This is a genomic window from Chryseobacterium sp. Leaf180, assembly GCF_001424585.1.
Taxonomy (GTDB): Bacteria; Bacteroidota; Bacteroidia; order Flavobacteriales; family Weeksellaceae; genus Chryseobacterium.
This window is the reverse complement of the sequence record NZ_LMPJ01000001.1, coordinates 1,153,430-1,268,772: the sequence shown is the minus strand read 5'-3', so window position 1 is coordinate 1,268,772 and position 115,343 is coordinate 1,153,430. Positions and strand designations below refer to the sequence as shown.

Sequence of the window (115,343 nt, the reverse complement as noted above, 5' to 3'; positions counted from 1 at the left end):
CTGCGGATAGTTGTACGTTTTAATTTTTGCCGAGCGGTCTCCAGTAGAAACCATCGATTTACGTTGTGCAGCGATGTCTCCAACAGATTTCTGAACCTCAATATCGTATAATTTGGTACGGAGCATTTCCATTGCCAATTCACGGTTAGCCAGTTGAGAACGTGCTTGCTGACAAACCACCACCATTCCTGAAGGCTTGTGCGTCAACTGTACTTTTGTTTCAACCTTGTTTACGTTTTGCCCACCTGCTCCACCAGAACGGGAAGTCTGCATTTCGATATCTGCAGGATTTAATTCAAAATCAATTTCTTCAGCTTCCGGTAAAACCGCTACTGTGATTGCCGAAGTGTGCACACGCCCCTGAGATTCAGTTTCAGGAACACGCTGTACACGGTGAACGCCGGATTCAAATTTCATGATTCCGTACACGCCATCGCCTTCAATTTTGATGATTAATTCTTTAAAACCTTTTGCCGCTTCACTGGAGTCTGTGATCTCGTGTTTCCAGCCTTTTGTTTTGAAAAACATAGCGTAAGCTCTGTAAACGTCTTCCACGAAAATCGCTGCTTCATCGCCACCGGTTCCGGCACGAAGTTCCACGATAACGTTTTTGTCGTCTGTAGGATCTTTAGGAATTAAAAGCACCTTCAATTCTTCTTCCAAACCCGGAAGTTTCTGCTGAGCTTCTACTTTTTCTTCTTTTGCCATATCCACAAGATCTCTGTCTGAACCATCGGCAATGATTTCTTCAGATTCTGCAATATTATCTAATGCACCTTTATATTGATTGTAAACGTGAACAATTTTTCCTAAATCGCTGTATTCTTTGTTTAAAGAAGAATATTTTTTCTGGTCTGAAATTACGTCTGGCTGTATAATGAGATCGGCCACCTCATTATATCGCTGTTTTATCGCTTCAAGTTTCGGGATTAATGATTTAGACATAATAAAAATTTAGTTGGCAAAGATACGATTTTGAGATGTAAAAAAACCACCGAAGAAATCAGTGGTTTTAGTATATGTTGTTTTGCTATGATATTACTTTCTCAGAATTCTGGTGAGAAAGCAATGACAATCAATTAATGATGTCCGTGATTATCGTGGCCGTGGCTGTCGTGAATAAATGGCCCGTGACCTTTCGGCTGGCTGTAGATAACTTCCACACCTTCCTGCTCGTAGATCATTTTGCTTCTTACATCTTCCGGATCGAAAGGTTTTACCTTACCGAAATATTCTTTAAGACCTTCTGTAAGCCACAAAGGAATAACTAAACCGAAGAACATAAATATACACCAGAATCCCACAAGAAACATGGTGATGAAATAGATCGTCCAAAGGAACTGGTAAAACGGCCAAAATGCTGATAAGATCATTTTTCTACTAGATTTTAGGCAAATTTAGAACTTTTTTCTTTTAGGTCAAAAGATAAGCTGTACAATTTGCAGGTATTTGTTTATTTAATATCTGGCTTAAACTGATTTTAGTGCGCAAGAGATGCGAAAAAGTCATTTCCTTTGTCATCCGAGATGATAAACGCCGGGAAATCTTTCACTTCAATCTTCCTCACCGCTTCCATTCCCAATTCAGGAAAATCAACCACTTCTACCGATACGATATTGTCTTTCGCCAAAATTGCTGCCGGTCCGCCGATCGATCCAAGATAAAATCCGCCATATTTATGACACGCATTGGTCACTTCTGCCGTACGGTTTCCCTTTGCCAACATAATCATACTTCCGCCATGGCTCTGAAATTCATCTACATAAACGTCCATTCTTCCGGCAGTAGTCGGACCAAAACTTCCGGAAGCCATTCCTTCAGGAGTTTTTGCAGGTCCAGCGTAATAAATCGGATGGTTTTTAAAATATTCCGGCATTGGCTGTCCTGCATCGAGCAGTTCTTTAATTTTTGCGTGGGCAATATCTCTCGCCACGATTAAAGTTCCGTTGAGTTTCAGTCTTGTTTTAATCGGATATTTTGAAAGTTCCGCCAGAATTTCCGGCATCGGTTTATTTAAATTAATTTCAACTGCTGCTTCCAAATGCGGTGGCGTTGCCGGCAAAAATCTTTTCGGATTATCTTCCAGCTGCTCGAGGAAAATACCTTCGGCGGTAATTCTTCCTTTAATATTCCGGTCTGCCGAGCAGGAAACGCCCATCCCAACCGGACAAGAAGCTGCATGCCGCGGAAGCCTGATGACACGTACATCATGCGTTAAATATTTTCCGCCAAACTGTGCCCCGATCGCACTTTCCTGACAGATTTTCTGTACTCTTGCTTCCCATTCCAGGTCTCTGAAGGCTTGTCCGGCCTCGTTTCCTTCAGTCGGAAGATGATCGTAATATTTTGCGGATGCCTTTTTTACCGCTGCTAAATTCGCTTCCGCAGAAGTTCCTCCGATCACCAGAGCCAAGTGGTATGGCGGGCACGCAGCTGTTCCCAAATCTGAAATTCTCTCTTTTACAAAAGCTTCCAGAGATTTTTCGTTTAATAAAGATTTTGTTTTTTGATACAGGAACGTTTTGTTTGCCGAGCCGCCGCCTTTTGTTAAAAATAAAAACTCGTAATAATTTCCTTTTTTAGCATAAATATCAATCTGCGCCGGAAGATTTGATCCGGAATTTTTTTCTTCAAACATCGTTAAAGGAACAATCTGAGAATATCTTAAGTTTCTTTTCTGATACGTGTTGTAAATTCCCCGACTGAGATATTCGCCGTCATCAACGCCGGTGTAGACGTTTTCTCCTTTTTTTCCCATCACGATGGCTGTTCCGGTATCCTGGCAAGACGGCAACGCGCCTTCCACGGCTACCGCAGCATTTTGAAGTAAGTTGTAAGCAACAAAGCGGTCATTATCAGTAGCTTCAGGATCGTCAATAATTCTCCTTAAACTTTCCAGATGCGAAGAACGGAGCATAAAAGAAACATCAGCCATTGCTTCTTCAGCAAGAAGTTCAAGACCTTTTGGGTCGATGGTTAACACTTCTCTTTCGCCGTGGTGCTCTACTTTTACATAGTTTGAAGTGAGTTTTTTATACGGTGTATCGTCTTTCTGAATTGGATAAGGATCCTGATAATTAAATTCCATTGCGCATTTTATTTCGCCGCAAAATTAATTATTAGTAAAAAATTGTGCTGTAAATTCTATCTTTTAAATTGTATTTATAATCATTATAAATTGCGAGAGTCTGATGTAATGACTAAATTTATACTTTAAGCTTTAAGTTTCGAATTTCTATTTGAATTCAAACAAAAGTTTAAATTAAAATTTTTAAAAAATCAGAAATGAGATACAGAACAGAAAAAGATACGATGGGCGACGTGCAGGTGCCTGCAGATAAATTTTGGGGTGCGCAGACGGAGCGCTCGCGCAATAATTTTAAAATCGGGCCGGAAGGTTCTATGCCACAAGAAATAATTGAAGCGTTTGCTTATCTTAAAAAAGCAGCGGCGTATACGAACACCGATTTAGGTGTACTTCCTGCCGAAAAAAGAGACATGATTGCCAAAGTCTGCGAGGAAATTCTGGAAGGAAAACTAGACGATCAGTTTCCGCTTGTCATCTGGCAAACCGGCTCGGGAACACAATCAAATATGAATATTAATGAAGTGGTTTCAAATCGTGCGCATGTAAATAATGGCGGCGTTTTAGGAGAAAAATCTGAAATTCATGCGAATGATGATGTTAATAAATCGCAGTCTTCAAACGATACGTATCCAACGGCGATGCACATTGCTGCGTACAAGAAAGTAGTTGAACATACGATTCCTGCGGTGGAAAAGCTTCGCGATACTTTAGCTGAAAAAACAGAAGCTTTTAAAAATATCGTGAAAATCGGGAGAACGCATTTGATGGATGCAACGCCTTTGACTTTAGGTCAGGAATTTTCAGGATATGTGGCGCAGCTTAATTATGGTTTGAAAGCATTAAAAAACACGTTGCCGCATCTTTCCGAATTGGCTTTGGGTGGAACAGCAGTAGGAACCGGATTAAATACACCGCAAGGTTACGATGTAAAAGTCGCTGAATATATTGCGAAATTTACCGGATTGCCTTTTGTGACTGCCGAAAATAAGTTTGAAGCTCTGGCCGCTCACGATGCGATTGTAGAATCACACGGCGCATTAAAACAACTTGCGGTTTCTTTATACAAAATTGCGCAGGACATCAGATTAATGGCTTCCGGGCCGCGCTCCGGGATTGGCGAAATTCATATTCCTGAAAATGAGCCGGGAAGTTCGATCATGCCGGGAAAAGTAAATCCCACGCAGAATGAAGCTTTAACAATGGTTTGCGCGCAGGTTTTGGGTAATGATACGACGATTTCTTTTGCGGGAACGCAGGGAAATTATGAGCTGAACGTTTTCAAACCCGTTATGGCGTATAATTTCCTTCAATCTGCACAGTTGATTGCCGATGCCTGTATTTCGTTTAACGATCATTGTGCGGTGGGAATTGAACCAAATAACGAAAGAATTAAAGAACTGGTTGAAAAATCTTTGATGCTGGTAACAGCGCTCAATACGCATATCGGTTATGAAAATGCGGCAAAAATTGCCAAAACCGCTCACAAAAACGGAACGACTTTGAAAGAAGAAGCCGTAAATCTTGGTTTTGTTACCTCTGAACAGTTTGATGAATGGGTAAAACCTGAAGACATGGTCGGCAGCTTAAAATAGAATGGTTTTTTAGATTAAATATTGATAAGAAAACTCCGGAAGATTGCTTTCGGAGTTTTTCATTTAGTAACAATTAACCATAAATTGAGGTTCACTGTTTGAAAATCCAACCTCTAACCGACCTAGATTTAAATCAAGAAATAAAAGTGCGTATCGTTTATCTAAATTAATTTTATACTCCTTCTTGCCATAATGTATTTTGATATAGTTTGAAGAATCATCGAGCTGATATTCAAAATTTTTGGTATTATCAAATGATCTAGCTTTTAAAGGTTTCACTAAAGAAATTCCATTTTTAAGTAAAATATTTTTATTTGTATTGATTTTCATATTACAAATCAAACTGTCATTTTCACTGAATTGAATCATAATCCTGTTCTTTCCCAAAGCTTTATCTTCTTCACTTCGATTTTCTATATAAGAGATCTGCGGTACAGAAGCACAATTTGTGATTAGCAGAAAAAATGAGAACATATAAAAACTTAAATATTTACTCATATAATATTTATCGGTGTATTCTGTAAAGCTAACTAATTTAAAAAAAACTCCAGAGAAATGAATCCCCGGAGCTCTCATTAAAATATGAAGAAACTAAAACTACCAGCCTAAAGCAACCCCAAAAACCAACGCTTTATCGTTTGCGAAATAAGAATCTTTAAAAAAATTGCTGAAATCTTTTTTCACAAAAAGACTTACATTATTGTAAGAAACCGTCAGCTGAGCACCGTAGATAAACGGATTCACCTGATAATTTGAGCGGTCTCTGAAACTCTGCACGTCGCCTTTCACTATATTATTGGTAGACATTCTCACGCCGCCATACATATTCGCGCCCACGCGGAAACCGTCTTCGTACGGACGATACTGAATGTCCATTCCTGCATTTTTAAGTTTAGAAAAATTGTACTGCAAACCGATCGGCACGATCAGATAACCCGTTCTCAGCTTACTTTTATCAAGACTGCCTTCGTATTTTGCGAGGTATACATTTTCCTGCTGCTTTGCGAAAACCAGATTATTGTCTGCCCGTACAGTACGCCATGAGAAACCCAAACCAGAGAAGAATCCCCACGGACTTGTGCGGCTGAACTGATAATTAAATTTTAAACCAAACTCAAGATTATTTGCGTAGCCGAGATTTTTATCAAGATCATTGTCCGCAAGATCATTGGTAAGCGTCATCACACCGTAAGAGAAATATCCGTCGAAGCTTCTTGTCGGCTTAAATTTTTTCAAAAGCTGCGCTTTCAATTCTTCGTTTGAGGCTACATCAGAACTCAATAGAGAAAAGCGAACCTGCTTCTGCACCACTTCATCAAGGTCAAAACCAAGCGCTTCTATTTTTGTATCAATTCTTTCAGAATAACGGTCAGCAATTTCTGCTTTCTGTTTGTCAAAATCCTGTTTCGGTAGATTTTTGCTCTGTAAAACCAAAAGTTCGGCTTCCATCAGCTTTTTTTCTTCTTTAATAATCGAATCGATTTTATCGGCGTACTCTTCCACTTTCTCCTTCACCATTGGGCTCACGGCAGATTCCTTTTTAGAATTAAGGTTGAGTTTGAGATTGCGCTGCGCGTGGTACGTGTTGGCGATAAGGCACAGCATTCCTGTGATGATAAATTTCTTAATCATGATATTATTTTTTTAAAGTTTATTTTAAAGTTATTTTGAGTTGAGGTCGATCTTCGCGACATTGCTGCCGTCTTTGGTCTGCTCGATTGCATCTTTGTGCTCCACCGAAAAAAGCAGTGTAGAAGGATCTACATATTTTTTGCGTTTCTGCACTTTTGCCGAATCTGTTTTGGCTAAAATTTTATCAGCCTGCAAAACAGGAATCTGCATTTTTGTTTCGTTTGAAGGAAGAATTTCAGTTCTCAATTCTCTCGGTGCCGGAATAATATTTTTCTTCTTTTCAGCAAAAACGACTTTTGTGTTTGCTGTAGAAAATGTAGGTTTCACTTTATCAGTTTTAATTTCAGATGCTGGCTTTTGCTCGGCATTTTTATTTTTATTTTGCTTAAAATCTTCTTTCTGAGCGATCATTAATGTTGGCTTTTCATCTTCGTTAATGACGAGCGCTGTTCCCAGACTTACCAGCAAAAGCGTACAGGCGGCAACCAAAAACCAGTTGATTTTTTTTGTCTGAATCACTTCCTGGTTTTGCGTCTGCGCTTCGATTGAAGCCCAGAGATCTCTCGAAGGCGCGATTTCGCGTGAGTCGATCTGTTTTTTTATTTCGAATTCAAAAGTATGTTTAGACGTTTTCATTTTTCAGTGTTTTTTGTTGTTGAAAGTAAATCTTTCTCAGTTTTTCTTTAGCTCTGAAAAGCTGCGTTTTGCTTACTGCCAAGGAGATATTCAGAAATTCGGCAATTTCCTGATGAGAATATTCTTCAATCACATACAGGTTAAAAACCATCCGGTATGCATCCGGAAGCTGATCGAGAAGATCCTGCGCATTAAAATCAAAAACCACATTTTCTTCAAAAACCTCTTCCAAAACCGCGGCATTTACCTCATCAAGATAGAAAACAGTTTTGTGACATTTAATAAAATTCAGGCATTCATTCACCAAAATTTTTCTTGCCCAGCCATCAAAATTTCCGTCGCCACGATAACTTTCAATATGTTTAAAAATCTTGCAGAATGCTTTGATTACACAGTCTTCGGCCTGATACAGATCGCTGACGTAGCTTTTTGCAATACTCAGAAATTTCTTTACATTTTTATCATAAAAGATTTTCTGCGCCGCCGGATTCTGATTTCTCAGCCCGACCGTGAGATCTTCTTTTTTAGGTTTAAACAAAAGCTTCATGGTAATGGTAGTTTCTATTATAAAGACAGCAGAAATAACATTTGGTTACAAAAAAATTTTTATTTTATTTAAATTAAAACGTAACCGATTGAAAATCAAAATTAAAAAGTTTAAAATAATTTTCCTTAAAAATAAAATCCCCGAAGAAAAAAACTTCAGGGATTACATTTTACTTAAAACTCAGATTATCTGACCTCAACAAAATTGTCTGCAGGATTCACATCTGCCATTCTTTGGCTGAAATCGATTCCCAACATTGACAACTGAGATTTGGCATAGGGAATGGTGAGCGAGTATTCTTTCTGCGTCCATGGCCAATATTTTTCTGTTGTGAAAGTTCCGTACGAATCTTTCTGTTTCCAGGTACGCGTCATATTCATCGGAATCTGATACGTGATCAGTTTTTTATCCTTCGTCATCACCGAAAAGTCAATAGGCATAGGAATCTGGCTGTTATTTACCAAAGTAATTGTTGTAGATTTTGCGTCGTATTTAACCTCTTTAATTCCGTAATCGATCGTCTTAATCGTATTGATCCAATAATGATGGAACCATTTCAAATCCATCCCCGAAATACTTTGCGCAATATGCAGGAAATCTCGGTCTGTAGGATGTTTCTGATGCCATTCGTCATAGTATACTTTCATGATTTTGGCTAAATTTTCTTCACCCACAATATATCCAAGCTGTACCAAGTACAATTCCCCTTTTACATAGCTCGCAAAGCTGTAAGCCGTACCGTTGTCGTGATGATCACCAAGCCAAACGGCAGGTTCCTCAATTCCTCTTTTTACAATATTCCGGTACGCATCAATTTTTTCGACGAAAGCATTCGGTCTGTCATCTGTTGGCGGGAAAAGTTCGCTCATTACGATACTTTCGGCATAGCTCGTAAAGCCTTCATCCATCCAAGGTCTCAGTGGCTCGTTGGTCGCCAGCATCTGCTGATACCAGGAATGCGAACCTTCGTGCACCATTAATCCCATCAGATCTTCAATCGATTTTGCTTCACCTAAAATCATCGTACACATACCGTATTCCATTCCGCCATCGCCACCTTGGATGAATGCGTAAGATGGCCACGCATATTTCCCGAAGCGGGAATTCATGATCTGAAAGTATTTTGTAACATAAGGTTTAGCCTCGCTCCAGACTTTCGTTTTATCATTTTTCTGATAAACAAAATACACTTTCGGACCTTGCGGAACATCAAAACTTTCTACCGAATAATCTTTATCTGCTGCCCACGCAAAATCGAGCATGTTTTTAGCGGTCCATTTCCAGGTCACTTTATTTCTATCTTCTTTAATTTTCGCTGAAGCTTCATAACCTTTCACTTCAGAAGGATTCATGAGCGTTCCTCCGGCTCCGAGCACGTAATCTTTATTTATTTTAATTGTCACATCAAAATCTGCAAACGGCGCATGAAATTCTCTCCCCACATAATCGAAAGTTGCCCAGCCATCGTAATCATATTCTGCGATTTTCGGGTACCATTGCGTCATCGTCATATCGACGCCTTCAATGTTGTTTCTACCGCTTCGTCTGATCTGTTGCGGAATTACGGCGTCCCATTCCATCGTGAAAGTTGTTTTAGAATTAGCTTTAATCGGTTCGCTCAGATACACCTTCATTACCGTTTCCTGAATTTCAAATTTGAGATCTTTGCCGTTTTGCTTAATCCAATGAATGTTTTGCGCACCTTCCTGATCTTTCGGAATCGAAGCCAGTCTTGAAACTCCGTTTTTCTGAAGTCGTCCGTCACCGTTTTTTCCCTGACCAGCCACGCGCTGATCCATCATTGAATTGGGTTTAAAAGCGTTCCAATACAGATGAAAATACACCACACTGAGTTCGTCTGGCGAGTTGTTTGTGTAGTTTAAGATCTGCGTTCCGGCGTAAGTAAATTTCTCTGCATCTACATCTACATCGATTTTATACTGAGCAAACTGCTGGTAATATGGGCCTTTTTGGGCTTTAGCAAAACCAAAAGCCAGAAATACTACTAAAAAAATATTTTTCATTGGTCAAATTTCAAGTTGAAAAGATAAGAATTTTTTTAAATTCTATTTTTCTCTTCATATAATGAAAAATCTTACTTTAGTAAAAAAATACCATGAAAAAATTATTACTTGTATGCTCTTTAAGCTTATTTACATTTACAACGGCACAAAATGTCGAACTTTCAGATAAATCATCCTATGATTTAAAAGTCGGAAATGATTATTTTAAGATGAAAGATTCTGAAAAGCTTTTCAAAAATGATCAGGCAAAACGTTATCTTCAAAAAGCCAAATCGAATAAAACATTTTCGCTTGTATTCGCCAGCATTGGTGGTGCCGGAATTGGCTATGGCGCGGTGCGTTTACTTAGCCCAGCGAAAAATGAAACATATTATTATCCTGGCGGTGGCTCCACGCAAGTCTCAGTAAAAAGAGGAAGTCCAGATGTTCTTCTTGCCGGTATTGCATTTGCAGGCGCGGCTTTACCCTTTGCATTTGCGGTAAAGAAAAATCTCCGGAGAGCGGTAGATGCAGAAAATGCATCAACGTCTGACAGTCAAAGTAAAGCGAGCATCAGTTTTGGTGCAGGAATGAATGGCTTTGCTTTAAATTATAACTTCTAAACAAAGAAAATTCACACAAAAAAGCCTCAGATATCAAAACATCTGAGGCTTCAGTTTTTTATAAAACCTGCTTAATTCTTTTGCGAACTCACAGTAACTCCGCCATGCAGAATCTTTTCAATAATCTTAAGCGTAATAAGATAGGTTGGCTTCACGCCGGTTAAACCAAGTCCGCCGGATGATAGCGTGCTTCCCGTTTCCAAAGGATTATCAGATGCATAGTACGCATAGCAGACAAAAAGATCCGGTGCGATATGATGTCTTATTTTAGAGGCCACCTGTATGGCTTTCTGATAATGCGCGCCTTCCATCTCGAGGCCAATTGCCTTCCAAGACGTATTCATAAAGTAAGATAAGATATCTCTGTTCTGAAGCGACGTGCCGAGTACGGTAATCATTGTGCCTTCAAATGCCCGAAGTTCCTCATCATCAAAATCATCCATCGTCAGCGCATTCTCAAACGGATAGTTGTCTGCTGTACCTTCAAAGATATGTGATGTCGGGATCATAATGTCGCCTTTCCCACCTGCAAGAATCCCTGCTTTTCCCATGATAGATACAGATTTCACCTTCATCATGTAGACTTCACCTTTCTGCTCAAACGGTCTCAGCAACTCATCCATCACTTCATAAGCCTGCTCACCGAAAGCATAATCGAATACCATGATCACATCATCACCGGCAAACTGTGCTCCGCTGAAAGGTGTATTGTTGAGGTCGATTTTTGTAAGGTCGATGATCTGCACATCGATGTTGCTTCCGCTTTTGTCTTTAATGTAGATTAAACCTTCATCCAGCGCGTATTTCAAGACTTTATCACGAAGTTCTTTCTTATTCGAGATCTCTTCGTACATCTTATAATCGGTGGTTTTGCTCTGTTTCTTCTTCAGCGCATCGTTGGCGTACAGCATATTTTTCACCGAATGCATATTGGCCGAGATGATGTGCAGCGGGCGCATGTGCAGATTGTTTTCGTACAGAACATCTTTCACCTTATTCGCCCATTTCTCCCCGAAATAATGATGTCCCACTCTTTCCTTTAAGATGGCCGAAAAATGAATCTCGCGCTCGCGGCTCTGCTTGGCATCTTCCAGACTGGCTTTCCCGAGGTGATAAATGATTTTAAATAATCGGTCTGGGTTTTCGTCGTCACCAAATTCTTTATACGCATTCAGCGTTTCATCAAACGATCTTCCGATGAGCGAAGAAAGATGAATGAGTGCCACCTCTTTCTCCTTCCGGCTGAATTTCTTCTCGCCTTTCACCACCTCTTCGATGATTTTGAAGGCACGTTTCGGCTTCCAGTTTTCTTCCTGAATGAAAGCAAGATCGCGTATTTTATCGGCTTCAATATAGAGAAACGTAAGGTGCGTAAGGATATCGTAGATCTCAGAGCGGCCCAGAAGGACTTCAATATTCATCTGATGCTCATCAATACGGTAGCAGTTACGCCTTCTTTTTTTGGGAACAATCGGCTCGAAGCTGCCTTTATCAAAACCCTCATCTGAGGTGAGGTGTATGAAAGCACATTCCTCAATGCCTTCCGGCAGACGGTCGAGCACATACATAAGGCCATTCAGTTCCAGCTTGCTGGGAACATTCATGGTGCCGTAGATTTCAGGATTAATGATTTTGAGTAAGCTTCGTAAGCTCTCGCCGGAAACGCCGCCCGGCTTGAAGAAACCTCTGTAAAACAGGTGTCGCATTGAGATATACAGTCTTTCGATCGCCTCGGTAGTTTCTCTGGCTCTGGAATTTGTCATACTATAAATTTCATTCAAATATACGGTTTTCTGCGGAAAATGATTTTAACATACCTTAATATTGTATGCGCTGAATGCGATAGTACCGGTGTAGATTTTTATCATTTGAAAGCAGATTCGGTTTTAAATAACGCCTCCTTTTATCTGTTAAAAAAAACCTTCGCGAAAGCCCGCCGCCATTACCTCAGCAACTCGTAGTAATGACTTCGGTAACTCGTAGTAACGACTTTGGCAACTCGTAGTAACGACTTTGGCAACTCGTAGTAACGACTTTAGCAACTCGTAGTAATCATTTCCCCAAAAGATGGCGATCTTTTGCATCAGTCTGCGTTTGCTTTAAAACAAAATCATTTCTGCTTCAAAAAAGATGAAAATAACCACCGATAAAAAACCATGCATGCTTTTCCTTAAAACCATGCATGCTTTTCACCAAAACCTTGCATGGTTTTCTTTTAATCCATGCATGGTTTTTCTAAAAGCAAGCTTGCTTTTCCCTAAGTCCTTTAAACGGTTTACCCAAAAGCCAAAATGCTTTTTATCAAACCTCGAAAACCTATTCATAAAATGCTACCTTATATATAAGAAAGACCAATTGGGTTTTTATCTTTACTAAAATAGCCTTTCAACCCGAAAATGCTTTCATTTACCATCAAACAACATAGGCTTTCTAAACATTAAATTAAATATTTTAAGTCAACCCTATAATTTTTTAGGGGTAAATCTTTAAGGAAATGATTTTTTTGTAACTTTGCCCCATAAAATTTCAAAGCAATATGTCAACTTTAAGATTCAAAGCATTAGAAACGTTACCATTCAAAGACTTCAGAAGAGATAACTCGGTAGAAATCCCGGGGAAGTTATCTGATCTGTTCTGCCAAAACGTGTTTTCTGAAGACACGATGAGAGAATATCTGACGAAGGAGGCCTTCACATCAATCATGGATGCCATCAAAAAAGGCAGCAAAATACAGCGTCTTATTGCAGATCAGGTGGCTGTTGCGATGAAAGACTGGGCGATGAGCAAAGGCGTGACGCATTATACACACTGGTTTCAGCCACTGACTGGCAGCACGGCCGAGAAGCACGATTCGTTTTTCACACCGATAGAAGCAGGAAGAGGTATTGAAAGATTCAGCGGCGGTATGCTTATTCAGCAGGAGCCGGATGCATCTTCGTTCCCGAACGGCGGCATCAGAAACACGTTTGAAGCCAGAGGTTATACCGCATGGGACCCGACTTCACCGGCATTCATTATGGGAACTACGCTGTGCATCCCTTCGATTTTTATTTCTTATACCGGAGAAACTTTAGATTATAAAGCACCATTGCTGAGAGCGCTTCATGCTGTAGACGAAGCGGCAACCGACGTGATGCAGTATTTTGATAAGAATGTGACGAAAGTGACGCCTACTTTGGGCTGGGAGCAGGAATACTTTTTGGTGGATTCGGCTTTGTATCAGTCGAGACCTGACTTGGTTTTGACCGGAAAAACACTATTGGGACATTCACCTGCAAAAGGACAGCAGCTGGATGATCATTATTTCGGCTCGATTCCTACACGGGTAATGAACTTTATGAAAGAGCTTGAGGTGGAATGTATGAAGCTGGGAATTCCTGTAACAACAAGACACAATGAGGTAGCCCCGAATCAGTTTGAGCTGGCGCCGATGTTCGAAGAAGTAAACGTGGCCGTAGATCACAATTCATTATTAATGGATGTGATGGCTAGAACGGCACACAGACATCATTTTCATATTTTATTCCATGAGAAACCATTTGCTGGAGTAAACGGAAGTGGCAAACATAACAACTGGTCGCTTGCCACGGATACTGGCGAAAACCTTTTAAGCCCAGGAAAAAACCCTAAGAAAAACCTTCAGTTCTTAACCTTCTTCGTGAATACCATTAAAGCCGTTCACGAATATGCTGACCTATTGAGAGCAAGCATTGCTTCGGCAAGTAATGATCACAGACTGGGCGCCAATGAAGCTCCGCCGGCAATTATTTCGGTATTTATCGGAAGCCAGCTGTTCAGAGTTTTAGAAGAACTGGAGAAAGTGACCGAAGGAAAACTCTCACCCGACGAGAAAACCGATCTGAAACTGAATGTTGTCGGTAAGATTCCTGAGATTCTTTTAGACAATACCGACAGAAACAGAACGTCACCGTTTGCTTTCACCGGGAATAAATTTGAGATCCGTGCGGTAGGTTCTTCGGCAAACTGCGCAGAATCTATGACGGTAATGAATACGATCGCGGCAAAACAGCTGATCGATTTCAAAAACGAAGTAGATGCTCTGATTAATAAAGGCCTTAAGAAAGATGAAGCGATCTTTAACGTTTTAAGAGAATACATCAAGCAGTGTAAGAATATCATGTTTGAAGGCGACGGCTACTCAGACGACTGGGCGCTTGAAGCTGAAAAAAGAGGTCTTAATAACTGGAAGACCACTCCTGAAGCACTTAAGCAGGAAATGAACCAGAAGTTCCTTGATCTTTATGAAGAAATGGGCATCTTCACGCACAGAGAAGTGGAAGCGCGTAACGAGATCAAGCTTGAAAAATATTCTACGGTAATCGATATCGAAGCGAGAGTTTTGAGCGACATTGCAAGAAATCACATCATTCCATCAGCTTTAAAATATCAAAACAGACTGATTGAGAATGTGAAAGGGTTAAAAGAAATATTTGGAGCAGAAGAATTTCAGACTTTAGCAAAAGAGCAGATGAGCCTGATCACACATATCTCTACGAATGTTTCTGCGATGAAATTGGGTGTAGAAGATTTAATGATTGCAAGAGAAGACGCAAAAGCAGTTACTGAAAGCCAGCATCAGGCTGAAGATTACTGTCTGAAAGTAAAACCTCTTTTTGACGTGATTCGTGAGGCATCAGATAACCTGGAAATGATGGTTGATGATGAGCTTTGGCCAATGACAAAATACAGAGAGATGCTTTTTACAAGATAATCTAAGCCTTGTTTAACATAATAAGACCCCTCAAATGAAGGGTCTTTTTTGTTTTCATCGAATATCTTCTGTTAAAAAATCTTAATAAAAAAAACCGTCATACTGTCTTAGAAGCCAGCTGACGGTTGCTATATCTTAACATACTACAGTAGGATGTTAAATACTGTTAAAAACCATAACGTGACAATAATCATATTGTGCTCGCGCCGGCGGGTTTCTCTACTTTTGTAATGCATTTAGAAAAATAAATAACCTTTTTAACACGGATAATAAAAAATATATGAAGAAAAGAGTTTTGTTTTATTTAGTTGCCTTAGTGTCTACAATATCACTTGAGTCTTGCGCAACAAATTATGTTGTATCACAGCCGGTAACTTCTCCTACTCAGTACAAAACAGATGCCAAACTTTTAGCCTTAGATGCTAAGATTGAGGCAGATAAGAATAAACTAATCAGTTCTTTTATCTCAGAAAAGTCAGTGGCCATCGCAGCTGTGAAGAATAATATTAAAAATTCTGACATTGCAAAAGCGGTAAAACACAGTCAGAAAATCGATCAGATTCTTACAGAAGCTCAGACATACATCGGAACGCCTTACAGATATGGCGGAATGACAAGAAGCGGAATCGACTGTTCAGCATTTGTGCTTTCAGTTTTCGGAGCCGCAGCAGGTTTATCTCTTCCAAGAGTTGCTGCATCACAATCTCAGGAAGGTGAGAGCGTGGCAAAAGAAAATCTACAGAAAGGTGATTTGATCTTTTTCTCTCACGGACGCAGAATTTCTCACGTTGGGATCGTAGAAAATGTAACAGAAACCGGTGAAGTGATGTTTATACACGCTGCCACATCAAAAGGAGTAATGGTCTCGTCACTGAACGATTCTTACTGGGGACCAAAATACAGGTCAGCAAAAAGAGTCATTACCGAAAACGGAGATTCTTACAACAACTTCGCGTCTACAACAACATCAGCTACTACAAATTTATAGTTAGATATTTCAAAATAAAAAGCCATCTCATTTTGGGATGGCTTTTTTTATTACTCAATTTTAATTTTAAAACTCTGCAGCAGACCGTGCACCTCACTTCGTAAGAACGTTGCATTTTTCAATCTGTTTGATGTTGGGTTGATCTGATAATGAAACGACGTTCGGAAATCTGCACCTTCAAGATTTGTGTTTTCGAAAACAGCGCCATTTAAATCGCATTCGCTAAATACTGCGCCGGATAAATTGCACTCAGCAAAATCTGTTTCAGAAAGATTGCAGCTTTTAAAAACCGTCTTCCGAATGTCTGTTTTGTACAATACAGAATTATTGAGCTGACAATTTTCGAAGCGGAATTTCAGATTAAACTCATTACAGTCTGAGAAATTTAAACCAAACATTTTACAGTCTTTAAAAAGTACTTCTCGGATTGCTGTGCCTGCAAGTTTAGCCAGACTTAAATTACAGTCTATAAATTCGCATTCATTAAATACAAAACTGGAGAAATTTCCATTTTCAAAATTGATATTTCTGAAAGTACACTGATCGTATTCGCCTTTCTGTAGGGTTTGACCAGCAAGCAAATTTTGATCAAAATCCTGCTCGGAAATGAAAACTGCAGACATATTTTAAAATAGATTTTTTGATTGATTTTACACCAAACTGTTCTGGTCAGAATAATTCAGTTTAAAAAAGATAAACGTCATCATCGAAAAGGCAAGAAGCGAACTTCCGCCATAACTGAAGTACGGCAACGGAATGCCAACGGTCGGGAAAAGCCCCATTACCATTCCTAAATTGATAGAGAAGTGCATAAGCAGAATCGAGGCAAAAGAATATCCGAAAACACGATTAAACCCAGATTTCTGACGTTCTGCGAGATAATATATTCTCCCTATAAAAATCAGATAAGCAAGAACCAAAACTGAGCTTCCGACAAAACCCCATTCTTCGCCCACGGTACAGAAAATATAGTCGGTTTCCTGCTCAGGAACGAATTTTCCCTGCGTCACAGAACCTTCACGGTAACCTTTACCGAAAACGCCGCCTGAACCGATTGCCGTTTTAGAGTAGAGAAGATTATAGCCTGAAGTATCACGGAACGCTTTTTCACCTTTGTATAAAACCTCAATACGTTCGCGCTGGTGCTTTGGCATTTTTTCTAAAATAAATGGCGAAGCATACGCAATTCCGCAAAGAAGTACGATGGAACCGACAATCCCTGAAATGCTGATGACGTTCCAACTCATTTTATAGTAATTCAAGAAAATTAAAACTCCTGCAATGAGAAGAATGGCGAGAACGACGTATAGCGGATTTACCGCTAAAGAAACGAGAAAAACGACAGCGAAAAGAAATCCGATCCCGAATAAAAATCCTGAAAGTCCTTCGCGGTAGAGCGCGATAAAAAATGCTGTAAAAACGAGAAGCGAACCTACATCAGGAATCATTAAAACGACAACCGCCGGAATCGCAATAATACCGATGGCTTTGTAGAGTGAACGTTTATTTTTTGCGTTAAATTCAGACCCGGAAACATAATTGGAAAGCATTAAAGCGACGCCTATTTTTGCAAATTCTACCGGCTGCATCGTGAAACTTCCGAATTTGTACCAGTTTTTCTGTCCTAAAATTTCTTTACCGAAAGGAAAAAGTCCGATGAGCAGCAAAACGCCGCCGATATAGATGATCCCCGACATATTTTCGAAGAACTTACTTCGGCTTACAAATATCAGTAACCCTACAAACACAGAAATTCCGAAGAAAATCAGCTGTTTTTTGCCCAAAGTTTCATCCACACTGTAGATGTTGGCTATTGCGAATGTGCACAGCAAAAAATAAAGTCCCAGCCCGAGCCTGTCGATTCCCTCTAAGCTTTTCATATTTTGATTTTCTGTTGTTTCTGCTTCGCCGCAGCTTCTATTTTGGCGCGTTGCTTCTTCACGATTTCCAGGCTGTCGCGCATTTTTTTCTGCTTGATAGAATCCGGCTGAGGTTCTTTATACAGACCTTTTCGTTTCAAATCAGCGACCCACTGACGCTTATATTCGGGCATAAAACTTGCGTTAATCATCTTTTTATAAAGATGCTCACGTTTCAAATCTCCGGTAATATATTTTTCAGCAATAACTGTGGAAGCTGGCCCGGCCCACGTTGCTCCAAATCCGGCGTGCTCCATTACGGCAACCACAACAATTTTAGGTTTATCTGCAGGAGCAATCAAGACGAAAATTGAATTGTCTTTTCCCTGCGGAACCTGCGCGGTTCCGGTTTTTGCGAGCTGAGTAAAATCACTTGATTTCAGTCCGGCAGCCGTACCACGTAGAACCACAGCTTCCATTCCTTTAAGAACAGGCTCAAAATGTTTTGGATCAACCAGCGTTTTATGTTTTACTTTAAATCTTGGATCAGGATTTGGTTTTCCGTCGATTCCTTTTACGATATGTGGCGTGTAATACCAACCTCGGTTCGCAATTGCGGCGACATAATTGGCCAGCTGAATCGGCGTTACCAGAACATCGCCCTGCCCCATTCCGTTGTAGATCGCACCGGTTGGCATTTCGTCCCAGTTTTTGAAATCGGTTCTCTTTGAGCCGCTGGCGTTCATAATGGCTTTAAATCTTTTTTCGTAATAATCTCCGGAAGGAATTCTGCCCTTTGCACCTACCGGAAAATCGTTATTTAAAAATTCGCCGACACCAAAACTGCTCATGATTTTTTTCCATTCATCGACGCCACGTGAAGGATTTCCCGGATATTTTTTAATAATTGCAATAAAAGCATAGGTGAAAAAACAGTTGCTGGAAACTTGTATTGAAGGTATCAGAGGATCGGCGCCACCATGACCTTTTATTCTTTTTCCACGGTAATAAAATCCGCCACCGCAAGGGAAAATGGTTTTTTCGTCCATCACGCCCATCTGCATTGCAGCCAAAGCAGTAAGTAATTTAAAAGTAGAACCAGGCGGATATGCAGCCTGCAACGAACGGTCAAAAGTGGGTTTGTTTTCGTAGATCGTGTCTTTTGAAAGCGCGTAGAGATTTCTGGATTTATTTGGGCCGGTAAAAATATTCGGGTCAATATCCGGACCTGTTGCTGCAACCAGAACTTCACCATTGTTGGGATCAATTGCTACGATTGCGCCGTGCTTATTTACCAGCATTTCTTCAGCCATGCGCTGAAGATCGTAGTCAATGGTAAGCGTGATGTCTTTTCCGGTAACGACTTCACGGTCGAGTGTCCCATTTTTATAAGAACCCACATCGCGGAGACGGATATCTTTCTGAATGTATTTAATGCCTTTTATACCGCGCAGTTCTTTTTCGTAGGCTTTTTCTATTCCTGTTTTTCCGATAAAATCTCCGGGTAGATAGTAAGTAGAATCTTTTTTAATTTCGCTCTCGTTCACTTCATTCGTGTAACCCAAAAGGTTTCCCGAAGTGGAAACTTCGTACTGTCTCTGCGGTCTTGAAACAATATTAAATGCAGGATATTTAAAAATAATTTCCTGTACGCGGGCAATATCTTCTCGGCTGAGATCTTTCAGAAAAGTCATCGGCGTGAGTTTCGAATAATATTTTTCCGCTTTAATGGCATTAACTCTGGTGATAAAATCTGACTTGCTGATTTTCATCAGATTGCAGAACGCAAGCGTATCAAAATCGGGTTTCATCAAAGCCTGAGTAAAAGAAATTTCATACGCCGGCTGGTTTCCAACAAGAATTTTTCCGTTTCGGTCGAAAATTACGCCACGCTGCGGAATAACATATTCTGTTTTTATGGAAGTATTTGCAGCATTTAATGCATAACGGTCGGTAAATAATTGCAGATAGGAAAGCCGCGCCACAAAAATGAGGGCGATAATAATGAGCGCTGAAAAAATCTTAAAATAACGGGTATTCAAACTTTTTGTTTGATTTTAAATATTAATGCGTAAATGATGATAAATATAAAGGAAATGCTGCTGGTAACCAAAACATTGAGGAAGATCTCGAAAATTCTGGTGAATTTGAAAAACTCAATATACTGAACCAAAAGCTGATGCAGGAAAATACTCGAAAACAGGAAGAGCAAAAACTGCGTCCACTGCAATGACTGAAAAGAGAAAAAATCGGTTGAAGTATCGGTCGAAGATCTGAAAATCAACGTTCTGAAATATGCAATAAGCGTCGTTGCAAAAGCATTAATTCCGCCGGAATTAAGGAAAGTATCTATTGCCAAGCCGATGATGAAACTCAGTGCTAAGAACTGATATTTGTTTCTGAAAAAAGGGTAAAACATGACAAAAACCGGATAAAGTACCGGCGTATATTTGCCGAAAAGCGTAATTCTGTTCAGCACAAAAATCTGCAGCCCAACCAGAAAAATCATGATCAAAAGATCTGTAAATAAGGTTCTGCTAATCATTTTCTTTCTTTATAACGGCCTGCATCGTATCCTGAATTTTCTGAACCTCAGCTCTTTTCAGATTTTTAACGACGAAAATTTTACTTAAAGCTCCCATCTTTTCGCTGAGCTCAACAGAAATATCCCAGAAGCCCGTTTTGTTGTCTACATTATATCCGGCAACAGTTCCAATCATGACACCTTTCGGAAAGATGGCAGATTTTCCGTCGGTAATAATGGTGTCGCCAACTTTTAATGAAACATATTTCGGAATGTCTGCCAAATGCATAATTCTCGAATTATCGCCACGCCATGTAAGCGTACCGAAATATCCGGAATTCTTTAAAGCCGCATTGATTCTCGTTTTATTGACGCTGAGCACCGATTTCACCAGAGAATAACTGTCGGTGGAATTGATGACAATGCCTGCAATTCCCCGTGGAGCGATCACACCCATTTGCGGTAAAACACCGTCGCGTTTGCCGCGGTTGATGGTGAAATAATTATCGCGGCGGTTGATGCTGTTAAAAACAATATCACCATCTACGAAAGTATAAATCTGTCCGCCACCCAAAGTATCGTGTACCTTCCGGAAAACCGGATTTTTCAATCCTTTTTTACCATAAAGTTCCGTCATTAAAGCTTTGTTTTGCGCGACAAGATCTTCGTTGATCTGTTTTAATTTTAAGTAAGAAACACCTTCGTCGATATAACCGGAAACCCACGAATTGAAAGCTGCCGTTTGACCCGCAAGCCACGACTGCTGCATCGCGTTTTTAGAAAATATCAGTACCAGAGCAATGATTTGCAGAAAAAGAAAGAACACAAAAAAAGCATTCTTGGAAAATATTCTCAGCAAAAATCCCATTCAGACAAATATCGTAAAGCGTTAAAAAAATATTATTTGATGAGGAAGTTGAATTTATCCATGTTTTTCAAAGCAATCCCAGTTCCGCGTACTACGGCTCTTAAAGGATCTTCTGCCACGAAAACCGGTAAGCCGGTCTTTTTATGAAGTCTGTCTGCCAAACCTCTCAGCAAAGCACCACCACCGGCAAGGTAAATTCCGGTTTTATAAATATCAGCTGCCAGTTCCGGAGGTGTAAGCGATAAAGTTTCCATCACTGAATCTTCGATACGGATGATTGATTTATCTAAAGCTCTAGCAATTTCTTTGTAACCAACCATAATTTCTTTCGGTTTCCCGGTGATCAAATCACGACCCTGTACCGGAATATCGTCGATATCTACATCAAGATCTTCAACTGCAGAACCTACTTCAATTTTTACCCTTTCAGCAGTTCTTTCACCAATATATAAATTGTGATGGGTTCTCAGAAAATAAGCAATATCATTTGTGAATACATCACCAGCAATTTTCACCGATTTATCGCAGACAATTCCACCTAAAGCTACAACTGCAATTTCTGTCGTTCCGCCACCGATATCTATGATCATATTACCTTCCGGTTTCTGTACATCGATACCAACTCCGATTGCAGCAGCCATTGGCTCATAAATCAAACGGACTTCTTTGGCGTTTACTTTTTGTGCAGAATCGCGCACCGCTCTTTTCTCGACTTCGGTAATGCCTGAAGGAATACAAATTACGATACGAAGCGCAGGCTGAATAAATCTTCCTTTAATCCCGGGGATTTTCTTAATAAACTCTTTGATCATGTGCTCGGAAGCATGGAAATCCGCGATAACACCGTCTTTCAACGGTCTGATTGTTTTTATATCTTCGTGAGTTTTACCTTGCATATGTTTTGCCTGCTCACCTACTGCGATTGGCCTGCCCGTAGACCTTTCGATCGCTACAATCGAAGGCTGATCTATTACGATCTTATTATTATGAATAATTAGGGTATTGGCAGTACCTAAGTCGATCGCAATTTCCTGCGTAAACATATCAAATAGACCCATAGTTTCGTTCTGGTTTAAGTTTACAAAGATATAAATTTCACATCATGATAAGCCAGATGATCATAGATAATTTGGTTAAATTTTTATTAAAATTAAAATGCACATTTTGACTAAAAAATATGGTTTTCAGCGATGTTTTATAGCTTTTTACGATAATAATCATATACAATATTGAAATATCTTTAGGATAAAAATCCCTAAATTTGCCACTGTTTATGATACAGTATTCCAACATACACCAGACCTCAAATTTTGCTGTGCTTTCAGTAAGTTTTGAAAAGGCCGACGGTGAGACGAGAGGAAAATTTGCATTCTTCGACGAGAACATCAAAAATTTTGTCACCCGCGTGCACGAGCAGAATCTGGGCGACGCATTTGTGGTTTCTACCTGCAACCGTACCGAGATTTATACGACGACCAGCAACTATCTTTTCGTGGCGGAAGAATACTGCAAAACCATTGGCGTAAACCTTTCAGATTTTCTGCAGTTTGCAAATATTTTAACCAAAGAAGAGGCGCTTCAACACCTTTTTCGCGTAGCGGCAGGTTTGGAAAGTCAGATCATCGGTGATTTTGAAATCATCGGACAGATCAAAAAAGCATATGCAAGATTTAAACGTGAGAGACAGAATTCCAATCCGTTTTTAGAGCGCTCGATAAATTCTGCTATTCAGATTTCAAAAAGAATCAAAAACGAAACCGCCATTTCAAACGGTGCAGCTTCTGTTTCGTATGCTGCGGTTCACTATATTTTAAACAGCCAAAAAAGACTTGCCGAAAAAAATATTCTTCTTCTCGGCGTAGGTGAAATCGGACAAAACACAGTAGAAAATCTCGTAAAACACATCTACGAACCCAAAATAAAAATAGCCAACCGTACACAGGAAAAAGCCGCCAAGATTTCTGAGAAATATAATATTCCTAATATCGACTACACAAATCTGGAAGACGAACTTCAGGGAACCGACATTCTCATCGTGGCAACAGGAGCGAAAACGCCGATCATTAATAAATCACATTTGAAAAACGGACGAGAAATTTTAATTATCGATCTTTCAATTCCGCATAATGTTGATAAAAATGTTTCTGAACTCGAAAATGTGATGCTCATTGATGTGGATGAGCTTTCAAAGCAGATTCAGAAAACCATTCAGCAGCGCGAAAAAGAAATTCCGAAGGCCGAAATGATCATTAAAGAAATGACAAAAGACTTTCTGGAGTGGGAAAAGAAACGGAAACTGGCTCCCAATATTCACCATTTCAAAGCGGTTCTGAAAAATATGGAACGCAACGAAATGCACAATTTTTACCGTAAAAACAAATACATCGACGTAAATGATATGGAACTTTCTGACAAGATGATTCAGAAAATCACCAACCGTTTTGCAAAATATATTATCGACAATCCGCTGAAAGCCGAAGAAATCAGTAAATTGATGCACGAGATTTTAGTGGAACAACCCAACAACGAATTCAATGAAAAGCATTAGGATAGGCACGCGAAACTCTGCGCTGGCACTCTGGCAGGCGCGAGAAGTTGCAAGATATTTACAGAACCTCAACTATCTTACCGAGATTGTGCCGATCGTTTCTTCGGGCGACAAAAACCTGAATCAGCCTTTGTATTCGCTGGGAATCACAGGAGTTTTTACTCGCGATTTGGATGTTGCGCTTCTCAACGACGAGATTGATATTGCCGTGCATTCTTTAAAAGACGTTCCGACGAAGCTTCCGGAAAATATTGAACTTGTAGCTCACCTTCCGCGCGATTTTCCTCAGGATGTTTTGATCCGTAAAGAATCTGCGGTTGGAAAAGAATTTCATAATTTAAAACTCGCCACCAGCAGCTTACGAAGAAGAGCTTTCTGGCTTAAATATTATCCTGAAACCCAGTTTTCCGACATTCGCGGGAATATTCAGACGCGGCTGCAGAAACTTCAGGATCAGGATTTTGACGCGACGATTCTTTCGCTTGCCGGAATCAAAAGGATGAATATGACGATTGATTACGAAACGCTACCAATGATGATTCCTGCGGCGTCGCAAGGCGTAATTTCTGTTGCGGGACATTCGCAGAAACCTGAAATCAATGAGATTTTAAGAAAAATCAATCACTACGAAACGCAGATTTGTGTAGAAATCGAACGTAATTTCCTGAGTACACTTGAAGGTGGCTGCACGGCGCCAATCGGAGCTTTTGCAGAAAAATTCGGAAACGAAATCCGTTTTAAAGGTGCACTTTGCTCGCTTGACGGAGAAAATTACATTGCCATAGACGAGAATTTTGAGTTTAATGCTGAAGACAATATTGGTGAAAAACTTGCCAACATTATTCTCGAAAACGGCGGTAAAGAACTGATGGCTGAGATAAAAACCCAGCTTTGAGAAAACTCCCACGAATTTTTTAAAACCGGAAAGCATGAGAAAGTCTTGGTATCTTTTATTGTTTGTGATCTGCAGTTTTTCACTCAACGCGCAGTCGTCTTTTGCCCAAAAACTTTCTGATACCGCGATCAGTCTCACCAAAGATAAAGTCATCTACGATCCTGCATATGTTTCAATAAAATATCCCGGCGGCGATGTTCCTTCAGATAAAGGTGTCTGCACAGATGTGGTCATTCGGGCCTACAGAAAATTGGGAATTGATCTTCAGAAAGAAGTGCATGAAGATATGAAGAAGAATTTTTCTAAATATCCAAAAAATTTCGGCCTGAAAAAACCTGACACGAATATCGATCACCGACGCGTTCCCAACCTAATGGTTTTCTTCGCAAGATTCGGGAAGTCAAAATCTACCGAAAAAAATCCTACGCTGTATGTTCCCGGCGATATCGTGACGTGGCTTCTTCCGGGAAATCTGACGCACATCGGAATAGTGGTCAATAAAAAATCGGCGGACGGAAAAAGATATTTAATCGTGCACAACATCGGCGCCGGACAGGTAATTCAGGACTGTCTTTTCAGTTTTAAAATCACCGGACATTATCAATATCAGAAATAAAATACAATGAAAAAGATTATTTCATTTCTGTTCTTTTTTGTTTTAAATTTTGCTTCTTCTCAAAGTAAAGATTTAAAAATCATAAAAAAGCCAATCGCTTTTACGCCGGAAAGAGTTCGGTTAAGTTTAAAATATCTGAAAGATCATCACGGTTTGAATCAGAAAACGCCGACGATTATTCCTAAAATGATTGTGCTTCATTATACCGCTGGCGGCACCGTGGAAAGCAATTTTAAATATTTCAACAACACAAAACTTGAAAGCGCCAGAAATACTTTGCAGAAGCAGAGCCTGCTCAATGTTTCTTCTCAATACATCGTCGACCGCGACGGAGCGGTTTACGAACTGATGGAACCCAATACATTTGCACGGCATACCATCGGATTAAATTACTTCGCCATCGGAATCGAAAATATCGGCAGCAAAAAACAACCGCTTACGAAGGAACAGGTTCAGGCAAATGCCAGCTTGATCCGTTATTTATCTAAAAAATATTCGATCGAATATCTCATCGGTCATTCAGAATATGGCGCTTTCCGGAATTCTAAGCTTTGGAGAGAAACTGATTCCAGATATTTTACAGTAAAGGAAGATCCTGGCTCAGATTTTATGCAGCAAGTGCGGCTTCAGGTTGCGGATTTAAAATTAAAAGAAAAGCCGTAATGAATATTTTATTCACCAAAAAAATTTCGCAGGATTTTTTTTCCAAAGAATTGGCAAAAACAGTTTCGGCGAAGTGCGTTGAGGTTATTCAGATCAAAAATCTGCAGGTAAAAACTTTTGGCCTGACAAACAAATCGTTGATTTTCACGAGTGCAAACGGCGTAAAATCTTTTTTCGAGAACGGTTTTAAGGCTAATGAAGATTTTACGGCGAAAGATTATAACAAAATTTACTGCGTCGGCGAAAAAACTAAAAAAGAACTCCGGAAAAATAATTTCGGGACTTTCAAAGTTTTGAAAAATGCAGAAACGCTGGCAAAATTTATTGTAAAAAACTGTGCGCAGGAAAAATTTGTACACTTTTGCGGAAATCTTGCGCTTGACGTTTTAGATGAAAAACTGCCACTGCAAAATATTGCATATAAAAAAATCGTAGTCTATGAAACACAGGAACTTTTTCCTGAGATTTCTGAAAAATATGATGCTGTAGTTTTTTTTAGCCCAAGCGGAGTTCGTAGTTTTGCGAAACACAATTCGCTGGAAAATAAAATGCTTTTTTCGATCGGAGAAACGACTTCTTCTGAGCTCAGAAAACATACAGAAAACAGGATTTTTACAAGCGAAGCAAACACGCTGAAGGATTTATTAAAGATCATCAAAGAAAAAATTTGAAATCTAAAAATCTGCAGCAATCAAAGAATTATTATGGTTAAAAACGATCTATATTTAAAAGCACTTCGCGGAGAGACCGTAGAGCGGCCGCCTGTCTGGATGATGCGACAGGCAGGAAGATATTTGCCGGAATTCATCGCTCTGCGCGACAAATACGACTTTTTCACAAGATGCCAGACTCCGGAACTTGCTTCTGAAATCACGGTGCAGCCCATCAGAAGATTTCCTTTGGATGCGGCGATTTTATTTTCAGATATTTTGGTGGTTCCTCAGGCGATGGGCATCGATTTTAAAATGAAAGAATCTGTCGGACCGTGGCTGGATGAGCCGATACGAACTGCAGAACAGGTTGAAAATATTATCGTTCCTGATGTAAACGATACTTTAGGATACGTTTTTGATGCCATCGAAATGACTCTGGAAAAACTGGATAATGAAATTCCGCTAATTGGATTTGCCGGTTCGCCATGGACGATTTTGTGCTACTGCATTGAGGGAAGAGGTTCGAAGGACTTTAATATTGCCAAATCTTTCTGTTTTCTTCAAACGGAAGCTGCTCATAAATTATTACAGAAAATCACAGACACCACGATTGCTTATTTGAAAAGAAAAGTGGAAAAAGGTGTTTCTGCCGTTCAGGTTTTTGATTCGTGGGGCGGAATGCTTTCTCCGGCAGATTACCAGGAATTTTCATGGCAGTATATCAATCAAATTGTGGAAGCTCTGGCTCCAATAACGCACGTTGTGGTTTTCGGGAAAGGATGCTGGTTTGCATTAGATGAAATGACGAAATCTAAAGCTTCGGCTCTTGGTGTTGACTGGACGATTACTCCGGAAAATGCAAGGAAATTTACTGATCATTCGATAACGCTGCAGGGAAATTTTGATCCTTCAAGATTACATTCTACGCCGGAAACGATCAGAAAAATGGTACATGAAATGATTAACCGTTTCGGAAAAGATCAATACATTGTAAATCTCGGCCACGGAATTTTGCCAAATATTCCTGTAGAAAATGCAGAAGCGTTTATCAAAGCGGTGGTGGATTGGAAGCCGATGGTTTAAGTTTAAAATAAAAAAATTCCTTTCAAGATTATCGAAAGGGATTTTTTATTGATAAGTTGAGAAAAATTACGCCAGCATTCTCTGTGCCTTTTTCACACCTTCTACAAGAAGATCAATTTCCTCAAAAGTGTTGTAAACGGCAAAACTCGCTCGTACAGTTCCGGCAATGTTGAAAAACTCCATAATTGGCTGCGTGCAGTGATGGCCGGTACGTACGGCAACTCCCATTTTGTCGAGAATCATTCCGACATCGGAAGAAATTCCTACACCTTCCAGATTAAAAGAAACCACGCCTGTACGGTGTGCTTTTTCAGCGTAAACCTTTAAACCATCAAGTTCTAAAAGTTTTCGCTGCGCATATTCCAGCAAAGCATTTTCGTGATTCTGAATATTCTGTTGCCCGATATTTAAAATAAAATCTGTTGCGGCGCCTAAAGCGATATTTCCGCCAACATTTGGTGTTCCGGCTTCATATTTAAAAGGTAAACCGGCGTAAGTGGTTTTTTCAAACGAACAGACGGCGATCATCTCTCCGCCACCGTGAAAAGGCGGCAAAGCCTCCAGGATTTCCTGTTTACCATAGAGAATTCCTGTTCCCATCGGAGCATACATTTTGTGACCCGAAAAGACAAAAAAATCACAGTCCATTTTCTGTACATCTACCGTGAAATGCGGCACCGACTGTGCTCCGTCGATCACGATATACGCATCAGATTGTGCACGTGTTTTAGAGATAATTTCTTCAATCGGATTTACTACACCCAACGCATTGGAAACCTGATTTACAGAAACCACTTTTGTTTTTTCACTTAAAAACTGATCCAGAAAATCAAGCTGTAAAACCCCGTTTTCATCCATGGGAATAACGCGGAGTTTTGCTCCGGTTCTTTCACACAGCATTTGCCACGGAACGATGTTGGAGTGATGCTCGAGATACGAAATGATAATCTCGTCGTCTTTTTTAAGTTTCGCTGTTAAAATATATGCGATGAGATTGATACCTTCAGTCGTTCCGCGCGTGAAAATAACTTCAAAATCGTGCTTGGCATTGATAAACTTCTGGATTTTTCTTCTCGAAAGTTCCATTTCTTCGGTCGCGAGCTGGCTCAGCGTGTGAATTCCGCGGTGTACGTTGGCATTGATTTCCTGATAATATTTTTTCCAGATTTCAAGTACCGAATTCGGCTTTTGAGAGGTCGCCGCATTATCAAGATAAACCAATGGCTTACCGTTTACGGTTTCATTTAATATAGAAAACTGACTTCTGATTTCCTGAACGTCAAACATTTATTTACTTTTAAAAAATTAGAGTTCTTTATTTAGAACCCTTCAAAGTTACGGCTTTTTACAGAAAATTTTATGACCGAACGGTATGATAGATGTAATCAAATGTCACAAAAAAAACCCACCGCAAAATACGGTGGGTTTTCTATACCTGTTTTGAGAATGCTTATTCTGCTGAAGTTTCTTCTGCTGCAGGAGCTGCTGCTTCTGTAGTTTCTTCTTCATCATCATCATCCTGAGCGGCACCACCTTTAGCTGCATTTCTAGACATTTTCACGGCTACAACTACTGCGTTATCTGGGTGTACAAAAGAGAATCCTTCAGTTTTTAGTCCACCTACATACAATTTGTTACCGATTTTAAGAGGCGTGATATCTACCACGATCTCATCCGGCAAGTTTGCAGGGATTGCTTTTACTTTCAGTTTTCTGAAAGACTGACGAAGCACACCACCGGCAACAACACCTTTTGAACGACCAGTGATTCTTACAGGAACTTCCATTACTACCGGCTTGTCCTCTGCCAGCTGATAGAAATCTGCGTGAAGAATTTTGTCTGTAATTGGGTGAAACTGAATATCCTGAAGAACTGCCGGAATTGTTTGTCCGTCAATCTCAATAGATACCGTGTGTGCCTCAGGAGTGTAAACCAAACCTTTGAATGCTTTCTCCTCAGCAGAGAAATTCAAAGTGTTTTCGCCTCCGTAAACAACACAAGGAACTAATTCAGCATCACGTAAAGCTTTTGTAGACTTTTTGCCCACGCTTTCTCTTTTTGTACCTTGAATTGTAATAGATTTCATTATAAAAAATTTAAAAAATTGTTTTAGTTTTAAGTCGCAAACCGTTTGTTTTCAATTAAATAACAAACTTACTGCTGATTGATTTGTGCTCGTGCACCATCTTCATCACGTCTGCGAATAACGCGGCGCAAGATAGCACTTTTATTTTAGATGACAAATTTGTTTTTACGGGAATAGAGTCAGTTACAATAACTTCCAGCAGTTTTGAATTTTCGATATTCTCATACGCTTTGCCGGAAAGTACACCGTGAGTTGCCATCGCACGTACAGATTTTGCTCCTTTTTCAATTAAAATATCAGCCGCTTTGCACAGGGTACCTGCAGTGTCAATCATGTCATCGATCAAAATCACGTTTTTGCCTTCAACATCACCTATGAGGAACATTTCTTCTACAACATTGGCTTTTTTTCTCTCTTTATATGCGATCACTACATCAGCACCGATGTGGCCAGCGTAGTTTTTTGCTCTTTTGGCACCGCCCATATCAGGAGAAGCAATGGTGAGATTATCAAGATTAAGATCTTTAATATAATCAACGAAAATCGTAGAAGCATATAAGTGATCCACAGGAATTTCAAAGAAACCCTGAATCTGATCTGCATGCAAATCCATCGTCATAATTCTTGTAGCTCCGGCTGCGGTAAGTAGATTGGCAACCAATTTGGCACCGATTGGCGCACGAGGTTTGTCTTTTCTGTCTTGTCTTGCGAGACCAAAATAAGGCAAAACCACTGTAATGCTCTTCGCGGAGGCTCTTTTTGCCGCATCAATCATCAGAAGAAGCTCCAATAGATTGTCTGCAGGTGGAAATGTAGAACCGATGAGAAAAACTCTTCCGCCGCGTACAGATTCGTCTAGAATAGGCTCAAATTCGCCGTCGCTAAACTCCTGGATCACGATTTTTCCTAAATCTTTCCCATAGTGCTGGGCAATTTTGTTTGCAAGATCTTTGCTCGTTCTGGTAGAAAACAGATAACTTTCCTGATTGGCCATTTTTACTTTTTAGATGGTGCAAATTTAAAAAAAAACCACAAGAATCAATCCTGTGGTTTTCATTTTATTTAAGCTAAAATTATGGGAAGGTCACCCCAGAATATTTGTTGGCATCTACCTGTGGCAGTGTAGATTTGTATTTTAAGTTAATCGCTTTGATAAATTCGTTGGCGATAATGGCATAACCTCTTCCGGTAAGATGTACGCCATCTAATGAAAAGGTACCGCCGGTAATGAATTTTGCTGTATATCGTACACCGTCAAATGAGATCCCAGATTGGCCATTCAGTTCAAACATTTTAGCATTAGCATCTACAAATGCAAGACCGTAAGAATCTGCAAGACCTTTGATCGCGGTGTTGTAAGAATCTGTCGCGGTTTTTACCAATGCAGCCTCTGCTTTTGATAAAACATGCTGATTTTCCAATGGATAAGAAATTCCGTATACATTGATAGAAGATGGTGCACCGGTCGCAGTTGTTCCAATCACAGCACGAGTACTCAAAATAATATAATCTTCAGAAGTCGTCTGTCTAGCCTGACCATAAATCTGGCCAAAAGCCGCTGCAGTCTGTGCTCCTAAAGACGGAGTTAATGCTGCAGTTAATTGAGCAGAAAGATTAGTAAGTGCAACATCTTTAATCAAAACAGGATTAGCTGTTGTAGAAGAAAGTAAATTTATTCTAGAGCCGGCACCAAGAGCAGTTAGAGCTTGTTTTAAAGGACCGTAAAGATTTGTATTCAAAGCTGCCAGATTAGCTCCTAAAGCAGTTGGCGTCAAAGGATTGTAAGGAACTGTCGTGAAAAATGGAATCGTCGTTACGTAAGGAATATTTGCAATCACTCCTTTTGTAGCACCTTTTGCCTTTAATTTATCTAAACCTGCTTTGATAGAACCTGCAACTACAGTAGGGTCAGAGATATCATTGCTTGCATACGTTGCAGGATTGGTATTTCCAAGTCTGTTTACACCGGTTCCGCCACTTGTTGCATAACCTAAAACATCATTATTACCGATCCAATACGAGAAAAATGTAGGATTTCTGTTCGCTGCATCATCCACAACGGTAGTTGTCGCACTTGATGAGAATCTTACAAAGTACGGATTCGCTGTACCGGCAACAACTCCGGCCAAATTCCCGTATCCCGGAGCTACCAGATGATACGATTTTGCTCCCGGAACACCGAAGTTATTGATGTTTCCTGTTACTTTATTTAAGAGGTCGGTAGTTGGTGTCGCTGCAATTGGGGCAATATTCGGCGCACCGTTTACAAAAGACTGAATTACCAGTTTGGGAGCCTGAATAACACTTCCAAGAAAAATTAATCCACCATTATTATCAGCCATCAAAGGTTGTGTGAAAGAGCCGCCGCCGGCAAGTCTCATTTGACCAGCGATGATGTTCGGATACGATTCGTTTTGTCCGTCGATGTATAAAGCATTATCACGGTAACCGGAAGTCAGTGAATTTCCGATGGAAACATACGTTGTAAAATCGGCGTCACCTTTTGTTACCACGATGTCTTTTACATCAGTATCAAAATCTGTGTTGCAGCCTGCCGTGAAAAACAGCGCCGAAACAGCAAGAGTAGAAATTATTATTTTTTTCATAAATTATTTTTTAAAAAGGATTGTAAGATAAACCTAGACCTGCGTAGAATGCTGAAGCTTTGGCCTGACCGTAGAAACCAATGGTTTTATTGTTTACACTTCTGCTCTGTGGCATTACATAGCCGCCGGCAACATCTACTCCGAATTTCTGGAATTTGAATCCTAAACCTCCTGTAAATACAAACGAGTTGAAAGAAGGCGTTTCCGGGATGAAGTTTTCGTCGCTGTAAGGAGCTTCGTCATAATATGCGCCTAGTCTTCCGTAGATCATATTATTAAACATATACTGTGTACCCAATCTGAACGTTTTTGCGCCTCTGAAATTCTTCGGAGCCACTACAATTGTAGGATCTGCCTGATTTCCGATCGGTGCATTGGCAAAATCTAAAGTCAGACTTCTGTAACGGTCCCAACCGTGATAGTTGAAATCTGCAGAAACGAGCCATTTCGGTGTAAATTTATACGTTAAACCAATTGTATATTCTTCTACCAAAGGCAAAGTCGCTTTAAAATTATCCTGTCCGTTGGCATTTAAACCCAGAAGACCGTTGATGGTCTGCTGCTGAGGAAATCTAAAAGTTGCCACTCCTTCTTTAGCCTTCATATCAACCGGCGAACGGTACGCGATACTCATATCAAATTTATCAGTCGGTCTGAAGTAGAAACCGAAGCCAAAACCATGACCTGTCGCTTTCTCGTCATTAAGATTCACTGTTCCTCCAAACTGCGTCACTGCTCTGTCCCAGTTTACACTTCCTTTAGCATAAATATAGCTGGCACCAAATGAGATCCACGGAGCCATTTTCACAGAAACCATTGGCTGAAAGTAAAAGCTTTTCAGCTCGAGCTTCTGTACTGCTTCTCTACCTTCCCAGTCGTAAGGATACTGAATCGTGCTTCCGAAAGGAGTTGTAAAACTGAACCCGACAGAGATTTTATCGGTTGCCTTGTACGCAATCGCAGCGTAGATCGGTGTTCCCACAGGATTATCTGTTTCTGTAGACGTCAGCGTATTTAGATTTTGAAAAGTCACTTTATTACTGGCAGCAAAACCGCCGGCTACGATGCTCAGTTTAGAAGGAATGAAAGACATCCCCGCCGGGTTGAAAAATGCAACACTCGCATCTTCTGCATGTGCACTGGTATGTGCCATGGCAAGCTGCTTCACGCCTTGCAGAGAAACCCTGAAACCGCCGGCATAAGATAAAACACCCGCGAGCAAAGCAGTAGATATTAATATTTTTTTCATAGATATTTATTTTGAATTTCAAATATAAAGCTATTTTGAAAACGGCTGTTAATTTTTCTTAAAATATTAAACGAAGTTTTGTATGAAAACTATGTTTAAAATAATAACTGAGCAATGAAAATCTGCAAAGCGCTACCATATAGTGAATTATGAAAACTTATCATCACTCAAAATTTTTCTGTTTAGCTTCAAACACGTGTCTTACGCAATATTTATTTTTGAGAAGAAACATTTAAAAATAAAAAACTATAAATTTGCAGATTAAATATATATAATATGAGTTGTGGATGCAAAACATCCGGCGATTCTGCACATTCTTGCGGAACGAAATCTGCAAGCGGCTGCGAAAGTGTAAATACCTGTGGTAATAGCTATAAATTAAGTGTTTTCGATTGGTTATCAAACGTTCAAAATCCTGCTTCCAACCGATGCAGTTTTGTAGAAGTCAGATTCAAAAATGACAGAAAAGCGTTTTTTAATAATGTAAACAACCTCCCTTTACACATTGGCAGCGTAGTAACTGTAGAAGCAAACCCCGGACATGACGTGGGCGTCGTAAGTCTCACCGGTGAATTGGTGAAGATACAAATGAAAAAGAAAAGGTGTCGCGAAGAAGACGCTGCAAAAATATACAGATTGGCCAACCAAAAAGATTTGGATACCTGGCAGGATCTCAGAAAAAAAGAGGAAACCGTAAAGGTAGATGCGCGAAAAATATCGCACCGGTTAGGCCTCGAAATGAAAATCACCGATGTGGAATATCAGGGTGATGCGTCTAAAGTGACGTTTTTTTATACGGCAGACAGCAGAATTGATTTCAGACAGCTGATAAAAGAATTTGCAGGAACCTTCCGTACAAAAATCGATATGAAGCAGATCGGTTTCCGTCAGGAAGCGGCTAAAATTGGCGGTATCGGAAGCTGTGGGCGCGAACTTTGCTGTTCGACGTGGCTTACAGATTTCCGTTCTGTGAATACAAATGTGGCGCGTTACCAGCAGTTAAGCATCAATCCACAAAAATTGGCTGGGCAGTGTGGTAAACTTAAATGTTGCCTAAACTATGAGCTAGACAGTTATCTTGATCAATTAAGCCATTTCCCGTCGTCTTCTACGACAATTGACACGGAAAGAGGCCGTGCATTCTGCATTAAAATTGATGTTTTCAAACGAAAGATGTGGTTTGCATATGTCGACAGCTCGATGGCGTGGTACGACTTTGATATTGAACTGGTAAAAGAGCTTATTGCGCAGAATAAAAAAGGTGAAAAAACGCTTCCGCTGGAAGATTTAAAAGAGCCTGAAACTATTGCTGTAAGCGTAGATCTTATTCAGGAGAACAGTGTAGACCGTTTTGAGAAGAAGGCGCGCTCGAACAGAAACCGCAATCAGAAACAGAATTCAAATTCAAATCAAAATCAGTCTTCCGGGCAAAACCGAAATTCGAATCAAAATCAGAATCAAAATTCGGGACAGGAGCAGCGAAGTAATTTCAAAGGAAATAATCAAAACCAGCGAAAAAACACCCAGCAGCGACCTGAAAAAACAGAACGCACGGAAAACGCTGAAAGACCGAAAAACACCAATCCAGAAGCAAGAAATAATCAGAAAAATACACGCCCGCAACAGCAGCCAAAAGCGCAGGGCGATCGTGTAGAGAATGCTGAAAAACCTGCAACGGAAGGCAGCAGTCAAAATCCTCCAAAAAAGAAATTCAAAAAAAGGGTTCCTCCAAAAAAAGACAATAATGCATAGAGTTTTCGGCGCTGCGATTTTACTGTTCGTCATCAGCTGCAATAATACGGCAGGCGACGTTGTAATGAATGCGGTAAACGGCAAATGGAACAAAAAAACAGATCAGAAATTTGACCTTAATATCGCTGACCCTCAGATCGCTAAAAATATTATCTTTGTGGTGAGAAACAATAATGATTACCCTTACAGCAACATTCGGTTTATCGTTGATATGAAAGATCCGAAAGGTAAAACCACTTCTGTCGACACGCTGAATTATATTTTGGCGCAGCCAAACGGCGAGTGGATCGGGACCGGATTTGGGGAAACTAAAGAAACGCTTTTTCAGTATAAAACTGATTACAGATTTCCTGAGAAGGGTGTATATAAAATTTCGGTAAAACAGGCGATGAGAAATGACCTGCTGCTTGGAATTGAAGATCTTGGTATAAAAGTAGAAACGGCAAATACCGCACAAAATAATGGAAAACAGCAACCAAAATAAAGGAAACGGCAACAAAACCTTTCCGCTGCCACCCAAAAACACCAGACAAAATCAAAACTGGAGAAGATGGGTAAAATTTATCTGGATCGGCTTAATCGCTGTGGTCCTGGGAATTTCCGCGCTTTTCTTCTCGGTTTCCCAAGGATTTTTGGGAGAAATGCCGGATGTAAAAGAGCTTGACAATGTCGATATTTTTGTCGCCTCCGAAATTATTTCTTCTGACGGACAGCTTTTAGGCAAATTTGAGAAAGAAAAAACGAAACCTGTAACCTATCAGGAACTTCCGCCTTACCTTATATATGCACTTCAGGCGAAGGAAGATGAGCGTTTTAAGGAACATTCGGGGATTGATTTAAAATCAATTTTGAGAGCGGTGCGCTATGGTGGCGAGCGTGGTGGTGGATCAACGATTACACAACAGCTGGCGAAGCTTTTATTTACCAAAGAACCTTCAAGAAATCCTGTAAAAAGAGCCATTCAGAAACTGAAAGAATGGGCTGTGGCGGTAAGTCTTGAAAAGCGGTACACGAAGGAAGAAATTATTACCAAATATTTCAACAAGTTCGATTTCCTTTTTAATGCAAATGGCGTTGAGATGGCATCGAAGGTTTATTATAATAAAACAACGAAAGAACTCACCCTTCCGGAAGCGGCGATGTTTGTAGCAATGCTCGAAAATCCGCGAAAAAACAATCCGTACCGTCATCCTGAAATGGCCAAAGTACGTAGAGACGTAGTTTTGAAGCAGATGCTTGATACCGGATATATTGATGCTCCAACGTACGAAAAAGCTATTGCAACACCTTTAGGAATTGATTTTCATCCGATAAAAGATATTACGGAAGGATATTCTGCGTATTATAAATTTTATTTGAGAAAAGAAATCGACAGGTATATTGCTGATTATGAGAAAGAAAGTGGTAAGGAACTGAATTTATTTAAAGACGGTTTGAAAATCTACGTGACGCTTGACTCTAAAATGCAGAAATATGCCGAAGAGTCAATCAGAGAGCACCTTACCGATCTTCAGAAAAGATTTGATGCAGAACAGAGAGGAAGAAAAAACTGGCCGTTTTATTTTCTGAATGATAAACAGGCGAATGACGTGATGATGCAGGCGGTACGCAGAACCGGAAGATATAAACTTCTGAAAGCAGACAATGTGCCTGATGATTCTATTATGATGGAATTCAAAAAGCCGATCAAAATGTCCCGTTTTACCTGGGATGGTGAAGAAGAGGTTGAAATGTCTCCCTGGGATTCTATCCGCTGGCACAAAAAAGTGGCTCAGGCAGGCTTAATGTCGATGGTTCCCGGAACTGGGGAAATCAAGGCTTGGGTTGGAGGAATCGACTGGCAGCATTTCCAGTACGATCACATCAAGCAGGGAAAAAGACAGGTAGGTTCAACTTTCAAACCATTTGTTTACGCAACAGCGATCATGAAACTGGGAATGACACCTTGTTCTACAATATCCAATGCAAGTTTTAATAAAGGAAGCTATCACGTACCCGGTCGTGGCGGAATGATAACGTTAAAAGACGCGCTGGCATACTCTCAAAACACTGTAGCACTTCGTCTGGCAGAAATGGCAGGCACGCAAAGTGTGATTCAAACAGCTAGAGATCTGGGTGTAACTGAAGAAATTTCTACCAGTCTTCCGATGGCCTTGGGAGCTTCAGATATTACGATTTACGAAATGGTCGGCGCATACAGCACTTTTGCCAACTACGGAAACTACAATAAACCGGAAATGATCTGGCGAATTGAAGATGCCAATGGCCGCGTCATAAAAGAAGTGAATTCTGAGCCCAAAGAAGTGATGAATCCAAACTACGCCTATACGATGATTGAATTAATGAAAGGTGTTGCGCAATACGGAACCGCTTCGGGTGAATTGGGAAGAAAAGGAATTTCAAAAGCTGTTGAAATTGCCGGTAAAACAGGTACAACACAGAATAACTCAGACGGTTGGTTTATGGGAATGGTTCCTAAACTCGCCACCGGAGCATGGGTCGGCTGGGAAGACCGTGCCACGCACTTCTTCGGAACCGGTGAAGGCCAGGGAGCAAAAATGGCGTTGCCGATCTGGGCGATTTTTATGAAAAAAGTTTGGGCAGATAAAAGTTTAAAAATTTCGCCAGATGATAAATTCATGAAGCCTACTGACTGGAAAGACGGTTGCGGAAATCTCCGAAGCCTCAACAGCGGCTATGGTGACGAAGGCGGCCTTCAGACAATCGACGAGATTAAAAATCCGAAAGCGGTCGAACCAAAACAGAATACCGAGAAAAAAGAAGAAAATCTCAATGAAACGATTAATAAAAAAGAAGACGTCGATTTTAATAAATAGCGTTTCCTAACTTATACTGAAAGACCTTTCACTCGCTGAAAGGTCTTTTTTATGTAAAATCTTTACTACCTTTAAAAGATGAATTTATCTGAACTAAAGCAGCCATTTATAAAAAACTTTCCCGGAGATTTTTCGAAAAATCCGATGCAGAGAAATACGCCACGCGTTTTGTTTACGACTACCGACCCGGCGGTATTTGATCATCCTGAACTGATTGTTTTTAATGAAAATCTTTCAGAAGAAATTGGCTTGGGAAAATGGAATGACAGCGATCTTAATTTTATTACTGCCCAAAAACTGCCCGAAAATATCATTACATATGCTACTGCTTATTCCGGTCATCAGTTTGGAAACTGGGCCGGGCAACTCGGCGACGGAAGAGCTTTGTACGCCGGAGAAATCATTAATAAAGAAGGAAAAAAAACGGAACTTCAGTGGAAAGGTGCCGGCGCAACGCCTTATTCAAGACATGCTGACGGTCGTGCTGTTTTGCGTTCGTCCGTTCGCGAATATCTGATGAGTGAAGCCATGCATCATCTCGGAATTCCTACGACCAGAGCTTTGAGTCTGAGTTTTACCGGAGAAATCGTCGTACGGGACATTATGTACAGCGGAAATCCAAAACCAGAAAAAGGCGCTGTGATTATGAGAACGGCAGAAAGTTTCTTACGCTTTGGTCATTTTGAAGGCATTTCTGCACAGAAAGAAATTGAGACTTTAGCCAAACTGGCAGATTTTACTATTGAAAATTATTTTCCTGAAGTACAGTCAGAGGGCGCGCAGAAATACAAAGATTTTTTTGTGAAAATCTGCGATGATACGCGACAGATGGTTGTTGAATGGCTTCGAGTCGGTTTTGTACACGGTGTGATGAATACCGATAATATGTCAGTTTTGGGACTGACGATCGACTATGGCCCGTTTTCGATGATGGATGAATACGATCTGAACTTCACACCCAACACGACCGATCTTCCCAACCGCAGATACGCCTTCGGAAAGCAGGCGCAGATCGCGCAGTGGAATCTCTGGCAGCTGGCGAATGCGCTTTTTCCTTTAATTAATGATGAAAAATTTTTAGAGGAAACATTAAATATTTTCGGGACAAAATTCTGGGAGGATCATGATAAAATGCTTTCTCAAAAATTTGGTTTTGATTTAATTCTCGACGGTGATGAAGAATTTTTCCTGAACTGGCAGGGTTTGATGCAGGAATTTCAGCTTGATTATACCTTGTTTTTTAATTTCTTAGAAACCGGAGAAGAAGCAAATTCTGAAAAAGCGGCAGAAATATCGTACGATCCCTCAAACGAAAATCTTTTAGAAAAACTTCAGAATTTTTTATCGGTTTACAAAAACAGACTTGCAAAGAATACGATTTCCGAAGGTGAATCTAAAGAACTGATGCGAAAAAATAACCCAAAATTTATCCTCAGAAATTACCTGCTTTTCGAATGTATTGAAGAAATTGAAAACGGTAAAAAAGATCTTCTGCGAAAACTCACCCACGCACTCGAAAATCCTTATGAGGAAATTTACCCGGAATTTTCTGTAAAAAGACCTTCTGGCTACGACGGCGTTTCGGGATGCTCAATGCTCAGCTGCAGCTCGTAAAATTAAAATCTAAACTCATCTTCAACGATGAGTTTTTTTATTTTTACTTTTGCCAAAAATTTCCGGTGTTGATAAAACAAAAGTGTATTCAGTTTTTCAAAATTTTATTTCCTGCAAACCTTGCCGAATGGGGAATTTTCATCTTCTTTCTATTGGCGTACGGTTTTCTGGGAACGTACATCGCGCTCAATTACCGGATTGTTTTTGACAGCCGCATTCCATGGGATGCATACTTCAGTTTTGACAATAAAGCCATCGTGATGACTGGCGGCAGTTTCGAGAGACATCCGCTATCCTACTACTTTTTCAACTGGATGCGTGAGTTTATTTTCCTTTTTACCAACGGAAAAACTGATGCAAATTTTCGTTTTTTTCTTGTACTTTTCAGCAACATTACAGTGAGTTTAAGCTTGGTTCATGTCTATAAATATCTGCGGAATATTATTAAAATACCTCTAAAAATTTCACTCTTAATCATCTTTTTTTACAGCCTTTTTGCAACCAATATTTTACTTTCTTTCACTCCGGAAACCTATACCTACACACTTTTCTTCCTGGTTTTGTTTAATTATTATTCGGCGATTGCACTTCGAAGCAAAGAAAAAATCAGTGGGTTGGCATTGGTTTTTGCAGGAGTGACGGTCGGCGGACTAACCGTGACGAATTTCACCAAAGTTTTCGTACCAGTACTTTTCGAAAAAAATATTTTTAAAAACTGGCGAAAATTAGGGAACGCAGCCTTTCGTGTTATACTTTCAATTGGCGTTTTCGTATTGCTGTATCTCAACCGGATTAATTTTAAATACGAAAATATTTTAAGCAAATCCGGTGCACAGTATGAGAAGTTTTCGAATGCGAAATCGGCGCCAGTTTGGGACATGATCGTATCTTATTTTTTTGGTGGCAACATTCTCTTCCCTTCATTTTTCATCCGTGAAAAACACAATATGAAAGGTTTTTATTTCGAAGCCATTTTCATGGATACGTTTTCTTCGGTGCTATCCTATACTTTTATTTTTGCACTAATTTTAATGCTCCTTTGGAGTTACATTAAAAATTTTAAAAACAGATTTGTACAGATTTTAATGCTTGGATTTCTTGTCGATTTTCTCATTCATTGTATCGGAAAATTTGGCTTACATACGGCCTACATCTACGGCGGACACTTTGTTTTTATCTTTCCGCTGATGCTTGGCTGGCTGTTTTACACGTATAGGTTTTCGCCAAAATTTTTATCGGCTTTCATGTCAATACTTTCAGTTTTCACAGTATATTTAATCATCAACAATTATCACCGAATGATTGAGTTTTTTGATTTTTTGAACCGGTATTATCAATAAAAAAGCGGCGGAAATTTGAGATTTCAGCCGCTTTTATTTCATTAAATTAAATTCTATTTTGCTTCTGCACAGAAAATCCTGTACTGAACTGCGTAAGCTGATTTAAAGAATTCTTTCACTCTTGCAACATCTGCAGCGGCGCTTTGTTTTGTAAAATAGCTTCCTGCTAAGATCTTATAATTCGGGCGCAGAGAAGCATCCGTTTCAACTTTTAAATTTGGAAATCTTTTTCTGAAATAGGCTTTCACTTCATTGGCTTCTTCATTGCTTTTCACCGTCGTGATCTGAATTTTAAAACCTAAAATCCGCGGGTTTTTGCTGCAGATTTCTGCTTTCGTCAGTTCACGGCTCGGAACCAGTATTCTGGTCGGTTTTGAATAATCATCGTCACCAAAATCTGAATTTTTTACTGCTGCGGTGCGCGCACATTTGTCTTCAACTCCCGAAAGTGCATCGTTTATCTTTGAGTCCATCGACATGATGAGCTCTGTACCGCTGAGTGTATCGCGTTTTACAACCTGCTGTGCCTCAACTCCGTAATAGGAAAGTGCGAAAACTGCCGAAAATATTTTGATGAAATTTCTCATTTAAACTTGTTTCCACAAAGGTATAATAAAATTGAAAAACACAGCAAAAGCGGCTATTTAGAATAGTTACAAATTAAACTGCCATGACATTTTCCCTAAGGTATATGCCGTTAAATTCCTGTTAAAAATATTATTTTTGCGGGATTGATAAAAGGTTCAATATTTACTAACATAAGATAATTTAAATGATTAGTTGGAGAAAGCATTATAGAAAAGGGCTGATTGCAATAGGTTTATTGCTCTCTACAAGTGCTTCAATTTACGGGCAAGGTGATGCTAAAAATGGTGAAAAACTATTTAAAGCTAACTGTACAGCGTGTCATGCTTTAGACAAACAGGTTGTTGGTCCCGCTTTGAAAGGTGTTGTAGACCGTCTGAAAAAAGAGCAGGGACTCGATACAGACTGGCTTCACAAGTGGATTAAAAATAATAAAGAACTTAGGGCTTCAGGTGATAAATATGCCAACGAAGTTTTTGAAAAATTCAACAAAACCGAAATGCAGGTTTTCCCGAATCTTTCTGATAAGGACATTGATGATATTTTAGAATACACAACCAATCCTCCGGAGCCTGTAAAAGATACTATAAAAACTGGCGGACCTGGTACTAACGTTGCTGCTCCACAGAACAGCAATACAACCAACAGCGTTGTCATTATTTCTCTTTTAGCGATCGCCGCTCTTCTCGTCTGGATTCTCCTCAAGTTGAGACAGTTGGTGAAAATGGGTCAGGATGAAGAACTTGCTGAATCTAATGCCAAGCAGGTAAAATCTTTCAGCGAAATCTACGCTAAATATCATTTGGTAGGAAAAGGTCTGATTGCAATCATTGCGCTTCTAGCAACCTACGGTATCTGGAACTGGTTAATGTGGATCGGTGTTTACAAAGGATACAAGCCAGATCAACCGATTTATTTCTCGCACAAAATTCACGCAGGTGAAAACAAAATAGACTGTCAGCTTTGCCACTCAAGTGCAAAATATGGTAAAGTATCTGAAATTCCTTCAATGAACGTTTGTATGAACTGTCACAGAACGATCTCTGAATACAACGGTAAATATCTTGAACCAGGAAAAGACAAGGCATTCTATGACGGTGAGATCAAAAAAATCTACGAACACACCGGCTGGGATCCTGAAAAACAGCAGTACACCGGAAAAGGAACTTCGCCTGTAGAGTGGACAAGAATTCATAATATGCCGGATTTCGTGTACTTCAATCACTCTCAACATGTAATCGCAGGTGAGAAAGCGATCATCAATTCATTCAACAAGAAAAACCCTGATAATAAGATTGACGTAGTTTGTAAGGCTTGTCACGGTAAGATTGATACAATGAACGTAGTACAGATGGCTAACGACTTTACCATGGGATGGTGTATCGAATGTCACAGAACGACAGAGGTTGATATGACCAACGGTTACAATAAAGAATATTTCAAGAATCTGCATGAGAAGCTTAAAAAGCAATATCCAAAAGATGGCGGCAAGATTACGGTAGATGCAATTGGAGGTCTTGAATGTGGTAAATGTCATTATTAATAACTAAAAAATTAGAAGTATAAAAATGGCTTCAAACAAAATACAATTTAGAAGTATTCACGAGCTTAAAGACCCAGCGCTAAACAGCAAGCTGGCTCTGAAAGAGTTTCAGGAGGAGATTCCGGTAGAAGATTTTTTAGCAGATGCTCAAAAAACCGAATCCAGCACTTCGAGAAGAGATTTCTTAAAACTTTTGGGTTTCTCTACAGCAGCTGTTACTTTGGCAGCATGTGAGGCGCCGGTGATTAAAACGATTCCTTATGTCGTAAAACCACATGATATTATTCCGGGAGTACCCAATTATTACGCTTCCACTTATTTTGACGGTTTCGATTTTGCCAGCGTTTTGGTAAAAACAAGAGAAGGAAGACCGATTAAAATTGAACCGAATCCTATTGCAGGAGATTTAGGTAAAACAAGCGCAAGAGCTCAGGCAGCAGTACTTTCTCTTTATGATAATGATAAAGTAAAGCAGCCAAAACTGAACGGTAAAGACGAGACTTTCGATAAAGTAGATGATTTCGTTCTGAAAGGTCTTGCAGAAGCGGCAGCAGCAAACAAGAGAATTGTGCTTTTGTCACACTCTTTTGCTTCACCTACTTTCAAAAAATTATTTTCAGATTTTAAAGCTAAATATCCAACTGCTGAACTGGTAACGTATGATGCTTTCCCTTACGCAGCAGCATTAGACGCCGCTCAGGAGGTTTTCGGAACAAGAGCTTTGCCGGTTTACAACCTTTCAACTTCAGAGTTGGTGGTTTCTTTCCAGGCAGATTTCCTGGGAGATTACAACGCAGCAAGTCTTGAAACATCTTACGCAATGGCAAGAAAGCCGGGCGCAAATATGTTGAGACATATTCAGGTAGAATCTAATTTATCTTTAACAGGAGCCAATGCCGATTCTCGTTACAAACTGAAGCCAAGTGCGGTAAATAAAACCTTGGTTGAAGTGTACAACGCAATCGTTGGTGGCGGAACAGCTGATAAAACAGCTTCTGAAATTGCAAAAGAACTTACAGCTAAAGGAAACAAAGCAGTTGTTTTTGCTGACGGATCTAAAGGTGCACAGGTTTTGGCGCATTTGATTAACCAAAAATTAGGTTCGGTAGCATTTACTGGGAAAGCGAACTTCCTGAAAGAATTCGACAAAGCAAGATTTGAAGAATTTCTAGGATGGGTAAACGGTGGACAGGTTGGTGTTTTGATTACCAATAATGTTGATCCTATTTACTCTCACCACAAAGGACAGGATTTCAAAAAAGCTTTAACAAAAGTTCCGTACGTAATTGCCGTTGCCGATAAGAAAAACGCAATGTATGATGCTGCAAAAGCAGTAATTCCTGTTGCGAACTGGTTAGAATCTTGGGGAGATTTAGAGCCTCAGTCAGGTGTTTACACTTTGATGCAGCCGACGATTCAGAAGATCTACAAATCCAGACAGATCGAAGATTCACTTCTTGTTTGGATGAACGGGAAGAATAACGCGGCAAATAATTATTACGATTATCTGAAAGCAAACAGTACGTCTCTTTTGGGCGGAACTACTTTCAATAAAGCTTTATATAACGGATTCATCGGATCCACAAATAATACAACATTGTCTTATGCTGCAGGAAACGCAGCTCAAGCAGTGGCAGAACTAGGAAACTTCCGTGCTTCTGATCTTGAACTTGTTCTTTATACCAAAACATCTATCGGTGACGGTACTCAGGCAAACAACCCGTGGTTGCAGGAATTACCGGATCCAATTACAAGAATGTCTTGGGATAATTACCTGACCATTTCTCCAAAAGATGCAGAAAGATTAGGCATCGAGAATGATCTTAATGCGAGAATGCAGCTTGACGGTTCTATCGTAAACCTTACGGTAAATGGTGTGAAGCTTGAGAACGTTCCTGTATTTATTCAGCCTGGTCAGGCAGAAGGTTCTTTAGGTTTGGCTTTGGGCTACGGTAAGAAAAACTCGGGAGCGACGGCTGATACTGGTGTAAATGCTTATCCGCTTTTCGACGGATCTAATCTGGTTATAGCGAATGCTAAAATCGAAAAGACAGGCGAAGATCATGAGTTTGCAGGAATTCAGCTTCAGAATACTTTGATGGGACGTTATGAAATTGCGAAAGAGGTTCCTTTAACGGAGTTCTTAAACGTACCTTTCGATGACGAACACAACGGTTGGAACAAGCCTTTGGAATATCATACCATCAGTGGAGCACTTCCAGCAGGGAAAATTGACCTTTGGGATGCTTTTGACGATACCGACGGCCCTCACTTTAATCTTTCGGTTGATTTGAACTCCTGTACAGGTTGTGGCGCCTGCGTTATTGCTTGTCAGGCAGAAAACAACGTTCCTGTTGTAGGTAAAGAAGAGATCAGAATGTCGAGAGATATGTACTGGTTGAGAATCGACCGTTACTATTCTGCAAAAGAAACGATTGAAACTAAAGAAGGTGTAGAAAGAGGATTGAATGTTCCTCAGCTTTACGATATATTAATTCAGCCAAATGAAAGCCCGGATGTGATATTCCAGCCGGTAATGTGCCAGCACTGTAACCACGCTCCTTGTGAAACTGTTTGTCCGGTAGCGGCAACTTCACACGGTAAGCAGGGACAAAATCATATGGCTTACAACAGATGTATCGGTACTAGATATTGTGCAAACAACTGTCCTTATAAAGTAAGACGTTTCAACTGGTTTACATATAACCTGAATGACAAGTTCGATTTTAATCAAAATAACGATCTTGGAAGAATGGTATTGAATCCTGATGTTGTTGTAAGAACGAGAGGGGTGATGGAGAAATGTTCACTTTGTATTCAGCAGACTCAGGCAACAATTCTGAATGCGAAGAAAGAGAACAGAAGAGTAACAGACGGTGAGTTTAAAAAATCTGTGGCTTGTGCGGCAGCTTGTCCTACAGGATCACTTACTTTCGGAGACATGAATGACAAAGAATCTGAAGTGCGTGGTTTATACTCGGGCAACAGAAGATATCATTTACTGGAGGAGATCGGAACCAAACCAAATGTGTTCTATCACACCAAAGTAAGAAACAGAGTAGAAAAATAAAGTTTAAATAATAAATAGGTAAAAAATGTCAGGACATTACGAAGCTCCGATAAGGGAACCTCTAATTATTGGTCACAAAACTTATCACGATATCACGGAGGATATTGCCAGACCTATAGAAGAAAGAGCAGGAAAACTGTGGTGGATATCACTCTACGCAGCTTTGGTTCTTTTCATCTACGGATTTGGTTGCATCGCCTACACGATCGGGACAGGTATTGGAGCATGGGGGCTTAACAGAACTATTAACTGGGGTTGGGATATTACCAATTTCGTATGGTGGGTAGGTATCGGTCACGCCGGAACACTTATCTCCGCAGTATTATTATTATTTAGACAGAGATGGAGAATGTCTGTAAACCGTTCTGCGGAAGCGATGACCATCTTCGCCGTTGTACAGGCAGCAATCTTCCCGGTTATTCACATGGGTAGAGTTTGGGTAGGTTACTGGGTTTTCCCTTTACCAAACCAATTCGGTTCTCTTTGGGGGAACTTCAACTCTCCTCTACTTTGGGACGTATTTGCAATCTCTACCTATTTCTCAGTATCGACCGTATTCTGGTTCATGGGACTAATCCCTGACTTTGCAATGATCAGAGACAGAGCAAAAACTCCCTGGACTAAAAAGATCTATACATTCCTTGCATTCGGTTGGGGTGGAAAGGCAAAGCACTGGCAGCGTTTCGAAGAATTATCTTTGGTACTTGCAGGTTTGGCAACTCCACTTGTATTCTCGGTACACACTACGGTATCTTTTGACTTTGCTACATCGGTCATTAAAGGATGGCACTCGACGATCTATCCTCCGTACTTCGTTGCGGGTGCGATCTTCTCAGGATTTGCAATGGTACAGACGCTATTGTTAATTGCGAGAAAAGTTTGTCACCTGGAAGAGTATATTACCATGTATCATATCGAAATTATGAACATTGTAATTATCTTAACAGGCGGTATGGTAACCGTAGCTTATGCAACTGAATATTTCATCGGCTGGTACTCCGGTTCAAGATTTGAAGACTTTACCTATTTATCTCCGGGTGCTGCTACAGGACCTTACTGGTGGGCATTCTGGGCTTTGATCTCTTGTAACTTAATCATTCCTGCAGCATTCTGGTTCAAAAGAGTGCGTACGAACATCATCGCGACTTTCATTATCGCTTTGATCATCAACATCGGTATGTGGTTTGAGCGTTTCGACATCATTGTAATCAACCTTTCGAGAGATTATTTACCTGGTTCTTGGACGATGTTTAAACCAACCATCATCGACGTAGGTGTATATTTAGGAACAATCGGATTCTTCTCTGTATTATTCTTACTATACGCAAGAACATTCCCTGTCATTGCACAGGCCGAATTAAAATCAATTTTGAAAATCTCAGGAGAAACTTATAAAGCAAAAGAAGGAGATGAGCACCACTAAAATTGTATATGGACTTTATGCCGACGACGACGATCTGATGAACGGCGTGAAGGCATTCAACGATAAAGGAATCGCGATCAACGAAGTGTACACTCCGTTTCCGGTTCACGGGCTAGACAAGGCTTTAGGTTTAAAGAAAACAAGAATTTCTGACGCTGCGTTTTTGTACGCTTTGTACGGAGTTTCTATAGGTGCAACCGTTACCTGGTATGTAATGAATCACGACTGGCCACAAAATATCGGTGGTAAGCCGGCATTTGACTGGGCGCATAACATGCCCGCTTTCGTGGTTCCTATGTTTGAATTAATGGTTTTCTGTGCCGCTCACATGATGTCACTTACTTTCTTGGTAAGAAACAAAATGTATCCTGGTGCTCCGGCTCAAAACCCGGATCCTAGAACGACTGATGATAAATTCATGATGGAATTTGTAACCGACGATGTAGAATCTGTAAAGCAATTGCTTATCGATACTGGCGTTGAAGAAATTACCGTTAAAAATGTAGAGTCTGTAACTCAGCCGTTGGCAGGTAATGACGATAAAGATATAACCGTTAAAGATGCTTAAAATGAAGAGAAATATCTTAAAAATTACAGCGGTTTTAGGTATAGCAACTTTAGCACTTAATTCTTGCGGACCTAAAGAAAATACACCTTTGGTATATTTCCCGGATATGTACTATCCGGTAGCTTATGATCCTTTGATGAAAGCGGAAATCGCTTACTCTGATCATGAAAATGAAATTCCGGCATTCGTAAAAAATAATGGTGCCACAGGATTATCTCCCGTAGAAGGTTCTGTAGCTCAAAATAAAGACGGTGTTTTTGAAGAAGGTAAACTTCCGAAAAATCCGGATGAATATAATGCAGGTTATGACGCATCAAAGAAAATGATGATGTCACCATTAAATCCTGCCAATGCTGCGAAAGATATTGAAAGAGGAAAGATTTTGTTTGATCATACATGTTCTGCATGTCACGGTACTGGCGGCGACGGTCAGGGACCAATCGTACAGAGCGGTGCTTACAGTGGAGTTCCAAACTATGCAGACAGAGATATTACTGTAGGATCTATCCATTATGTAATTACAAACGGTAGAAATGCCATGGGTTCTTACGCAGGTCAGCTTAATGCCGGCGACAGATGGAGAGTGGCAATGTATGTGATGAGCGCCTTCAAAAAAGGTGGTACTACGGCAACAGCAGCTACGACAGATACTGCAGCGAAAAAAGATTCAACCGCAACTAAAAAATAAGAAAAGAAAATGTATAGTTTTTCACCAAAATTAAAATCAACATCTCTCATACTTCTTGTTCTAGGTTTAGTTCTATTTAGTGTTGGGTATTTCATGAATAGTAGTCTTTCGACTGAAAAGATTAAAGGCATGATGGATGCAATACACGCTTCCGGTCATGATGCGCCAACGCATTCAAGCGAAATGAATGGTCCACAAGATGATTTGTCTCATTTGGAGCATGCGACGATGCAGATTCACAATTCACCATTGGCTTCAATTCATTTTGTGGCGGTGTTTTTATTCGGTCTCAGCTGCGCGGTATTGTTTTTCTACTGTATTCAGCACGCGGCACACGCAGGTTGGCCGATTATCATTACGAGAGTGATGGAAGGAATTGCGTCTTATATTCCTTACGGTGGAATTATTTTGATCATTTTGATGGTTTTAAATATTACGCATCAGGGTCACCTTTTCCACTGGATGGATCCTGAATTGACCAGAGAAGGTTCACCAACTTTTGACGTAATTTTATTCGAAAAGAAGATATTTTTAAATATTCCTTTTTACGCTGCAAGAACTTTAATCTATGTAATCGGAGCAACATTCTTCGCCTGGAAACTGAAAAAACAGTCTAAAAAAGTAGATGACACAAAATCTCTTGTAGATTATCAGATGCTTTACAGATGGGCAGTTGGATATATCGCATTTTTCGGGTTTGCTTCTGCAGCCTGGGCTTGGGACTGGTTAATGTCAATTGACCCGCACTGGTACTCTACCATGTACATCTGGTACTCAATGGTTAGCTGCCTATCAAGCGGCATCGCGGTAATCATTCTGGTAAGTGTTTATTTAAAGAAAAACGGATACCTTCCGCAGTTTAACGATAACCACTTGCACGATTTAGGGGTATTTTTATTCGCAACGAGTATGCTTTGGACGTACACCTGGTTTGCACAGTTCATGCTATACTGGTATGCCAACGTTCCGGAAGAAGTAAATTATTTCTTCGGAAGATTCCAGCACTACGGCGTTACTTTCCTACCAATGCTGATTGTAAACTTCCTTTTACCGTTATTGGTTTTGGTAAGCAGCAGCATCAAAAGAAATTACAAAGTAGTTACCATTATGGCTTGTGTAGTAATCTTCGGTCACCTTTTGGATTATTTCAATATGGTAATGCCGGGCACCGTTGGTCCTTTCTGGAAAACTCCTGAAATGATTCTTCTGGTAGCAGGCTCAGTGTTATTCTTTGCAGGATTATTTATCTTCACAGTAATGTCTGGCCTCAGCAAATTGAAACTGATTCCTACAGGTAATCCTTACTTACACGAATCTGAGATCTACGAATATCCTTTCTAAGGAATTGTAACAAAACATATTTACTAAAGACTGATTATTTAAAATCAGTCTTTTTTTATATCTGATCTTTTTAAAACTAACCTTAAATAACCATGAAACTAAAACAAATCCTCTCGCTCGCACTGCTTTTCGCAGTACAGTTTTTGCTCTCACAAACTATTACCTTCATATCCGAAAAAACAGGACAACCATTACCGCAGATTTCCGTTTTTGGTAATGACGGAAGCATCCTTGCCTACTCCGATATCGACGGGAAAATTGAAAAGCAAAAACTTGATCCTTTCAAAGAAAACTTTCAGCTGGTGCAGGATCAGTTTATCTTAGGCACTTTTACATACGCGCAGCTGAACAGTGATGTCGTAAAAGTGAAAGACCGCATAAAAGACATTGAAGCGGTTACCATTAAAAAAGGAAAGCCTGCTAAATATGTTTTGGTAAAAGGAAATTTTAATACTTATATAACTGTCAACGGCAAACTCAACACTTACGCCGACGGTGTCGCGACGTATATTTTTGACTACAAATCAGGGAAAATAAAATCATTGAAGATCGAGCATTATCGCGTCTTTAACAATGAAAGGGCAGAAAATAATCAAAAAGTAGTAGCATCAAACGACTTTGTTTCTAACTTAAAACTTCCCGATCTCCAGTACGCAGCAAGGATCGACGAATATTTAGCAAAAAGAAAAAACGCCAAAGAAGTTAAAAACGGAAAAAATGACGCTGTAGAGTTAAAAACTGAAACTTTACAAAACAGAGAATTCTCACTCTTTGGCTACCGCTTCTACGACTTACAAAATATCATTAACTATGCCTACGAAAATGATTCTAAAAAAGCTCTGCGGGATCTAACATCCTCCAGCGAATTATTTTTCATGAAAATTAAACATAAATCAGAGCCGGAATATAATCAGGTAAATATTTACAGGAATTTTTATGCAGCAGAGATTGATTACAGCGACGAAATAAACATCGATGATGTAAAATTTAATAAAAACCAAAGCAACTACTCTACCGAGTTCTGGAAAACCGAGGATTTCCCCAATATGCAGCCGATCTTTTCTAAGTTCTTTAAAGACGATCTGAAGGAGAAACAAAACAATAAATAAAATCACAAAATCGTACAGCTTTTATTAAATTTGCCTTAAATCATTTTCAAATGAAATCGTTGTGACCATTAAATCCAATCGTTGATCAAGTTACTACGACTCCTTATGAACCATAAAAAACAGTAAATATCTACATATGAAAAAGCTTTTTCTACTGATGACTTTCAGTCTTTTGTTTTTTACGTCTTGCAAAAAAGACAGTGTAGATGCGACTTCTACACAAACTCTGCAGTCCAGCATTAACGATATGGCCTCGAGTCTGAATACGATTCAGCAGTATAAATTCAATGAAGCATTGTACATTTTGAAAACGTTCGGTGTGGATGCTGACGGCGACGTCAATGAATTGAAAGCTTTGGGAAAACTGATCGACGGTAAAAAAGTTCCGGAAATTCTATCGATGGCAGACCAGGTTGCACAGAAAAACGGCATCGACTGGGCGAGCAATGCGCCGCCGTCTTTAGGTGAAATGAATATCTTCGGCAACGCTTCTGCAAAAGAAAGCGATCCTAATGATGTACGTGCAAAATCTTTAAACGTAGAAACAAGATTTTTCGGGGACAATGGTAGCGGCCCGACAGGTTTACAGGTTATTCCTAAACTTGTGGATGATGCAGGAAATCCAATTTCTTTCACCGGAGCAGCACTGGAAACAACTTTGGAGATTTTCAGCAACGGCGTAAGACTTTCGACTTCTAAAAACCTGATGACTGATAATAATTTTAAAGGTTTCAGCGTAAATTTCGGCTCATTAATGTCGTCAAAAGTGGTTGACAATAAAATCGACGTGACTGTTTCGGTGAAAACAACAGCGAAAACATTAAAAATGACAAAAGTTGGTTTAGAAGTAAATCCGCTTGCTTTGAAAATGCCACCTCCACCGGTCGTCGATACGGCTGCAGTTACAATCGATCCAAACGCAGTAATTGATCCTGCAAATCCGACAGGAACTACTCCAGGCACACCGGAAACTTCGCCAGCAGCTCCAAAAACACCAACTGCAGATCCGAAAACTACGGTGACCAGATTCTTAAATAATGTAAGTTCACAAAACTTAAAAGCAGCCTACGACGCAGCGAGCAATCCTTCGTGGGGAAGCTACGAATCGTTCAGCAACCCGACTTCTGGCTTTGGTAGCGTAAAAAATGTGAGTGTAAAAAATATTACGACAAACGGTACGACTCCAAATTCTGCAAGTGTAAACGCAACATACGATGTTACCGACAAAACCGGAAGAACGACTTCTCTGAAAGTAACTTTCGGGCTGAAAAGTGTAAACGGCGACTGGAAAATCTCCAGCTACAAGATCAACTAAAAACATTTGTTTAAAGCTGAATCTTTAACGGAAATCTTCAGGATTAAATAATACGATAAAAGTATTTGTAAATCACACAGAAACAATTAAATTTGCAGTTCAATTTTTTAAGAATTTATGGCAAAATTGGGTAAGAATGCTCCAAACGAGCAAGAAGGTAAAGAAACTGTAGAGTTTTTTAAAGACCTCGACAGAGAAGCTCTAAACACGGAGCGTTTTCTTGAAAGATATGCAAAACCTCTCAGCATCGCTTTCGGAGTGCTTGTTCTGGCAGTTTTGGGCTGGTTCGGTTATCAGCAGTTTGTTGTTGAGCCTCAAAATCAGGAAGCTCTGAAAACGTATCTTGCTGCTCAGAAAAACCTCAGCGAAGGAAAAGAAAAAGAAGCTTTGGGCGGAAAATCTGCAGCCAATCCTGGATTTTTAGGAACTTACAATGAATATTCTTCTACCAAAATCGGAAAACTTTCTGCGTACAATGCAGGTCTGATCAAATTCAAAGAAGGAAAATTTCAGGAAGCCTATGATCTTTTAGATAATTTTTCATCTAAAAACAAAACCATGATGGCAATGAAATATGGTGTAATGGCTGACGCAAAATCTGGTTTAAACAAAAACGACGAAGCTTTGGAACTGTTAGATAAAGCTGCATCTGCATCAGACGATCCTTACACATCGTATTATTTCACCAGAAAAGCGGGAATCGTTGCTTTGGGAATGAAGAAAAATGCAGAAGCGAAGAAATATTTTTCTGCAATCGACGAGAAATATCAGGATTACGACAATGGAATGTCTGACGCTTATATCGAAATGACTAAATATTTTAACTAAAATATGGCAACAGTAAATCTTTCAGATTACAAGCCACTTAATATCACCAATGCCGAAGATTTTTCTATCGGCATTGTTTTTTCTGAGTGGAATGATTTTGTAACGTACAATCTGCGCGATGCAGCGCTTCAGATACTCGAAAAAGAAGGCGTAAAGCCGGAAAACATCAGACAGTTCTCTGTTCCCGGCGCTTTTGAACTCAACTATGCAAGTATGCAGCTTTGCAAAGAGCGGAAATTTGATGCCGTGATTTCTATCGGATGTGTGATTCGGGGTGAAACGCCGCATTTTGATTTCGTCTGTTCAGCAGTCGCTCAGGGTATTAAAGACTGTAATATTTTGACTGATACACCAACGATTTTCTGTGTGCTGACCGACGACACCAAAGAACAGTCGATCGCGAGAAGCGGTGGAGATTTGGGTAATAAAGGTGTAGAAGCGGCAGTAACCGCCTTAAATATGATTCATTTTAAAAGAAATCTTTCTGATAAAAAAGGAAATATTGGTTTCGGAAAATAAACCTGAAATCTTTTCAAAACAAAAAAGGAGCTTTTTACAGCTCCTTTTCTTTTATATTCAGTTTATTGTGATCGATGAGATGCGGCACAAAGCGACTTTCATTATTGGTGATGAGATGCATACTTTCGCGGATTCCTATGCCGGCGGCTTCCTGACCTATCACCCAACTTCCGATGACCGGATAATTTCCGTCGAAATTGGGAAGATCAAACATTTGCTGATAAATGAAACCCTGCTTTGCGTAATCGCCACCATTCTGCTCGATTTCTTTTCCGTTTTTAAACAAAGTAACATTCGCGCCTTCTCTCGAATAAACCGGTTTTTTAACGAAATTCTGCAGATGTTCCTGTTCAAAATAGGATTCTAAAAGCAGAGGATGTTTCGGGAAAAGTTCCCATAGAACCGGCAGAATCGCTTTTGAAGACAAAATGACTTTCCACGCAGGCTCGATCCACTGCGACCGAAAATCATTCCGAACTAATTTTTCTGCAAAACCGTCTTCAATAATCCATTCGTAAGGATAGAGTTTAAAAATATAATCCATCACAGAATTGTCGGCAGCAATAAATTCTTCCACATCTTCTGCCCAGCCGATATCCTGCACAGGAATAAACTCAGTCTCGAAACCTGCCTGCGTCGCACAGTCGCGCATATACTCCACATTTGTCACATCTTCGATATTCGTCAGGGAAGAAAAATAAATATAATGTGGTTTCATGTATTTTTTCAGATATTTCCAGTAATCGACCAGCTTTTCGTGAATCGAATTAAACTGATCTTTATTCGGAAACATCTCCTGAAGCCAATACCACTGAATGACCGACGCTTCATAAAGCGAAGTTGGCGTATCGGCATTAAACTCGAGAAGCTTCAGATTTTCTCCGTCAAAGCCAAAATCAAATCTTCCGAAAACAGACGGATGATCTTCCTCCCAACTCGTCGTAATGTAATTTCTGAAGTTTTCTGGAATATTAAAACGGTCCCAGAGTTTCTTTTCAATCACATGATCTACCGCGGTAAGGCACATCTGCCACAGTTCGGCAGTTGCGTTTTCAATCTGGTCGATTTCTGACATTGAAAATTCATAGTAATGGCTTTCGTCCCAGTACATACCTTCCAGCGAATGATAGCCGAAGCCGAGATTTTCCAGTTTATGTTCCCAGTTTTTCCGGAATGGTGAAGCGATTCTTTTCATACTATGATGATGCGCGGAAGCCGCTTTTGCCCAAATTTCCTCTCATCACATTTCCCTTGTAAACATTGCGTCCGACATTGGATTTTGTACTGATCGCATCACTGTAGTATCCGGCTCTTTGGTAAGTGCCATTGCTGTAAGCCCCATAAGGTCTGAAAGCATGATAGAGCAAAAATCCTGTCATAAAGCCGTGCGCATGAGAATAAGATGCTGTAGAATCTGATCTCATGTAGACTTTTTTTTCACCTTTCCATTCGTCTTTCGGATTTTCCTGCGCGCAGGCAGCGAGAATTCCGGTAACGAAAAGTAACTTTACAGAGCTTGATTTTTTCATTACTGCACGGTGATATAAAATTCGTAATCTTTTTTCATTTTTACAGTCTTCTCATTTCCATCTTTGTCTTCAACCACATTGATGGTGTCGCCCAAAGTAGGAATCGTATCTCTTTTAATGATCTCGCGAACCAGTTTATTGTCTTTCCAGATTTTATGTTTTGTAATTAAAACATCTGCAGAATCGATATGCTGCACGGCAAGCACTGTTTCTATGGCTGCATTTTTGTCTACATCTTTTACTTCGTCTTCTTTCGCTTCTTCACAGGAAATTATGCTGACTAAGCTTAAAAAGATAAATGCTGTTTGAATCTTTCGCACCTTTGTATTATTTTTTCACAAAAATATTATTTAAAATTCTAATTTAGTACGATCAAATTATAAATTATGAAATGGACAGATGACAGAAGCGGAAATGTAGATGACCGCAGAGGCTCGGGCGGCGGCGGAATGCTCGTTGGCGGCGGACTGGGAACGATGATTATTGCCGCAATTGTATTTTTTCTCGGCGGAGATCCTTCCGCAATTTTATCTTCCGGTGGAAACTCGGCCCCGCAAACCGAACAGCGGCAACTGAATGCTGAAGAGCAGAAAACCGGAGAATTTATACAGATGCTTACCGCAGAAAACGAAGAAACCTGGACCAAGATTTTTGCTGATAATGGGATGCAGTATCAGCCTGCAAAAGTGGTTTTGTTTGAAAGTGCCACCAATTCCGGTTGTGGAACTGCACAGTCTGCGATGGGACCGTTTTACTGTCCGGCAGATCAGACTGTTTATATGGACATGAGTTTTTTCCGTGAACTGCAGACACAGTTTGGTGCGCAGGTAACCGAGTTTACCGTTGCGTATGTTCTCGCACACGAAATGGGACATCACGTGCAGAATCTCTTGGGGACTTTGGATAAAAGAGAACAGATGCGACGAAGCGGACAGTTTTCTGAAGCTGAACTGAATCAATTATCCGTCGGCACCGAGCTACAAGCTGATTTTTATGCCGGAGTATGGTCCCGTGTAACTGGCGACCGTGAAAAGTTTCTTGAACCCGGCGATCTAGAATCTGCTTTAAGTGCTGCAGAAGCTGTCGGTGATGACAATATTCAAAAAAGAACGCAGGGACAGGTAAACCAAGAAAGCTTTACACACGGCTCTTCTGCTCAGCGGAAGGAATGGTTTATGAAAGGCTACAATAGTGGCGATATACGCCAGGGGCAAGAGCTCACACAATAAAAACAAAAAATCCTGAAAATTAGCTTTCAGGATTTTTTTATGCTATGATTTCTCGATCGGGTTGCTGTTTTTCTTAAGTTCCTCTTTCACCCTTTCTTCCATTCGTTTTCGCATCTCAGCCGGATTCTGACCGCCTCTCGCAGACATTGGTGGCGCTGGCGCACCAGATCCTCCACCGCCCTGCGTCATAAAAGACATAGGATCAGATTTAAATTTCGCCTGCTGCTTGGCATAATCTGCACGTTTTACTTTGATGGTATTACCAAACTGCATCATTTCCGGAAGCGCAGCGACTTTATAGTTTTTCATTAAGTCAAATGAATAATCGCCATCTGCATCTTCAACTTTTACGATCAGGCCAGGAAGTCCGTTGAATTTGTACGGTCCGTCCTGATATGGCAAATCGGTCGTAAACCAAGCTGTCCATTTCCTTCCGGCAAAATCAGTCTCTGCTTTCTGCACTTTATAATCGCCAATTTTTGTGGTTTCAGGTAAAATTTTCCACGTCATCATACGGTCTTCAGGATAGCTGTACTGATCTCTGCCGAGACGGTCGAGGTAATATGTTTTCTGCTCTTTCGAATCTTTTTCTACAGTATAATTGATGATCGAGCGAAGGCTTTCCATCTGCTCCCGGTTACCACCCATTCTCACGCCGCCATTCTGCATTGCCTGACGGATAATTGAGTCTCTTTTGATTCTGTTTTCAGCATAAAAAAGAGATTTTTCTGGTGTGATGTCGAGGTATGCATTTTCAATTTTCACATCAGCCTTATCATCTGCATCAGGCTTCATTGTCACCTGATAAACGAATCGGTTGACTTGTGAAAAAGCGAGATTGGCGATGAGCAAAAATGCAATAAAAACGGTTTTTTTCATTTAAATATATTTGATTTGGGTTTTTGATTTTAATTTAGATTCAAAGTTAAGCCATCGATAATAAAAATAGTTAAAATAAAATTGCCGATTTTCATATCATGATTATTGTGCGTATTTTTGTGCTGTTAAATCATTCTAAATAAATACAATGATAAAAGTTTCAGATCATGCGAGACAAAAAGCCATCCAACTGATGACGGAAGATGGTTTTGATCCTGCAGAAGACTATATAAGAGTGGGCGTAAAGAGTGGCGGATGTTCTGGTTTGGAATATGTTTTAGGTTTCGATAATAAAAAAAACGAAACCGATCAGATTTTTGAAGATAACAACATCAAGATCATCATCGAAAAAAAATCGATGCTGTATCTTGCGGGAACTGTTTTAGAATATTCCGGCGGACTGAACGGAAAAGGCTTTGTCTTTAATAACCCAAATGCTGCCAGAACGTGTGGTTGTGGTGAGAGTTTTAGTTTATAGACACTTGACGTTATAAACAGACAGATGACTTTTTGTCTGAAATTTAACGTCTGAAATCTTAAAAAATGAGTAAATACACTGAAGACGACCTTAGAGTCGATTTAGAAAATAAAAAATACGAGTTTGGATGGGAAACCATACTCGATTACGAGGATTTCCCGACAGGTCTGAACGAAGACATCGTACGCGCTATCTCGGCTAAGAAAGAAGAGCCGGAATGGATGACAGAGTGGCGACTGGAATCTTACAGAATCTGGCTGAAGATGATTGAGCCAGAGTGGGCGAACATCAAATATGAAAAACCTGATTTTCAGGCGATAAAATATTACGCTGCCCCAAAATCTAATCCACAGCTGGAAAGTTTAGACGAAGTAGACCCGGAATTGCTAGCGACTTTTGCCAAACTGGGTATCAACATTGAAGAGCAGAAAAGACTTTCAAATGTTGCGGTTGATATTGTGATCGACTCTATTTCTGTAAAAACAACTTTTCAGGATACATTAGCAGAGAAAGGAATTATTTTTTGTTCGATTTCCGAGGCAATTAAAAACCATCCGGATTTGGTAAGAAAATATCTCGGAAAAGTAGTTCCGAGAGGTGATAACTTCTATGCAGCTCTGAATTCCGCCGTATTTTCTGACGGAAGTTTCTGCTATATTCCAAAAGGAGTAAGATGTCCGATGGAACTTTCTACGTATTTCAGAATTAATCAGGCAGGAACAGGCCAGTTTGAAAGAACGCTTGTGATTGCAGATGAAGGAAGCTATGTTTCCTACCTGGAAGGTTGTACCGCTCCGTCAAGAGATGAAAATCAGCTTCACGCTGCCGTTGTAGAATTAATTGCAATGGATAATGCTGAAATTAAATATTCTACCGTTCAAAACTGGTACCCGGGAAATGAAGAAGGAAAAGGTGGAGTTTTCAATTTTGTTACCAAAAGAGGACTTTGCGAATACAAGGCAAAAATCTCATGGACACAGGTTGAAACCGGTTCTGCGGTAACCTGGAAATATCCTTCATGTATCCTGAAAGGTGACGGTTCTATTGGAGAATTTTATTCCATCGCAGTAACCAACAATCATCAGTACGCCGATACCGGAACAAAGATGATTCATATTGGGAAAAATACAAGATCCACAATTATCTCCAAAGGAATCTCTGCAGGAAAATCTCAGAATTCATACAGAGGACAGGTAAAAGTAATGCCTTCTGCAAAAGGAGCCAGAAACTTCTCTCAATGCGATTCATTGCTGATGGGTAACGAATGTGGTGCACATACTTTCCCATATATAGAAATCAAAGACCCGACGGCACAGCTGGAACATGAGGCTACGACGTCAAAAATCGGTGAAGATCAGATTTTTTACTGTAACCAGAGAGGTATTGATACCGAAAGAGCAATCGCTTTGATTGTAAACGGTTTCAGTAAAGAAGTTTTAAACAAGCTTCCAATGGAATTTGCTATAGAAGCGCAAAAATTACTGGAGATTTCCTTGGAAGGCTCTGTTGGATAAAATTAGTATTTAAAAAAGATTTTTACAAGGAAGAATTAAGTTCAAATTAATTGAACTGGAAAATGATTTTAGCCTTGCAGCAAACTCAAATATATGTTAGAAATTAAAAACCTACACGCCAGAATTGAAGATGGCGCACAGATTTTAAAAGGAATTAATCTAGAAATAAAACCGGGCGAAGTACACGCCATCATGGGACCAAACGGTGCCGGAAAATCTACGCTTTCTTCGGTAATTGCAGGAAAAGAAGAGTACGAAGTAACAGAAGGTGAAATCCTTTTTCAAGGTGAAAACATTATTGAAGATGCTCCTGAAGAGAGAGCCCACAAAGGAATTTTCCTTTCTTTTCAATATCCGGTAGAGATTCCGGGGGTTTCCGTGACCAACTTTATCAAAGCTGCTTTGAACGAAAACAGAAAGGCCAACGGACTGGAAGATATGCCTGCAAAAGAAATGCTGGCTATGATTCGTGAGAAATCTGAAAAATTGGGAATTAAAAAAGATTTCCTTTCAAGATCATTGAACGAAGGATTTTCCGGAGGTGAAAAGAAGAGAAACGAAATTTTCCAGATGATGATGCTGAATCCTAAATTGGCTATTCTTGACGAAACCGATTCAGGTTTAGATATCGATGCTTTAAGAATCGTAGCAGACGGTGTCAACACTTTTAAAAGCGAAGGAAATGCTGTACTTTTGATTACGCACTATCAAAGATTGCTAAACTATATTCAGCCTGATTTTGTACACGTGCTGGCCAACGGAAAAATCATCAAAACCGGCGACAAATCTTTGGCTTTGGAACTTGAGGCAAAAGGCTACGACTGGCTTCTTAACTAATATCATCAGCCTGAAAATTTTAATAATTAAACGAAATATTTGTCTTCAGGAAGATTTTGGATTTTCTCAGAAGACAAAAAAACGTTCAACTAATGAGTTTAAACGAACAAATTTTAAATAATCACACCGCTTTTCTGGAAACTTTAAGTCATCGTTTTCTTGACGAAACCCGGGTTTCTGCTTTGAAAAAGTTTACGGAAATTGGCTTTCCGACTAAAAAAGACGAAGAATACCGATATACAAACATTCGTGAAATTGTAGAGAAAAACTATAATTTTTTTCCGAAAGAATCGCATAACATTACCAAAGAGCAACTTGATCTGCTTCATCTGGGCGAGGAAAATTTTGACTGGATTGTTTTCGTTAACGGAAAGCTGTGCAAAGAATTTTCAAAAATCTCTATTGAAAACGCAGAGTTTCTTTCTTTCAATTATGCATTAAATGATGCAGCCCACAGAGATGTTTTTGAGGAATATTTCAATACCATTACCGCTAAAAATCTGGCTTTTACCAATCTGAATGAAGCGTACTGCAAATTTGGATTTTTTCTTAAAGTTCCGAAAAACGTGATCATCGAAAAACCAATTCATGTTTTTTATCTCTCTCAAAATCAGGAAGACAACACGTTTTACAACACCAGAAATTTACTGATTGTAGAAGAAGGCGCGAAGGTAGAAATCATAGAAAGTCATCATAATTTTGATGAAAATTATGTTTTCACAAACAGCGTAACAGAGATTTTTGCCCATCCAAATTCAAAAGCGGACTGGCACAAAGTGCAGAACGACAGCGAAACTTCGTATCTCGTGGATCATACGTTTGCAAAGCAGGAACGCGACAGTCTGGCAACAGTCAATACATTTTCTTTTGGCGGAAAAATCGTGAGAAACAATCTCGATTTTATTCAGAATGGCTCAAATGTCAATTCGTTCATGAACGGTATCACAATTATCGGCAACGAGCAGTTGGTCGATCATCACACCGCTGTGCATCACAATCAGCCAAATTGTGAAAGCTACCAGAATTACAAAGGGATATTTAAAGATAAATCGCACGGCGTTTTCAACGGGAAAGTTTTTGTGGATAAAATCGCGCAGAAAACCAATGCCTACCAACAGAATAATAATGTTTTGCTGAACGAAGGTGCTTCAATTGATACCAAACCACAGCTCGAGATTTTTGCGGATGATGTAAAATGTTCGCATGGCTGCACCGTTGGACAGTTGAATAAAGATGCTTTATTTTATCTGAGAGCAAGAGGAATTTCGAAGAAAGAAGCACAGGCCTTACTGCTGTACGCTTTTGCGAATGATGCGATTCAGAATATCGACATCGAACCTTTAAAGGTAAAAATTGAAAAACTTTTAGCTGAAAAACTGGAGGTTGAAAGCACTTTTTAATCTGATTTAAATAAACAAAAAGCACTTCGTAATGAGGTGCTTTTTTATTCAAAACTTATTTCTTCAGCCACCACTGGCTGTCTTTCCGGTCTGAGCGTTTCACGCCATTATCAATACTGTACGCAATACCAACGCCCAATGTCTGTTTCAGCTGCGTTTTCTGTATCTGGTTATGATCATACATGAGATCGACTGTTATAATGCTTGATATAAACCGGTTGATTTTCATGTTGAGCAGCATATTGTACGAAAGCACCATGTGATCGGGCCGCTCGAGGTAATTGGAGAAAATTGAAGCCGTATTTGTCACTTCAATATTTTCCATCAGTTTTACTTTGTAAATTGCCGAACCTAAAAAACCGATCTGCATCAGGAAAAAATCTCCGTCTGCTTTGAGACCGTAAGTACCTTCCAGCTGCAATTCAGGATCGAGAACGAAAGTAAATCTTCCGTTGGCAGGTCTCAATGTCGCGGTAAGGTTTTCATTCGGCCGATACGTAATCCCTACTCCAGCATTCACATAGCCCGGTGCCATAAAATTTGAAATCTTTTTTGCTGAAGGATTATTTCCGTCTTCAAAACCGCCCGAAAACTGCGAAAGCACACTCGCACCACTGGAAATGTACCAGCTTTTCGAAAACTGCCGCCCGTAGTTTGTAGAAACATTCAGTACATCCTGAGTTTTTCTCGTGCCCACACCTTTGGTCGTATTTTGTCCGTAATTTAAAATGATGATATTTTCCCAAAGATTTTTTTCCTTCTCGTACGTCAGATTATAATTAATACTTGCCAGCCAGCCAACATTATTGGCACCACCGCCAACCCAGTTTGAAAACGCTGCCTGATTAAACAAAACACTGTTCTTCGCCTGTATTGACCAATGTCTAGGAGCTTTTAGGGTATCAACTTTCGCGGTGTCGGTAATTACAACCTGCGCATTAAGAAAACTTAAAATCAAAAGAAATAAAACTAGGGAAATCTTTCTCATAGACAATCTTTAGCGTAAAAATAATGATATTAAAGCAAACGGGGGATCGAGATAATTTGTCGGATTTATTGAATTATATATTTAAAGTGATTAAAAACCAAGCGTTTTTGGCTGAAACTTTTCATTAACTTTAATAAAAATCGACATATTTTCCGAAAAAAAGTCTTGGCTTTTGATTTGACAGTTTTTGATCATGATTAAAAATGTACTTCATAAAAGAGCGATCATTAATCCGCTGCTCATGCTCGGTGCCATGTGGTTTGGTTTTCTTCTGCAGAAATTCGGGTTTTTTTCAAACTGTTTCGGAGCCATTATTCCGCTTTTGCCGGAAGGTCTTTTAGGTATCGTCACCGCACCGCTGCTGCACGGAAGTTTAGAGCACATCATCGGAAACTCGATCCCAATCGCCGTACTTATGTTTTTACTCTACCAGTTTTATCCGCTGGTGGCCAACAAAGTTTTTATTTTGGGCTGGCTGGCTGCAGGTTTACTGCTTTGGATGCTGCCGCCAGTCGACGTGATGACCGGGAATTATGCGTACACGTGTACCATTGGCGCGAGCGGTGTTGTCTATGTTTTGGCATTTTACCTCTTTTTCAGCGGTGTTTTTAAATGGAATATGACCTTGCTCACGATTTCACTTTTGGTTGTACTCTATTATGGAAGTTTAATTTGGGGGATTTTCCCGGAAGAAATGTTTTACAGGCTGGAAGCGCCGAGTAAAATTTCCTGGCAGGCGCATCTTTCCGGAGCGGCTGTGGGAAGTATGCTGGCCTTTATGTTCAGAAAAGTGGGCGAGAAAAAGAAGCGTTTTATCTGGCAGTTCCCAAATTATTACAACGAAAAAGACGATAAACTCTGGCAGGATTACAAAGAAACGCATCCTGATGATTTTAGCGAGTTGCCTTACAAAAAAAGAGAAGACATCTGGGACAGGCTCGATGATTTGCGCAAAAAATAAGCGGCAATTTCTTACATTTGAGTAAACAAAACACAAATGTATTCTGACGAGCAACTCTACTCTATTGCACTTCGGCGGTGCAGTTTCATTGGTGATATTAATTTTTTTAAACTGGCGAGAGCTTTTGGAAGCGCAAAAAATGTCTGGCAAACTCCGAAAAAAGATTTAGCCCATATCGACGGAATTGGCAGAAAGACCATAAGCGATATCGGAAATTCTGAGCATCTCGGTTTTGCGGAAGAAGAGCTGAAATTCTGTGAGAAAAACGCTGTCAGAATACGCTTGCGTCATTTAAACGAATTGCCTTTTATTCTGTCCGAATGCGAAGACGCGCCAGCAATCCTCTATCAAAAAGGAGATTTTAATGAAGATCTAAAACCGATCAGCCTCGTCGGCACAAGAAACATCACAGCCTACGGCAAAAAGTTTGTGGAAGACTTTTTTGAACAGTCTAAAAATCAAAAATACATTTCCGTGAGCGGTCTTGCGCTGGGTGTTGATAAAGAAGTTCATGAGCAGTCGCTGAAAAATAATATTCCTACAATCGGTGTTCTCGCGCATGGTTTTCATACATTTTATCCTTCCAAAAACCGTTTTCTTGCTGAAAAAATGATTGAAAACGGCGGTGCACTTTTATCTGAATTTAATTCGTCACAAAAGCCCGACAGGGAAAACTTTATCCAGAGAAACCGGATTGTTGCGGGCGTTTCTCCGGCAACTTTAGTAGTTGAAACGGCTTTTGGTGGAGGCTCAATCAGCACGGCGACTTTTGCCAACATATATAACCGTGACGTCTTTGCGCTTCCCGGAAAAATCACCGACAAATACAGTCAGGGCTGCAATCATCTGATATTTCAAAACAAAGCGACAGCGATTTCAAATCTTCCCGATCTTTTTGATCTGCTGGGAATTGGGGAAACAAATAATTTGATGGGAGAGCTTTTTCCGCAGAAGAAAATTCATGTCAATCTCACAGATGCTCAGCAGGAAATCTTTGATGAAATTTCAGCAAATCCTAATATTACTCTGGATGATCTGGCGGAAAAAATTGCGCGGCCTTCTCATAAGATTCTGCCCACGATCTTAGAACTAGAACTTTTAGGTGCTGTAAAATCGCTTTCCGGGAGACAATTTTTGGCGGTGTGATATTTAATGATTTCGTAATATGTCATTATTTATCATATAACTTTTCATTTTCTGTAAGGTTTAAGATAAAATTATTAATTTAACAATAATCAGTCTCAATATTATTCAATTTTCAGCAAATATCAAATAAGGTCTTGTGAATCTGAAAAAAAAAATTAAATTTGTTGGCATAATATTCAACCCTACGTATATGGAACAATATAATGTTGACCAGAAGATTCAGGAGTTTATTGCTAAGATTGAAGCAAAAAACCCAAATGAACCGGAATTTTTACAGGCAGTAAAAGAAGTGGCTGTTACGGTAATTCCGTTTATCATGACCAGAAAAGAATATACCGGTATGAAGCTCCTCGAGCGCATGGCGGAGCCTGAGCGTGTAATCATCTTCAGAGTGCCATGGGTTGACGATAAAGGAGAAATTCAGGTAAACAGAGGTTTCAGAATCCAGATGAACTCTGCTATCGGGCCGTACAAAGGAGGAATCCGTTTCCATCCTACGGTAAACCTTTCTGTACTGAAATTTTTAGCTTTCGAGCAGGTATTTAAAAACTCTCTTACAACGCTTCCGATGGGCGGCGGTAAAGGTGGTTCTGATTTTGATCCTCAAGGCAAAACGGATATGGAAGTAATGCGTTTCTGCCAGGCTTTCATGACAGAAATGTGCAAACATATCGGCCCTGAAACTGACGTTCCTGCAGGTGACATCGGTGTTGGCGCAAGAGAAATCGGATATTTATTCGGTCAGTACAAAAAAATCAGAAATGAGTTTACAGGTGTACTTACCGGGAAAGGTTTGGCTTACGGTGGATCATTAATCCGTCCTGAAGCAACCGGATACGGTGTTGTGTATTTTGCTGAGCAGATGCTTAAAACGATCGGACAGACTTTTAAAGATAAAACAGTAACCGTTTCAGGTTTCGGAAACGTAGCCTGGGGTGTTATTAAAAAAGTAAACGAACTGGGTGGAAAAGTGGTGACACTTTCTGGTCCCGACGGTTATGTTTACGATAAAGACGGTATCGAAGGAGATAAAATCGATTATTTGCTTGAACTGAGAGCTTCCGGTAACAACAGAGCTGAAGATTATGCAAAAAAATATCCTTCTGCTGTATTCCACGCAGGGAAACGCCCGTGGGAAGTAAAGTGTGATGTAGCAATTCCTTCAGCTACACAAAACGAACTTGATCTTGAAGATGCTAAAACATTGGTAGAAAACGGCTGCGTTTGTGTAACAGAAGCAGCAAATATGCCTTCTACTTTAGAAGCGATCAATTATTTCCTGGATAACCAGGTGCTGTTCTCTCCGGGGAAAGCTTCAAATGCCGGCGGTGTAGCTACATCAGGTTTGGAAATGACGCAGAACTCTATCAGACTCAACTGGACTTCAGAAGAAGTTGATGCGAGACTGAAGGAGATCATGATCGGAATTCACAAAGCGTGTAGAGATTATGGTAAAGAAGAAAACGGATATGTAAACTATGTGAAAGGCGCGAATATCGCAGGCTTTGTAAAAGTAGCCGAAGCGATGCTTGCACAAGGTGTAGTATAAAAATAAAGAAAAATCCGGAAGTTATTTTCCGGATTTTTTATTTCTAAAATATTAAAAAAGCGTTGAGATTTTCAACGCTTTTTTCTTGTTTAAAACTTTAGTTTGAAGCTTTCAAAATGTTGATGATTACATGAACGGCTTTCTCCATACTTTCTAAAGCCACGTATTCGTAAGGCCCATGAAAATTGATTCCGCCGGCAAAAACATTCGGACAAGGCAATCCCATGTACGAAAGCTGTGCGCCGTCTGTTCCTCCACGAATGGCTTTTATTTTAGGTTCAATTCCTGCTTCAGTCATCGCTTTTGCAGCGCGGTCTACGATGTACATTTTTCCTTCAAACTGCTGCTTCATATTTCGGTACTGCTCTTTGATCTCAATCTCAGCCGTTCCTGCGCCATGCTTAGCATTAAATTCTTCAATTTTCTGCACGATAAATTTCTTTCTCGCTTCAAATTTTTCATCATCATGATCTCTGATGATATACTGAAGTTTAGCTTCTGAAATATCTGCCGTTACATCCATTAAATGATAAAACCCGTCAAAACCTTTGGTGGTAGAAGGCGTTTCGTTTGCAGGAAGCGAACTGATAAATTCTGCAGCGAGAAGTCCGGCATTTACCATTTTACCGAAAGCATAGCCCGGATGCACGCTTAAACCGTGAATTTTCACAACTGCGCCAGCTGCATTGAAGTTTTCATATTCAAGTTCTCCCACTTCGCCGCCATCCATCGTGTAGGCAAACTCAGCTCCGAATTTTGCCACATCAAATTTGTGCGCACCTCTTCCGATTTCTTCATCCGGTGTGAAACCAAGTGCCATTCTTCCGTGTTTAATTTCAGGATGAGCCATTAAAAATTCGGCAGCGGTAACAATTTCGGCACACCCAGCTTTATCGTCAGCGCCTAAAAGTGTGGTTCCGTCTGTCGTAATTAATGTCTGACCCACGTATTTTTTTAAACTTCCAAATTTTGAAGGAGAAAGTGTAAAGTTTGTTTCTTTGTTTAAAACCAAATCCTGACCCTGATAATCTCTCCAAACCTGCGGATTAACATTTTCCCCACTGAAATCCGGCGAAGTGTCATAATGCGAAATAAAACCGATTGTGGGCTCGTCATCATTTTCAAGATTTGAGGGCACATATGCCATGATATAGCCGTTTCCGTCGATTGAAACATCTTCCAAACCAAGACTTTTCAATTCCTCAGCGATATAATTGGCAATATTCCACTGGCGTTCTGTAGAAGGCGTAGATTCGCTGTCGGCATCACTTGTCGAGTATATTTTTACATACGTAAGAAAGCGGTTTAACAGCTTTTCTTTCCACATTTCATTGAATTCTATTGTATCCATTATCTATACTTAAAAATTTTAAACAAAGTTACTCATTTTGCCGCTGACTGCCGGTTTTTGTGCTTTCAGATCGTTTTAAAACGTTCAAAAAAGTGCTAAAATATTGCTAACTCATACGCTGACAAAGCGGTGCCACATACCGGAAGAATTGTTTTAGTTTTATTATATTTGAATAAATCAATACGTACATGTTTCTTACCGAATGCCCAAGAGATGCGATGCAGGGTTGGAATGAGTTTATTCCGACCGCGAAAAAGATAGACTACATTAATTCTTTGATGGATGTGGGATTTGATGTACTCGATTGCGTGAGTTTTGTGTCTCCAAAAGCGATTCCGCAAATGGCCGACAGCGCGGAAGTTGTGGAGCATATCGACAAATCCCGTTCTCAAACCAAAGTTTCTGCCATTATTGCAAACTTTCGCGGTGCCGAAAAAGCTTTAAAACACGACCAGGTTGACATCCTGGGTTTTCCTTTTTCGATATCTGAAACATTTCAGCACCGGAATACGAATAAAAGCCGCGAAGATGCATTTCAGGATATTCTTAAAATTCTTGAATTAGCACAGTCTCAGGATAAAGTTTTAAATATTTATTTTTCAATGGCTTTCGGCAATCCGTATGGTGAAAACTGGTCCTGGCAGGAAGTTGATCACTGGGCGGCACGCTTTTCGGAAATCGGTGTGAAAAATATTCTGCTTTCTGACACAACCGGCGTGGCGACTGCAGACATCATCAGCGAATTGTTTGAAAAAATTCCTTCTAAATATCCGCATATTGATTATGGAGCACATTTCCACAACCGTTACGAAGATTCTTATCTGAAATTAAAAGCAGCTTACGACAAGGGCTGCAGACGGTTTGATTCTGCCATAAAAGGAATTGGCGGCTGCCCGATGGCCAAAGATGATCTTGTCGGAAATATGCCGACTGAGCAGGTGATCAACTTTATGAGCGTGGAAAAAGCTCCGCACAAACTCAATCTACTCAACTTCGAAAGCGCCTATAACAAGGCGAAAGATATTTTTCATTTTTGAGACACCGTCTCTCTTCTAATTTTAATCTAAAAAATTATGACTTCAAAAATAACGTACACAGGCGACTTGAGATGCTCCGCAGAACATTTACAGTCGGGAACCATCATTGAAAGCGATGCGCCGACAGACAATCACGGGAAGGGAGAAAAGTTTTCGCCAACCGATTTGTGCGCCACTTCTCTCGCAGAATGTGCGCTGACAACCGTTGCCATTCTCGGGAAAGAGCACAACATCAATATCGATGGCGCAAGCTGCACTTTACAGAAAATTATGAAGGGCGAACCACGCAGAATAGGTGAAATTGTCTGCAACTTTACTTTTTCCGCTGATTTTACAGAAAAGGAACGCGCATTTATTGAAGAAACTGCTCACAACTGTCCGGTTGCCAAAAGTCTTCATCCGGAACTTGTGCAAACCATGATTTTCATTTATCAGTAAATAAAAAAACCGCAGATGATCTCTGCGGTTTTTTTATTTGAAAGATTGTCTTAAAGCATTCCCAGTTCAAAACGCGCTTCTTCGCTCATCATATCTTTGTTCCAGCTTGGCTCAAAAGTAAGTTCAAGATCAACTTCGCGTACATTTTCAACTTCTTTTACTTTGTCTTTTACCTCCTGCGGAAGCGTTTCTGCAACGGGGCAATTCGGCGTTGTGAGCGTCATGATGATCTTCACATCGGCTTCTTCCGAAATCTGCACGTCGTAGATAAGACCAAGCTCATAGATATCCACCGGAATTTCCGGGTCGTATACGGTTTTCAGTTTTCTGATAATTTCTTCTCCTATATCGGCAATCTGATCGTCTGTAAAATTCATTTTTTATATTTAATTAAACTTCCGGCGCGGTGATAAAACTGCTTCAGTCGGTATTTTCACTTCTCTGCAAAAGATCTTCCTGCCGCATTCTCCGGAAAATGTTTGCCAAAGTTAAGACATCTTTTTCACAATAGGCGACAATCCGCTGCAAGTCTTTTTCTATGTGGTAAATTGATGAAACCATACTGCCGTCGATGTCGTCTTTTGGTGTAGGAATTCCGAAAACATGCGCAAGTAATTCGAGCGAAATAAAACTTTTGTAGTCACCGAATTTCCACAGTTCCATCGTATCGATATGCGGAATTTCCCAAGGCTTTTTCCCAAACATCTGAAAAGGTTTTGGCGGCTGCATTCCGTTGATGAGAAACCGTCTGGCAATCCACGGGAAATCAAATTCTTTGCCGTTGTGTGCGCAGAGAATTACGTCACGGAGCCTCTGGCTGTTAAAAATCTCACCAAACTCACGCAGCATTTTCACCTCGTCATCACCGGCAAAACTTCTTATTTTCAGCATACTCTGGTGGTCGATCATAGCGATGGTGATGCAGATGATCTTGCCGAATTCTGCCATAATTCCTGCGCGGTCGTAAAACTCTTTCGAACTGATCTCATCTTTCCGCTGATGCCTTGTTTTTTTGTCCCAAAGTTCTTTTTCGGTTTCAGGAACTTCACTCCAGTCGCCGTGTTGCGGAACTGTTTCAATATCGAAAAACAAAACTTTTTCTATCGGAATATGCTGTATCATTTTTAGCAGTTAGTTAACTGCTAATTTATAAATTTATTTGATTTTCATCTTTGTCTGAAATGCATTTGCATTTATATCCGGAATATCTTTTAAATCCTGCCCATCCATACTGATTAGAATATAATCAATACCAAAATTTTCTTTTAAGCGTTTTAATGTATTAATATACTGTTTGGCAAAAATCCACATTTTTCTTGTGTACAGCATGACAGAAACGGTTTTATCTTCGGGAAACTGAAAAGTCCTGCCATTTTCCAAATTTTTTAAAACCAGAACACTGTAATCTATATTCGGTTCTTTTTTCAGATTATATTCAATGACATCATTGGTAATATCATCCAGACCACAAGATGAGTTCAAACCGTTTACATCCTTATTGTCAGGTATTTTCAAACTGTCTATCACGGCAGTTTTTTTACCTTTTACAAAAGTTATCACCGAAGGATGAATCTGATTCTTAAAAGCTGTATCAGTTTTTGATGTGATGTAAAAGAATTTATCTTTATCAACTTTCGAAGATTTTGAAACTTTATTAAGATATTTTGAAACTTCTTTTAATCGCGCAACTTGAGCGTTGAGAGTTGACAGTGAGATAAAAATCATCATTAATCCCAAAATTCCGGAAAGCCATTTTTTATTCTTAATTCAATATTTAAAATTAAATTAACCTAAACGGCGGCCATTTTCAACAGGAAGCGTCGTCGTAATCAAGGTTATCTCTGTCTCATCTTTACCGTAAAGTCCCAAAACCAGACATTCGCTGAAGAAATTGGCAATCTGTTTCACGGGAAAATTGACAACTGCCAGAATCTGCATTCCTACTAAATCTTCTTTGCGGTGCAACTTCGTGATTCGTGCAGAAGATTTCTTAATTCCAAGACCACCAAAATCTATCGTCAGCTGGTACGCCGGATTTTTCGCTTTCGGAAAATCTTCTGCCGAAAGGACCGTTCCGCTGCGGATATCCAGCTTTTCAAAATCCTGCCACGTGATTTCAGGTTTCATATCACTTTCCATCTGTTGCTTATTATGTAAATTTTTTTTAAAAATAATCAATAAATCTCTGATAAAAGACCAACGCAATGCGATTTTTTATAAATTTACTGTAAACACTCAATATGCTGATAAAAATCTACGGAAGTGCCATTTTTGGAGTTTCTGCGCAAACAATAACCATTGAAGTCAATATCGATACAGGCGGCGTCGGCTATCATCTGGTTGGGCTTGCGGATAACGCCATTAAGGAAAGCAGTTACCGCATTTCTGCTGCCCTGAAAAATGTCGGCTACAAAATCCCCGGGAAGAAAATTACGATCAATATGGCACCTGCCGATCTGCGGAAAGAAGGCGCAGCCTACGATCTCAGCATTGCGATGGGAATTCTGATCGCTTCGGATCAGATTGTTGCGGATAACGTGCAGGACTATATCATTATGGGCGAACTTTCGCTTGACGGAAGTCTGCAGCCGATAAAAGGGGTTTTGCCGATTGCCATTCAGGCGCGCGAAGAAGGTTTTAAAGGCATTATTTTACCGATACAAAATACACGGGAAGCTGCGATCGTTAATAATCTGGACGTGTACGGTGTAGAAAATATTAAAGAAGTGATCGACTTTTTTAATGAAGGAAAACCGCTTGAGAAAGTGGTTTTAGATACAAGAAAAGAATTTCAGGACAAAATAAACCAGTTCCCATTCGATTTTTCTGAGGTGAAAGGTCAGGAAACCGCGAAACGCGCTATGGAAGTTGCTGCTGCCGGCGGGCACAACATCATTCTCATCGGGCCGCCCGGAAGCGGGAAAACCATGCTTGCCAAAAGAGTTCCGAGCATTCTGCCGCCACTTACCTTAAAGGAAGCTTTAGAAACTACAAAAATACATTCCGTTGCCGGGAAAATGGGAACTGAAACTTCGCTGATGACGGTTCGGCCTTTCAGAAGTCCGCACCATACAATTTCGGATGTCGCGCTTGTCGGTGGCGGAAGTTATCCCCAGCCCGGAGAAATTTCACTCGCTCACAACGGTGTTTTGTTTCTCGATGAAATGCCTGAGTTTAAACGAACCGTTTTGGAAGTCATGCGGCAGCCGTTGGAAGACCGCGAAGTGACAATTTCACGCGCGCGGTTTACGGTAAATTATCCTTCAAGCTTTATGCTGGTTGCTTCGATGAACCCAAGTCCGAGCGGGTATTTCCCTGACGATCCGAACAATACGTCTTCGGCTTTTGAGATGCAGCGCTATATGAGCAAGCTTTCCGGGCCGCTCCTGGATAGAATTGATATTCACGTGGAAGTTCAGAAAGTAGAATTCGAGCAACTGGCGGAAAAAAGAAAGGGCGAAAAAAGTGAGGATATCAGAAAACGGGTTTTGGTTGCCCGCGAGATTCAGAATGAACGGTATAAAGATTTAAAAATCAGCTATAACGCCCAGATCGGACCGAAGGAAACTGAAGCTTTTTGCGAACTTGACACCGCTTCTTTTAACCTCATCAAAATGGCGATGGAAAAACTAAATCTTTCCGCCAGAGCCTACGACCGTATTCTGAAAGTCGCCCGAACGATTGCTGATCTCGAAGAATCTGAAAATATTCTTTCGCATCATATTTCGGAAGCGATACAGTACAGAAGTCTGGACCGGGAGTTTTGGAACGTGTAGGTTGATTTACCGCTGTTGGTTGTTGGCTGATAATAATTGAATCAAATGCATACTATGAATGGTCAATGATCAATGATTAAAAAAGGAAATGTGGCTGATGAAATTGACTGGCAACGGCAAACAAAAAACCGCAGAACGAATATTCTGCGGTTTCTCTTACTATTTCAGAAAAATTACTTTTTCTTTTTTGCAGGCGTTGCCTCTTTTATTTTAGATTTTCCAGTATCTGCAGGTGTATTGGTGTCTTTTACCAGCTGAAGTTCATCTACGATTCTTCTCGCTCCGGCAAATTTATCAATCGTCCACAGTACAAAACGGATGTCTACGCTGATGGTTTTCTGCCATTTGTCTTCAAAAACAATGTCACCGCTCAGTGCCTCGCTGTTTCCGTCAAATGCAATACCGATCAGGTTTCCGTCACCGTCAATCACCGGAGAACCTGAGTTTCCTCCTGTAATATCGTTGTTTGAAAGGAAGTTTACCGGCATATATCCGTCTTTATCTGCGTACATTCCGTAATCTTTGGCATTGTGAAGCGCCATCACACGCGAAGGAAGATCAAACTCCTCGTCGCCTGCTTTGTACTTCCCAACAAGACCGTCCATCGTTGTATAATAGTTGTCTTTTTCAGAAATTCCGAAATAGTTTCTGTCATCTCTTACCGGCAAAGTATCGATTTGTCCGTAAGTAAGTCTCATCGTACTGTTTGCATCCGGATAGAATTTTTTCTCAGGCATTGATTTCATTAAACCTGCCAAAAACAGACGGTTATTCTTCGCGAAATTGTTGTCTACATTCACAAATCGTTCATTCTGATATTTCTGGTCTGCCATAATTCCGTTGGCCAGTTTCACCATTGGATCTGCATCGAGTTTCAGAATATCAGGATTCAGAATAAAATTCGTTACCGCGGTTTTATTGGCGAAAATTGAAGAAAAAGCAAGGTTTGAAAGTGTTTTTACATCCAAAGCCATCAAGGTTTTAGAAGCTACATCGGCAGGAACTTTCTGCTGATACATGCTCACCATTGAAGTAAGCATTTCCCCTTCCAACGCCGGATTGAAGTTTTCGTAAATATTTTTTACCGCTTCTTCCAGTTTTGGTTTCATCGCGATTCTTCCCTGCATATCCTGTTTTGCATAGGTTTTAATCAAGCTTCCCAACTGTAAAGCAACCGTGATGTACTTTGTGTTACGCGAAAGAATAGACATATAATTTCTCTCCACATTACGGTCAGAAACCTGCATGTAGTAGTTTCTGATACTTTCAAGAACGCCGTCATACTCGGCAATACCGCTTTCTTCGGCCCATTTGGCAAAAACTTTTTCAAGCTCGCGCTTATCGGTAATGGTTCCGTTTTTCTCTACAGCATCGATGGTTCCCTGTCTGTTTTTCCAGTAATTGGCAACACCTGCATATTGAGATGCGTACCCCAGCTGAGTCGCTTTGTCTTTATCCATATACTTCTTCATCACATCCATCGCCAGTTTAGAAGCCGCTACCCAAGCCGGGTAATCTTTGCTTACCATCTGCTCAATTCCGTATGACGTAAGGTAACGGTTGGTTCTTCCCGGATATCCCAAAATCATTGAGAAGTCGCCAGGTTTGATTCCTTTTAAAGAAACCGGAAGATAATGTTTAGGCTTAAGCGGAACATTAGTCGCTGCGTATTCTGCAGGATTTCCTGCTGCATCAGCATAGACTCTGAAAACCGTGAAATCTGCTGTATGTCTCGGCCACTCCCAGTTATCGGTATCACCACCGAATTTACCTAAAGATGACGGCGGTGCGCCTACCAGTCTGATGTCTTTATAATCCTGATATACAAAATAATAAAACTCATTTCCGTTGAAGAAATCTCTTACTACCACTGTATATTTTCCGTTTTCTGAATTTTCTGTCTGAATGGCTTTGCTTTCTGCTTCGATCGCTGCTCTTCTTTCGTCGGCAGACATTTTGTCATTCAGCTTGGCATTGATTCTTTGGGTAGCGTCATCCATTCTTACTAAAAATCTTACATAAAGATCTTTCGCATTGAATTCGTCTTTCTCCTTCATCGCCCAGAAACCGTTTTTCAGGTAATCTTTAGCCGGTGTAGAAGCTGCCGCTACAGCACCGTAACCACAGTGGTGATTGGTAAAAATCAATCCGCGGTCTGATACGATCTCGCCGGTACAGAATCCGCCGAAGCTTACGATCGCATCTTTCAGACTTGAATTATTTACAGAATAAATCTCTTCCGGTGTAAGGCGCAGACCTTCTTTCTGCATATCGACACCGTTTAGTCTTTTGATGAGCATCAACAGCCACATTCCTTCATCTGCCCTCATCTGGACGAAGCCCAGTAAAAAAGTGAACAGTAAAAATATTCTTTTCATTGTATTAAAAAATTTTTGTGTGGCTAATTTAATACTTTTTGCGGGATCTCACGGATTAATTGGCACGAATTGTGGCGAGCCATCTCCATGAAAATCATCACTCTGCTGATCTTTGTACTTCTGATCACTGTTTTGCCGGCAAGCTGCATATCTGCTGTAAAAAACGAGCCGTTCATCCACCGCGAATGGTTATTGATCTCCTATAACGGGATTTCGCGGCACGATATCACTTCAAAACCGGCTCGTGTTGATCTTTCACAGAAAAGCGACGGAAAGACACAGCACGGAAACGCTGAAATAGGCTGCAGTCAACTGAATTTTAACTATCATTTCAGAGCTGATGGAAATATCAGATTCCGCTCGGTTTCCCATACCAAAACCGAATGCTCCAATAATTCTCAGGAAGATAAGCTGATAAAATCGCTTTCCGAAAGCAGAAAATTTACGCTGACGGGACATTATTTGTTGCTCACCGACGGCAGCGGACATCAGATTAAATTTATCGCGGCTGACTGGGATTAGCCACATACCACATTCACGCTCTATCCATACACTATCTACGCTTTATCTATGCTTTATCTACGGAGTATCTTTACCGTATTACGCTCCTCGATTATTTGATTAATTTTTTTTAAATATTATACACGGCCACAAATTATCACAGTAATTAATGCCAGGATTTTTAAATAGATATTAATCATAATTACTAAGATCAATTGATCAATCAGGCGGGCAGAAATCTTGATGATTAAATCTATTCTTCCGCACGAGTCGGGCTTCAAAATTGGTTGCTGAAAAATTAAAAGCAGAAAACTAAATAAGTTTTTTATTTTTAGCGTAAGATAAAGCCTCAGTGATATTACTTACATCCATTTTTTCAAACAATTTTCTGCGGTGAAATTTTACGGTATCAGGCGAGATAAAAATTTTGTCAGCAATTTCATTTATAGTTAAACCTCTTGCATAGAGAATCAATATTTGTATTTCTCTTTCAGATAATTTTACTTTTTCTGTTGTTTCCCATCGGTTATTTCCCAGGTTAAACTCTGCTATAGAGGTTGAATTTACTTTCGAGATTGTTATATTTCCGGAAGCGTCATTCGGGCTTAATGAAACTATACACATCGCTTTCCAGATTTTTCCTTCTTCGTTTAAAAAAAGTGGTGTCAGTTTATGATTGATTAAAATCGAGTTCTTCTTTTCGTTGATTATATGAAAATCGTATGAGATTGTATAATCCTTTCTCTCTTTCACAGGTAGATTATCAAAAAAATCAAACCCAACTTGATTAATTTTCAGAAGTAAATTCAAATCCTGTTCACCAACATGCTGAAAATAAAAGTCATATCCAAGTTCCTGCACCTGTTTTGATGACAACCCACACAGAAAAAGCGGATTATCTGAAACATATTCAAAATTTCTTTGATAATAGTCGATGATATAAACACTTTGATAGGTAAGCTTAGCGAATGTTCTTACTACTTCCAGATAATTTTCGGTCTGTGCTATATCCTTATCCGTAATGTCTGCAATGGTATTTTTGTCTGAAAAGAAACTGTTAAATTTTTCCATCTGTATCAAATTACAACTACACTTTTGTGTAGTTTTTTAAATTTAATCAAATCTACGTAAAAAGGGAATTTGGACGTCAAACAGATGGGATATTTCTGAATCGCAATTAAATAAGAAGTTTTAATGAAGTAGAAATTCTATTGAAATTCAACAACTCACACCAATTACAGACAACACTTTCATCAGAATTTATATAGTAAATAATGATATGTTTCTTTCAATTTATTTTCTATTGGATATAGCGATGCTATAAAAAACTACCTTATAGTGTAACAAGTGTTACCCACCGCAATCATAGTTTTGTTGAATAATTAATACAAAAAATAATAACAAAACCAAAGATTCATGAAAAACTTTTTTCTACCCTTACTATTACTATCCACCTTTTGTTTTTCGCAGGATAAAATTTATGCCTCTGTTGGCGCTGGTGTGCTTGCACATAAAAAAATTTCAAACTTCAATCTTGATCTGGCTCTTGGTTATAAAATAAAGCAAAATTATTTTATTGAAGTAAACAATATATATTCGGAGCCCAATTCTGTCAGTTTGAATATTTCAAATGTCGCTTTTGGCTTAGAAAATAAATCAAATAAATTATTAAAAGTATCAGCTTTTTCAGGATTTGGAGTTGCCTTTTATGGGGGCAGTGCATCTTTCAATTTTCAATTAGGAGCCAATCTAGGAATACGGATTAGAAAAAACAGTTCCACAGGTTTCAAAATTTCTAATAATTTCAATAAAGATTTTACTTCTACAGCAATGAACGTTTACTACAGATACAATTTTTAAGAACAGTTTAAAAATTATATGAATAGCACTCTGATCACAATTTAATCTTTTTTTAATTTCAATACATCCTATAAAATGAAGAAAGCAATAATTATTTTTTTAATAGCAAACATTTTAAATGCTCAAGAAAAATATCCAGGCTACATTCAAGAACGTAATTCTGCAGATATTTCAAAAATTGATAAGCTGGTGGATAATCAATACGTTGAAGTTGTTATAAACGGGGATAAACAAAAATTTTTATTCGACACAGGAGCTTATTTCAGCAGTATTTTTCAATCTGACAATAATCACGGATTAGAGCTAATGGGAAAAATGAAAATCGGCTCAGCTTTCAATGAGAGTCTTGTAATAGATCGGCTAAGAGCTAAAACTTTTAATACATCAATAACTAAAACAGAATATAGAGTTTTAAATTCTGCACCGTCAATAAATGAATTAAATAAATGCGAAGTGAGCGCCTTAAAAGGGGTGCTGGGGTTAGAAACTTATTTCGACACAAAACTTCCTTTTCTATTAGACTATAAAAATCAGAATATTAAACTAATCGAAAATTTTGACAGAAAAAACTTTCCAGAATATTCTGAGGTTACTTCATCCTATAAGGGACTAATTGCAAAACTCATTTTCGTTGATTTGCTTGTAAATGGAAAAAAAGAACGCTTTCTTTTCGATTCAGGTGCTGATGTTTCAATAATGATGAAAGATATAAAGGAAGAGAAATACGATTCTATGATAGAATTTACATACTTCACATCAACCGGGCTTCAAAAAGCAAAACAACTAATAAAAAATAAAAATACTATACAGTTAAATAAGAATATTACTGTCTCAAGCGATATAATGTATTATGAAAATACACATTCTAATATACTTGGAATACAATTTATCAAAAACTTTAATTGGATTATTGACAAAAAAAATAGAAAAGTTTACGTCAAACAAAATACCAAAGAAAATATAAGTAATAGCGCACGTTTCAAAAATATCAATTACCTGGCTGTAAATCAAGGTGGAAAATTAATAGTAAATCTTTCAACTTTTAAAGACAATAAAAATGCTTTTAAAGTGGGTGATGAAATCTTAAAGGTCAATAATCAATCTATTACGCCTCAGAATATTTGTGAAATGCAATCTTTATTAAATTCCACAAAGGATTGGTCAAATTTAAAGATTGAAACAAATATTAACAACTTAAAACCAACTTTACGTACAGATAAAATTACAGTTTCTGTCATGGAAGATGGGCATCTCATTGAATAAATTCGTCACCATAACCCGTTGCTTATGTTTTGTACACTCACTATAGGCCGTAATGCAAACTTCAAAATGCTTCTATCCATTTAATACAAGAGATAATTTAAATAATTTCTTAACCTTAAATATTTATACAATGAAACACATCATCAGTCTTCTGGCCATTCACGCCTCCGCGGTAAGCTTTACTCATTATTATAATGAAATCTGGGATCTTCCGTCTGTTGTCAGTCTCGGCAGTCTTGTTGCCAGCTCGGGATATCTCATCACCAGTATGATTTACTTCAGATCGTAAGGTGTGAGAATGTAAGCTTTGAGCAGCCTTTGCATGGATTTAGATGAGATCGTAATCCGATCAATGCGTGCACCAGGCTGCTGTGCTTACAAAAAACATCACATACTAAATCTTAAAAAATTCACCATTTAAGGTATTTAATATTTCAGATAATACCTTTACATTTGCCAAAAAATAACCTATGACCCCAAAACAAAACTTCTATCTCAATCCGACTCGCACGCAGTACAACCTCATGCTGATTCTGTACGGTGCTGCGATTCTGATGCTCACGGCCAGCATGACCAATATTTTTGAAGGTGCCTTTATCAACCGCGAATTTGAGATTCACCTTAATCCACTTATCATGTTGCTTATCGCTTCTTCCACCGGAGCCATTCTGAGTATTTCGAGAAATTACAGACAGAAAAAAGGTGACCAAACTACAAAACCGGTACATTGGATGCAAAATCCCTCAACTTCGCAATGGCTCTTATTTTCAATTATTTATCTGATTTCGTTTGCTGCATTTATTCTCAGTATTACCAATCTCATTGAAGAAGATTTTACATTCAGAAATTTCCATGTGCAAAACAACCTAGTGTACTCATTTATCTGGTTTTTTGCGACCGTTGCCGTGATCCGCATCAACATCAATTACTTCAGAACACGGAAAAATATTTCTTAAACGCCACCCTGAAAATATCAGAAATTATGATTCCCGCGCAATTACTTACCTCGAAAATTTTTCTTTACAGCGGTCTGTGTATCCTTCCCTTGGGCATTCTTTCAGTGCTTCTCGGTATGACCAATTTTTATAAGGAAAACTTCGCCTTCGAAAACATAGAATTTACATTCCGCCGGACAAATCTTTTTCTGATGTTGCTTTTTACGCTTCAGATCTTTCATGTTTCAACTCTTCTGAAAAAAAAGAATACAGAGAAAGTCTCCTAAGAAAGAAACTGTTATTACTAAACAGACCGCAATGAATCTTCTTAAACTGTACACCTCCAGACTTATCTGTACACTACACTCCTACTGTACACGCTCGGTTTAGCGTACCTATTGCTGGCATCCACCCACTTTTTTGATGATGATTTTCAACTCAGGAATTTTGCATTTCATTATCACTGGCTGAATCTATTTTTGATTCTTTTGCTATCTGTAAATATTTACCGAAACGTGATGCTTTTGAAAAAGAAAAAACAGGAAACCAACTCCCATTTAAACTAACATTTATTACATTATGCCATACAAAAAACTCCTGATCATGACGCCCATCTTTATGCTGGTGCTGTTTTTATTCAATTTCTTTCTGCCTTCGGAAGGAGACACCATCACGAAAAACATTCTCCGAAGTGTCTTTTCCGGACTGTTTTATTTCGTGATGTTTTATTTCCTGACGCGTAAAAAAACCGTTAAAACCCACCAGAATGAAAGATAAATTACCCATCATTATTCCGGTTGCTGTCATCGCGATCGCCCTGTTCAGATTTTTCGATTCTTCAGTTTTTGCAATGCTCCATACAGAAGATGATACTGAAACCAGAGAATTTGTCATCAAATCGATCTGCTGGGGAATTTTTTTCGGCGGTCTTATCGCAGGTCTTATTGTGCAGTTGGGTAAATTCATGAAAAACTCAAACAGCCCTTCCTAATCATACAGATCATCATGTAAATATTTTATACAAAAGTACTTATGAAAAACCTTACTGTAAAACTGGAAGAAAGGAAATGGTTTACAAGTATCTGTTTTGGATGATCATGTTTCAGATGAAATGATTATTGCCACAATATATTATCACATGTACACTTCCAGAAGCAAACTGCTTACTTTACTTTATACATAAAAAGATCAAAGCCAAACAACAGCCACGCCATCACCGCGTGGCTTTTTTTATCAACCGGTCTCAGAAAACCGTCTCCGTTTAATTATTTTTTTATCGTATCTCACCTTTAAGCGCATTATGGTACAGAAATTTCTTTTGAAAAAGTGCTATGAAAATTCATACCGGTTTATCCCTTAAAGACCATCAGTACTATAAAACGGAGCATCCGAAAAAGATTATTGTGCTGCACCACACCGTATCCGGAGAAAGCGTAGAAGGCGATGTAAACTGGTGGAGCAGTACGCCGGAACGCGTGGCTACCGCTTTTATCATTGACCGTGAAACCGGAATTTATCAGCTTTTTAATGAGAAATACTGGGCCAATCACCTTGGTATTTCGGCACAAACACTCAAAACCTTTGGCTCGGAGGTGACCAATAAGCGACTCAATGAAATTTCTATTGGCATAGAGATCGACAGCTGGGGCGGACTCATCCAAAAGAATGGCCGTTGGTTTTCGGTAACGGGAAAAGAAATTCCTCTGAAAAATGTACAGCTGTACCCAAAAGGTTACCGCGGATTTTTCGGCTTTGAAAAATACACTCCCAAACAGATTGCAAACCTCCACGAGCTGCTTCTGCACCTTTCCGCTAAATGGAACATCGCACTCAACTATCACGAAAATATATTTGAAGCCAACGCACAGGCGCTGAAAGGAACCTGGGGTGTATGGTCTCACGTTTCCTACCGACCCGACAAAAGCGACTGCCACCCGCAGCCGGAACTGATTGCCATGCTGAAATCGCTGTTGGTGAAAACATAAGCTTTCATCTTGTGGTTACTTTGCCTTTTATAAATCTGTCAAGACAGTAATTTCACCTGTTTAATTTTATATTTAGGTCAAAAGTTAATCTACCGCAGTCAGCAAATATCATCTGTCATTTTGATCCTGGTAACGAAAAATCTTATTTAATGTTTGTAGGGTTTTCTTCGGGTCTCGTTCGAGACTCGTTCGGAAGACCTTCGGTAAAAGTCAGTGTTTACCGAAGGATGTGGCAGTGGTTTTCTGGGTCGGAACGCTGGAGGGTGAGAGGGTGAATAAGTCAATGGTCAATTTTTTTATCTTATTCTTTATTTTTTATTCTTTAATCAAAGCATTCACAATTCACAACTTAAAATTCACAATTCACAATTCACAATTATTAATTCACAATTCACAATCAGCAAATATTTGCACCGGTGATTTTGATTTACGGCATAAAAATGTTATCTTACAACTCAGATCAATTATTAATAATTCATGTTAGAAAAAAAACAACACAGCTACGAAAAAGTAATTTTGGTGGGCGTCGTAACGCAGCATCAGGATGAGGAAAAGCTGCAGGAATATATGGACGAACTGGAATTTCTGGCTTTTACTGCCGGAGCCACAACCGACCGACGTTTTACTCAGAAACTTACCCAGCCCGATTCCAAGACTTTTGTGGGCAGCGGAAAGGCACAGGAAATTAAAGAATACATAAAAGAAAACGAAATCGGCACCGTGATTTTCGATGATGAACTCTCGCCTTCGCAGCTTAAAAACCTGGAAAAGGAAATGGAAGTGAAGATTCTCGACCGTACCAATCTGATCCTCGATATTTTTGCCCAGCGCGCGCAGACTTCATACGCACGTACACAGGTAGAACTGGCGCAGTACCAGTATTTATTGCCTAGATTAAGTAAAATGTGGTCTCACTTAGATAAGCAAAAAGGAGGAATCGGGATGCGTGGTCCCGGGGAAACAGAAATCGAAACCGACCGACGTATCATCCGCGACCGCATCACGCTTTTAAAAGATAAACTGAAAACCATCGACAAGCAGATGGCCACGCAGCGGAACAACCGCGGAAAAGTAGTTCGTGTGGCTTTGGTCGGATATACCAACGTTGGAAAATCGACGCTGATGAATGCGCTTTCGAAATCGGATGTGTTTGCTGAAAATAAGCTTTTTGCCACCTTGGATACGACCGTCCGGAAGACCGTCATCGGCAATCTTCCGTTTCTTTTAACTGATACCGTAGGGTTTATCCGCAAACTTCCGACGCAACTGGTAGAATCTTTTAAATCAACACTTGATGAGGTTCGTGAAGCCGATTTGCTGATTCATGTCGTGGATATTTCGCATCACAGTTTCGAAGATCATATTGAATCGGTGAATCAGATTTTAATGGAAATCAATGCGCATCAGAAACCGATGATAATGGTTTTCAATAAAATCGATGATTTTAATTACGAAAAGAAAGACGAAGACGATCTGACACCGGGCAGCAGCCGAAATATTTCGCTCGACGAATGGAAAAAAACGTGGATGGCAAAATCGAAATTCCCGACCGTATTTATTTCAGCCTTAACGAAAGAGAACTTTCCGGAGATGAAAAAGCTGATCTACGACGAGGTGATGAAAATTCACATTTCGAGATTTCCGTACAACGATTTCCTTTTCGAATATTTTGAAAATGATGAAGAGGAAGCTCAAAACGACGAATCTCAATGAAATTCTGGCTCCCGATCCTAATGCTCTGCTCGTTTCTTGTAAGCGGGCAGCGTACACTCAGTGATCTCGAAGTGATTGGTAAAAACATCAGCAATACGCGTTCACCATACCGGTACGAAAGGCTGCTGTTTAAATATCAGTCGTATCCTGCGTCGGTCGACAGCATTGAAGCGCAACATCTCTACTACGGACGCAATTTTATCCGTGACAAAGTATCGACGACCGATGCCGAGTTTCTGAAACTCGCAGAAGCGTTCCGTTTAAACAACATCAGCGACTGCATCCGCATCGGGAAAGAACTTTATGCAAAAGACCCGACCAATCTCGACGTGCTGCTTATTATCCTGCGGGCCTACGAACAGAAAGAAGATGCGAAGGAATTCAGCTTACATGTGGCTCAACTCCGGCTTCTGACCGGCGCTATAAAATCTTCGGGTGACGGACGCACACCTGAAACGGCTTATCTCGCCAACAGTCTGGGCGATGAATATATCTTTCTGAACATTCTGAATGTCGGCCCCGATTACATCCGCTCCTCCACCACGCTGAAAGACGGCGTAATGGATGTCTGGACGAAAGACAGCAGCAAAATCTACATCAAGGTGTTCTTTGCCGACCTTGATTAATTTAATTAAAACCTCTTTTTTTGGAATTATACTATTCATTTTCAGCTCTTATCGTTTTGGCATCCGTATTTGCCTACATCAATTACCGTTTTTTGAAACTGCCGAGTACGATCGGTATTATGGTGATCGCCATTGTGGTCTCTATTATTCTCGTTCTTTTTGGTGAAAGCTTTCTGCCGCGAACTTTTGGCAAACTGAATGAACTGATGAACAGCATCGATTTTACTGAGGTGCTGATGGGCGCAATGCTTAACTTCCTGCTCTTTGCGGGAGGAATTCATATTAACATTAATGATCTGAAGGAACAGTTTCGGCCGGTGTTGATATTTTCCACGGCGGGTGTGATTATTTCAACGTTTATTGTAGGATTCGGAATGTTTTATCTTCTGCCGTTTGTCGGTTTACAGATTCCGTTTATCTACTGTCTGGTATTTGGTGCGCTGATTTCCCCGACCGATCCTGTGGCGGTGCTCAGTATTCTGAAACAGGCGAATGTTTCAAAATCTTTAGAGACAAAAATTGCCGGTGAATCGCTTTTCAATGACGGTATGGCCGTTGTGGTTTTTACCGTTGTCCTGCAGATTGCCATTGGCAAAGAAGTGGATCTCGGAATAGAAAATATCACACTGCTTTTGCTTAAAGAAGCTGGCGGCGGACTGCTTTTAGGAATTGTACTTGGGTGGATTACCTCGCGGCTGATGCGTGAAGTTGATGATTATATCATCTCGGTGCTCGTTACTTTAGCCGTTGTGATGGGCGGGTATCTCGTTGCGAGACAGCTTCATATTTCCGGGCCGCTCACGATGGTGGCTGCAGGTCTTTTCATGGGGAATTTTAATGTAAAGTTTAAAATGAAATCGATCACTCAGGATTACCTCATCAAATTCTGGGAGCTGATTGACGAAATTCTGAATGCCGTCCTCTTCCTCTTCATCGGATTTGAACTGCTGATGATCAAGGATCTAAACCATTATTTAATTCCAGGACTTCTGGCCATTGGTGTAGTGCTTCTGGCGCGTTTCATCTCGATTTGGGGACCGTCTAAGTTTATACTTTTCCGTTCGACATTCAGCCCGCAGACCATAAAAGTTCTGTTTTGGGGAGGCATCCGCGGTGGCGTTTCCATTGCGCTGGCGATCTCGATTCCGAAAAGCGAATACAGCAATGCCATATTAAGCATTACCTACTGCGTGGTTGTTTTCTCGATTATCGTGCAGGGACTTACCATTGCCAAAGTCGCCAACCCAAAAAAGATTGCCAAAGAAGAACAGGAACATGCTGGTCTGCAGACAAAGGAAGCATAGCGTCATTTTAACAGCAATATAAAGCCGCATGATCTTTTCGTGCGGTTTTCTGATTCTTTATGTACCGTCATTTTATTCCCGACCTTCGAAACAGTACTGTTCCGGCTTTGTGTGGATTAGAAATAAAAACATTTTTCTCTTCTCCGGCCCTAAAGGGTGGATAAATGTTTTAGATGATTGAAACAGTGATGTGGATTATATATTAACTCAAAAGCGTTGGACTGCACTGTATGCTCTGTAATTTACAATTAAAGTAGGGCAACACATGACAGCGGCACCGGAAACGGCGGGAGATGCTTTTCTTTAACATTTTTTAACATAATTTCTATCACAAGATCACTACCTGCCGGAGCAAGATCACTACCCGCCAGAGCAAGATCACCGTCCGCCAAAGTAAGATCACTACTTTCCAGAACGAGATCACTACTTGCCAAAGCGAGATTACTACCCGCCATAGCAAGATTACTGACCGACGGTGTCTGATTTCTACCCGCCGCTGCTAGATTACTGACCTCCGGTGCGGAATTCTAACCTGCGCAAGGCTATTTACTGATCGCGGGTGGCTGTTTACTGATTATAAGCCAAACCTTTCAAAACCTGCCACCATATTTGTTCGCCGCCGACTTTTTTACTCCCAATGCCTTTGTGAGAATTTGAATAAAAGCGCGATGAATCATCTTTTTATGTTCTGAAAAGCGGTGTAGGTAGCAGTGATTAATTTTAACTTTAAACACTTTGGAATTGCGTTTTTTTGATAGAGCTGAAATGAAATTTCCGTCTGCCTATTAAATCCGGGGTCAAAAACCACGTAATTTCACGTATTGCGCGGTACATAAATAAACCCGGCGGTGGATTATTCTACCGGAACAGAAAAGCGTACACTTATTTTCATCAGACGTATTAAAAATTTCCTCTGCTGATATGACAGCGATCAGATTCTACTCAATAATTTGAACGTAATTTCATACGGTCTATACTGATCCTTCAATCCTCATTTCATGAGCTTTCGCGTATTCACAGCCTGAAACAGCACAAAATGGGTTGATTTTTGATAAATACGAATCAGTAAGATCAGAAAAGAATGACCGAAAAGCAACTGAAAATCCGGCAGCAGGCATTTGCATTATCCGTTTGTACCATCGTATTTATGGCGGTGTACAACTTCTGTACCTGGTATGCGACATCTTTAGACCGCGTGCCTTCGTTCACATTCGACTTTGAGCAGTCGATACCTTTTGTACCGCTGTCGATCATTCCGTACATGGCCGGCGGACTGTTTTTCTGTCTGGTTTTTTTCGCGTGTAAAGATAAACTGCAGGTAAAAATTCTGGCGTGGAGGATGCTTTTCGTCATCATTGCAGCCGGATTATTTTTCGTCATTGTCCCGTTAAAGTATTCGGTACCAAAACCCGAGGTTTCAAATGATATTTTGGGACTGTCTTTTTCTTTCCTAAATACCTTTGATTCACCGTTTAACCAGTCTCCGTCGCTTCACATCACATTTGCATTCATCTTCTGGTCGGTTTTCCGTGAAGTGAAAAAATGGAGGATTCTGTATGCTGTTTCTTTAATTCTCGTCGGAGTCTCAACATTAACCACGTTTCAGCATCACGTGATTGATGTTTTATCAGGCGCCATTCTCGCACACCTCAGCTTCATCATTATTCCGTACCGTAAAAATGATCCGCAATACCGCAATCTCCGCGTTGCCAATTATTACTTTCTGGCAGGTTGGATTTTTATTTCCGCTGCTTTACTTACCCAGAAATTTTTAGGAACCGAAGGACTGCTGCTCATTTTTCCTGCGTTAATTATCCTGATGACCGGCTACTATTATCAAAAAAGAATGGAAATTTTATCTCCCATTATGCTTATGTTTAAGCAGAATATTCATCCGTTTAAAAAAGATTAACTCCTTAGTTTTTAAAAAAATTTTCTGCAAAATCATTACTATTCCTCATCATTCCGTTCAAAATTATCTTAAAAGCCTGCCTTCAATATAATGCATAAAATCTCGAAATGCAGTACATTTGGAAAGGAAACCCCAAGCTGAAGAATTAATGAAAAACATACGCTTTCTGTTGCTGCTTTTTTGCCCGCTCGTATTGCTGACAAGCTGCTTCGATATTCTCGATAAAATTCATCTGAAAGCCGACGGCAGTGGCGAATACACCATCATTCTGAATGCCAGCAAGAGCAAAACGCGGATAGCTTCGATTGCAAAAATGGGAACCGTAAACGGCAAAAAAGTGCCGACACGCAATGAGATTGAAGCCAAACTGAATGAAGCTGCAAAAATATTTAAAACCGTTCCGGGCATCAGTCAGGTGAAAACGTCTGCCGATTTTGATAATTATATTTTAAAACTCAGCTGCAGTTTCAGCAAAATTGAAAATATCAACGACGGTCTCGAACGTCTGAAGGCCAAAAACCTCATCGGCAAAACCGTTCCTACGCAACTGTACCGCTATGACAGTGTGAAAAAAACTTTAACACGTCAGAAAATCAGCACGTTTGCAGATGACTACAGAAAGATGAGCAGCGCAGACCGCGAGGTTTTTACGGATGCCAAATACACCTCAGTTCTGCAGTTTGATCTTCCCGTAAAATCTCAGAGCAACAGCCAGTATCAGCTTTCGCCTAATAAAAAAGCGGCAAAACTCGACGGTGCCGTCACCGATTTTATCCTTCAGAAAAAACCCCTTCAGAATTCTATTATTTTACAGTAAACCGACTTTATGAAACACACTATACTTTTTCGTCTTCAGGCTTTTATTCTGTTTTTCGGAAGCCTTCCTTTTTTAAATGCGCAGCAGCTTACGGTGCCCAGCGACGCATTTTTTTATATGGAAATAAACGGCGCACAGCTCAATCAGAAAATCAGCTGGGAGAAGTTTAACCCGATTCTGCAGGAAATTACTCAGGATAAAAAAAATAAGAAACCATCGTGGAATGATTTTTCGAAAAACGGAATTAAATACGATGCGAAGCAGTACCATTATGCCCGGAAAAACGATTCGGTGACGATGTATACCGCGCATTTTATGTTGGATAACCGCGAAAGGTTTCTGGAGTTTGTACATGCAACCAAGAAAACCGGACTGGAAGTTTCAAAAAAGAAAAACTACAGTTACGTCGATCTCAATGATGATCTTTTTGTCGCCTGGAATGACACACACGCCGTTCTCACACGCATTACGTACACACCGTATGTGAAAATGGAAGCAGATTCGGTGGAAGCAGCAGAAACTGTAACAGACAGCACGGCTACAGTAATGCCGGAAGAAGAACTCGATTATAAAGCAGAAATCACTTATCTGAAAGAGGAAATCGGTTACCTGAAAGACAACATCCGCGACAATCAGGAAGCTATTGCCGAGCACGAAAAAAATATTAAATATTTAGAAAAAAATCACAAATATCCACCAGCAGACGAAAAATCTGAAGGTCAGGAAATTGAGCCGCTGGAAAATATGCCGTCGGAGGAGGAACTGAAAGCTACGGAAGAAGAAGATCTCCGCTACCAGAAGGAAATGGACAGCATGAATGTGAGTAATTTCAAAATGGCCAGAAAACTTGCAGAGATAGAATTTGACCGCGTTTTTGCGACCAGTCTTGAGATGAAAGCGCAGGAAAAATTTGTGAAATTCCGGAATGCGGATGCTGATGTCTATGCCTTTACCGATTACGGAAATCTTTTTGGCCAGTCGACAAACAATATTCTTTCCAAAGCTTTTGGTTTTGATATGTTTATCAAAAACTTTTACGACAGCCACACCGCGTATAATCTGTATTTTGATAAAGACCGTGTACGCCTGAGCAGCAGCTATCAGCACCAGAATCCGGAACTTCAGAAAAGCTTCAGCGAGCTCTATCAGCCGGGGCGCAACAAGAAACTGACCTCGCTGATCGGCGATAAAAGCATCGGATATTATTCGGTAAACGTAAACGGAATGAAATATTTTGACATCATCTACAGTATGATGAACAGCAACAGCAATTCCGGCTACGAAAAAGAGATGAAGCTTCTTACCGAAACCATTAAAATCGCGCTGGACGAAGAAGCTATCAATAAAATTGCTCCGGGAAGCGGTATTTTCGTTCTAAACGAGCTCACTACGCGCACCGTAGATTATACCGATTACGATTATGATGATGCTTTTAACGAGAAAGAAGTGAAGAAGAAAAAAGATATCGTGGTGCCCAATTTTGTTTTTGCTTTTGCAACAGAAAATGAAGGATTCTGGAACCGCCTTTTCGATGTCATGGCGACATCCAAAGATCTGAAAGAAAAATTCAGAAAAGAAGGCGATTATTACTTCTTTAAAGACAAAGATGACCAAAGCTATCTCAACGAGTTTTTCTTCACGGTGAAAGACGGTGTCGTTTATCTTTCCAGTTCAAAAGAAAATCTGCAGGCAAAAAACCAGTCGGCAACTGTAAAAAAAGACATAAAGAACATGCGCCGTTTTCCGCTTTCCGGAAGGCTTGATCTTCAGCGTCTGATGGCCAGTCTCGGAAGTGAAGTCACCACCGTGAAAGACCGTAAAATGCTGGATGCCGTAAAGAAAAATGCGGGAGAAATGCATATGAAAACGCAGACCAAAGGCGACCGCATACAGACCGACATCGAATATGAAATCAAAAACACCTCAGAAAACAGCCTGATGTATTTCTTTGATCTGTTTGACGATCTTTACAAGATAAGCGAAGAAGCAAATCAACCGCCGGTTCTGTGAGAAAGTCGGTCATCATTTTTTCTGCAGTAATTTTCCTTGTAGCTTCTGCAGTTTATCTGTTGCTGTACCGGAAAAACAGCGACGTTATCAGCCTTCCCAAAGATGCGGATGCGGTGGTGGTGATTGATGCTAAAAAGCTGCAGCGAAAATATCTGTCCGCATTCATTACGAATCCTTCAGTCTGGAATGCGAAAAAAGGAGAGCCCAATTTTCTGTTTGATTCTTCTGTGAAGCGTAGAGATTACTATTTTGCTGTTCATTTAAAAAATTCTCCAGCCGGAAGTTGGTTTCTGCAGCTTGATTTAAAAGATGAAAAAGCTTTCAGAGAAAATCTGTTGAAGAACAAATTTGTCGAAGAACAGTATTATTTCAGGAAAGACCGTCTGTTTATATGGTTTAAAAGTGAAAAGGCATTTGTCGGAACTTCGCCAGACCCATTCCAATATTTAGCGGAAAACAAAAATTTTGAAACAAAGAAAGCCGAAGATTATCTTTCAAATGGTGATGCGGGAATTTGGTTTTTTAACGGAAAAGAAACCTTCAAATCCGACATTTTTTTTAATGATGAAAGCATTACTTTCGGAAATCAAAACAGTGAAGATTCGGAAGAAAATCTGCTCAACAGTATAAAAAGACAGACTCAATTTCTGACTGCAAGCGCGGATGAGAAAACCATAAAAGACTTCCAATCAATTTTTGGAACTTCTGTTTTCGGAAATAATGACATCCTGGAAATTGATGCTGAAGCTGATTTAGAAGAAGTAAACGATACGATCATTACGTACGGCTACGATGAAAATTTTGATGAAACGGAAAAAATAAGTTTCCAGAAAATCGTGCAGCCGCGGTATCATATTATTTTTAAAAGTAAAAATCCAACAGCGCTTTTTGATTACAGCAAATCACAGCGGTGGATCAACGACGAAATGGCTTTTACGAAAATTCCTTTTCAGCCAAACCGTGTGACTGTGGAAAATGATCAGTTCAGAATACATTCGATACCACAATTGCAGAGGAATAAAACAATAAAAGATCGCAACTTTATCTTTATTAAAAATTCTAAACTGCTTTCCCAACTTTTAAAAGTACTTCCTGCAAACGAGAAGAAATTGCTGGAACAAACAGAATATTTTTTTGCTGTAAAACGCAGAAATTCTTTTTTTGCCGAGATCAAATTTAAACCAAACACGCTGCCGCTTATTTTAAGATAAAACACTTACTGCCATGCCTTTCATCGAACCGGAATATATCAAAACTTTCATTCACTATTTTCTGCATCTCGGTTTTCCGGCGGTTATTGCATTCGTATTTTACCACAAAGACTGGAAGCGTGTGTACCTCATCCTTCTCGCCACGATGCTGGTCGATCTTGATCATCTTTTTGCCAACCCTGTTTTTGACGCAGACCGGAAAAGTATCGGCTTTCATCCGCTGCACACCTATTATGCCATTGCGGTGTATTTTTTGATGCTGTTTTTCAAAGGAAACATCCGTATCATCGGCATTGGGCTTCTTTTTCATATGCTCACCGATTATCAGGATTATGAGCTTTGGCATTGAATCTAATGCTCATTTAATACTATTTTTAGTTTACACATTCGTATAAAAATATTTATGAAACTGAAAGAACTACTCAATTACACGTACATCGTCCCTATTCTTGCGTTCATTTATTATTTCGCAGGTTTTACCGGAACCAGCGCTATTGCTGATATTATTGCCGGCGCACTACTCATCGGAAGCGTACTTTCTGCAGTGCATCACGCAGAAGTTGTGGCTTATAAAGTTGGCGAACCGTACGGAACCATTATTCTGGCGCTGTGTATCACGATCATTGAAGTGGCTTTGATTGTTTCTCTGATGGTCGCAGGTGGCGATCAGGCGATTACATTAGCGCGTGACACGGTTTTTGCCGCGGTGATGATTATCCTCAACGGAATTCTGGGAATTTCTCTTCTGGTAGGCGGTGTAAAGCATTTCGAACAGTTTTTTGCCCGAACTTCGGTAACGACTTATCTGGTAAGTATCGTTTCTATTTTGGCGATTACTTTAATTTTACCTAATTATACTTCAAGCGTTAACGGTCCGTTTTACAATACGCCGCAGCTGATTTTTGTATCAATTGCCTGTATCGTTATCTACGCCGTTTTCCTGATGGTGCAGACCGTCAGACACCGAAATTATTTTGTTCCGGCGGAAGCAGCAGAAGAAAAGCACTATGTACCTACTAAAATCCACGCGATTATAAGTTTTGTGTTTCTGGTAATCTGTCTTGTGATTGTGGTGATGATGGCAAAAGGCCTGTCGAAAACCATTGAAGATGTAGTGCAGAGCATAGGTGCGCCAAAATCACTGGTCGGAGTTATTATCGCTTTGGTGGTTTTACTTCCGGAAGGTTTGGCAGCGATTCGCGCAGCGCGCAACAATCAGATACAGTCGAGTTTAAATCTCGGTTTGGGATCTGCGCTCGCAAGTATCGGTTTAAGTATTCCGGCGATTTCTGCGGTGAGTATTATGTATGATATACCGCTGGTTTTAGGGCTCGAAAAGAAAGATATTATTCTTCTGACGCTGTCGGTTTTCATTGTCATGCTGTCGCTAAGTCGTGGAAAAACGAATATTTTGTACGGAACTGTGCTTCTGGTGAATCTTGCCGCTTACATTTTTACGGTGATTGTTCCGTAGGGTAGTCAACAATAAGGTTTGTAATTTTTTAAATATGATTTATAAAGCGCTTGTACATAATAACTTTTCCCAAGCACAATCGCCCTATCCAGCAAAAAGGTCAAGTTTGTATTTTTCATTTCAAGCAGGCAACATTCAGTTTCAAACTCAAGCCATCTGCTACCGGAGCCGCAAAACATTTTACATAAAACTATCGCCTTTCTTTTCGTGCGTTTTCCATTTTGAAAGACATTAATCTAGCAATGTTCTCTGCTTTTGTAATGGCAGAACCGGCATTAAATCCTGAAAAATTCTCAGTAACACTTTCCCGCCAGAGTTTCAGCCAGCGGTCGAAATGATGTTTTTCCATTGCCTGCAAAGCATTAACGGGAAAATGTACCGCCATAGGATTTCCTTTATAACTCATCTGCCCAAACAAAATCGTTTCCCAGAAAGAATACATTTTCGGCAGATGCTTTTCCCAATTGACCTTCATCACATCCGTAAAGAAAAATCCGATTGTTTCATCTGAAATCACTTTCGTGTAAAACGAATTTACCAGCAGCTCAATATCTTCCCGCGACTCCAGATTTTTCATGATTTATTTAAATTAATATACATTCAAAGATAAGAAACCCGTTGCAGAAGATTGCTGCGCATTGTCATATCCTGAAATTTCGCATCTGTATGCTGTAATTCATAATTCTGTAAATTTGCAAGGCACAATCAACCACACTATTTTCTTTTGAATCTTAAACTGTATCATACCCTCGCGCTCCAGAAACAGAAAGAGCACAAAAAATTTCTTGATTTACTTAAGAAAAAGCCACCGCGCAATCTCGATTATATCGTGGAAGAAACGCATGAAGAAGTTTTTGAAAAAATCAACTGTCTCACCTGCGCCAACTGCTGCAAAACGACCGGGCCGCTTTTTACCGAAAAAGATATTGAACGGATTTCGAAACATTTACGGATGAAAGCTGCGGACTTTGAAACCACATTTCTGCGCACCGATGAAGATCAGGATAAAGTTTTGCAAAGCGTGCCCTGTTTTTTTCTGGATGATGATAATGCGTGCCGGATTTATGATGTGCGCCCAAAAGCCTGCAGAGAATATCCGCATACCGACCGGAAGAAAATTTATCAGATCAATCCTATTATGATGAAGAATATTCCGATTTGTCCCGCTGCATACGAGTTTGTAGAAAAAATGATGCAAAAGGTAAAATCTTAAAAAAGCTTAAAGCATATTAAAAAAAGTTAAAGTTCATGTTTTAAACAATTTACCATACGATCTTCGCGTTATGAAAGCAGATGTTTAGTATATAATGATAAATAATTGATAACGTATTTTATATAATAAATGCAGAATCCTGAGGTGTCGCCATCTCAGGATTTTTATTTTTTAACCTTGTAAAAATTTACTCTCCTTCTTTATTTAAGAAAGCATCCCAGCCCTGCGCAGTTAATGAAACCAACTGATTGCTGCCGCGGGCAACCATAAAATTGCCTTCATTCTGCTCTACCGCATGACCGATCACGGTAAAATCTGGGTGATTTCTTATTTTCTCAAAATCCTCCGGTGCAATGGTAAACAGCAGTTCGTAATCTTCGCCACCACTCAGCGCCGTCATTACCGGATTTAAATTAAAATCATCAGCCGTCGTAATCGTCAGATTATCCATCGGGATTTTTTCTTCATACAGTCTGAAACCCACTTTCGACTGATCTGAGAGATGCAGAATTTCTGAAGCCAAACCGTCTGAAACATCAATCATCGACGTCGGCTGACAGCCTAACTGCTCCAGTTTTGCTTTCACATCGGTGCGTGCTTCAGGCTTCAACTGGCGCTCCAGAATGTAATCAAAACCTTCCATTTCCGGCTGCATATCTGGGTTTGCCAGAAAAACAGAATGCTCCCGCTCCAGAATCTGAAGTCCCATATACGCGCCACCAAGATCTCCGGTTACCACCAAAAGATCATTAGGCTGAGCACCGTTTCTTTTGATTAATTCCTGCTCCTCTGCAAGGCCGACGGCTGTGATACTCATCACCAGTCCGGCATTGGAACTTGTTGTATCACCGCCGACTAAATCGACTTTATAATGATTGCAGGCTGTCTGGATTCCGGAATACAGTTCTTCCAAAGCCTCCACCGGAAAACGGTTTGACACTGCCAGCGAAACTAAAATCTGTGTCGGCGTTGCATTCATCGCAGCAATATCACTGAGGTTTACCACGACCGCTTTGTAGCCGAGATGTTTCAAAGGCACATAGCCGAGATTAAAATGGACACCTTCTGCCAAAACATCCGTGGTAAGCACTACCCTTTTGCCATTTGGATTAATAACCGCGGCATCGTCGCCCACACCGGTTTCAGAACTTTCCTGCACCAACGGAAAATGCTCCGTAAGATGTTTTATGAGGCCAAACTCTCCAAGTTTTGAGATCGGTGTGAGTTCGGGATTTTTATCTTCAAACATAATTTTATTTGTACTTGTTGAATGATCATTGACGTCGTCGTTGCCATCCTATCAATCATTTTAAATATTAAAAATGGCGGGGTCCACATTTTCTGGCCGGAAAGGAAGTTTTTTGAAATCTTCACGCGTCATCAAAACAGTTTCCGCGGTTTTGTATTTATCCATCGCTTCCACCACATCATCCGGCGGACTGGTCATTTTTCTCAGCATGGTATCAATCCAAACGCCGGTTGCTTCAGAAGTCGCGCAGTGCGAGCCATCCGGAAGATAAAATTTGTGCACAAAACGGTAGATCGAAGCATCTGTCGCACATCCGTCAATTTCCAGGCTGACGATCACTTTCTGATCAGCAAAAATTTCCTTGAAAAAAGAAAATCTTTCGTGCATAATAACCGGCCCGATCCCCCAGCGGCTCATCTGCGTTACGCCCATTTTTTCTTTTTTCATAAAAGCCATGCGCGTTTGGGCGCAGTATTCCACATAGGCAGAATTGGCAAGATGTTTATTGGCGTCAAGATCGCTCCAGCGCACTTCGAATGTATGAAAGAATGTCATTTTTTACTGTTTATAAGACTTTTACCGCTACTATTCGGTTTTAAAAACTGATTGAAAATCATGCAAAGCAAAACTTTAGCGGTAAAAAAGGTTGATTTGTATTTAAAAATATCAATCTTCAAAAATACTCAAATTAGATGGTTTATAAAAAATGTAGTTTTGCAGAAATAATCCGTTGCATACAAGCTATTAATTTAAACGAAATGCGACAGTCAAGGTTTATCTAAAATATGAAGCAAATCGTAATAGTAGGCGGTGGTGCTGCAGGCTTTTTCTGCGCCGCCAATCTCGACGAAAAAAAATACCGCGTGACCATTCTCGAGCAAAATTCTGATGTTCTGCAGAAGGTGAAAATCTCCGGGGGCGGCCGCTGCAACGTGACGCATGCGTGTTTTGATCCGCGCGAGCTGGTACAGTTTTACCCACGGGGAAATAAAGAACTGCGCAGTGTTTTCAGTAAATTTCAGCCGGGTGATATGATGGAATGGCTAGAAGAACGAAAAGTTTCGGTGAAAGTGGAAAAAGATAACCGCGTCTTCCCGGAAAGCAATTCTTCGCAGACGATTATCCGCAGTTTTACGGAGGCAGTGGCAGAGAAAAACTTTGAAGTGAGGACGCAGTGCTCGGTAAAAGAAATTGTGCGTGAAGAGGAAAAATACTTTATTAAAACCAATTCTGGAGATTACGAGGCGGATTTTGTCGTTTACACAACGGGAAGTTCGCCCAAATCTCTGAAAATTATCGAAAGTCTCGGTCACAAAACCGTTGCTGCCGTGCCGTCGCTTTTTACGTTTAATATAAAAGATGATCTGCTGAAAGATCTTGCCGGAACCAGTTTTTTAAATGCCGGAACAGCGATTCCGCAGCTGAAAGCTGAAGAAAGCGGTCCGATGCTGATTACGCACTGGGGACTTTCGGGGCCGGCGATTCTGAAACTTTCTGCGTGGGAAGCCGTGAATCTGGCGCGTCTGAATTACCGTTTTGAGATTGAAGTTAACTTCATCGTGCAAGATTACGATGAGGCGCATGAACTATTCCAGACATTCCGGCAAACCAATCCAAAAAAAACGGTGGGACAGTCGAAGATTTTTGACGTCACTAACCGATTCTGGCAGCGCATTCTGGAGATTTCACAGGTAAATATTAGCAAACAGATCGCGCAGCTTTCCGCGAAAGAAATTGAACAAATTATCACCAATATCTGCCGGAAAAAGTTTCAGGTGAACGGAAAATCAACCTATAAAGATGAATTTGTGACGGCTGGAGGGGTTGATTTAAAGGAAATTAACTTTAAAAATATGTCGTCGAAATTATTGCCGAATCTGTATCTTGCAGGCGAAGTGCTGAATATCGACGCGGTAACCGGCGGCTTCAATTTTCAGGCATGCTGGAGCGAGGCGTGGCTGATTGCACAGGATTTAAACCAATTAGATTAAATAAAACCATAATGAAAAAACTCTTTTTTATATCACTGATCAGCTGTAGTTTCAGCATTCCTGCACAGGAAACCAAACCTTACCCATTAAACAATCAACATCAGAAAGAAACGGCAGAAAGTAATTCCGCTGATGAAAATGTTGACACTGTACCTGAATACCCCGGTGGCCTCAACGCTTTTCGGCAAGGTGTTGCCAACACAATGAAAATGAACAAAATAAAAGGCAAAGGCACCTTCAAATCTGAAGTTTCTTTTGTAATTGAACGGGACGGAACCATGACTGGTTTTATCGCAACCGGTAATAACCCATCATTTAACGAGGAATTTATCCGAACACTAAAAAATATGTCTGCGGTAAAGTGGATTCCCGCTACAATTAATAATTACGCTGTTCGTTACAGAATGCGGTTTCCAATGACTGCAAATATTGAATAATCTGATTCAAAAAATGTTTTCTGCTACAAAAAGCCCCATTGCAGTTTTAAAAATCCTGCTCATTGCCGGGTTTTTGTATTTCTTCTGGCTCATGCTGAAAATCACTTCAGAATATATTCCGGCAGAAAAATCGGTCGGATTTCTGATGATCAAACAAACCGAAGTCGAAACCAGACCGGAATATCTCTACCTTTTCTACATCCATGTTTATACGGCGATTTTTGTTTTACTCATGGGTTTTTTATCTGTTTTAAGAAAAGATTTTGGCATTAAAAGCTTCCATAAAAACACCGGTAAAATCTACATTTTTATCATTCTCTTCCTTGCCGCACCTTCCGGAGTCTATATGGGAGTTTTCGCCAACGGCGGTTTTTGGTCTAAAGCGGCATTCATCATCCTCGGCATTTTATGGTGGATTTTAACCTTTAAAGCCTATCAGCTGGCACGCGCCGGAAAATACCGCGAACACAAAATTTGGATGTGGCGAAGTTTTGCGCTTACAGTTTCTGCAATCACACTGAGAATGTGGAAAGTAATTATTGTATATTTATTCCACCCAAACCCGATGGATGTTTACCAGATCGTCGCGTGGCTGGGTTGGCTTCCGAATTTTTTACTGATCGAATATTTAATAAAAAATAAACATCTATGAAACTTTATTATTTTGCAGCAGTTTTTGCCGCCACAGTTTCTCTGGTTTCCTGCAAAAAAGAAATTACCGAAGAAAAGAAAACCGTAATCACCGAAAATAAGCCGACAGAACCTGAAGTTTTCAAAGAATATTACGGAATTTACACCGGTGACTTTTCAGGGAAAAGCAATCTTTACGACAAAGAATCAAAGCAATATTACGAATCTGAGGATTTTAAGAAACTGGCTTTAAAAATAAACCGCATCACTAAAGATTCGGTGTACGGAACCAGCATTGTGGATGGTAAACAGCGGCCCTTCCGCGGCGTTTTTAATGAAGCTGATAAAAGTTTTGTGCTTGATGAACCCGGAAATGATAAATATGACGGGCGTTTTTCCATTAAATTAAATAAAGACAGCATCACCGGAACGTGGGCGGCTTATGATAAAAAAGCAGTGCAGGCGCCATTAAAAAACATGAAACTGGTGAAAAAGCAGTTCGTCTACAATCCTAATCTGATGCTTGATCCAAATATTGAGCTGATCGACTGGCAAAACCCAAAAGATATTCCGGAAAAATATACCGATCCTGAAACCGGAAAAACCGAAACTTTTGTAGAATCTCAAAACCGCACTGCGACTTCGGCTGCAGGGAAAATCAATGCCTCAAAGCAGAAACTGGCCGAAAAAGATCTTAAAAATTTACGCAAATTTGATCTTGAAATTTTGAAAAATACCGTTTACGCGCGCCATGGCTACGCATTTAAAAACGGAACTTTCAGAAATATTTTTGAGCAAAGCGAATGGTATGTGCCCGTTTCGGATGATGTGGATGGCGAACTCACACCGCTTGAAAAAGAAAATATTGCGCTGCTCAGCCGCATGGCAAAGTACGCTCAGGATAAATATGAAACTTTCGGACGATGAGAAAATCAGTAAAAACAATTGCAGTCTTCGGAATTTTATTGCTTGTACAAAGTTTCGAAACGCAGAAAAAAACAACAGCTGTAGAAATTACACAGCAGAAAACTGCCGCAGAATTTCCCGGCGGGATGAATGCTTTTTACAAAGAACTCTCTGCAAAAACCGACCGTTCAAAAATTGATGCCAAGATGAAATCTGCTAAAGGTACAATGACATTTACGATAACAGCAGACGGCCTGATGAAAAATATTTCGGTGGAAACTTCTGATGCACGCATCAGAACCCTTTTGGAAAATGCTTTAAAAAGCATCCCCCAGAAATGGAAGCCTGCGACTGAAAATCAGGTGAACGTAGAGTCGCAAATGACGCTACCGCTAGTTTGGGCGCCGGAATGATTTCATGATAAAATCTCCGGCCACGAGAAGCAGACAACCTGCAGCGTAACACAGAATATCAATCCATGAGAAAGAATTTCCCACAACAATGTAGGGAATGCTTCCCGGCGTAAAACCCAGCAGATCAGCGGCTTTAAAATGCTGCGCAGTCTCTATGAGACAGGAAAAAACAAAAATTCCGGTGATTAATCGTACGTTTTCTATCTGGAAAAAACTTTTAACGAAAGTAAAAAGCAGAATCACGACGATGATATCACCGAGATAGGCGCGGATGAAAAAGTAGTTTTTCAAAACAGTTGCAATCATCACTTCGATGAAGAAAAGAAGTATGGTGGCGAGGAAATAAAAAATATTGAATCTGATAGAACGCATTCCTATATTTTAATATTGTAAAACAATGAACGGAAATATAAAAAATTTAGCACAAGACAACACAAATTTAGTGATACTTAAATTATATTATTATCCCTTTTAATAACTTCGAGCCTTGTTTGGGCACAAAAGACTGATTCGATAAACCGCAATATTTATGACGCAATTGAAAAAGTAGCGGTCTACCCAGACGGCAATGAAGCATTTCGAAATCAGATTGCAAAGAATTTCAGATCAGGAGAAGTAAAGATTAGAGAAAGTGTGAATTGTACACTATCGTTCGTGGTTGCCAGGGATGGTTTGATCACCGATATCAAGGCTTCGGGTAACAATGAAAGTTTTAATAAAGAGGCCGTATATGCGCTTTCAGAAATTAGGAAAAAATTTATTCCCGCAACGATTAACGGAGAGCCGGTACGTTATCGTTTCAGAATTCCTTTAAACATTACCTTCCAAGAAACTGCAAAATAAATGCATCTCTAAATTGTTTTTATTTAAAGTAATTCTTCAAACTAATTTGCTCTTTATTTTACGAAATCAGTTTTTTAGGAATCATTTAACGTATAAAAAAAACGGTGCTCATCATTTTTTTTTATTTTTGCTGAAAATTTCACAAAATGAAACACTTACTTATTATCTTCAGTATACTTTTCAGTGCAGCATTTTCTGCGCAGGAAACTCCGGAAAAACCTGCCGAACCGACTTCTGTGGGTCAACTTCAGGAATATGGCACGCTTGTCAAAAAAATGAATTTGAAAGATGCCGTGCTTTCTGCCGACGTAAAACCTGAATATCCGGGAGGTTTTGGTGCTTTCGGAAGAAAATTTGCCGAGAATATGGAAACGGTGAAGCTTAAAAATAACGAGCAGCTGGATACCAAACTGTATTTTATCGTTGAAAAAGATGGTTATATCAGAAATGCTACCGCTACCGGAACCAATAAAAAGCATGTGGAAGCTGCTGAAGCTGGCATCAAGCGCGTTTTTGAACGTTGGAAACCGGCTCAGAAAAACGGAAAACCGGTGCGGTACCTGTATATCGTTCCGCTTTTCAGCAAAAAATACTAATCAGAAAAACAAACTGCCGGCGTCACCAATGCCGGTTTTTTTTATCTTTAAATATGACTAAAACTTTCGCCGCATTTCTCTGCCTGATTCTTTTTATACAGACTTTTGCACAAAATCAAAGTCAGATTTTCGGGAACGAAAAACCTTATGAGCAGGCAGATCTTTTTCCGGAATTTCCGGGTGGAGAATCTGCCTTCCGCAAAACGTTTCATCAAAATTTAGCTTTCAATAAAGAAAATCAGACGAAAGATTATTTTACGTCGCTCTACTTTACCATCGAAAAAGACGGAACCTATACCGATATACAGGCAAAAGGTGACGATGAGGCTTTCAATAAAATGGCTGTAAAAGCTTTGAAAAGTTTAAAAACGCGGTGGAAAAGTGCAGAAAACGACGGGCAGAAAGTTCGCTACCGCGTCGCCTGGCACATCAGTCTGTACCAGACTCCGCGCGGAACAGACCGGCGAACGAGCATTTTTGGAAGTAAAAAGTCTGATAAAAAAGCGGTTCACGGTCCACAGTTTTCGGGAGGAGAAGAGGCGTTCAGAAAAACAATTCTGGAAACACTTGACAACAAAGCCGTAAGCTACCCTTTTACCCTTCGGTTTTATGTGGAGCGGAACGGAAAAATGTCTGAGATTACATCTTTGGGCAATGATGCAGAAAGAAATAAAATGATCGAGGATGCCGTTTCTGCTTTAAACCTACGCTTTATTCCCGCTGAAAATAACGGATATACGATCCGGGCGAAAATGACTTATGACTTTAAATAAATAATATTATCTGATTCCTTTACAACGACATACCGCAGCGGTATTAAAACTCCGCAAGACTGATCAGATATCTTTCTGTTGAGGTAAATAAGGCAATTGTTTCAGTTGTAGACCGGAAAAAATATTAGCTTTTTTTTAAAAGAAAGAGAATGAATAGATCTTCCGGATATTGAAGAATACTTTCGTTACAGCAAACTGTGAAAGCTTTATACTTCAAAAGGCTTATATTGTAATCATGAATGGTAAATTTATTACATTTATAAAAATTATTGCCATGAAATTTTTCTTACTTGTACTTTTCTTTGTCTCAAATTTGTTTTTAGCCCAGAGCCCTGACTTTGAACCTGTTGATTACAACAAAATCAAAAAAAATATAGAAGATAAAAACTCAGATTTTTATTACCCCAAACTTCTTGAGCAACTCCAGAAGAATGATACTTTATTTACTCCACAGCAGTACCGGCACCTGTATTATGGTTTTACGTTTCAGAAAAATTACAAGCCTTATAATGTTTCTGATGAAGACCAAAAGCTGACCGATTATTATAAGAAGACAGAACTCAACGCATCAGATTACGAACAAATTATCAAGCTTTCGAACCGTGCGCTAAAAACATTTCCCATTAATTTGCGGGTGATGAATTTTCTTGCATACACGCATCATCTGAAAGGTGACGATGCAATGGCCAGAAAAATCTCCCACAATTTTCACGGTCTTTTGAATGCAGTGTTTTCTTCGGGCGATGGGCTCGAATGTAAAACAGGCTTCCATGTAATCAGTGTAAGTCACGAGTATGTTCTTATAAACATGCTGCAGCTTGAGATGATCTCTCAGTCGCTTGACGGAAAATGTGATTACTTGAGTTTTGAAAAAGGCAAGTATAAAATCGACGGTATGTATTTCAATATTTCAAAGCTGATGGAAAAAGGATTTGGTCTCACTGAGCTTTAAAGACCTTTTGCAGATAAAAAGATCCGGCGGTATTTTCTCCTTCAATCAATTTTTCTTGAAAGACTTATCTGATAAAATAAATGCGCAGCATGACAGGCACATCAGCTTATTTGCCGATCATTTTTTTAATGGAATTCAGTTTCATTAAAGCTTCGATCGGCGTCAATGTATTGATGTCGATTTTCGTAAGTTCTTCGCGGATGTTTTCCAGAACCGGATCATCCAACTGGAAAAAAGAGAGCTGCATATTTTCTTCTGTGATTCTTTTCACCGCATCATCGCCGTTGTTTTGTGCGCGGCTGGCTTCTAAAGTTTTCAGGATTTCTGAAGCACGGTTAACCACTTTTGCAGGCATTCCGGCCAATTTTGCGACATGAATACCAAAGCTGTGCTCGCTTCCGCCCGAAAGCAATTTTCTTAAAAAGATAATATTGCCTTTATTCTCCTGAATCGACACGTGAAAGTTTTTAATCCGCTCAAAATTGACGGTCATTTCATTCAGTTCGTGATAATGTGTCGCAAAAAGTGTTTTTGCCTGCGAAGGGTGCTGATGGAGATATTCAGCAATCGCCCAGGCAATAGAAACGCCGTCGTATGTGGACGTTCCGCGGCCGATTTCATCCAAAAGAATAAGGCTGCGCTCCGAGATATTATTCAGTATATTCGCCGCTTCATTCATCTCGACCATAAATGTCGATTCGCCTGCAGAAATATTGTCGCTGGCACCAACGCGCGTAAATATTTTATCTAAAATACCGATCTCGGCGTGCTTTGCCGGAACAAAACTCCCGATCTGCGCCATCAGACAAACAATGGCCGTCTGACGCAGAATGGCTGATTTACCCGCCATGTTCGGTCCCGTGACCATAATGATCTGCTGAGAATCTTTATCGAGAAAGACATCATTGGGAATATATTTTTCACCAAGCGGCAATGCGTTTTCGATGATCGGATGCCGCGCTTCTTTAAGATCGATCACAAAACCTTCGTTTAAGACCGGCTTTGTATAACTTTCAGAAACCGCCAGTTCGCTAAAGCCGACTGCTACGTCAAGCTGCGCGATAATATGGGAATTTTCCTGAATGCGGTCGATGTACATCATCGTATCGGCACAGAGTTTCCGGTACAGCTGATTTTCGAGAACGCTGATTTTTTCTTCGGCGCCTAAGATCTGCGTTTCGTATTCTTTAAGTTCTTCGGTAATGTAGCGCTCGGCGTTTACGAGCGTCTGCTTGCGGAGCCATTCTGCAGGAACTTTGTCTTTGTGCGTATTCCGGACTTCAATAAAATATCCGAAAACATTATTGTAATCAATTTTTAAACTCGTTATTCCGGTGCGTGCGATTTCCCGCTGACACATTTCATCTAAAAAACCGCGGCCTTTCGTCTGCAAACCGCGAAGGTGATCGAGTTCTTCAGAAATCTCGGCGCGGATCACATTTCCTTTCGCTAAAAGCACAGGAAGCTCTGCATTCAGATGACTTTCCAGAAGATTAATAAGTTCACCGAAAGAATTCAGCGGTTCCAGCCAGGCGAGAATGTCGGCGTGCGGATGAAGAAGTGATTTTATTTTCTGAATGCTGATGAGGCTTTGTCGCAAATAACCCAGTTCTTTCGGACAAATCTTTTCGGCCGCCAGTTTCCCCATAAGACGGTCGAGATCTGAAATTGTTTTTAAAAGTTCTGAAATTTCATATTTAAGCTGATCCTGCTCATTCAGAAAATCGACGAGTGAAAGTCTTCGTGCAATATCATTTACCGATTTTAAAGGTAAAATAATGCGTCTCCGCAAAAGTCTTCCGCCCATTGGTGTAGACGTCTTGTCGATGATATCGAGTAAAGATTTTCCTTTCGGATGGCTGGGATATACGATTTCGAGGTTTCTCAGCGTAAACTGATCCATCATCAGATATTCTTCCTGCGGTATAATCTGCAGTTTTGTAATGTGTGCGAGAAGATTGTGGTGGGTGTCTTCCACGAGATACGCGAATATCGCTCCGGCAGCTGTGACCGCGAGCGGATGATTTTCGGCACCGAAACCTTTCAGTGAATTTGTCTTAAAATGAGCCGTGAGTTTTTCGTACGCAAAATTATGCTGAAAAGCCCAGTCTTCGAGTTTAAAAGCGTTCCTGTTTTTCAGCTGATCCGGAAGCGGCATGCTTCTCTGGTAAATAATCTCACTCGGATCAAAAGTATGCACGATGTGCAGAAGTTTATCCAGATTTCCTTCGCTGATCAGAAATTCTCCGGTGGAAACATCGACGAGTGCAATGCCAAATTTTTCTTTCTCTTTGTGAAGTGAAAGAAGAAAATTATTTTTCTTGGAATTTAAAACCTGATCATTAAAAGTAACGCCGGGCGTTACCAGTTCGGTAACACCGCGTTTCACAATTCCTTTTACGGTTTTCGGATCTTCAAGCTGATCGCAAATGGCAACTCTGAGACCGGCGCGAACCAGTTTTGGCAAATAAGAATCGACCGAATGATGCGGAAATCCAGCCAGCTCGATATGACCTTCTCCGTTGGCTCTTTTGGTTAAAACAATGCCCAAAATCTGCGACGTCCGAACCGCATCCTGACCGAAAGTTTCATAAAAATCGCCCACACGGAAAAGCAGCAACGCATCAGGATATTTCGCCTTAATGGTATTGTACTGCGTCATCAATGGGGTTTCTTTCTTCGTCGCTTTCGCCATGTCCTGTTCTCTAAATTGGGATTGTAAAAATAGGAAATAAAATCAGTAATCGTGGTCGGCGTTCCACGTGAAACGTCTGTTTAAAGCTTTTTGTCTGCGAATATTTATCTTTGCATAAGATCTCCCAAAATGCGCGTTTACAATACCAAACATTTCCTCACAATTCTCGTCAGTCTTCACAAAAGTGATACGCTGAAAATTCTATTTCCGTCGATGATTCTGATGGGATTATATTCGTATGGCATTCAGTATCTGGAGATTGAATACCTGCATCTGACCTCAAAATCGAAAGTAAGCAACGTGGGGATGATTCATTCGCTGCTAGGTTTTGTCTTGTCTCTGCTTCTGGTTTTCAGGACCAATACCGCGTACGACCGCTGGTGGGAAGGCCGGAAACTTTGGGGGAAACTGGTGAATGACACACGGAATTTCGCCATTAAAATCAATTTACTTTTGAATGAAGACCGCGAATCTGCTAAAGAAATTGCAGAGTATCTTCAGTTTTTTCCACACCTGCTGGCGCAGCATTTATCTAAAGAATCGACGAGGCTGGCGCTGGATGTTGATTATTCTAATATCGAAAAGTCGCTTAAAAATCACGGGCCTTCGGATCTGGTGCTGAAACTCTCAGAAAAACTTCATCATTTAAAAAAGGAAAAGAAAATTTCTGACACCGAAATGCTATATCTCGATACGCAACTTTCAGGTTTTCTGGATGTCTGTGGCGGTTGCGAGCGAATCAAAAATACGCCGATTCCTTACTCCTACTCTTCTTTCATCAAGAAATTTATTATTCTTTATGTTCTCGCTTTACCGATTGCATACGTGATCAATCTCGGCCTTTTTATGATTCCGCTGACGGTTTTTGTATACTATGTATTGATGAGTCTTGAACTGATTGCTGAAGAAATCGAAGACCCTTTCAACAACGACGAAAACGATATTCCGATGGAAAAAATCGCGCAGAATATTGAGAAAAACGTTCATCAGATTATGCACTATGCTCATTCGTAAAATATTTTTCAGCATAAATTCATTTAAATTTTAACCCTAATTATTTTGATACATAAACTCAAACTCGAAGAGCTTAACCGCATCGATGTAGAAACCTTTAAGAAAACAAAGAAAATTCCGCTTGTTGTTATTTTAGATAATGTCCGAAGTATGCACAACGTCGGCGCCACATTCCGTACGGCTGATGCTTTTTTGGTTGAAAAAATAATTCTGTGCGGCATCACACCGCAACCGCCGCACCGCGAAATTCACAAAGCAGCACTTGGCGCTACCGAAAGTGTCGAGTGGACATATTTTCCGGAAACGAAAACGGCGATCGAAACCCTGCGAAAAGAAGATTTTGAAATTGTCGGCATCGAACAAACCACCGGAAGCATTAAAATCACAAATTATGACATTGATCCTTCAAAAAAATACGCCGTGATTCTGGGCAATGAAGTAGACGGAATCAGCGACGAAATTTTGCAGGATATTAATGATTTTATCGAAATTCCGCAACTAGGAACCAAGCATTCGCTCAACGTAAGCGTCTGCGGAGGAATCGTGATGTGGGAATTTGCCAAGGGCTTATCATAAAAAAACTGCGGCTGTCTGAGACAGTGCAGTTTGAAATAAATCTAATAAAAAGTAAAAATGAAAGGCTACAAAGTTAAATTTATTTTCCTTACGTTCCAATAAAAATTGTCCTAAACTGCATTTGCGATAAAAATCAGCATTGCGGCACGATTGTGTTGTTTTTAATTTTCATAAATTAGCATCATGTTTATAAAGGATTATATCTCCAAAGATTTTCCGTGTTTTCATCTTTCAGATTCTATTGAGTCGGCAAGAGAAATGCTAGAAGCTTTCGGTTATTCACATATATTCATTAAAAAATCCAGTCATTTTTATGGCGCACTGGCCAAAGATTTTCTTTATGAAAGCGATGGCCCAATTAAAAATCTGGAACACCAGATTGAGCGTTTTGCCATTCTGGAAGATCATAATATTATAGAAAGCATCAAGCTTTTTTATACTTTCAATGCAAACGTAGTTCCCGTGATCAGCAAAAACGAAAAATATCAGGGGTACATTACCTGTGAAGATGTTTTTCAGACCTTTTCGAAATATCCTTTATTTTCGGAAACCGGTGCTATTCTTACGGTAGAAACGCCGGCAAGAAAATATTCGATGACAGAAATTGCCAATATTGTAGAGAGCAACAATTCTAAATTTTACGGCGGGTTTATCAGTTTTATGTCTGACGAATTTATTCAGATTACTATAAAAATAAGCACCGGAAATCTTGCTTCTATCGACGCGACTTTTGACCGCTACGATTACCGTATTGTAGAAAAATATTATACAGACGACAAAACCGATCTTCTGCAGGACCGCCTAGGTTTTCTGCAAAAATTTATAGAGATTTAAAAAAAAGATGAAGGCAGCTATTTATTCGCAAAAGAAAGATCTCGACACGTTTCTTTACCTCAGCAAATTTATTTCTGAGCTCGAAAACCGCGGCGTAAAATCGGTTTTGTTTGATGAAATGGCAGAGTCGCTTCAGTTTTCAAAAATATTCGAAACATTCGGCACCAAGCAGGATCTTATTGATAAAGAAATTGATCTTTTCTTCACCTTCGGGGGCGACGGAACGATTGTAAATTCACTCACATTTATTGAAGATCTCGAAATTCCCGTTGTCGGTGTAAATACCGGAAGACTGGGATTTCTGGCCAGTTTTACCAAAGAAGAAGCATTCCGCGAGCTAGATTCTATCATTAAAGGAGACATCAAAACCAGCCGCAGATCGGTGATTGAAGTGGTTTCTCCAAGATCTGACGAATTTTTCCCATATGCTTTAAATGATGTGACGATTTCGCGAAAGGAAACGACTTCGATGGTGACGGTCGATTCTTACATTAATAATGAATTTCTGAATGTCTTCTGGGGCGACGGCGTGATCGTTTCTACACCCACCGGTTCTACCGCATATTCACTGAGCTGTGGCGGACCGATTTTATCGCCGAGCAACGAAAATTTTGTCATTACCCCGATTGCGCCACACAATCTGAACGTGCGACCTTTGGTGGTGAATGATAAGGTGGAAATTAAATTTAAAGTGGAAAGCCGCGTTCCGCAATATTCTCTCTCGCTAGATTCCAGGTTGATACACATTGAAACAGATAAGGAGATCATTGTCAGAAAAGCGTCCTTTGACTTACTTCTGGTACAGCCAAATGACCTGAGTTTTTATGAAACCATCCGCCAGAAACTGCTTTGGGGAAGGGACAAAAGAAACTAGTGATTTCTCAAAAAATACTATCTTTACCGTGATTTTAAAATAACATCATTTAAAACAAAATATAGAAATATGAGCAGAATTTTTCCGGCAGGCGTTGCCACAGGCCAATTGGTTACCGATATTTTTCAGCATGCAAAAGAAAACAAATATGCCTTACCGGCAGTAAATGTGGTAAGCTCAAGCACGGTAAATGCTGTTCTTGAAACGGCTTCAAAATTAAACTCACCGGTGATTATTCAGTTTTCAAATGGCGGTGCTTCTTTCAATGCGGGCAAAGGCTTGAGCAATGACGGACAGAAATCTGCAATTTTAGGTGGAATTGCCGGAGCAAAACACATTCATACCTTGGCAGAAGCTTATGGTGCCACTGTAATTTTGCATACCGATCACGCGGCAAAGAAACTTCTTCCGTGGATTGACGGTTTAATGGAGGCCAATGAAGAATTCTTCAAGCAAACCGGAAAATCACTGTACTCTTCTCACATGCTCGATCTTTCTGAAGAATCATTAGAAGAAAATCTTGAGATTTCTGGTGAATATTTCGAGAAAATGACCAAGATGCAGATGACGCTTGAGGTAGAAATTGGTGTAACTGGAGGAGAAGAAGACGGCGTAGACAACTCTGATGTTGATAATTCTAAACTATACACACAGCCCGAAGATGTGGCTTATACCTACGAAAAACTGAAAGCTATCTCTGATAATTTTACCATCGCTGCCGCTTTCGGAAATGTGCACGGTGTTTATAAGCCAGGAAACGTCGTTTTAACTCCAAAAATTCTTGATAATTCTCAAAAATATGTTCAGGAAAAATTCGGGACTGCTGAGAAGCCGATTAACTTCGTTTTCCACGGTGGATCAGGATCAAGCGTTGAAGAAATTCGCGAGGCGATCGATTACGGTGTTATTAAAATGAATATCGATACAGATCTTCAGTTCGCTTACACAGAAGGCATCAGAGATTATATGGTTGATAATATCGAGTATCTGAAAGCACAAATCGGAAATCCGGATGGCGATGATAAACCAAACAAAAAATTCTATGACCCAAGAGTTTGGGTAAGAAAAGGAGAAGAAACTTTCAGCAAAAGGCTGGTAAAAGCTTTTGAAGACCTTAATAACATCAATACTTTAAAATAAATTAATTTGAGGTTTGAAATTTGAAACTGCCGCAGATTAAAACTTTGTGACAAATCAAATTTCAAATTTCAGATCAATAATTTCAACTACATACTATGGCATTCGACTGGTTTAAAAGAAAAGCACAGAATATCACCACTTCTACCGACGATAAAAAAGACGTACCGAAAGGGCTCTGGCATCAGACTCCGTCTGGAAAAATCGTGGAAAATGAAGAACTGAAAAACAACAATTACGTTTCTCCGGAAGACGGTTTCCATGTGAGAATCGGCAGTGCAGAGTTTTTTGAAATTCTTTTCGACGGTGGAAAATTTACTGAGCTGGACGCTAATGTGGAAAGCATCGATATGCTTAATTTTAAAGATACCAAATCGTATACTGACCGTCTGAAGGAAGTAAAAGCCAAGACAAAACTTACCGATTCTATCAGAAATGCTGTAGGCGAAGTTAAAGGAGCCAAAATGGTTGTTTCCTGTATGGATTTTTCTTTTATCGGAGGATCTCTGGGTTCTGTGATGGGTGAAAAAATCAGAAGAGCGGTAGATTACTGTATCAAGCATAAACTTCCGTACATGATTATCTGTCAGTCGGGCGGTGCGAGAATGCAGGAAGCAACGTATTCGCTAATGCAGTTGGCAAAGGTTCAGGCGAAACTGGCACAGCTTTCAGAAGCCGGACTTTTATACATCGCCTACCTCTGCGACCCTACTTTTGGTGGAATTACTGCATCTTTTGCCATGACAGCCGACATTATTATGGCAGAACCAAAAGCATTAATCGGATTTGCAGGTCCGAGAGTCATCCGTGAGACGATCGGCAGAGATCTTCCGGAAGGCTTCCAGACCTCAGAATTCCTTCAGGAAAAAGGTTTCGTAGATTTTATCGTAAAAAGAACCGAGATCAAAGAAACGGTTTCCAAAACGGTACGTTTACTTACCGCTAAAGCTTAAAAATCTTAATATAAATAAAGATCTCTCTCATTTCGGGAGAGATTTTTTTAGTTTAAATGCGTACTTACAAAGTCATTTTCAGCACCATTAAAAGCATGAGCATCAGCAAAATGCTTAAACTCTCGCGTGCGGTACTCCCTCATCCTGTTTTTTCTGTTTTAAGTTTTTATGCTACAGTAAAAGCTTATTCCATTGCTCAGAGATTATATCCGAAAACAGCGTCCACCAACGGCGAAGGAAATGCTTTCCGTCATGCGTTCTGGTGTTGCCTGATTCTGATGTACTGCAGCAAAGTTTCTTCACCACAGAAAGCACTTGAGTTCTGTAAAAAAATTACCGATCTGCACGAAGAACTTTTCCCAAACAAACCGCTGGAAACCAAGATGGATCTTCACAACAATAAAATCGGGATGAATTATTTTATGCAATTACTGCCTGGAATTCACCGCCAGTTTTTCGAGAAGAGTTTCTTCATCGACGAGCTGAAAAAGAAAACCGAAAACGCAAAAATCCTGAGGAATCTCGATGATCATTTTGAAGGCGAACTGGTGTATCTGGATGAAAAATAAGTTTAAAACTCCAAAATTGCTGCTTCTTTGCGGTTCAGAATATTTTTAACTAAGTTTAAACAATAATTTACTCAAATGGTTCTCAGCAGAATTTGGTCGGCTTTCATCATCATTGCTATTTTGGTTGCTTCCTTTAAATATATTTCTTCAGATCATTATAAAACCATTTTCAATGATATGGTGGTCGGGAAAAGTGGTGACACCGTGAAAATCGGCAAAGAAAATATCGCTGCATTTTCTCCCGATTTAAAACATAAGATAAGCGAAACATCCGACGTTGAGGAGAACCGAATTCATTATAAAACCGATTCTTTAAAACAGAATGTACAGGTTTACCGTGTACAGCAAACCGACGGCGTGATCGGAACTTCCGAAACGGCAGTGAAAATATGTTTAGGTTTAATTGGAATTATGGCACTATTCATGGGCTTCATGAGTATCGCCGAAAAAGCTGGCGGCATCAATTTACTGAGCCGTTTGATACAGCCATTTTTCTCAAAACTCTTCCCCGAAATTCCTAAAAACCATCCGGCTTTCGGGCACATGCTGATGAATTTCAGTGCCAATCTTTTAGGTTTAGACAATGCCGCAACACCATTTGGTTTAAAAGCGATGGAAAGTCTCCAGACTTTAAATCCCGATAAAGACACCGCGAGCAATTCGCAGATCATGTTTCTCTGCCTTCACGCAGGAGGAATGACCCTGATTCCCGTTTCAATTATCGCTTTGCGGGCTTCCAACGGATCGAAAAATCCCACAGACATTTTTCTATACTGCATGATTGCGACCTTTATGGCGACAATGGCAGCAATGATTATTGTGTCGGTTTATCAGAAAATAAATCTTCTCAAACCTGTTATTTTAGCATATATCGGCGGCGTTTCTGCGCTGGTTGCAGCATTGGTTTTTTACTTAACAAAACTATCGAAAGACGATCTTGATACATTCAGTCAGGTTTTAAGCAATGGTTTAATACTATTTATTTTCATTGCCATTGTTCTTGGTGCACTGTACAAGAAAATAAATGTATTTGATGCGTTTATTGAAGGCGCAAAAGAGGGTTTTACGACGTGTGTGAAGATTATTCCTTACTTAGTCGGAATGTTGATCGCCATTTCACTTTTACGGACTTCCGGTGTGTTTGAAGTGATTATCGACGGAATGAAGTGGGTTGCCAATATTTCAAATCTCGACGCAAGATTTGTTGATGGACTTCCGACTGCTTTAATCAAACCTTTATCCGGTTCCGGAGCGCGCGGAATGATGGTCGATACGATGCAGACTTTTGGCGCAGACAGCTTCCAGGGTAAACTGGCAGCGGTTCTTCAGGGAAGTTCAGATACTACGTTTTATGTGATTGCAGTTTACTTTGGAGCTGTAGCCGTAAAGAATACGAGATATACTGTTGTTGCCATGCTTTTGGCTGATTTGGTGGGCGTGATTACTGCGATCTTGTTGGCGTATCTGTTTTTTGCTTAATTATAAATCAATTTAAACCTTTAATTTTAAATAATACCTAATGATCACCGATAAAGAATTCACGCTAAGACTCATCCGTCAGCTTTCTCAGGCACTGGAAAAGCTGATTTTAGACAAACCCGAAGAAAGTCTCATGCAGAAAGAACTCGATTTTGATTCTTTAATGAAAGATATTTTTAAATTTGATTTTGCAGCACTTTCAGCAAAGCCAAAGGAAGAAATAATTGAAATTGTAAAAGAAAGACAGGAAAGAGATCACAAAGATTATTACGAAATGCTCGGAAACCTGTTCTATTACAATGGGAAAGTACTAAAGAACAATGATTTTCTGGATAAAGCAAAAACCTTTTACGAATTGTATTTACAGACCAGCGGCATTTTTGCGCTTCCCATTATCAACAGAATAAGCGACGTAAAAAAAGCACTTGAATAAAGTGCTTTTCTGTTTATTAAAAGGTAATCTTATACGTTCCTGTGGAAGAAACCGGAGCGCGCTCGGCTTTCACATACTGCTTCACCCAGCCGACTGCCGTAGAAACCACACACGGATCTGAAATGCCACCCGACCGACTTGCAGAGATTACATTTCCTGCTTTATCAACTTTGTATGCAATCGTTACTGAACCTTCGGCTGTACATTTATGACTTGGCTGCGTTCCTCCTTTTCCCATTGTGCCAGGAATAAAATCAGTCAGACCGCGGTTAATTCCTATTTTGCTGTCACCATAACCATCGCCGCCCAACGGATCACCGAGATTTCCCGGACCTTTTCCGTTGCCCTGATTTCCAGGGTTTTTGCCACGCCCGTTGAGAAGATTTCCGATGGCTGCGTTTCCGCGTCCGTCACCGCGCCCGTTTGAGGCATTGGTTTTCGCAGCGTTGCTTTTGGTATTTTTTGTCGCTGATGAGGATGATGTTTTCGATTCTTTCTTACTGTCTTCCTTTTTGGCAACTTTCATTTTATCGTTGGTTCCGGTAATGATTTTCTCTTTCGCATCCGATTTTTTGGCTTCAGGCTGCGCTTCAGTAAGTGCCGTTCGGGTTTCGGTAACAGCAGCTTCAGCAGTTTCACTCGGCTCCTCCGTAGCTGCCGCCAAACTTCCTTCCTGATTGGCAGGTTCTTCCAAACCTTCGCCATTTCGGTTATCGCCAAAATTCACCAGCATGGTAGTAACAATTTCCGCTTCCTTTACATGCTCTGAAGGTTTCATTTTATAAATAAAAACAAAAAGCAGAATGGCAGACCAGATCGCGACAGAAAGTACTGCACTTTTTATCCTGTCCTTATTTTCCTCGTTTTTATTTATCGTATAGCCTCTCATGATTTATTCTTTTACCGTAGCGATCGCGATATTCAGTTTATATTTTTCGGCGATTTCCATCAAGAAAACAACGTCTTTATGCAGCGTATTTTCATCTGCGCGAATGGTAAATGATTTTGCTGATTTAGCTTTAAGATCATTCACAATTGTCTGTTCAACCGTATTTTTATCAGTCGGCCGGTCATCCACGTAATATGATCCGTCAGGTTTTACCGTCACCGTCATCGGATTCGGAATGTTATTCTCTACACTCCCTGTTTGCGGAAGTTTCACATCAATCGCGCTTTGGTTGGCTGCAGACGACGTGATCATAAAGAAAATAAGCATCAGCAAGATAACGTCGGTCATCGCTGCGAGGCTAAATTCCGGATGGGCTTTGTTTCTTCTCTGGATTTTCATCGTGTCTTTTTATAAAGGTTTATTGATGATATCTAAAAATTCACCCGATACATTCTGTGCTCTCAAAACAAATTTATCAATTCTCGTCAGCAGTATATTATAAAAAAAGTTTGCCGGAATTGCCACGGCAAGACCAACTGCTGTTTGTCCTAAAGCTGTGTAAATACCTTCTGACAAAGTCTTTGGTGAAAATGCGCCTTCTGCATGTGAAAGGTCAAAGAAAGCAATAATCATCCCGATTACCGTTCCCAAAAGACCGAGCATCGGAGCGATACTTGGAACCACAGAAAGTAGATTCAGGTTTTTTTCCATGTTGGCGACCTCAATTTGAGCCTGAGATTCCATCGCGCTTACGATATCCGAA

Annotated in this window: 114 protein-coding genes (2 of these 114 running past the window's edge); 72 read left to right on the top strand and 42 right to left on the bottom strand. The window is 40.0% G+C overall.

Annotation, left to right across the window (positions count from 1 at the left end; genetic code table 11):
• From prfA to ASG01_RS05930, 3 genes are all read right to left on the bottom strand, one after another.
• Positions 1 to 945, bottom strand: partial view of a peptide chain release factor 1 gene (prfA, locus tag ASG01_RS05940; RefSeq protein ID WP_055861301.1) — the 5' portion only. Its footprint begins 141 nt before the window's first position; only the first 945 of its 1,086 coding nucleotides appear in the window; its start codon is at positions 943 to 945; the stop codon falls past the left edge of the window.
• Positions 946 to 1,079: 134 nt separating this feature from the next.
• Positions 1,080 to 1,373 carry a hypothetical protein gene (locus tag ASG01_RS05935; RefSeq protein WP_055861298.1) on the bottom strand — a complete coding sequence of 98 codons (294 nt, stop codon included), beginning with the start codon at positions 1,371 to 1,373 and terminating at the stop codon, positions 1,080 to 1,082.
• Positions 1,374 to 1,480: 107 nt separating this feature from the next.
• Positions 1,481 to 3,088 carry a fumarate hydratase gene (locus ASG01_RS05930; RefSeq protein WP_055861295.1) on the bottom strand — a complete coding sequence of 536 codons (1,608 nt, stop codon included), beginning with the start codon at positions 3,086 to 3,088 and terminating at the stop codon, positions 1,481 to 1,483.
• Between the two features lie 197 nt (positions 3,089 to 3,285).
• Between ASG01_RS05930 and fumC the strand changes: the two genes are divergently transcribed.
• Positions 3,286 to 4,680 (top strand): class II fumarate hydratase, encoded by a 1,395-nt coding sequence (gene fumC, locus ASG01_RS05925; protein WP_055861292.1) that lies wholly within the window; start codon positions 3,286 to 3,288, stop codon positions 4,678 to 4,680.
• Positions 4,681 to 4,743: 63 nt separating this feature from the next.
• Here the strand turns inward: fumC and ASG01_RS05920 are convergent, their stop codons facing one another.
• The 5 genes from ASG01_RS05920 to ASG01_RS05895 all read right to left on the bottom strand — a co-directional run bounded on the left by ASG01_RS05920 (position 4,744) and on the right by ASG01_RS05895 (position 9,519).
• Positions 4,744 to 5,178: a hypothetical protein gene (locus tag ASG01_RS05920; protein WP_131725325.1), complete on the bottom strand. Its 435-nt coding sequence runs from the start codon at positions 5,176 to 5,178 to the stop codon at positions 4,744 to 4,746.
• Between the two features lie 99 nt (positions 5,179 to 5,277).
• On the bottom strand, positions 5,278 to 6,312 hold the full coding sequence (locus tag ASG01_RS05915; protein ID WP_055861285.1) for an outer membrane beta-barrel protein: 1,035 nt from the start codon (positions 6,310 to 6,312) through the stop codon (positions 5,278 to 5,280).
• A 30-nt stretch (positions 6,313 to 6,342) separates the two neighbouring features.
• Positions 6,343 to 6,948 carry a hypothetical protein gene (locus tag ASG01_RS05910; RefSeq protein ID WP_055861282.1) on the bottom strand — a complete coding sequence of 202 codons (606 nt, stop codon included), beginning with the start codon at positions 6,946 to 6,948 and terminating at the stop codon, positions 6,343 to 6,345.
• Positions 6,935 to 7,495 carry an RNA polymerase sigma factor gene (locus ASG01_RS05905; RefSeq protein ID WP_055861279.1) on the bottom strand — a complete coding sequence of 187 codons (561 nt, stop codon included), beginning with the start codon at positions 7,493 to 7,495 and terminating at the stop codon, positions 6,935 to 6,937. Before ASG01_RS05905 ends, ASG01_RS05910 begins: the two co-directional genes overlap by 14 nt.
• A 185-nt stretch (positions 7,496 to 7,680) precedes the next feature.
• Positions 7,681 to 9,519, bottom strand: a complete 1,839-nt coding sequence (locus tag ASG01_RS05895) for a M1 family metallopeptidase (protein WP_055861273.1) — start codon at positions 9,517 to 9,519, stop codon at positions 7,681 to 7,683.
• A 92-nt stretch (positions 9,520 to 9,611) separates the two neighbouring features.
• Here ASG01_RS05895 and ASG01_RS05890 point away from each other — a divergent pair, with 92 nt between their 5' ends.
• Complete coding sequence (locus tag ASG01_RS05890; RefSeq protein ID WP_055861269.1) at positions 9,612 to 10,121, top strand: hypothetical protein; 510 nt, start codon at positions 9,612 to 9,614, stop codon at positions 10,119 to 10,121.
• Between the two features lie 71 nt (positions 10,122 to 10,192).
• On the opposite strand, the gene ASG01_RS05885 is transcribed toward ASG01_RS05890, so the two are convergent.
• The gene (locus tag ASG01_RS05885; protein ID WP_055861265.1) at positions 10,193 to 11,884 is read right to left on the bottom strand and encodes a DUF6909 family protein; all 1,692 of its coding nucleotides are present in this window, start codon (positions 11,882 to 11,884) and stop codon (positions 10,193 to 10,195) included.
• A gap of 773 nt (positions 11,885 to 12,657) precedes the next feature.
• On the opposite strand from ASG01_RS05885, the gene ASG01_RS05880 reads away from it, so the two are divergent.
• Together ASG01_RS05880 and ASG01_RS05875 are read left to right on the top strand one after the other, a co-directional pair.
• The gene (locus tag ASG01_RS05880) at positions 12,658 to 14,853 is read left to right on the top strand and encodes a glutamine synthetase III (protein WP_055861262.1); all 2,196 of its coding nucleotides are present in this window, start codon (positions 12,658 to 12,660) and stop codon (positions 14,851 to 14,853) included.
• 280 nt (positions 14,854 to 15,133) lie between these two features.
• Entirely contained in the window at positions 15,134 to 15,841 is a 708-nt protein-coding gene (locus ASG01_RS05875; protein ID WP_055861259.1) for a C40 family peptidase, read from the top strand.
• A gap of 50 nt (positions 15,842 to 15,891) precedes the next feature.
• On the opposite strand, the gene ASG01_RS05870 is transcribed toward ASG01_RS05875, so the two are convergent.
• The 6 genes from ASG01_RS05870 to ASG01_RS05845 are packed head-to-tail and all read right to left on the bottom strand — an operon-like array spanning position 15,892 to position 22,150.
• On the bottom strand, positions 15,892 to 16,464 hold the full coding sequence (locus ASG01_RS05870; protein WP_055861256.1) for a pentapeptide repeat-containing protein: 573 nt from the start codon (positions 16,462 to 16,464) through the stop codon (positions 15,892 to 15,894).
• A gap of 27 nt (positions 16,465 to 16,491) precedes the next feature.
• Positions 16,492 to 17,721 carry a rod shape-determining protein RodA gene (gene rodA, locus ASG01_RS05865; protein ID WP_055861253.1) on the bottom strand — a complete coding sequence of 410 codons (1,230 nt, stop codon included), beginning with the start codon at positions 17,719 to 17,721 and terminating at the stop codon, positions 16,492 to 16,494.
• Complete coding sequence (locus ASG01_RS05860; RefSeq protein ID WP_055861251.1) at positions 17,718 to 19,742, bottom strand: peptidoglycan D,D-transpeptidase FtsI family protein; 2,025 nt, start codon at positions 19,740 to 19,742, stop codon at positions 17,718 to 17,720. The genes rodA and ASG01_RS05860 overlap by 4 nt, the downstream gene beginning before the upstream one ends.
• Positions 19,739 to 20,245, bottom strand: a complete 507-nt coding sequence (locus ASG01_RS05855; RefSeq protein WP_055861248.1) for a hypothetical protein — start codon at positions 20,243 to 20,245, stop codon at positions 19,739 to 19,741. Before ASG01_RS05855 ends, ASG01_RS05860 begins: the two co-directional genes overlap by 4 nt.
• Positions 20,238 to 21,092 carry a rod shape-determining protein MreC gene (mreC, locus tag ASG01_RS05850; RefSeq protein WP_055861245.1) on the bottom strand — a complete coding sequence of 285 codons (855 nt, stop codon included), beginning with the start codon at positions 21,090 to 21,092 and terminating at the stop codon, positions 20,238 to 20,240. Before mreC ends, ASG01_RS05855 begins: the two co-directional genes overlap by 8 nt.
• A 32-nt stretch (positions 21,093 to 21,124) precedes the next feature.
• The gene (locus ASG01_RS05845) at positions 21,125 to 22,150 is read right to left on the bottom strand and encodes a rod shape-determining protein (protein ID WP_055861242.1); all 1,026 of its coding nucleotides are present in this window, start codon (positions 22,148 to 22,150) and stop codon (positions 21,125 to 21,127) included.
• Positions 22,151 to 22,365: 215 nt separating this feature from the next.
• Between ASG01_RS05845 and hemA the strand changes: the two genes are divergently transcribed.
• The 6 genes from hemA to hemE are packed head-to-tail and all read left to right on the top strand — an operon-like array spanning position 22,366 to position 27,550.
• Positions 22,366 to 23,640 carry a glutamyl-tRNA reductase gene (gene hemA / locus ASG01_RS05840; protein WP_055861239.1) on the top strand — a complete coding sequence of 425 codons (1,275 nt, stop codon included), beginning with the start codon at positions 22,366 to 22,368 and terminating at the stop codon, positions 23,638 to 23,640.
• On the top strand, positions 23,627 to 24,535 hold the full coding sequence (gene hemC, locus ASG01_RS05835) for a hydroxymethylbilane synthase (RefSeq protein ID WP_055861236.1): 909 nt from the start codon (positions 23,627 to 23,629) through the stop codon (positions 24,533 to 24,535). Before hemA ends, hemC begins: the two co-directional genes overlap by 14 nt.
• Positions 24,536 to 24,569: 34 nt before the next feature.
• Positions 24,570 to 25,151, top strand: a complete 582-nt coding sequence (locus ASG01_RS05830; RefSeq protein ID WP_055861233.1) for a DUF1287 domain-containing protein — start codon at positions 24,570 to 24,572, stop codon at positions 25,149 to 25,151.
• A 6-nt stretch (positions 25,152 to 25,157) separates the two neighbouring features.
• Positions 25,158 to 25,814 (top strand): peptidoglycan recognition family protein, encoded by a 657-nt coding sequence (locus tag ASG01_RS05825; protein ID WP_055861231.1) that lies wholly within the window; start codon positions 25,158 to 25,160, stop codon positions 25,812 to 25,814.
• Entirely contained in the window at positions 25,814 to 26,485 is a 672-nt protein-coding gene (locus tag ASG01_RS05820) for a uroporphyrinogen-III synthase (protein ID WP_055861228.1), read from the top strand. The genes ASG01_RS05825 and ASG01_RS05820 overlap by 1 nt, the downstream gene beginning before the upstream one ends.
• A gap of 33 nt (positions 26,486 to 26,518) precedes the next feature.
• Complete coding sequence (gene hemE / locus ASG01_RS05815) at positions 26,519 to 27,550, top strand: uroporphyrinogen decarboxylase (RefSeq protein WP_055861225.1); 1,032 nt, start codon at positions 26,519 to 26,521, stop codon at positions 27,548 to 27,550.
• A gap of 66 nt (positions 27,551 to 27,616) precedes the next feature.
• On the opposite strand, the gene ASG01_RS05810 is transcribed toward hemE, so the two are convergent.
• The 5 genes from ASG01_RS05810 to ASG01_RS05790 all read right to left on the bottom strand — a co-directional run bounded on the left by ASG01_RS05810 (position 27,617) and on the right by ASG01_RS05790 (position 33,491).
• Positions 27,617 to 28,837: an aminotransferase class V-fold PLP-dependent enzyme gene (locus tag ASG01_RS05810; RefSeq protein WP_055861222.1), complete on the bottom strand. Its 1,221-nt coding sequence runs from the start codon at positions 28,835 to 28,837 to the stop codon at positions 27,617 to 27,619.
• 163 nt (positions 28,838 to 29,000) lie between these two features.
• Entirely contained in the window at positions 29,001 to 29,636 is a 636-nt protein-coding gene (locus ASG01_RS05805) for a 50S ribosomal protein L25/general stress protein Ctc (protein WP_055861219.1), read from the bottom strand.
• Positions 29,637 to 29,691: 55 nt separating this feature from the next.
• Positions 29,692 to 30,630: a ribose-phosphate pyrophosphokinase gene (locus tag ASG01_RS05800; RefSeq protein ID WP_055861216.1), complete on the bottom strand. Its 939-nt coding sequence runs from the start codon at positions 30,628 to 30,630 to the stop codon at positions 29,692 to 29,694.
• Between the two features lie 79 nt (positions 30,631 to 30,709).
• Positions 30,710 to 32,242, bottom strand: coding sequence for a G-D-S-L family lipolytic protein (locus ASG01_RS05795; RefSeq protein ID WP_055861214.1), 1,533 nt, complete (start codon positions 32,240 to 32,242; stop codon positions 30,710 to 30,712).
• 10 nt (positions 32,243 to 32,252) lie between these two features.
• Positions 32,253 to 33,491 carry an OmpP1/FadL family transporter gene (locus ASG01_RS05790; protein WP_055861211.1) on the bottom strand — a complete coding sequence of 413 codons (1,239 nt, stop codon included), beginning with the start codon at positions 33,489 to 33,491 and terminating at the stop codon, positions 32,253 to 32,255.
• Positions 33,492 to 33,767: 276 nt separating this feature from the next.
• Between ASG01_RS05790 and ASG01_RS05785 the strand changes: the two genes are divergently transcribed.
• The 5 genes from ASG01_RS05785 (at position 33,768) to ASG01_RS05765 (ending at position 41,034) form a co-directional block, all read left to right on the top strand.
• Positions 33,768 to 35,243: a stage 0 sporulation family protein gene (locus ASG01_RS05785; protein WP_055861207.1), complete on the top strand. Its 1,476-nt coding sequence runs from the start codon at positions 33,768 to 33,770 to the stop codon at positions 35,241 to 35,243.
• Positions 35,236 to 35,727 (top strand): gliding motility lipoprotein GldH, encoded by a 492-nt coding sequence (locus ASG01_RS05780; RefSeq protein ID WP_055861204.1) that lies wholly within the window; start codon positions 35,236 to 35,238, stop codon positions 35,725 to 35,727. The genes ASG01_RS05785 and ASG01_RS05780 overlap by 8 nt, the downstream gene beginning before the upstream one ends.
• Positions 35,705 to 38,080: a penicillin-binding protein 1A gene (locus ASG01_RS05775; RefSeq protein WP_055861201.1), complete on the top strand. Its 2,376-nt coding sequence runs from the start codon at positions 35,705 to 35,707 to the stop codon at positions 38,078 to 38,080. Before ASG01_RS05780 ends, ASG01_RS05775 begins: the two co-directional genes overlap by 23 nt.
• A 78-nt stretch (positions 38,081 to 38,158) precedes the next feature.
• Positions 38,159 to 39,694 carry a protein adenylyltransferase SelO gene (locus ASG01_RS05770; protein ID WP_055861198.1) on the top strand — a complete coding sequence of 512 codons (1,536 nt, stop codon included), beginning with the start codon at positions 38,159 to 38,161 and terminating at the stop codon, positions 39,692 to 39,694.
• A gap of 65 nt (positions 39,695 to 39,759) precedes the next feature.
• Positions 39,760 to 41,034 carry a DUF6080 domain-containing protein gene (locus tag ASG01_RS05765; protein WP_082498310.1) on the top strand — a complete coding sequence of 425 codons (1,275 nt, stop codon included), beginning with the start codon at positions 39,760 to 39,762 and terminating at the stop codon, positions 41,032 to 41,034.
• 53 nt (positions 41,035 to 41,087) lie between these two features.
• On the opposite strand, the gene ASG01_RS05760 is transcribed toward ASG01_RS05765, so the two are convergent.
• On the bottom strand, positions 41,088 to 41,621 hold the full coding sequence (locus ASG01_RS05760; protein ID WP_055861195.1) for an SPOR domain-containing protein: 534 nt from the start codon (positions 41,619 to 41,621) through the stop codon (positions 41,088 to 41,090).
• A gap of 185 nt (positions 41,622 to 41,806) precedes the next feature.
• Between ASG01_RS05760 and ASG01_RS05755 the strand changes: the two genes are divergently transcribed.
• The 10 genes from ASG01_RS05755 (at position 41,807) to ribH (ending at position 54,023) form a co-directional block, all read left to right on the top strand.
• On the top strand, positions 41,807 to 43,162 hold the full coding sequence (locus ASG01_RS05755) for a c-type cytochrome (protein ID WP_055861192.1): 1,356 nt from the start codon (positions 41,807 to 41,809) through the stop codon (positions 43,160 to 43,162).
• A gap of 25 nt (positions 43,163 to 43,187) precedes the next feature.
• Positions 43,188 to 46,232: a TAT-variant-translocated molybdopterin oxidoreductase gene (locus tag ASG01_RS05750; protein WP_055861188.1), complete on the top strand. Its 3,045-nt coding sequence runs from the start codon at positions 43,188 to 43,190 to the stop codon at positions 46,230 to 46,232.
• A 25-nt stretch (positions 46,233 to 46,257) separates the two neighbouring features.
• Complete coding sequence (gene nrfD / locus ASG01_RS05745) at positions 46,258 to 47,655, top strand: NrfD/PsrC family molybdoenzyme membrane anchor subunit (RefSeq protein ID WP_055861185.1); 1,398 nt, start codon at positions 46,258 to 46,260, stop codon at positions 47,653 to 47,655.
• A complete protein-coding gene (locus ASG01_RS05740; protein WP_055861183.1) occupies positions 47,642 to 48,223 on the top strand; it encodes a DUF3341 domain-containing protein in 582 nt (193 codons plus the stop codon). Before nrfD ends, ASG01_RS05740 begins: the two co-directional genes overlap by 14 nt.
• Positions 48,216 to 48,911, top strand: a complete 696-nt coding sequence (locus ASG01_RS05735) for a c-type cytochrome (RefSeq protein WP_055861181.1) — start codon at positions 48,216 to 48,218, stop codon at positions 48,909 to 48,911. The genes ASG01_RS05740 and ASG01_RS05735 overlap by 8 nt, the downstream gene beginning before the upstream one ends.
• Positions 48,912 to 48,920: 9 nt before the next feature.
• Positions 48,921 to 50,252: a hypothetical protein gene (locus ASG01_RS05730; protein WP_055861177.1), complete on the top strand. Its 1,332-nt coding sequence runs from the start codon at positions 48,921 to 48,923 to the stop codon at positions 50,250 to 50,252.
• Positions 50,253 to 50,344: 92 nt separating this feature from the next.
• Complete coding sequence (locus tag ASG01_RS05725; protein WP_055861174.1) at positions 50,345 to 51,361, top strand: hypothetical protein; 1,017 nt, start codon at positions 50,345 to 50,347, stop codon at positions 51,359 to 51,361.
• Positions 51,362 to 51,497: 136 nt separating this feature from the next.
• Positions 51,498 to 52,676, top strand: coding sequence for an NTF2-like N-terminal transpeptidase (locus ASG01_RS05720; RefSeq protein WP_055861171.1), 1,179 nt, complete (start codon positions 51,498 to 51,500; stop codon positions 52,674 to 52,676).
• A 117-nt stretch (positions 52,677 to 52,793) separates the two neighbouring features.
• Positions 52,794 to 53,504 (top strand): tetratricopeptide repeat protein, encoded by a 711-nt coding sequence (locus ASG01_RS05715; protein ID WP_055861169.1) that lies wholly within the window; start codon positions 52,794 to 52,796, stop codon positions 53,502 to 53,504.
• A gap of 3 nt (positions 53,505 to 53,507) precedes the next feature.
• Positions 53,508 to 54,023: a 6,7-dimethyl-8-ribityllumazine synthase gene (gene ribH, locus ASG01_RS05710; RefSeq protein WP_055861166.1), complete on the top strand. Its 516-nt coding sequence runs from the start codon at positions 53,508 to 53,510 to the stop codon at positions 54,021 to 54,023.
• Positions 54,024 to 54,057: 34 nt separating this feature from the next.
• Here the strand turns inward: ribH and ASG01_RS05705 are convergent, their stop codons facing one another.
• The 3 genes from ASG01_RS05705 to ASG01_RS05695 are packed head-to-tail and all read right to left on the bottom strand — an operon-like array spanning position 54,058 to position 55,872.
• Entirely contained in the window at positions 54,058 to 55,218 is a 1,161-nt protein-coding gene (locus ASG01_RS05705) for a glutathionylspermidine synthase family protein (protein WP_055861163.1), read from the bottom strand.
• A gap of 1 nt (position 55,219) precedes the next feature.
• Complete coding sequence (locus tag ASG01_RS05700) at positions 55,220 to 55,552, bottom strand: hypothetical protein (protein ID WP_055861160.1); 333 nt, start codon at positions 55,550 to 55,552, stop codon at positions 55,220 to 55,222.
• Positions 55,552 to 55,872 carry a hypothetical protein gene (locus tag ASG01_RS05695; RefSeq protein WP_055861157.1) on the bottom strand — a complete coding sequence of 107 codons (321 nt, stop codon included), beginning with the start codon at positions 55,870 to 55,872 and terminating at the stop codon, positions 55,552 to 55,554. Before ASG01_RS05695 ends, ASG01_RS05700 begins: the two co-directional genes overlap by 1 nt.
• A 66-nt stretch (positions 55,873 to 55,938) precedes the next feature.
• On the opposite strand from ASG01_RS05695, the gene ASG01_RS05690 reads away from it, so the two are divergent.
• Positions 55,939 to 56,781: a neutral zinc metallopeptidase gene (locus ASG01_RS05690; RefSeq protein WP_055861154.1), complete on the top strand. Its 843-nt coding sequence runs from the start codon at positions 55,939 to 55,941 to the stop codon at positions 56,779 to 56,781.
• A 42-nt stretch (positions 56,782 to 56,823) separates the two neighbouring features.
• Here the strand turns inward: ASG01_RS05690 and ASG01_RS05685 are convergent, their stop codons facing one another.
• Positions 56,824 to 57,660, bottom strand: coding sequence for a GLPGLI family protein (locus ASG01_RS05685; protein ID WP_055861151.1), 837 nt, complete (start codon positions 57,658 to 57,660; stop codon positions 56,824 to 56,826).
• Between the two features lie 148 nt (positions 57,661 to 57,808).
• Between ASG01_RS05685 and ASG01_RS05680 the strand changes: the two genes are divergently transcribed.
• The 4 genes from ASG01_RS05680 to sufD all read left to right on the top strand — a co-directional run bounded on the left by ASG01_RS05680 (position 57,809) and on the right by sufD (position 61,889).
• A complete protein-coding gene (locus ASG01_RS05680) occupies positions 57,809 to 58,138 on the top strand; it encodes a HesB/IscA family protein (RefSeq protein ID WP_055861148.1) in 330 nt (109 codons plus the stop codon).
• Positions 58,139 to 58,203: 65 nt separating this feature from the next.
• Positions 58,204 to 59,652, top strand: coding sequence for a Fe-S cluster assembly protein SufB (sufB, locus tag ASG01_RS05675; protein WP_055861146.1), 1,449 nt, complete (start codon positions 58,204 to 58,206; stop codon positions 59,650 to 59,652).
• A gap of 93 nt (positions 59,653 to 59,745) precedes the next feature.
• Positions 59,746 to 60,489: a Fe-S cluster assembly ATPase SufC gene (sufC, locus tag ASG01_RS05670; protein ID WP_055861143.1), complete on the top strand. Its 744-nt coding sequence runs from the start codon at positions 59,746 to 59,748 to the stop codon at positions 60,487 to 60,489.
• Positions 60,490 to 60,581: 92 nt separating this feature from the next.
• Positions 60,582 to 61,889, top strand: coding sequence for a Fe-S cluster assembly protein SufD (gene sufD, locus ASG01_RS05665; RefSeq protein WP_055861139.1), 1,308 nt, complete (start codon positions 60,582 to 60,584; stop codon positions 61,887 to 61,889).
• A 55-nt stretch (positions 61,890 to 61,944) separates the two neighbouring features.
• Here the strand turns inward: sufD and ASG01_RS05660 are convergent, their stop codons facing one another.
• A complete protein-coding gene (locus ASG01_RS05660; RefSeq protein ID WP_055861138.1) occupies positions 61,945 to 62,877 on the bottom strand; it encodes a DUF3078 domain-containing protein in 933 nt (310 codons plus the stop codon).
• 193 nt (positions 62,878 to 63,070) lie between these two features.
• Here ASG01_RS05660 and ASG01_RS05655 point away from each other — a divergent pair, with 193 nt between their 5' ends.
• The 3 genes from ASG01_RS05655 to gdhA all read left to right on the top strand — a co-directional run bounded on the left by ASG01_RS05655 (position 63,071) and on the right by gdhA (position 66,533).
• Positions 63,071 to 63,838 (top strand): rhomboid family intramembrane serine protease, encoded by a 768-nt coding sequence (locus ASG01_RS05655; protein WP_055861134.1) that lies wholly within the window; start codon positions 63,071 to 63,073, stop codon positions 63,836 to 63,838.
• Between the two features lie 36 nt (positions 63,839 to 63,874).
• Entirely contained in the window at positions 63,875 to 64,984 is a 1,110-nt protein-coding gene (gene dprA / locus ASG01_RS05650; RefSeq protein WP_055861131.1) for a DNA-processing protein DprA, read from the top strand.
• 190 nt (positions 64,985 to 65,174) lie between these two features.
• A complete protein-coding gene (gdhA, locus tag ASG01_RS05645) occupies positions 65,175 to 66,533 on the top strand; it encodes an NADP-specific glutamate dehydrogenase (protein WP_055861128.1) in 1,359 nt (452 codons plus the stop codon).
• Between the two features lie 97 nt (positions 66,534 to 66,630).
• Here gdhA and pepT read toward each other — a convergent pair whose 3' ends face one another.
• Positions 66,631 to 67,884, bottom strand: coding sequence for a peptidase T (pepT, locus tag ASG01_RS05640; RefSeq protein ID WP_055861125.1), 1,254 nt, complete (start codon positions 67,882 to 67,884; stop codon positions 66,631 to 66,633).
• Between the two features lie 188 nt (positions 67,885 to 68,072).
• On the opposite strand from pepT, the gene ASG01_RS05635 reads away from it, so the two are divergent.
• Entirely contained in the window at positions 68,073 to 68,921 is an 849-nt protein-coding gene (locus ASG01_RS05635) for a hydroxymethylglutaryl-CoA lyase (RefSeq protein WP_055861122.1), read from the top strand.
• Positions 68,922 to 68,957: 36 nt separating this feature from the next.
• Positions 68,958 to 69,359 carry an OsmC family protein gene (locus ASG01_RS05630; RefSeq protein WP_055861119.1) on the top strand — a complete coding sequence of 134 codons (402 nt, stop codon included), beginning with the start codon at positions 68,958 to 68,960 and terminating at the stop codon, positions 69,357 to 69,359.
• A gap of 50 nt (positions 69,360 to 69,409) precedes the next feature.
• Here ASG01_RS05630 and ASG01_RS05625 read toward each other — a convergent pair whose 3' ends face one another.
• The 4 genes from ASG01_RS05625 to ASG01_RS05610 are packed head-to-tail and all read right to left on the bottom strand — an operon-like array spanning position 69,410 to position 71,498.
• Positions 69,410 to 69,736, bottom strand: a complete 327-nt coding sequence (locus ASG01_RS05625) for an SUF system Fe-S cluster assembly protein (protein ID WP_055861116.1) — start codon at positions 69,734 to 69,736, stop codon at positions 69,410 to 69,412.
• A gap of 43 nt (positions 69,737 to 69,779) precedes the next feature.
• The gene (locus tag ASG01_RS05620) at positions 69,780 to 70,481 is read right to left on the bottom strand and encodes a 3'-5' exonuclease (RefSeq protein ID WP_055861114.1); all 702 of its coding nucleotides are present in this window, start codon (positions 70,479 to 70,481) and stop codon (positions 69,780 to 69,782) included.
• A 33-nt stretch (positions 70,482 to 70,514) separates the two neighbouring features.
• Complete coding sequence (locus tag ASG01_RS05615; RefSeq protein ID WP_055861111.1) at positions 70,515 to 71,087, bottom strand: hypothetical protein; 573 nt, start codon at positions 71,085 to 71,087, stop codon at positions 70,515 to 70,517.
• Positions 71,088 to 71,144: 57 nt separating this feature from the next.
• Positions 71,145 to 71,498 (bottom strand): tRNA-binding protein, encoded by a 354-nt coding sequence (locus ASG01_RS05610; protein ID WP_055861110.1) that lies wholly within the window; start codon positions 71,496 to 71,498, stop codon positions 71,145 to 71,147.
• 101 nt (positions 71,499 to 71,599) lie between these two features.
• On the opposite strand from ASG01_RS05610, the gene ASG01_RS05605 reads away from it, so the two are divergent.
• A complete protein-coding gene (locus ASG01_RS05605) occupies positions 71,600 to 73,135 on the top strand; it encodes a YifB family Mg chelatase-like AAA ATPase (RefSeq protein WP_055861107.1) in 1,536 nt (511 codons plus the stop codon).
• Positions 73,136 to 73,308: 173 nt separating this feature from the next.
• On the opposite strand, the gene ASG01_RS05600 is transcribed toward ASG01_RS05605, so the two are convergent.
• Positions 73,309 to 75,513, bottom strand: a complete 2,205-nt coding sequence (locus tag ASG01_RS05600) for a S46 family peptidase (protein ID WP_055861103.1) — start codon at positions 75,511 to 75,513, stop codon at positions 73,309 to 73,311.
• 87 nt (positions 75,514 to 75,600) lie between these two features.
• Between ASG01_RS05600 and ASG01_RS05595 the strand changes: the two genes are divergently transcribed.
• The gene (locus ASG01_RS05595) at positions 75,601 to 76,035 is read left to right on the top strand and encodes an META domain-containing protein (protein ID WP_131725324.1); all 435 of its coding nucleotides are present in this window, start codon (positions 75,601 to 75,603) and stop codon (positions 76,033 to 76,035) included.
• A 291-nt stretch (positions 76,036 to 76,326) separates the two neighbouring features.
• On the opposite strand, the gene ASG01_RS05590 is transcribed toward ASG01_RS05595, so the two are convergent.
• Positions 76,327 to 77,085, bottom strand: coding sequence for a response regulator transcription factor (locus ASG01_RS05590; RefSeq protein WP_055861096.1), 759 nt, complete (start codon positions 77,083 to 77,085; stop codon positions 76,327 to 76,329).
• A 345-nt stretch (positions 77,086 to 77,430) separates the two neighbouring features.
• On the opposite strand from ASG01_RS05590, the gene ASG01_RS05585 reads away from it, so the two are divergent.
• The 10 genes from ASG01_RS05585 (at position 77,431) to ASG01_RS05535 (ending at position 85,700) form a co-directional block, all read left to right on the top strand.
• On the top strand, positions 77,431 to 77,874 hold the full coding sequence (locus ASG01_RS05585; RefSeq protein WP_131725323.1) for a hypothetical protein: 444 nt from the start codon (positions 77,431 to 77,433) through the stop codon (positions 77,872 to 77,874).
• Positions 77,875 to 77,949: 75 nt separating this feature from the next.
• Entirely contained in the window at positions 77,950 to 79,137 is a 1,188-nt protein-coding gene (locus ASG01_RS05580) for a hypothetical protein (protein WP_055861090.1), read from the top strand.
• Between the two features lie 130 nt (positions 79,138 to 79,267).
• Positions 79,268 to 79,426, top strand: coding sequence for a hypothetical protein (locus ASG01_RS15970; protein WP_157844175.1), 159 nt, complete (start codon positions 79,268 to 79,270; stop codon positions 79,424 to 79,426).
• Between the two features lie 181 nt (positions 79,427 to 79,607).
• A complete protein-coding gene (locus ASG01_RS05570) occupies positions 79,608 to 80,093 on the top strand; it encodes a hypothetical protein (RefSeq protein ID WP_055861084.1) in 486 nt (161 codons plus the stop codon).
• Positions 80,094 to 80,675: 582 nt separating this feature from the next.
• Positions 80,676 to 80,849, top strand: a complete 174-nt coding sequence (locus tag ASG01_RS15965) for a hypothetical protein (protein ID WP_157844174.1) — start codon at positions 80,676 to 80,678, stop codon at positions 80,847 to 80,849.
• Positions 80,839 to 81,063 (top strand): hypothetical protein, encoded by a 225-nt coding sequence (locus tag ASG01_RS05555; RefSeq protein WP_055861075.1) that lies wholly within the window; start codon positions 80,839 to 80,841, stop codon positions 81,061 to 81,063. The genes ASG01_RS15965 and ASG01_RS05555 overlap by 11 nt, the downstream gene beginning before the upstream one ends.
• A gap of 340 nt (positions 81,064 to 81,403) precedes the next feature.
• Positions 81,404 to 82,057: an N-acetylmuramoyl-L-alanine amidase gene (locus tag ASG01_RS05550; RefSeq protein WP_055861071.1), complete on the top strand. Its 654-nt coding sequence runs from the start codon at positions 81,404 to 81,406 to the stop codon at positions 82,055 to 82,057.
• Positions 82,058 to 82,534: 477 nt separating this feature from the next.
• The gene (hflX, locus tag ASG01_RS05545) at positions 82,535 to 83,770 is read left to right on the top strand and encodes a GTPase HflX (RefSeq protein ID WP_055861068.1); all 1,236 of its coding nucleotides are present in this window, start codon (positions 82,535 to 82,537) and stop codon (positions 83,768 to 83,770) included.
• A complete protein-coding gene (locus tag ASG01_RS05540) occupies positions 83,767 to 84,396 on the top strand; it encodes a DUF4919 domain-containing protein (protein ID WP_055861067.1) in 630 nt (209 codons plus the stop codon). Before hflX ends, ASG01_RS05540 begins: the two co-directional genes overlap by 4 nt.
• A gap of 20 nt (positions 84,397 to 84,416) precedes the next feature.
• Positions 84,417 to 85,700, top strand: a complete 1,284-nt coding sequence (locus ASG01_RS05535) for a cation:proton antiporter (protein WP_055861064.1) — start codon at positions 84,417 to 84,419, stop codon at positions 85,698 to 85,700.
• Positions 85,701 to 85,948: 248 nt separating this feature from the next.
• Here the strand turns inward: ASG01_RS05535 and ASG01_RS05530 are convergent, their stop codons facing one another.
• Positions 85,949 to 86,155 carry a hypothetical protein gene (locus tag ASG01_RS05530; RefSeq protein ID WP_055861061.1) on the bottom strand — a complete coding sequence of 69 codons (207 nt, stop codon included), beginning with the start codon at positions 86,153 to 86,155 and terminating at the stop codon, positions 85,949 to 85,951.
• A gap of 626 nt (positions 86,156 to 86,781) precedes the next feature.
• Between ASG01_RS05530 and ASG01_RS05525 the strand changes: the two genes are divergently transcribed.
• From ASG01_RS05525 to ASG01_RS05500, 6 genes are all read left to right on the top strand, one after another.
• Positions 86,782 to 87,612: a phosphatase PAP2 family protein gene (locus ASG01_RS05525; protein ID WP_055861058.1), complete on the top strand. Its 831-nt coding sequence runs from the start codon at positions 86,782 to 86,784 to the stop codon at positions 87,610 to 87,612.
• A 148-nt stretch (positions 87,613 to 87,760) separates the two neighbouring features.
• Positions 87,761 to 88,429: a hypothetical protein gene (locus ASG01_RS05520; protein WP_055861055.1), complete on the top strand. Its 669-nt coding sequence runs from the start codon at positions 87,761 to 87,763 to the stop codon at positions 88,427 to 88,429.
• Between the two features lie 9 nt (positions 88,430 to 88,438).
• Positions 88,439 to 90,439, top strand: a complete 2,001-nt coding sequence (locus tag ASG01_RS05515; RefSeq protein WP_055861052.1) for a hypothetical protein — start codon at positions 88,439 to 88,441, stop codon at positions 90,437 to 90,439.
• Positions 90,436 to 91,650, top strand: a complete 1,215-nt coding sequence (locus tag ASG01_RS05510) for a hypothetical protein (RefSeq protein ID WP_055861049.1) — start codon at positions 90,436 to 90,438, stop codon at positions 91,648 to 91,650. Before ASG01_RS05515 ends, ASG01_RS05510 begins: the two co-directional genes overlap by 4 nt.
• A gap of 13 nt (positions 91,651 to 91,663) precedes the next feature.
• Complete coding sequence (locus ASG01_RS05505; protein WP_055861046.1) at positions 91,664 to 91,999, top strand: DUF6122 family protein; 336 nt, start codon at positions 91,664 to 91,666, stop codon at positions 91,997 to 91,999.
• Positions 92,000 to 92,053: 54 nt separating this feature from the next.
• Positions 92,054 to 93,124 (top strand): calcium:proton antiporter, encoded by a 1,071-nt coding sequence (locus tag ASG01_RS05500; protein WP_055861043.1) that lies wholly within the window; start codon positions 92,054 to 92,056, stop codon positions 93,122 to 93,124.
• A gap of 190 nt (positions 93,125 to 93,314) precedes the next feature.
• On the opposite strand, the gene ASG01_RS05495 is transcribed toward ASG01_RS05500, so the two are convergent.
• Positions 93,315 to 93,701 carry a group III truncated hemoglobin gene (locus ASG01_RS05495; protein ID WP_055861040.1) on the bottom strand — a complete coding sequence of 129 codons (387 nt, stop codon included), beginning with the start codon at positions 93,699 to 93,701 and terminating at the stop codon, positions 93,315 to 93,317.
• 147 nt (positions 93,702 to 93,848) lie between these two features.
• Between ASG01_RS05495 and ASG01_RS05490 the strand changes: the two genes are divergently transcribed.
• Positions 93,849 to 94,337: a YkgJ family cysteine cluster protein gene (locus ASG01_RS05490; protein WP_055861036.1), complete on the top strand. Its 489-nt coding sequence runs from the start codon at positions 93,849 to 93,851 to the stop codon at positions 94,335 to 94,337.
• Between the two features lie 187 nt (positions 94,338 to 94,524).
• Here ASG01_RS05490 and thiL read toward each other — a convergent pair whose 3' ends face one another.
• Both thiL and ASG01_RS05480 read right to left on the bottom strand, forming a co-directional pair.
• Entirely contained in the window at positions 94,525 to 95,586 is a 1,062-nt protein-coding gene (thiL, locus tag ASG01_RS05485; RefSeq protein ID WP_055861032.1) for a thiamine-phosphate kinase, read from the bottom strand.
• A gap of 60 nt (positions 95,587 to 95,646) precedes the next feature.
• The gene (locus ASG01_RS05480) at positions 95,647 to 96,141 is read right to left on the bottom strand and encodes an acyl-CoA thioesterase (protein WP_055861029.1); all 495 of its coding nucleotides are present in this window, start codon (positions 96,139 to 96,141) and stop codon (positions 95,647 to 95,649) included.
• Positions 96,142 to 96,371: 230 nt separating this feature from the next.
• On the opposite strand from ASG01_RS05480, the gene ASG01_RS05475 reads away from it, so the two are divergent.
• From ASG01_RS05475 to ASG01_RS05455, 5 genes are read left to right on the top strand one after another with little or no spacing between them, the layout of a single operon-like run.
• Positions 96,372 to 97,577 (top strand): NAD(P)/FAD-dependent oxidoreductase, encoded by a 1,206-nt coding sequence (locus ASG01_RS05475; protein WP_055861027.1) that lies wholly within the window; start codon positions 96,372 to 96,374, stop codon positions 97,575 to 97,577.
• Between the two features lie 11 nt (positions 97,578 to 97,588).
• A complete protein-coding gene (locus ASG01_RS05470) occupies positions 97,589 to 98,014 on the top strand; it encodes an energy transducer TonB (protein WP_055861024.1) in 426 nt (141 codons plus the stop codon).
• A gap of 13 nt (positions 98,015 to 98,027) precedes the next feature.
• Positions 98,028 to 98,666: a DUF2306 domain-containing protein gene (locus ASG01_RS05465; RefSeq protein WP_055861021.1), complete on the top strand. Its 639-nt coding sequence runs from the start codon at positions 98,028 to 98,030 to the stop codon at positions 98,664 to 98,666.
• Positions 98,663 to 99,571 (top strand): YARHG domain-containing protein, encoded by a 909-nt coding sequence (locus tag ASG01_RS05460; RefSeq protein ID WP_055861018.1) that lies wholly within the window; start codon positions 98,663 to 98,665, stop codon positions 99,569 to 99,571. Before ASG01_RS05465 ends, ASG01_RS05460 begins: the two co-directional genes overlap by 4 nt.
• Positions 99,568 to 99,963 (top strand): energy transducer TonB, encoded by a 396-nt coding sequence (locus ASG01_RS05455; protein ID WP_055861015.1) that lies wholly within the window; start codon positions 99,568 to 99,570, stop codon positions 99,961 to 99,963. Before ASG01_RS05460 ends, ASG01_RS05455 begins: the two co-directional genes overlap by 4 nt.
• Here ASG01_RS05455 and ASG01_RS05450 read toward each other — a convergent pair.
• Complete coding sequence (locus ASG01_RS05450) at positions 99,943 to 100,335, bottom strand: DUF2809 domain-containing protein (RefSeq protein WP_410492804.1); 393 nt, start codon at positions 100,333 to 100,335, stop codon at positions 99,943 to 99,945. The two genes, ASG01_RS05455 and ASG01_RS05450, sit on opposite strands and share 21 nt — an antisense overlap.
• A 261-nt stretch (positions 100,336 to 100,596) precedes the next feature.
• Here ASG01_RS05450 and ASG01_RS15960 point away from each other — a divergent pair, with 261 nt between their 5' ends.
• The 4 genes from ASG01_RS15960 (at position 100,597) to ASG01_RS05430 (ending at position 103,127) form a co-directional block, all read left to right on the top strand.
• Positions 100,597 to 100,806, top strand: coding sequence for an energy transducer TonB (locus ASG01_RS15960; RefSeq protein WP_157844173.1), 210 nt, complete (start codon positions 100,597 to 100,599; stop codon positions 100,804 to 100,806).
• Positions 100,807 to 100,952: 146 nt separating this feature from the next.
• Positions 100,953 to 101,402: an energy transducer TonB gene (locus ASG01_RS05440; protein WP_055861009.1), complete on the top strand. Its 450-nt coding sequence runs from the start codon at positions 100,953 to 100,955 to the stop codon at positions 101,400 to 101,402.
• A 53-nt stretch (positions 101,403 to 101,455) separates the two neighbouring features.
• Entirely contained in the window at positions 101,456 to 102,175 is a 720-nt protein-coding gene (locus ASG01_RS05435) for an energy transducer TonB (protein WP_055861006.1), read from the top strand.
• Between the two features lie 274 nt (positions 102,176 to 102,449).
• Positions 102,450 to 103,127 (top strand): DUF4919 domain-containing protein, encoded by a 678-nt coding sequence (locus ASG01_RS05430; RefSeq protein WP_055862212.1) that lies wholly within the window; start codon positions 102,450 to 102,452, stop codon positions 103,125 to 103,127.
• Positions 103,128 to 103,233: 106 nt separating this feature from the next.
• Here ASG01_RS05430 and mutS read toward each other — a convergent pair whose 3' ends face one another.
• The gene (gene mutS / locus ASG01_RS05425; protein WP_055861002.1) at positions 103,234 to 105,822 is read right to left on the bottom strand and encodes a DNA mismatch repair protein MutS; all 2,589 of its coding nucleotides are present in this window, start codon (positions 105,820 to 105,822) and stop codon (positions 103,234 to 103,236) included.
• A gap of 129 nt (positions 105,823 to 105,951) precedes the next feature.
• Between mutS and ASG01_RS05420 the strand changes: the two genes are divergently transcribed.
• The 9 genes from ASG01_RS05420 to ASG01_RS05380 all read left to right on the top strand — a co-directional run bounded on the left by ASG01_RS05420 (position 105,952) and on the right by ASG01_RS05380 (position 113,691).
• A complete protein-coding gene (locus ASG01_RS05420) occupies positions 105,952 to 106,836 on the top strand; it encodes a bestrophin family protein (protein WP_055860999.1) in 885 nt (294 codons plus the stop codon).
• Positions 106,837 to 106,881: 45 nt separating this feature from the next.
• The gene (locus ASG01_RS05415) at positions 106,882 to 107,412 is read left to right on the top strand and encodes an RNA methyltransferase (protein ID WP_055860996.1); all 531 of its coding nucleotides are present in this window, start codon (positions 106,882 to 106,884) and stop codon (positions 107,410 to 107,412) included.
• A 183-nt stretch (positions 107,413 to 107,595) separates the two neighbouring features.
• On the top strand, positions 107,596 to 108,246 hold the full coding sequence (locus ASG01_RS05410; protein ID WP_055860993.1) for a CBS domain-containing protein: 651 nt from the start codon (positions 107,596 to 107,598) through the stop codon (positions 108,244 to 108,246).
• 7 nt (positions 108,247 to 108,253) lie between these two features.
• Positions 108,254 to 109,120 (top strand): NAD kinase, encoded by an 867-nt coding sequence (locus ASG01_RS05405; RefSeq protein ID WP_055860990.1) that lies wholly within the window; start codon positions 108,254 to 108,256, stop codon positions 109,118 to 109,120.
• A 69-nt stretch (positions 109,121 to 109,189) separates the two neighbouring features.
• Complete coding sequence (fbaA, locus tag ASG01_RS05400; RefSeq protein WP_055860987.1) at positions 109,190 to 110,260, top strand: class II fructose-bisphosphate aldolase; 1,071 nt, start codon at positions 109,190 to 109,192, stop codon at positions 110,258 to 110,260.
• 95 nt (positions 110,261 to 110,355) lie between these two features.
• The gene (gene accD, locus ASG01_RS05395) at positions 110,356 to 111,210 is read left to right on the top strand and encodes an acetyl-CoA carboxylase, carboxyltransferase subunit beta (RefSeq protein WP_055860984.1); all 855 of its coding nucleotides are present in this window, start codon (positions 110,356 to 110,358) and stop codon (positions 111,208 to 111,210) included.
• A 56-nt stretch (positions 111,211 to 111,266) separates the two neighbouring features.
• Positions 111,267 to 111,779 carry a DUF6973 domain-containing protein gene (locus ASG01_RS05390; RefSeq protein WP_055860981.1) on the top strand — a complete coding sequence of 171 codons (513 nt, stop codon included), beginning with the start codon at positions 111,267 to 111,269 and terminating at the stop codon, positions 111,777 to 111,779.
• Between the two features lie 75 nt (positions 111,780 to 111,854).
• Positions 111,855 to 113,258 (top strand): nucleoside recognition domain-containing protein, encoded by a 1,404-nt coding sequence (locus ASG01_RS05385; protein ID WP_055860979.1) that lies wholly within the window; start codon positions 111,855 to 111,857, stop codon positions 113,256 to 113,258.
• A gap of 40 nt (positions 113,259 to 113,298) precedes the next feature.
• Positions 113,299 to 113,691 (top strand): hypothetical protein, encoded by a 393-nt coding sequence (locus ASG01_RS05380; protein ID WP_055860977.1) that lies wholly within the window; start codon positions 113,299 to 113,301, stop codon positions 113,689 to 113,691.
• Between the two features lie 16 nt (positions 113,692 to 113,707).
• Here ASG01_RS05380 and ASG01_RS05375 read toward each other — a convergent pair whose 3' ends face one another.
• The 3 genes in view from ASG01_RS05375 to ASG01_RS05365 are tightly spaced (at most 9 nt apart) and all read right to left on the bottom strand, a layout consistent with a single transcriptional unit that may run on beyond the window.
• Positions 113,708 to 114,580, bottom strand: a complete 873-nt coding sequence (locus ASG01_RS05375) for a hypothetical protein (protein ID WP_055860974.1) — start codon at positions 114,578 to 114,580, stop codon at positions 113,708 to 113,710.
• Positions 114,581 to 114,583: 3 nt separating this feature from the next.
• Positions 114,584 to 114,979 (bottom strand): ExbD/TolR family protein, encoded by a 396-nt coding sequence (locus ASG01_RS05370; protein WP_055860971.1) that lies wholly within the window; start codon positions 114,977 to 114,979, stop codon positions 114,584 to 114,586.
• Between the two features lie 9 nt (positions 114,980 to 114,988).
• Positions 114,989 to 115,343, bottom strand: partial view of a MotA/TolQ/ExbB proton channel family protein gene (locus tag ASG01_RS05365; protein WP_055860968.1) — the 3' portion only. 350 nt of this gene lie beyond the right edge of the window; the window shows 355 of its 705 coding nt (coding positions 351–705); its start codon lies off the right edge, out of view; it ends in the stop codon at positions 114,989 to 114,991.

Bases quoted from the DNA above. Each gene is read 5' to 3' on its own strand.
- ASG01_RS05825 (WP_055861231.1), top strand. From the start codon at position 25,158: ATGAAAAAGATTATTTCATTTCTGTTCTTTTTTGTTTTAAATTTTGCT.
- ASG01_RS05580 (WP_055861090.1), top strand. From the start codon at position 77,950: ATGAAGAAAGCAATAATTATTTTTTTAATAGCAAACATTTTAAATGCT.
- ASG01_RS05655 (WP_055861134.1), top strand. From the start codon at position 63,071: ATGATTAAAAATGTACTTCATAAAAGAGCGATCATTAATCCGCTGCTC.
- ASG01_RS05460 (WP_055861018.1), top strand. From the start codon at position 98,663: ATGAAACTTTATTATTTTGCAGCAGTTTTTGCCGCCACAGTTTCTCTG.
- ribH (WP_055861166.1), top strand. From the start codon at position 53,508: ATGGCAACAGTAAATCTTTCAGATTACAAGCCACTTAATATCACCAAT.
- ASG01_RS05820 (WP_055861228.1), top strand. From the start codon at position 25,814: ATGAATATTTTATTCACCAAAAAAATTTCGCAGGATTTTTTTTCCAAA.
- sufC (WP_055861143.1), top strand. From the start codon at position 59,746: ATGTTAGAAATTAAAAACCTACACGCCAGAATTGAAGATGGCGCACAG.
- ASG01_RS05470 (WP_055861024.1), top strand. From the start codon at position 97,589: ATGAAAAAACTCTTTTTTATATCACTGATCAGCTGTAGTTTCAGCATT.
- ASG01_RS05635 (WP_055861122.1), top strand. From the start codon at position 68,073: ATGTTTCTTACCGAATGCCCAAGAGATGCGATGCAGGGTTGGAATGAG.
- ASG01_RS05375 (WP_055860974.1), bottom strand. From the start codon at position 114,580: ATGAGAGGCTATACGATAAATAAAAACGAGGAAAATAAGGACAGGATA.
- gdhA (WP_055861128.1), top strand. From the start codon at position 65,175: ATGGAACAATATAATGTTGACCAGAAGATTCAGGAGTTTATTGCTAAG.
- ASG01_RS05910 (WP_055861282.1), bottom strand. From the start codon at position 6,948: ATGAAAACGTCTAAACATACTTTTGAATTCGAAATAAAAAAACAGATC.
- nrfD (WP_055861185.1), top strand. From the start codon at position 46,258: ATGTCAGGACATTACGAAGCTCCGATAAGGGAACCTCTAATTATTGGT.
- ASG01_RS05555 (WP_055861075.1), top strand. From the start codon at position 80,839: ATGAAAGATAAATTACCCATCATTATTCCGGTTGCTGTCATCGCGATC.
- ASG01_RS15965 (WP_157844174.1), top strand. From the start codon at position 80,676: ATGACGCCCATCTTTATGCTGGTGCTGTTTTTATTCAATTTCTTTCTG.
- ASG01_RS05705 (WP_055861163.1), bottom strand. From the start codon at position 55,218: ATGAAAAGAATCGCTTCACCATTCCGGAAAAACTGGGAACATAAACTG.
- ASG01_RS05810 (WP_055861222.1), bottom strand. From the start codon at position 28,837: ATGTTTGACGTTCAGGAAATCAGAAGTCAGTTTTCTATATTAAATGAA.
- ASG01_RS05440 (WP_055861009.1), top strand. From the start codon at position 100,953: ATGAAACACTTACTTATTATCTTCAGTATACTTTTCAGTGCAGCATTT.
- ASG01_RS05390 (WP_055860981.1), top strand. From the start codon at position 111,267: ATGCGTACTTACAAAGTCATTTTCAGCACCATTAAAAGCATGAGCATC.
- ASG01_RS15970 (WP_157844175.1), top strand. From the start codon at position 79,268: ATGAAACACATCATCAGTCTTCTGGCCATTCACGCCTCCGCGGTAAGC.
- mutS (WP_055861002.1), bottom strand. From the start codon at position 105,822: ATGGCGAAAGCGACGAAGAAAGAAACCCCATTGATGACGCAGTACAAT.
- ASG01_RS05595 (WP_131725324.1), top strand. From the start codon at position 75,601: ATGAAAATCATCACTCTGCTGATCTTTGTACTTCTGATCACTGTTTTG.
- ASG01_RS05500 (WP_055861043.1), top strand. From the start codon at position 92,054: ATGAAACTGAAAGAACTACTCAATTACACGTACATCGTCCCTATTCTT.
- ASG01_RS05795 (WP_055861214.1), bottom strand. From the start codon at position 32,242: ATGAAAAAAATAATAATTTCTACTCTTGCTGTTTCGGCGCTGTTTTTC.
- mreC (WP_055861245.1), bottom strand. From the start codon at position 21,092: ATGGGATTTTTGCTGAGAATATTTTCCAAGAATGCTTTTTTTGTGTTC.
- ASG01_RS05750 (WP_055861188.1), top strand. From the start codon at position 43,188: ATGGCTTCAAACAAAATACAATTTAGAAGTATTCACGAGCTTAAAGAC.
- ASG01_RS05410 (WP_055860993.1), top strand. From the start codon at position 107,596: ATGTTTATAAAGGATTATATCTCCAAAGATTTTCCGTGTTTTCATCTT.
- ASG01_RS05880 (WP_055861262.1), top strand. From the start codon at position 12,658: ATGTCAACTTTAAGATTCAAAGCATTAGAAACGTTACCATTCAAAGAC.
- ASG01_RS05610 (WP_055861110.1), bottom strand. From the start codon at position 71,498: ATGGAAAGTGATATGAAACCTGAAATCACGTGGCAGGATTTTGAAAAG.
- ASG01_RS05585 (WP_131725323.1), top strand. From the start codon at position 77,431: ATGAAAAACTTTTTTCTACCCTTACTATTACTATCCACCTTTTGTTTT.
- ASG01_RS05730 (WP_055861177.1), top strand. From the start codon at position 48,921: ATGTATAGTTTTTCACCAAAATTAAAATCAACATCTCTCATACTTCTT.
- ASG01_RS05680 (WP_055861148.1), top strand. From the start codon at position 57,809: ATGATAAAAGTTTCAGATCATGCGAGACAAAAAGCCATCCAACTGATG.
- ASG01_RS05520 (WP_055861055.1), top strand. From the start codon at position 87,761: ATGAAAAACATACGCTTTCTGTTGCTGCTTTTTTGCCCGCTCGTATTG.
- ASG01_RS05550 (WP_055861071.1), top strand. From the start codon at position 81,404: ATGAAAATTCATACCGGTTTATCCCTTAAAGACCATCAGTACTATAAA.
- ASG01_RS05435 (WP_055861006.1), top strand. From the start codon at position 101,456: ATGACTAAAACTTTCGCCGCATTTCTCTGCCTGATTCTTTTTATACAG.
- hemE (WP_055861225.1), top strand. From the start codon at position 26,519: ATGGTTAAAAACGATCTATATTTAAAAGCACTTCGCGGAGAGACCGTA.
- ASG01_RS05615 (WP_055861111.1), bottom strand. From the start codon at position 71,087: ATGATGATTTTTATCTCACTGTCAACTCTCAACGCTCAAGTTGCGCGA.
- ASG01_RS05685 (WP_055861151.1), bottom strand. From the start codon at position 57,660: ATGAAAAAAACCGTTTTTATTGCATTTTTGCTCATCGCCAATCTCGCT.
- ASG01_RS05405 (WP_055860990.1), top strand. From the start codon at position 108,254: ATGAAGGCAGCTATTTATTCGCAAAAGAAAGATCTCGACACGTTTCTT.
- ASG01_RS05690 (WP_055861154.1), top strand. From the start codon at position 55,939: ATGAAATGGACAGATGACAGAAGCGGAAATGTAGATGACCGCAGAGGC.
- ASG01_RS05870 (WP_055861256.1), bottom strand. From the start codon at position 16,464: ATGTCTGCAGTTTTCATTTCCGAGCAGGATTTTGATCAAAATTTGCTT.
- ASG01_RS05380 (WP_055860977.1), top strand. From the start codon at position 113,299: ATGATCACCGATAAAGAATTCACGCTAAGACTCATCCGTCAGCTTTCT.
- ASG01_RS05895 (WP_055861273.1), bottom strand. From the start codon at position 9,519: ATGAAAAATATTTTTTTAGTAGTATTTCTGGCTTTTGGTTTTGCTAAA.
- ASG01_RS05805 (WP_055861219.1), bottom strand. From the start codon at position 29,636: ATGAAATCTATTACAATTCAAGGTACAAAAAGAGAAAGCGTGGGCAAA.
- ASG01_RS05475 (WP_055861027.1), top strand. From the start codon at position 96,372: ATGAAGCAAATCGTAATAGTAGGCGGTGGTGCTGCAGGCTTTTTCTGC.
- hflX (WP_055861068.1), top strand. From the start codon at position 82,535: ATGTTAGAAAAAAAACAACACAGCTACGAAAAAGTAATTTTGGTGGGC.
- fumC (WP_055861292.1), top strand. From the start codon at position 3,286: ATGAGATACAGAACAGAAAAAGATACGATGGGCGACGTGCAGGTGCCT.
- ASG01_RS05455 (WP_055861015.1), top strand. From the start codon at position 99,568: ATGAGAAAATCAGTAAAAACAATTGCAGTCTTCGGAATTTTATTGCTT.
- ASG01_RS05385 (WP_055860979.1), top strand. From the start codon at position 111,855: ATGGTTCTCAGCAGAATTTGGTCGGCTTTCATCATCATTGCTATTTTG.
- ASG01_RS05780 (WP_055861204.1), top strand. From the start codon at position 35,236: ATGCATAGAGTTTTCGGCGCTGCGATTTTACTGTTCGTCATCAGCTGC.
- ASG01_RS05800 (WP_055861216.1), bottom strand. From the start codon at position 30,630: ATGGCCAATCAGGAAAGTTATCTGTTTTCTACCAGAACGAGCAAAGAT.
- ASG01_RS05725 (WP_055861174.1), top strand. From the start codon at position 50,345: ATGAAACTAAAACAAATCCTCTCGCTCGCACTGCTTTTCGCAGTACAG.
- ASG01_RS05845 (WP_055861242.1), bottom strand. From the start codon at position 22,150: ATGGGTCTATTTGATATGTTTACGCAGGAAATTGCGATCGACTTAGGT.
- fbaA (WP_055860987.1), top strand. From the start codon at position 109,190: ATGAGCAGAATTTTTCCGGCAGGCGTTGCCACAGGCCAATTGGTTACC.
- ASG01_RS05915 (WP_055861285.1), bottom strand. From the start codon at position 6,312: ATGATTAAGAAATTTATCATCACAGGAATGCTGTGCCTTATCGCCAAC.
- ASG01_RS05885 (WP_055861265.1), bottom strand. From the start codon at position 11,884: ATGACAAATTCCAGAGCCAGAGAAACTACCGAGGCGATCGAAAGACTG.
- ASG01_RS05935 (WP_055861298.1), bottom strand. From the start codon at position 1,373: ATGATCTTATCAGCATTTTGGCCGTTTTACCAGTTCCTTTGGACGATC.
- ASG01_RS05630 (WP_055861119.1), top strand. From the start codon at position 68,958: ATGACTTCAAAAATAACGTACACAGGCGACTTGAGATGCTCCGCAGAA.
- ASG01_RS05530 (WP_055861061.1), bottom strand. From the start codon at position 86,155: ATGGCGGGTAGTAATCTCGCTTTGGCAAGTAGTGATCTCGTTCTGGAA.
- pepT (WP_055861125.1), bottom strand. From the start codon at position 67,884: ATGGATACAATAGAATTCAATGAAATGTGGAAAGAAAAGCTGTTAAAC.
- ASG01_RS05770 (WP_055861198.1), top strand. From the start codon at position 38,159: ATGAATTTATCTGAACTAAAGCAGCCATTTATAAAAAACTTTCCCGGA.
- ASG01_RS05740 (WP_055861183.1), top strand. From the start codon at position 47,642: ATGAGCACCACTAAAATTGTATATGGACTTTATGCCGACGACGACGAT.
- ASG01_RS05495 (WP_055861040.1), bottom strand. From the start codon at position 93,701: ATGAAAAATCTGGAGTCGCGGGAAGATATTGAGCTGCTGGTAAATTCG.
- ASG01_RS05515 (WP_055861052.1), top strand. From the start codon at position 88,439: ATGAAACACACTATACTTTTTCGTCTTCAGGCTTTTATTCTGTTTTTC.
- ASG01_RS05760 (WP_055861195.1), bottom strand. From the start codon at position 41,621: ATGAGAAATTTCATCAAAATATTTTCGGCAGTTTTCGCACTTTCCTAT.
- ASG01_RS05905 (WP_055861279.1), bottom strand. From the start codon at position 7,495: ATGAAGCTTTTGTTTAAACCTAAAAAAGAAGATCTCACGGTCGGGCTG.
- ASG01_RS05855 (WP_055861248.1), bottom strand. From the start codon at position 20,245: ATGATTAGCAGAACCTTATTTACAGATCTTTTGATCATGATTTTTCTG.
- rodA (WP_055861253.1), bottom strand. From the start codon at position 17,721: ATGAAAAGCTTAGAGGGAATCGACAGGCTCGGGCTGGGACTTTATTTT.
- ASG01_RS05755 (WP_055861192.1), top strand. From the start codon at position 41,807: ATGATTAGTTGGAGAAAGCATTATAGAAAAGGGCTGATTGCAATAGGT.
- ASG01_RS05450 (WP_410492804.1), bottom strand. From the start codon at position 100,335: ATGCGTTCTATCAGATTCAATATTTTTTATTTCCTCGCCACCATACTT.
- ASG01_RS05370 (WP_055860971.1), bottom strand. From the start codon at position 114,979: ATGAAAATCCAGAGAAGAAACAAAGCCCATCCGGAATTTAGCCTCGCA.
- ASG01_RS05620 (WP_055861114.1), bottom strand. From the start codon at position 70,481: ATGATACAGCATATTCCGATAGAAAAAGTTTTGTTTTTCGATATTGAA.
- hemC (WP_055861236.1), top strand. From the start codon at position 23,627: ATGAAAAGCATTAGGATAGGCACGCGAAACTCTGCGCTGGCACTCTGG.
- ASG01_RS05875 (WP_055861259.1), top strand. From the start codon at position 15,134: ATGAAGAAAAGAGTTTTGTTTTATTTAGTTGCCTTAGTGTCTACAATA.
- ASG01_RS05590 (WP_055861096.1), bottom strand. From the start codon at position 77,085: ATGGAAAAATTTAACAGTTTCTTTTCAGACAAAAATACCATTGCAGAC.
- ASG01_RS05785 (WP_055861207.1), top strand. From the start codon at position 33,768: ATGAGTTGTGGATGCAAAACATCCGGCGATTCTGCACATTCTTGCGGA.
- sufB (WP_055861146.1), top strand. From the start codon at position 58,204: ATGAGTAAATACACTGAAGACGACCTTAGAGTCGATTTAGAAAATAAA.
- ASG01_RS05890 (WP_055861269.1), top strand. From the start codon at position 9,612: ATGAAAAAATTATTACTTGTATGCTCTTTAAGCTTATTTACATTTACA.
- ASG01_RS05540 (WP_055861067.1), top strand. From the start codon at position 83,767: ATGAAATTCTGGCTCCCGATCCTAATGCTCTGCTCGTTTCTTGTAAGC.
- thiL (WP_055861032.1), bottom strand. From the start codon at position 95,586: ATGTTTGAAGATAAAAATCCCGAACTCACACCGATCTCAAAACTTGGA.
- hemA (WP_055861239.1), top strand. From the start codon at position 22,366: ATGATACAGTATTCCAACATACACCAGACCTCAAATTTTGCTGTGCTT.
- sufD (WP_055861139.1), top strand. From the start codon at position 60,582: ATGAGTTTAAACGAACAAATTTTAAATAATCACACCGCTTTTCTGGAA.
- ASG01_RS05570 (WP_055861084.1), top strand. From the start codon at position 79,608: ATGACCCCAAAACAAAACTTCTATCTCAATCCGACTCGCACGCAGTAC.
- ASG01_RS05420 (WP_055860999.1), top strand. From the start codon at position 105,952: ATGCGCGTTTACAATACCAAACATTTCCTCACAATTCTCGTCAGTCTT.
- ASG01_RS05480 (WP_055861029.1), bottom strand. From the start codon at position 96,141: ATGACATTCTTTCATACATTCGAAGTGCGCTGGAGCGATCTTGACGCC.
- ASG01_RS05735 (WP_055861181.1), top strand. From the start codon at position 48,216: ATGCTTAAAATGAAGAGAAATATCTTAAAAATTACAGCGGTTTTAGGT.
- ASG01_RS05775 (WP_055861201.1), top strand. From the start codon at position 35,705: ATGGAAAACAGCAACCAAAATAAAGGAAACGGCAACAAAACCTTTCCG.
- ASG01_RS05605 (WP_055861107.1), top strand. From the start codon at position 71,600: ATGCTGATAAAAATCTACGGAAGTGCCATTTTTGGAGTTTCTGCGCAA.
- ASG01_RS05700 (WP_055861160.1), bottom strand. From the start codon at position 55,552: ATGAAAAAATCAAGCTCTGTAAAGTTACTTTTCGTTACCGGAATTCTC.
- dprA (WP_055861131.1), top strand. From the start codon at position 63,875: ATGTATTCTGACGAGCAACTCTACTCTATTGCACTTCGGCGGTGCAGT.
- ASG01_RS05930 (WP_055861295.1), bottom strand. From the start codon at position 3,088: ATGGAATTTAATTATCAGGATCCTTATCCAATTCAGAAAGACGATACA.
- ASG01_RS05790 (WP_055861211.1), bottom strand. From the start codon at position 33,491: ATGAAAAAAATATTAATATCTACTGCTTTGCTCGCGGGTGTTTTATCT.
- ASG01_RS05625 (WP_055861116.1), bottom strand. From the start codon at position 69,736: ATGAATTTTACAGACGATCAGATTGCCGATATAGGAGAAGAAATTATC.
- ASG01_RS05505 (WP_055861046.1), top strand. From the start codon at position 91,664: ATGCCTTTCATCGAACCGGAATATATCAAAACTTTCATTCACTATTTT.
- ASG01_RS05830 (WP_055861233.1), top strand. From the start codon at position 24,570: ATGAGAAAGTCTTGGTATCTTTTATTGTTTGTGATCTGCAGTTTTTCA.
- ASG01_RS05660 (WP_055861138.1), bottom strand. From the start codon at position 62,877: ATGAGAAAGATTTCCCTAGTTTTATTTCTTTTGATTTTAAGTTTTCTT.
- ASG01_RS05600 (WP_055861103.1), bottom strand. From the start codon at position 75,513: ATGAAAAGAATATTTTTACTGTTCACTTTTTTACTGGGCTTCGTCCAG.
- ASG01_RS05715 (WP_055861169.1), top strand. From the start codon at position 52,794: ATGGCAAAATTGGGTAAGAATGCTCCAAACGAGCAAGAAGGTAAAGAA.
- ASG01_RS05920 (WP_131725325.1), bottom strand. From the start codon at position 5,178: ATGAGTAAATATTTAAGTTTTTATATGTTCTCATTTTTTCTGCTAATC.
- ASG01_RS05525 (WP_055861058.1), top strand. From the start codon at position 86,782: ATGACCGAAAAGCAACTGAAAATCCGGCAGCAGGCATTTGCATTATCC.
- accD (WP_055860984.1), top strand. From the start codon at position 110,356: ATGGCATTCGACTGGTTTAAAAGAAAAGCACAGAATATCACCACTTCT.
- ASG01_RS05430 (WP_055862212.1), top strand. From the start codon at position 102,450: ATGAAATTTTTCTTACTTGTACTTTTCTTTGTCTCAAATTTGTTTTTA.
- ASG01_RS05720 (WP_055861171.1), top strand. From the start codon at position 51,498: ATGAAAAAGCTTTTTCTACTGATGACTTTCAGTCTTTTGTTTTTTACG.
- ASG01_RS05465 (WP_055861021.1), top strand. From the start codon at position 98,028: ATGTTTTCTGCTACAAAAAGCCCCATTGCAGTTTTAAAAATCCTGCTC.